Source organism: Paraburkholderia sp. XV (assembly GCF_020177535.1).
GTDB classification, from domain to species: Bacteria; Pseudomonadota; Gammaproteobacteria; order Burkholderiales; family Burkholderiaceae; genus Paraburkholderia; species Paraburkholderia caribensis.
The window spans coordinates 1-84,351 of sequence record NZ_JAGUUD010000024.1 but is presented as its reverse complement, the minus strand read 5'-3'; the positions used below and the strand labels follow the sequence as shown (position 1 = coordinate 84,351).

Annotated in this window: 84 protein-coding genes; 51 read left to right on the top strand and 33 right to left on the bottom strand. The window is 63.2% G+C overall.

Annotation, left to right across the window (positions count from 1 at the left end):
• Positions 1-162 precede the first annotated feature (162 nt).
• Positions 163-1,365 (bottom strand): 3-oxoadipyl-CoA thiolase, encoded by a 1,203-nt coding sequence (pcaF, locus tag KFO72_RS15030; RefSeq protein WP_054933726.1) that lies wholly within the window; start codon positions 1,363-1,365, stop codon positions 163-165.
• A 400-nt stretch (positions 1,366-1,765) separates the two neighbouring features.
• Between pcaF and KFO72_RS15025 the strand changes: the two genes are divergently transcribed.
• Positions 1,766-2,590: an IclR family transcriptional regulator gene (locus tag KFO72_RS15025; RefSeq protein WP_060605474.1), complete on the top strand. Its 825-nt coding sequence runs from the start codon at positions 1,766-1,768 to the stop codon at positions 2,588-2,590.
• A gap of 49 nt (positions 2,591-2,639) precedes the next feature.
• Here KFO72_RS15025 and KFO72_RS15020 read toward each other — a convergent pair whose 3' ends face one another.
• The 4 genes from KFO72_RS15020 to phnF form a co-directional block, all read right to left on the bottom strand.
• Positions 2,640-3,830 carry a M20 aminoacylase family protein gene (locus KFO72_RS15020; protein WP_225032464.1) on the bottom strand — a complete coding sequence of 397 codons (1,191 nt, stop codon included), beginning with the start codon at positions 3,828-3,830 and terminating at the stop codon, positions 2,640-2,642.
• A 102-nt stretch (positions 3,831-3,932) separates the two neighbouring features.
• Complete coding sequence (phnN, locus tag KFO72_RS15015) at positions 3,933-4,532, bottom strand: phosphonate metabolism protein/1,5-bisphosphokinase (PRPP-forming) PhnN (protein WP_060605471.1); 600 nt, start codon at positions 4,530-4,532, stop codon at positions 3,933-3,935.
• Entirely contained in the window at positions 4,529-5,269 is a 741-nt protein-coding gene (locus KFO72_RS15010; protein ID WP_225032463.1) for a DUF1045 domain-containing protein, read from the bottom strand. Before KFO72_RS15010 ends, phnN begins: the two co-directional genes overlap by 4 nt.
• Positions 5,266-6,024: a phosphonate metabolism transcriptional regulator PhnF gene (gene phnF, locus KFO72_RS15005; RefSeq protein ID WP_225032462.1), complete on the bottom strand. Its 759-nt coding sequence runs from the start codon at positions 6,022-6,024 to the stop codon at positions 5,266-5,268. Before phnF ends, KFO72_RS15010 begins: the two co-directional genes overlap by 4 nt.
• 200 nt (positions 6,025-6,224) lie before the next feature.
• On the opposite strand from phnF, the gene phnG reads away from it, so the two are divergent.
• From phnG to KFO72_RS14955, 10 genes are all read left to right on the top strand, one after another.
• Entirely contained in the window at positions 6,225-6,731 is a 507-nt protein-coding gene (gene phnG / locus KFO72_RS15000; protein WP_225032461.1) for a phosphonate C-P lyase system protein PhnG, read from the top strand.
• The gene (gene phnH / locus KFO72_RS14995; protein ID WP_054933719.1) at positions 6,731-7,378 is read left to right on the top strand and encodes a phosphonate C-P lyase system protein PhnH; all 648 of its coding nucleotides are present in this window, start codon (positions 6,731-6,733) and stop codon (positions 7,376-7,378) included. Before phnG ends, phnH begins: the two co-directional genes overlap by 1 nt.
• Positions 7,378-8,484: a carbon-phosphorus lyase complex subunit PhnI gene (locus KFO72_RS14990; RefSeq protein WP_225032460.1), complete on the top strand. Its 1,107-nt coding sequence runs from the start codon at positions 7,378-7,380 to the stop codon at positions 8,482-8,484. Before phnH ends, KFO72_RS14990 begins: the two co-directional genes overlap by 1 nt.
• On the top strand, positions 8,481-9,389 hold the full coding sequence (locus KFO72_RS14985; protein WP_060605454.1) for an alpha-D-ribose 1-methylphosphonate 5-phosphate C-P-lyase PhnJ: 909 nt from the start codon (positions 8,481-8,483) through the stop codon (positions 9,387-9,389). Before KFO72_RS14990 ends, KFO72_RS14985 begins: the two co-directional genes overlap by 4 nt.
• Positions 9,386-10,156: a phosphonate C-P lyase system protein PhnK gene (gene phnK / locus KFO72_RS14980; RefSeq protein ID WP_225032459.1), complete on the top strand. Its 771-nt coding sequence runs from the start codon at positions 9,386-9,388 to the stop codon at positions 10,154-10,156. Before KFO72_RS14985 ends, phnK begins: the two co-directional genes overlap by 4 nt.
• 11 nt (positions 10,157-10,167) lie before the next feature.
• Positions 10,168-10,923 carry a phosphonate C-P lyase system protein PhnL gene (gene phnL, locus KFO72_RS14975; RefSeq protein WP_054933715.1) on the top strand — a complete coding sequence of 252 codons (756 nt, stop codon included), beginning with the start codon at positions 10,168-10,170 and terminating at the stop codon, positions 10,921-10,923.
• A 25-nt stretch (positions 10,924-10,948) separates the two neighbouring features.
• Positions 10,949-12,082, top strand: coding sequence for an alpha-D-ribose 1-methylphosphonate 5-triphosphate diphosphatase (locus KFO72_RS14970; protein ID WP_225032458.1), 1,134 nt, complete (start codon positions 10,949-10,951; stop codon positions 12,080-12,082).
• A 342-nt stretch (positions 12,083-12,424) separates the two neighbouring features.
• Positions 12,425-13,207 (top strand): ABC transporter substrate-binding protein, encoded by a 783-nt coding sequence (locus tag KFO72_RS14965; protein ID WP_054933713.1) that lies wholly within the window; start codon positions 12,425-12,427, stop codon positions 13,205-13,207.
• Between the two features lie 270 nt (positions 13,208-13,477).
• Complete coding sequence (locus tag KFO72_RS14960; RefSeq protein WP_060607145.1) at positions 13,478-14,593, top strand: succinylglutamate desuccinylase/aspartoacylase family protein; 1,116 nt, start codon at positions 13,478-13,480, stop codon at positions 14,591-14,593.
• Positions 14,594-14,937: 344 nt separating this feature from the next.
• Entirely contained in the window at positions 14,938-16,110 is a 1,173-nt protein-coding gene (locus tag KFO72_RS14955; protein ID WP_054933712.1) for a porin, read from the top strand.
• A gap of 124 nt (positions 16,111-16,234) precedes the next feature.
• Here KFO72_RS14955 and KFO72_RS14950 read toward each other — a convergent pair whose 3' ends face one another.
• A complete protein-coding gene (locus tag KFO72_RS14950; RefSeq protein ID WP_054933711.1) occupies positions 16,235-16,459 on the bottom strand; it encodes a hypothetical protein in 225 nt (74 codons plus the stop codon).
• Between the two features lie 313 nt (positions 16,460-16,772).
• On the opposite strand from KFO72_RS14950, the gene KFO72_RS14945 reads away from it, so the two are divergent.
• On the top strand, positions 16,773-17,024 hold the full coding sequence (locus tag KFO72_RS14945; RefSeq protein WP_224100883.1) for a hypothetical protein: 252 nt from the start codon (positions 16,773-16,775) through the stop codon (positions 17,022-17,024).
• 26 nt (positions 17,025-17,050) lie between these two features.
• Here KFO72_RS14945 and KFO72_RS14940 read toward each other — a convergent pair whose 3' ends face one another.
• A complete protein-coding gene (locus KFO72_RS14940) occupies positions 17,051-18,022 on the bottom strand; it encodes a threo-3-hydroxy-L-aspartate ammonia-lyase (protein WP_225032457.1) in 972 nt (323 codons plus the stop codon).
• Positions 18,023-18,171: 149 nt separating this feature from the next.
• The gene (locus KFO72_RS14935; protein WP_225032456.1) at positions 18,172-19,092 is read right to left on the bottom strand and encodes a LysR family transcriptional regulator; all 921 of its coding nucleotides are present in this window, start codon (positions 19,090-19,092) and stop codon (positions 18,172-18,174) included.
• Positions 19,093-19,188: 96 nt separating this feature from the next.
• On the opposite strand from KFO72_RS14935, the gene KFO72_RS14930 reads away from it, so the two are divergent.
• Positions 19,189-20,319 (top strand): DSD1 family PLP-dependent enzyme, encoded by a 1,131-nt coding sequence (locus KFO72_RS14930; protein WP_225032455.1) that lies wholly within the window; start codon positions 19,189-19,191, stop codon positions 20,317-20,319.
• A 10-nt stretch (positions 20,320-20,329) separates the two neighbouring features.
• Here KFO72_RS14930 and KFO72_RS14925 read toward each other — a convergent pair whose 3' ends face one another.
• Complete coding sequence (locus tag KFO72_RS14925) at positions 20,330-20,962, bottom strand: transcriptional regulator (protein WP_054933708.1); 633 nt, start codon at positions 20,960-20,962, stop codon at positions 20,330-20,332.
• 190 nt (positions 20,963-21,152) lie between these two features.
• Here KFO72_RS14925 and KFO72_RS14920 point away from each other — a divergent pair, with 190 nt between their 5' ends.
• The 4 genes from KFO72_RS14920 (at position 21,153) to KFO72_RS14905 (ending at position 24,117) form a co-directional block, all read left to right on the top strand.
• Entirely contained in the window at positions 21,153-21,899 is a 747-nt protein-coding gene (locus KFO72_RS14920; protein ID WP_224100879.1) for a carbonic anhydrase family protein, read from the top strand.
• Between the two features lie 81 nt (positions 21,900-21,980).
• Positions 21,981-22,379, top strand: coding sequence for a DUF6232 family protein (locus KFO72_RS14915; RefSeq protein WP_054933706.1), 399 nt, complete (start codon positions 21,981-21,983; stop codon positions 22,377-22,379).
• 138 nt (positions 22,380-22,517) lie between these two features.
• Positions 22,518-22,856: a hypothetical protein gene (locus tag KFO72_RS14910; protein WP_225032454.1), complete on the top strand. Its 339-nt coding sequence runs from the start codon at positions 22,518-22,520 to the stop codon at positions 22,854-22,856.
• A 193-nt stretch (positions 22,857-23,049) separates the two neighbouring features.
• Positions 23,050-24,117, top strand: coding sequence for a hypothetical protein (locus tag KFO72_RS14905; RefSeq protein WP_225032453.1), 1,068 nt, complete (start codon positions 23,050-23,052; stop codon positions 24,115-24,117).
• A 101-nt stretch (positions 24,118-24,218) separates the two neighbouring features.
• Here the strand turns inward: KFO72_RS14905 and KFO72_RS14900 are convergent, their stop codons facing one another.
• The gene (locus tag KFO72_RS14900) at positions 24,219-26,672 is read right to left on the bottom strand and encodes a glycogen/starch/alpha-glucan phosphorylase (protein ID WP_225032452.1); all 2,454 of its coding nucleotides are present in this window, start codon (positions 26,670-26,672) and stop codon (positions 24,219-24,221) included.
• A 381-nt stretch (positions 26,673-27,053) separates the two neighbouring features.
• Here KFO72_RS14900 and KFO72_RS14895 point away from each other — a divergent pair, with 381 nt between their 5' ends.
• Both KFO72_RS14895 and KFO72_RS14890 read left to right on the top strand, forming a co-directional pair.
• Positions 27,054-27,281: a hypothetical protein gene (locus KFO72_RS14895; RefSeq protein WP_035997216.1), complete on the top strand. Its 228-nt coding sequence runs from the start codon at positions 27,054-27,056 to the stop codon at positions 27,279-27,281.
• Positions 27,282-27,569: 288 nt separating this feature from the next.
• The gene (locus KFO72_RS14890; RefSeq protein ID WP_054933729.1) at positions 27,570-28,952 is read left to right on the top strand and encodes an MFS transporter; all 1,383 of its coding nucleotides are present in this window, start codon (positions 27,570-27,572) and stop codon (positions 28,950-28,952) included.
• A 71-nt stretch (positions 28,953-29,023) separates the two neighbouring features.
• Here the strand turns inward: KFO72_RS14890 and ltaE are convergent, their stop codons facing one another.
• The gene (gene ltaE / locus KFO72_RS14885) at positions 29,024-30,028 is read right to left on the bottom strand and encodes a low-specificity L-threonine aldolase (protein WP_054933728.1); all 1,005 of its coding nucleotides are present in this window, start codon (positions 30,026-30,028) and stop codon (positions 29,024-29,026) included.
• Positions 30,029-30,330: 302 nt separating this feature from the next.
• Between ltaE and KFO72_RS14880 the strand changes: the two genes are divergently transcribed.
• Both KFO72_RS14880 and KFO72_RS14875 read left to right on the top strand, forming a co-directional pair.
• Positions 30,331-30,723 (top strand): hypothetical protein, encoded by a 393-nt coding sequence (locus tag KFO72_RS14880; RefSeq protein ID WP_224100876.1) that lies wholly within the window; start codon positions 30,331-30,333, stop codon positions 30,721-30,723.
• Positions 30,716-31,174, top strand: a complete 459-nt coding sequence (locus tag KFO72_RS14875) for a DUF2846 domain-containing protein (RefSeq protein ID WP_054933701.1) — start codon at positions 30,716-30,718, stop codon at positions 31,172-31,174. The genes KFO72_RS14880 and KFO72_RS14875 overlap by 8 nt, the downstream gene beginning before the upstream one ends.
• Before the next feature lie 94 nt (positions 31,175-31,268).
• Here the strand turns inward: KFO72_RS14875 and KFO72_RS14870 are convergent, their stop codons facing one another.
• The 3 genes from KFO72_RS14870 to KFO72_RS14860 all read right to left on the bottom strand — a co-directional run bounded on the left by KFO72_RS14870 (position 31,269) and on the right by KFO72_RS14860 (position 36,888).
• Positions 31,269-34,016 (bottom strand): EAL domain-containing protein, encoded by a 2,748-nt coding sequence (locus KFO72_RS14870; protein ID WP_225032451.1) that lies wholly within the window; start codon positions 34,014-34,016, stop codon positions 31,269-31,271.
• Complete coding sequence (locus KFO72_RS14865; protein ID WP_060605427.1) at positions 34,013-34,819, bottom strand: substrate-binding periplasmic protein; 807 nt, start codon at positions 34,817-34,819, stop codon at positions 34,013-34,015. The genes KFO72_RS14870 and KFO72_RS14865 overlap by 4 nt, the downstream gene beginning before the upstream one ends.
• A 710-nt stretch (positions 34,820-35,529) precedes the next feature.
• The gene (locus KFO72_RS14860) at positions 35,530-36,888 is read right to left on the bottom strand and encodes an MFS transporter (RefSeq protein ID WP_225032450.1); all 1,359 of its coding nucleotides are present in this window, start codon (positions 36,886-36,888) and stop codon (positions 35,530-35,532) included.
• A 904-nt stretch (positions 36,889-37,792) separates the two neighbouring features.
• Here KFO72_RS14860 and oxlT point away from each other — a divergent pair.
• From oxlT to KFO72_RS14820, 8 genes are all read left to right on the top strand, one after another.
• Positions 37,793-39,142 (top strand): oxalate/formate MFS antiporter, encoded by a 1,350-nt coding sequence (gene oxlT / locus KFO72_RS14855; RefSeq protein WP_062917064.1) that lies wholly within the window; start codon positions 37,793-37,795, stop codon positions 39,140-39,142.
• 327 nt (positions 39,143-39,469) lie between these two features.
• A complete protein-coding gene (locus tag KFO72_RS14850) occupies positions 39,470-40,489 on the top strand; it encodes an AAA family ATPase (RefSeq protein ID WP_062917065.1) in 1,020 nt (339 codons plus the stop codon).
• Positions 40,486-41,352: a DUF58 domain-containing protein gene (locus KFO72_RS14845; RefSeq protein ID WP_225032449.1), complete on the top strand. Its 867-nt coding sequence runs from the start codon at positions 40,486-40,488 to the stop codon at positions 41,350-41,352. The genes KFO72_RS14850 and KFO72_RS14845 overlap by 4 nt, the downstream gene beginning before the upstream one ends.
• Positions 41,349-42,227 (top strand): hypothetical protein, encoded by an 879-nt coding sequence (locus tag KFO72_RS14840; RefSeq protein WP_225032448.1) that lies wholly within the window; start codon positions 41,349-41,351, stop codon positions 42,225-42,227. The genes KFO72_RS14845 and KFO72_RS14840 overlap by 4 nt, the downstream gene beginning before the upstream one ends.
• Entirely contained in the window at positions 42,224-43,222 is a 999-nt protein-coding gene (locus KFO72_RS14835; RefSeq protein ID WP_054933692.1) for a vWA domain-containing protein, read from the top strand. Before KFO72_RS14840 ends, KFO72_RS14835 begins: the two co-directional genes overlap by 4 nt.
• Positions 43,219-43,779 (top strand): MxaK protein, encoded by a 561-nt coding sequence (locus tag KFO72_RS14830; protein WP_224100874.1) that lies wholly within the window; start codon positions 43,219-43,221, stop codon positions 43,777-43,779. The genes KFO72_RS14835 and KFO72_RS14830 overlap by 4 nt, the downstream gene beginning before the upstream one ends.
• Positions 43,776-44,774 (top strand): MxaL protein, encoded by a 999-nt coding sequence (locus tag KFO72_RS14825; RefSeq protein WP_225032447.1) that lies wholly within the window; start codon positions 43,776-43,778, stop codon positions 44,772-44,774. The genes KFO72_RS14830 and KFO72_RS14825 overlap by 4 nt, the downstream gene beginning before the upstream one ends.
• Positions 44,775-44,873: 99 nt before the next feature.
• A complete protein-coding gene (locus KFO72_RS14820) occupies positions 44,874-45,197 on the top strand; it encodes a hypothetical protein (RefSeq protein ID WP_054933689.1) in 324 nt (107 codons plus the stop codon).
• A 14-nt stretch (positions 45,198-45,211) separates the two neighbouring features.
• Here KFO72_RS14820 and KFO72_RS14815 read toward each other — a convergent pair whose 3' ends face one another.
• The gene (locus KFO72_RS14815) at positions 45,212-45,586 is read right to left on the bottom strand and encodes a winged helix-turn-helix transcriptional regulator (RefSeq protein ID WP_054933688.1); all 375 of its coding nucleotides are present in this window, start codon (positions 45,584-45,586) and stop codon (positions 45,212-45,214) included.
• A 91-nt stretch (positions 45,587-45,677) separates the two neighbouring features.
• Here KFO72_RS14815 and KFO72_RS14810 point away from each other — a divergent pair, with 91 nt between their 5' ends.
• Complete coding sequence (locus tag KFO72_RS14810; protein ID WP_225032446.1) at positions 45,678-46,460, top strand: SDR family oxidoreductase; 783 nt, start codon at positions 45,678-45,680, stop codon at positions 46,458-46,460.
• Between the two features lie 52 nt (positions 46,461-46,512).
• On the opposite strand, the gene KFO72_RS14805 is transcribed toward KFO72_RS14810, so the two are convergent.
• The 13 genes from KFO72_RS14805 to KFO72_RS14745 form a co-directional block, all read right to left on the bottom strand.
• The gene (locus KFO72_RS14805; protein WP_054933686.1) at positions 46,513-47,442 is read right to left on the bottom strand and encodes a LysR family transcriptional regulator; all 930 of its coding nucleotides are present in this window, start codon (positions 47,440-47,442) and stop codon (positions 46,513-46,515) included.
• Positions 47,443-47,560: 118 nt separating this feature from the next.
• Positions 47,561-48,841 (bottom strand): MFS transporter, encoded by a 1,281-nt coding sequence (locus KFO72_RS14800; protein WP_225032445.1) that lies wholly within the window; start codon positions 48,839-48,841, stop codon positions 47,561-47,563.
• Between the two features lie 398 nt (positions 48,842-49,239).
• Complete coding sequence (locus tag KFO72_RS14795; RefSeq protein ID WP_225032444.1) at positions 49,240-49,863, bottom strand: DAK2 domain-containing protein; 624 nt, start codon at positions 49,861-49,863, stop codon at positions 49,240-49,242.
• Positions 49,864-49,876: 13 nt separating this feature from the next.
• On the bottom strand, positions 49,877-50,887 hold the full coding sequence (locus KFO72_RS14790) for a dihydroxyacetone kinase subunit DhaK (RefSeq protein WP_082670471.1): 1,011 nt from the start codon (positions 50,885-50,887) through the stop codon (positions 49,877-49,879).
• A gap of 19 nt (positions 50,888-50,906) precedes the next feature.
• On the bottom strand, positions 50,907-51,908 hold the full coding sequence (locus KFO72_RS14785) for an ABC transporter permease (protein ID WP_035997269.1): 1,002 nt from the start codon (positions 51,906-51,908) through the stop codon (positions 50,907-50,909).
• Positions 51,905-53,467 (bottom strand): sugar ABC transporter ATP-binding protein, encoded by a 1,563-nt coding sequence (locus KFO72_RS14780; RefSeq protein WP_225032443.1) that lies wholly within the window; start codon positions 53,465-53,467, stop codon positions 51,905-51,907. Before KFO72_RS14780 ends, KFO72_RS14785 begins: the two co-directional genes overlap by 4 nt.
• A gap of 69 nt (positions 53,468-53,536) precedes the next feature.
• Complete coding sequence (locus KFO72_RS14775; RefSeq protein ID WP_054933681.1) at positions 53,537-54,643, bottom strand: sugar ABC transporter substrate-binding protein; 1,107 nt, start codon at positions 54,641-54,643, stop codon at positions 53,537-53,539.
• A 93-nt stretch (positions 54,644-54,736) separates the two neighbouring features.
• Positions 54,737-55,417: a class II aldolase/adducin family protein gene (locus tag KFO72_RS14770; protein ID WP_318248452.1), complete on the bottom strand. Its 681-nt coding sequence runs from the start codon at positions 55,415-55,417 to the stop codon at positions 54,737-54,739.
• A complete protein-coding gene (mtnA, locus tag KFO72_RS14765; protein ID WP_225032442.1) occupies positions 55,414-56,502 on the bottom strand; it encodes an S-methyl-5-thioribose-1-phosphate isomerase in 1,089 nt (362 codons plus the stop codon). Before mtnA ends, KFO72_RS14770 begins: the two co-directional genes overlap by 4 nt.
• A 43-nt stretch (positions 56,503-56,545) precedes the next feature.
• Positions 56,546-57,814 carry an S-methyl-5-thioribose kinase gene (gene mtnK, locus KFO72_RS14760; RefSeq protein ID WP_060605392.1) on the bottom strand — a complete coding sequence of 423 codons (1,269 nt, stop codon included), beginning with the start codon at positions 57,812-57,814 and terminating at the stop codon, positions 56,546-56,548.
• A gap of 28 nt (positions 57,815-57,842) precedes the next feature.
• The gene (locus tag KFO72_RS14755; protein ID WP_224100870.1) at positions 57,843-58,538 is read right to left on the bottom strand and encodes a GntR family transcriptional regulator; all 696 of its coding nucleotides are present in this window, start codon (positions 58,536-58,538) and stop codon (positions 57,843-57,845) included.
• Positions 58,539-58,671: 133 nt separating this feature from the next.
• Positions 58,672-59,547: a sugar phosphate isomerase/epimerase family protein gene (locus KFO72_RS14750; protein WP_225032441.1), complete on the bottom strand. Its 876-nt coding sequence runs from the start codon at positions 59,545-59,547 to the stop codon at positions 58,672-58,674.
• 54 nt (positions 59,548-59,601) lie between these two features.
• Entirely contained in the window at positions 59,602-60,726 is a 1,125-nt protein-coding gene (locus tag KFO72_RS14745) for an ABC transporter ATP-binding protein (RefSeq protein WP_054933675.1), read from the bottom strand.
• 303 nt (positions 60,727-61,029) lie between these two features.
• On the opposite strand from KFO72_RS14745, the gene KFO72_RS14740 reads away from it, so the two are divergent.
• The 7 genes from KFO72_RS14740 (at position 61,030) to KFO72_RS14710 (ending at position 68,287) form a co-directional block, all read left to right on the top strand.
• Entirely contained in the window at positions 61,030-62,382 is a 1,353-nt protein-coding gene (locus KFO72_RS14740) for an ABC transporter substrate-binding protein (RefSeq protein WP_054933674.1), read from the top strand.
• Between the two features lie 25 nt (positions 62,383-62,407).
• Positions 62,408-63,343 carry a carbohydrate ABC transporter permease gene (locus tag KFO72_RS14735; RefSeq protein WP_224100868.1) on the top strand — a complete coding sequence of 312 codons (936 nt, stop codon included), beginning with the start codon at positions 62,408-62,410 and terminating at the stop codon, positions 63,341-63,343.
• A complete protein-coding gene (locus tag KFO72_RS14730) occupies positions 63,340-64,245 on the top strand; it encodes a carbohydrate ABC transporter permease (RefSeq protein WP_035997298.1) in 906 nt (301 codons plus the stop codon). The genes KFO72_RS14735 and KFO72_RS14730 overlap by 4 nt, the downstream gene beginning before the upstream one ends.
• 49 nt (positions 64,246-64,294) lie before the next feature.
• Positions 64,295-65,275, top strand: a complete 981-nt coding sequence (locus KFO72_RS14725) for a sugar-binding transcriptional regulator (protein WP_225032440.1) — start codon at positions 64,295-64,297, stop codon at positions 65,273-65,275.
• 17 nt (positions 65,276-65,292) lie between these two features.
• Positions 65,293-66,039, top strand: coding sequence for an SDR family oxidoreductase (locus tag KFO72_RS14720; protein WP_054933671.1), 747 nt, complete (start codon positions 65,293-65,295; stop codon positions 66,037-66,039).
• Positions 66,040-66,105: 66 nt separating this feature from the next.
• The gene (locus tag KFO72_RS14715; RefSeq protein ID WP_225032439.1) at positions 66,106-67,140 is read left to right on the top strand and encodes an NAD(P)-dependent alcohol dehydrogenase; all 1,035 of its coding nucleotides are present in this window, start codon (positions 66,106-66,108) and stop codon (positions 67,138-67,140) included.
• Between the two features lie 55 nt (positions 67,141-67,195).
• The gene (locus KFO72_RS14710; protein WP_054933669.1) at positions 67,196-68,287 is read left to right on the top strand and encodes an alcohol dehydrogenase catalytic domain-containing protein; all 1,092 of its coding nucleotides are present in this window, start codon (positions 67,196-67,198) and stop codon (positions 68,285-68,287) included.
• An 80-nt stretch (positions 68,288-68,367) separates the two neighbouring features.
• Here KFO72_RS14710 and KFO72_RS14705 read toward each other — a convergent pair whose 3' ends face one another.
• Entirely contained in the window at positions 68,368-68,808 is a 441-nt protein-coding gene (locus KFO72_RS14705) for a hypothetical protein (protein WP_225032438.1), read from the bottom strand.
• A gap of 126 nt (positions 68,809-68,934) precedes the next feature.
• On the opposite strand from KFO72_RS14705, the gene KFO72_RS14700 reads away from it, so the two are divergent.
• A complete protein-coding gene (locus tag KFO72_RS14700; protein ID WP_060605373.1) occupies positions 68,935-69,240 on the top strand; it encodes a DUF4148 domain-containing protein in 306 nt (101 codons plus the stop codon).
• A 189-nt stretch (positions 69,241-69,429) separates the two neighbouring features.
• Here KFO72_RS14700 and KFO72_RS14695 read toward each other — a convergent pair whose 3' ends face one another.
• Positions 69,430-70,935 carry a PLP-dependent aminotransferase family protein gene (locus KFO72_RS14695; RefSeq protein WP_225032437.1) on the bottom strand — a complete coding sequence of 502 codons (1,506 nt, stop codon included), beginning with the start codon at positions 70,933-70,935 and terminating at the stop codon, positions 69,430-69,432.
• A 116-nt stretch (positions 70,936-71,051) separates the two neighbouring features.
• Between KFO72_RS14695 and KFO72_RS14690 the strand changes: the two genes are divergently transcribed.
• Together KFO72_RS14690 and KFO72_RS14685 are read left to right on the top strand one after the other, a co-directional pair.
• The gene (locus tag KFO72_RS14690; protein ID WP_225032436.1) at positions 71,052-71,690 is read left to right on the top strand and encodes an FMN-binding negative transcriptional regulator; all 639 of its coding nucleotides are present in this window, start codon (positions 71,052-71,054) and stop codon (positions 71,688-71,690) included.
• A 39-nt stretch (positions 71,691-71,729) separates the two neighbouring features.
• Complete coding sequence (locus tag KFO72_RS14685) at positions 71,730-72,053, top strand: antibiotic biosynthesis monooxygenase family protein (protein ID WP_225032435.1); 324 nt, start codon at positions 71,730-71,732, stop codon at positions 72,051-72,053.
• Positions 72,054-72,273: 220 nt separating this feature from the next.
• Here KFO72_RS14685 and KFO72_RS14680 read toward each other — a convergent pair whose 3' ends face one another.
• On the bottom strand, positions 72,274-73,881 hold the full coding sequence (locus KFO72_RS14680; protein WP_225032465.1) for an alkaline phosphatase family protein: 1,608 nt from the start codon (positions 73,879-73,881) through the stop codon (positions 72,274-72,276).
• Between the two features lie 364 nt (positions 73,882-74,245).
• Between KFO72_RS14680 and KFO72_RS14675 the strand changes: the two genes are divergently transcribed.
• A complete protein-coding gene (locus KFO72_RS14675) occupies positions 74,246-74,545 on the top strand; it encodes a hypothetical protein (protein WP_318248451.1) in 300 nt (99 codons plus the stop codon).
• Positions 74,546-74,591: 46 nt separating this feature from the next.
• Here the strand turns inward: KFO72_RS14675 and KFO72_RS14670 are convergent, their stop codons facing one another.
• Both KFO72_RS14670 and KFO72_RS14665 read right to left on the bottom strand, forming a co-directional pair.
• The gene (locus tag KFO72_RS14670) at positions 74,592-74,939 is read right to left on the bottom strand and encodes a cupredoxin domain-containing protein (protein ID WP_225032434.1); all 348 of its coding nucleotides are present in this window, start codon (positions 74,937-74,939) and stop codon (positions 74,592-74,594) included.
• 55 nt (positions 74,940-74,994) lie between these two features.
• Entirely contained in the window at positions 74,995-75,939 is a 945-nt protein-coding gene (locus KFO72_RS14665) for a metallophosphoesterase family protein (protein WP_062917084.1), read from the bottom strand.
• 218 nt (positions 75,940-76,157) lie between these two features.
• Between KFO72_RS14665 and KFO72_RS14660 the strand changes: the two genes are divergently transcribed.
• From KFO72_RS14660 to KFO72_RS14615, 10 genes are all read left to right on the top strand, one after another.
• A complete protein-coding gene (locus KFO72_RS14660) occupies positions 76,158-76,346 on the top strand; it encodes a hypothetical protein (RefSeq protein ID WP_054933660.1) in 189 nt (62 codons plus the stop codon).
• 8 nt (positions 76,347-76,354) lie between these two features.
• Positions 76,355-77,095, top strand: a complete 741-nt coding sequence (locus KFO72_RS14655) for a hypothetical protein (RefSeq protein WP_225032433.1) — start codon at positions 76,355-76,357, stop codon at positions 77,093-77,095.
• Positions 77,096-77,331: 236 nt separating this feature from the next.
• A complete protein-coding gene (locus KFO72_RS14650) occupies positions 77,332-78,489 on the top strand; it encodes an amine dehydrogenase large subunit (protein WP_225032432.1) in 1,158 nt (385 codons plus the stop codon).
• Between the two features lie 7 nt (positions 78,490-78,496).
• Entirely contained in the window at positions 78,497-79,063 is a 567-nt protein-coding gene (locus tag KFO72_RS14645; protein WP_060605343.1) for a MauE/DoxX family redox-associated membrane protein, read from the top strand.
• Complete coding sequence (gene mauD / locus KFO72_RS14640; protein ID WP_007581305.1) at positions 79,060-79,677, top strand: methylamine dehydrogenase accessory protein MauD; 618 nt, start codon at positions 79,060-79,062, stop codon at positions 79,675-79,677. The genes KFO72_RS14645 and mauD overlap by 4 nt, the downstream gene beginning before the upstream one ends.
• Positions 79,678-79,717: 40 nt before the next feature.
• Entirely contained in the window at positions 79,718-80,257 is a 540-nt protein-coding gene (locus tag KFO72_RS14635; RefSeq protein ID WP_062917086.1) for a methylamine dehydrogenase light chain, read from the top strand.
• Positions 80,254-80,763 carry a c-type cytochrome gene (locus KFO72_RS14630; protein ID WP_060605336.1) on the top strand — a complete coding sequence of 170 codons (510 nt, stop codon included), beginning with the start codon at positions 80,254-80,256 and terminating at the stop codon, positions 80,761-80,763. The genes KFO72_RS14635 and KFO72_RS14630 overlap by 4 nt, the downstream gene beginning before the upstream one ends.
• A complete protein-coding gene (locus KFO72_RS14625) occupies positions 80,760-81,323 on the top strand; it encodes a c-type cytochrome (RefSeq protein ID WP_060605333.1) in 564 nt (187 codons plus the stop codon). The genes KFO72_RS14630 and KFO72_RS14625 overlap by 4 nt, the downstream gene beginning before the upstream one ends.
• Positions 81,324-81,348: 25 nt before the next feature.
• The gene (locus KFO72_RS14620; RefSeq protein WP_225032431.1) at positions 81,349-82,854 is read left to right on the top strand and encodes an aldehyde dehydrogenase family protein; all 1,506 of its coding nucleotides are present in this window, start codon (positions 81,349-81,351) and stop codon (positions 82,852-82,854) included.
• A gap of 116 nt (positions 82,855-82,970) precedes the next feature.
• A complete protein-coding gene (locus KFO72_RS14615) occupies positions 82,971-84,209 on the top strand; it encodes a porin (RefSeq protein WP_176053860.1) in 1,239 nt (412 codons plus the stop codon).
• The last annotated feature ends 142 nt before the right edge of the window (positions 84,210-84,351 follow it).

Below are 84,351 nucleotides of genomic sequence, written 5' to 3'. Positions count from 1 at the left end.
CCGCCCCGCACAGGGGCGACGCATGAAGCACGCTAACAATTCGCGGATGCCAGCGCCAAGCCATAACGCGGATACCAGCAAAAGCAAAATCAAAAGCAAAACGCGGATGCCAGCGCAAAGGCTAGAACACCAAACCAAACCAGACCAACCCCATCCCCTCACTCAAACCCGCTCAATCGCAATCGCAATACCCTGCCCCACCCCAATGCACATCGTGCACAGCGCAAAACGGCCCTGCGTGCGCTGCAACTGATACATCGCCGTCGTCACAAGCCGCGCGCCGCTCATCCCGAGCGGATGCCCAAGCGCAATTGCACCACCGTTCGGATTAACGCGAGCATCATCATCAGCAACACCCAGCGCGCGCAGCACAGCAAGACCTTGCGACGCGAACGCCTCGTTCAACTCGATCACGTCGAACTGTCCAATGTTCATGTTCAGCCGCGCAAGCAACTTCTGCGTCGCCGGCGCAGGACCGATGCCCATCACGCGCGGATCGACACCCGCCGTGGCAATCCCGAGCACGCGCGCACGCGGCGTCAGGCCAAAGCGCTTCGCGGTCTCCGCGTTGGCGAGCAGCAACGCCGCGGCGCCATCGTTGACGCCCGACGCGTTGCCCGCCGTCACCGTCCCGTCCGGACGCACGACGCCCTTCAGCTTCGCAAGCGCTTCAAGACTCGTCTCGCGCGGATGCTCGTCCTTCGACACAACAATTGCATCACCCTTCTTCTGCGGGATCGTCACGGAGACGATTTCCTGCGCGAGCGTGCCGTCCTGCTGCGCGCGCGCCGCCTTCTGCTGGCTGCGCATCGCGAACGCATCCTGGTCGGCGCGGCTGACGTTGTAGTCCGTTGCGACGTTTTCGCCCGTTTCCGGCATCGAATCGACACCGTACAGCTGCTTCATCAGCGGATTGACGAAGCGCCAGCCGATCGTCGTGTCGTAGATGTCGGCCTGACGCGAAAATGCGCTCGTCGCCTTGCCCATCACGAACGGCGCGCGGCTCATGCTTTCGACGCCGCCCGCGATCATCAACCCGGCCTCGCCCGATTTGATCGCGCGCGCCGCGATGCCGACGGCATCCATGCCCGAGCCGCACAACCGGTTCACCGTCGAGCCCGGCACGTCTTTCGGCAGGCCCGCCAGCAACAGCGACATGCGCGCGACGTTACGGTTGTCTTCACCGGCCTGGTTCGCACAGCCGTAAATCACGTCGGCGACGGCGCTCCAGTCGACGTCCTTGTTGCGCTCCATCAGCGCCTTGAGCGGCACAGCGCCCAGATCGTCGGCGCGCACCGACGACAGCGAACCCGCGTAGCGGCCAATCGGCGTGCGAATCGCGTCGCACAGGAAAGCTTCCGTCATGAGATGTCTCCAGTAATGGCGGGGCCGGCGTATCGTTGAAGGCGCCAGCATCGGCGCATTGGGTAGCGCCCGAAAAAACGTGCCGATAAAGCCAAATTTGTTCTATACTCGAACAAACGATCATCTATCGAACATTTCAGGTTCGATAATAGGCGGGGCGTGGAAAGACTGTCAAGCGCGCCGGAGGGTGAGTGGGTCGTCGAAAACGGCAATAAGGTACGGCGAAAACGGCAGGAATGCGCGCTTCGCCGGGTTTTCCTGAGGCCGGTTCGCGCGCGCCACACGCCCCCGTCCACGAAGTTGGCGAATCCTGGCGCTTGCGCTATCGTCACGCCTTTCCGTAGCGTAACGACCGCTTGTCCCGACGTCCGCACGTTTCGCACCGATTTCACATAGTCCCATGAGCAAACTACCCGCCGCGTCACAAGCCGTTCCCGTCAACGAGACGGACGCCCCGGACAAACCGGGCGACTCGTACGTGCAGTCGTTCGCGCGCGGCCTCGCGGTGATTCGCGCGTTCAACGCCGAGCGGCCGGAGCAGACGCTGACGGACGTCGCGTCCGCGACGGGTCTCACGCGCGCGGGCGCGCGCCGCATTCTGCTGACGCTGCAGACGCTCGGCTATGTCGAAGCGGAAGGCCGCCTGTTTCGCCTGACGCCGAAGATTCTCGACCTCGGTTTCGCCTATCTGACGTCGATGCCGTTCTGGAATCTCGCCGAGCCATTCATGGAAGAACTGTCGGCGGAAGTTCACGAAAGCTGTTCGGCGGCCGTGCTGGACCGTACGGAAATCGTCTACGTGCTGCGCGTGCCGACCCACAAGATCATGACGATCAATCTGTCGATCGGCAGCCGCTTGCCGGCGTATTGCACATCGATGGGCCGGGTGCTGCTGTCGGCGCTCGACCCGGCGGCGCTCGACGCGATCCTCGACGCGTCACCCATCGTCGCGCACACGCCGCGCACGATCACCGACAAGGACGAGTTGAAGAAGGTGATCGCGCAGGTGCGCAGCCAGGGCTGGTCCATCGTCGATCAGGAACTGGAGGGCGGGCTGATCTCGCTGTCCGCGCCGATCCGCAACCGGCGCGGGCAGATCATCGCCGCGATGAACATCAGCGGCAACGCGCAGCGCAATTCCGCCAAACAGATGGTGAAAGCGTTTCTCGAGCCGTTGCAGAAAGCCGCGCAGTCGGTGTCGAACATGGTCGCGTTGCGCGGCTGAGGCCGCTCGATGCCTGTGGGCGCACCGCGCCTGCGCTCAACGCACCCGATCAACGGCCCAGATAGCGCTCCACGAGACGCGCCCAATACGCCGCTCCGACGGGCAGATTGCGGTCGTTGAAATCGTAGTGCGGGTTGTGCACCATGCAGCCGTCTTCGCCGACGCCATTGCCCAAGCGCAGGAACGAACCCGGCCGCTGTTCGAGCATGAACGCGAAATCCTCGCTGCCCATCAGGATATCCGCGTTCGGCTCGACGTTCTCCGCGCCGACCAGTTCGCGCGCCACCTCGATCGCGAACTCCGTTTCCGCGTCCGTGTTCACGACGACGGGATAGCCCTCGACATACTCGACGTGCGCCTTGCCGCCATAACTCGCGGCCTGGCTCTCCGCCAGCTCCGTAATGCGCTGTTTCAATAGCGCGCGGACTTCCGGGCTGAACGAGCGCACGCTCAATTCGAGCTTCGCGCTCGACGGAATCACGTTGTTCGCCACGCCCGAGTGCATCGTGCCGACCGTCACCACGGCGGGCTGCGAAGGGTTCACGTTGCGCGCGACGATGGTCTGCAGCGCCATCACGATGCTCGACGCGATCACGATGGGATCGACGGTGAGATGCGGGCGCGCCGCGTGGCCGCCGACGCCTTCGATCGTGATCGTCGCCTTGTCGCCCGCCGCCATGAACGCGCCCTTGCGGAACAGAAACTTGCCCGGCTCCGCGCCCGGATGGTTATGCACGCCGAACACGGCATCGCACGGAAAGCGCTCGAACAGGCCGTCTTCGATCATCTTCTTCGCGCCGCTGTCGATGCCGCTTTCCTCAGCCGGCTGAAAATACAGATGCACGGTGCCGGAAAAACGGCGGGTGCTCGCGAGATGCTGCGCGGCGCCGAGCAGCATCGTCGTGTGGCCGTCGTGACCGCAAGCGTGCATCTTGCCGTGCGTGCCGCTCGCGTACGGCAGCCCCGTCTGCTCGGTGATGGGCAGCGCGTCCATATCCGCGCGCAGGCCGATGCTGCGCGTCCCGTCGCCCGCCTTCAAGGTGCCGACCACGCCCGTCTCGCCGACCCCGCGCGTCACCTGCCAGCCCCACGCTTCCAGCTTTTCCGCGACGAGCGCCGCCGTCGCGACCTCTTCGTACGCGAGTTCCGGATGGTGGTGAATGTGATGGCGAATCTCGCGCAGCGCGGCGGCGGCGGGTTCGAGGTCGGTGATTTCGGTGAGACGGGTGGCGTCGGTCATCAGGTGAACTCCGGGGTTTGCCCACTGCGTCTTGCGCGCAGCGTTAAAACCGCAAACTATAGCAACGCGCGGCTGTGCCCGTAAGACGACCACATCTTGAGCTTACTTGACGCTTTCACTCGAAGCGGGCTCGGCGGCATGCTTCCCGTCATGCGTGTGCGCGAAGCCCTTCAGCACGTTGACGAACGCGAGGCCTGCTTCTTCCAGCGAGCCGGAGTTGTCGATATGCGTCAGATGCGCGCCGTCGGGCAGCGCGAACGGCGCCTGACGCGCGAGGCGTGCCGAAACCTGCTCTTGCGTTTCGCGCCCGCGCGCCGACAGACGTGCCGCAAGAATATGCGGCGCCGCGTGGATATGCACGACTTCGAGATACCGATAGCGCTTCAAGGCGCGCGACAGATACGCGCGCGAGCCATTGACGACGACCGTGCAACCGCGCGCGAGCCAGGCATCGATCTCGATGCCGATGCCATAGTGCAATTCGTGACTCGACCATTCGAGCGCAAAGAGCCCCTGCGCCGAGCGTGCCTCGAACTCTGCGCGGGTCAGCGCGATGTGATTTTCGTTATGCCCTGTCTCGCGCGTGATGTAGCGATGCGCGAACACGACGGACGTGCCCGCGACATGCTCGCGCGCGAAATGCAGCAACGAGTCCTTGCCCGCGCCCGATGGGCCGACCACATAGATCAAGCGGCCTTTCATGCGTTCCCCCGTCCTCCGTTCGCCGTGAACGCGAGCCGTTGCCACAACATAAACGGCTCGCCCGGCGCAGGCTCGACGAAGATCGATGCGCCGTCGATCGTCAACGGTCCGAGACGCTGCGCCTCACGATGCCACCATTCGACGATCGTGGCGCGATCAGCGGCGTTGTCGAGCGAATTGGACACCGTCATGTGAAAGCGAAACTCGTCGAGCACATACGGATATCCCCATTCGACGAGCAATTCGCGTTGACGTTCCGTGAGCGGCGCTGCCATGCGTTTTGCAATATCCGCTCTGGATGGCGCGACGCGCAGTGGCGTGAAGGTGCGCAAGGCATCGGCGGCGAGCGCGCGCATCTGTTGGTCGCCGGATGGCGTGGCAGGACGCAAGGCCACGAAGTCGCCCAGCGTCGCCGCTTCGACGGCCAATGCAAACGGCACCTGCGTTTGCGCCCAGTTTTCCGATACTTCGAGCAGATCGGCGACGCTCACATGCTCGGCGAGATGAAACGGCGCGACCAGTGTGCCGTGCCAGCCGTAGCGGCGCGGCGAGGCCGTCAGTTGCGCGAGCGGTTGCGACAGCGCGGGCGCGTCATGCGGAACGAGTGATGTACCGCTTTCGGCATCGCGTGCGAGCCATGTCGAGCCGGCGTCCCACCAGCCCGACGCACGCGCCGGCGCGTAATAGATTGCGAAGCGCGCCTGTGCGCTCCACGCATGCTGGATGGCCGCACTCATACGTCGTGCTCCACCATCAGTTGCACGCGGTCGGCGGCGAAGTGCGTGAAGCCGTATTTGATCGGCGTGCCTTCCGTATCGACATCGACGTTCTCGACCCACAACACCGGCTGCTGCCGGTTGATGCCCAGACGCCGTGCAACTTCCGGCTCGGGCAGCACGCTGCCGATACGGCTCCACTTGCGCAGATAGTCGGTCACGCCGTACTCGGCCATCGCCTTCGTCATGCCGCCCACGCGTTCGAGCACATCGGGCAGATCGGCGAAGCGCGCGGCCGGATAGAAGTTGCGCGCATACGTGAGCGGCACGCTGTCCGCTTCATGCAGCGACTCGATGCGATAGACGAATGCGCCCGCGCGAAGTCCCAGCGCCTTTGCGACAGTCGGATCGGCCTTCACGCGCGCCGCCGACAGCATCGTGCCCGCCGCCGAATGATGTTGCTGACGCAGGTTTTCGGTGAAGCGCGTGCGACGGCCGATCGTGTAATCGATCGCGCCCGGCTGCACGAACGTGCCGCGCCCCTGCTCGACGCTGACGAGTCCTTGAGCCGCAAGACCCAGCATCGCGCGGCGGATCGTATGGCGGTTCACGTCGAAGCGTTTCGCCAGCTCGCCCTCGCTCGGCAAACGTCCATTTTCGCCGAAGCCGCTTGCGGCGATCTCCTTCGCGAGTATCTGCTCGATCTGCCGCCACACGGCGACGCCCGCTCCCCGCTCTAGCATCGTGCCCGGCGCTGCGCCGTCGTTCGATGTCATGGTGCTGTCATTCCCTTCGGTTCAAATAAGCGTTCTGTGCATTGTAGTCCGCAAGCCGTGGCGGAAATATGAAACCGCGCCCTTCTGTCACGAGCCAGCGACAGTTTAACTCTAAACGTCTAGACGTTTAGATGAATAGATGCTCAAATGTCTGGACTCGCCGTAGACCATTCCTCTCCAGGACACCGCCAGGAAACCCGATGAGCGCCGCCGCCTCCCCTCCTTCAGCCGACTCCCCCGCTTCCACCAATCCTGCCCGCCGCGCGTGGATGGCCGTCATGGCCCGCTCCGCGCGCGCCGATCTCGAAGCCGCGCTGACCCGCGCGATGGAAGGCCTGCCGCTACCCGCATTCGACTGGCTGCGTCCGCCCGAGATCGGGCTGGCGATGGTGCGCGGGCGCATCGGCGGCACGGGCGACGCGTTCAACCTCGGCGAAGCGACCGTGACGCGCGCGACGCTGCGTTTGCGCGACGGACGGGATGAAGGCACCACCGTCGGCGTCGCATGTCATTTGGGCCGCGACCGCCGCCGCGCCGAACTCGCTGCTATCGCAGACGCACTGCTGCAAACGCCGCAGCACCACGCACGCTTGCAAGCGCAACTGATTGCGCCGCTCGCCTCGCAACTCGCCGCGCAACACGCGCAACGCCAACAGGACGCTGCATCGACGCGCGTCGAATTCTTTACGATGGTCCGAGGCGACTAATGAACACTTCCGCTCAATCCCCGCAGATCGCGCTGTCGACGCTGACGCCGGGCTTCGCCGATCCCGTGCACGACACGCAATCCGTGTTCCGCGCGCTGCTCGACGCGCTGTCGCGTCCGGGCAAGCCCGGCACGATCGACAATGTACTGCCGGCATCGCGCAGCGACGCGCGCAACACGCTGCCGCACGCGCGCGCCGATCTCGCCGCCTTCGCCGCGCTGCTCGCGCTATGCGACTACTCGACGCCCGTGTGGCTCGCGCAACCCGACGCCGTGCTCGGTTCAGCCTTGCGCTTTCACACGGGCGCGCCGCTCGTCGACGAACCGCAAGATGCCGCGTTCGCGTATGTGCACGACGCGAGCACGCTGCCGCCGCTGTCGTGCTTCGCGCTCGGCGAACCCGAGACACCGGAGCAATCGGTGACGCTGATCGTGCGCGTCGATTCATTGACGCAAGGCTCGCCCGTCGTCTTGCGCGGCCCCGGCATCGAACACACGCATACCATCTCACCCGCCGGCCTGCCCGAGCGCTTCTGGCGCGAGCGTGCGGAACTCGCGCCGCTCTTTCCGTGTGGCATCGACTGTTATCTCGTCTGCGGCGACACGCTGATCGGCCTGCCGCGCACGACTCACGTGGAGCTGAACTAATGTACGTTGCCGTCAAAGGTGGAGAGCGCGCGATCGAAGCATCGTGGCGCCTGCTCGACAAGGCGCGCCGTGGCGACACGCAGTTCGCCGAATTGAGCGTCACGCAGATTCGCACGCAGTTGCGGCTGGCCGTCGCGCGCGTGATGACGGAAGGTTCCGTCTACGACGAAGAGCTTGCGGCGCTGGCAATCAAGCAGGCTGCGGGTGATCTCGTCGAAGCGATCTTCCTGCTGCGCGCGTATCGCACGACGCTGCCGCGTTTCGGCTATACGCAGCCCGTCGATACGGAAGACATGCGGGTCGAGCGGCGCATCTCCGCGACCTTCAAGGACGTGCCCGGCGGCCAGATGCTCGGCGCGACGTACGACTACACGCAACGCCTGCTCGATTTCACATTGCTGGCCGAAGGCAATGACGACAGCGCACTATCGGCGAAACGCACGGAATCCGCCGCGCAGGAAGCCATGCCGCGCGTCGTGTCGCTGCTCGACAAGGAAGGCTTGATCGAACAGGAACGCGTCACGCAAGACGCGCCGGAACCCCGCGACTTGACGCGCGAGCCGATAGCGTTCCCCGCGAATCGCGCCACGCGTTTGCAAAACCTCGCGCGCGGCGACGAAGGCTTTTTGCTCGCGATGGGCTATGCAACACAACGCGGTTACGCGCACTCGCATCCGTTCGCAGGCGAAATCCGCTTCGGCACGGTCGCAGTCGAAATGGAACTCGATGAACTCGGCGAAGCCGTCGTGATCGGCGAGATCGACGTGACGGAATGCCAGATGATCAACCAGTTCGCGGGCAGCACCGAAGTGCCGCCGACCTTCACGCAGGGCTACGGTCTGGCATTCGGTCATTCGGAACGCAAGGCGATGGCGATGGCGCTGGTCGATCGCGCGCTGCGTGCCGAAGAACTCGGTGAAACGATCGGCTCGCCGACGCAGGACGTCGAATTCATGCTGTCCCATAGCGATAACGTCGAAGCGTCGGGCTTCGTGCAGCATCTCAAGCTGCCGCATTACGTCGACTTTCAGTCCGAACTCGAACTCGTGCGGCGGTTGCGCGCAAAGCACGCGTCACGCGAAGACAACGAGGAGCAAGCCGCATGAACGCGCCCGACACGACGATGCAAACGGCCGCGCACGACAGCGCCGCCGAAGGCTACAACTTCGCGTATCTCGACGAACAGACCAAGCGCATGATCCGCCGCGCGCTGTTGAAGGCCGTGGCCGTGCCGGGCTATCAGGTGCCGTTCGCGTCGCGCGAAATGCCGTTGCCGTATGGCTGGGGCACGGGCGGCATTCAGGTGACGGCGTCGATCATCGGGCGTGACGACACGCTGAAGGTGATCGACCAGGGCTCCGACGAAACCACCAACGCCGTGAACATTCGCCGTTTCTTCGCGCGCACCGCGGGTGTGAACACCACTCGCAAGACCAGCGAAGCGACCATCGTGCAGACGCGTCACCGCATTCCCGAAACGCCGCTCACGGACAAGCAGATTCTCGTCTATCAGGTGCCGATGCCCGAGCCGCTCTATCGGCTGGAGCCGCGCGCGGCGGAATGCAAGAAGCTGCATGCGCTTGCGGATTACGGGCTCATCAGCGTGAAGCTGTACGAAGACATCGTGCATCACGGCAGCATCGCGACCACGTACGACTACCCGGTAATCGTCAATGGACGCTACCTTGCGTCGCCGTCGCCGATCCCGAAGTACGACAACCCGAAGATGCACATGAACGCCGCGCTGCAACTGTTCGGCGCGGGACGCGAACAGCGCATCCACGCAATTCCGCCGTACACGCCCGTCAAAAGCCTCGATTTCGACGACCATCCATTCGAAGTGCAGCGCTGGGAGCATGCATGCGCGCTGTGTGGATCGAAGGAAAGCTTTCTCGACGAAATGATCGTCGACGATGCGGGCAAGCGCATGTTCGTCTGCTCGGACAGCGATTACTGCCACGACCGGCGCGAACAGCAAGGCACTGAAAGCAACACAGGAGAAAGCGCATGACGCCGCTTCTGAGCGCCCGCGCGCTCACCAAACAGTACGGCGGCCGCAACGGTTGCCGCAACGTCAGCTTCGATCTGTATCCGGGCGAAGTGCTGTGCATCGTCGGCGAATCGGGTTCGGGTAAAACGACGCTGCTGAACACGCTCGCGCTGCGCAGTGCCGCCGATTCCGGCACCCTGCACTATGCAAGCGCGCACGGCGAAACGCTCGATCTGCTCGCGCTGTCCGAGCCGCGCAAGCGTCTTTTGATGCGCACCGAGTGGGGCTTCGTGCAGCAGAATCCGCGCGACGGATTGCGCAACGCCGTGTCGGCGGGGGCGAATATCGGCGAGCCGTTGATGGCCGTCGGCGTGCGCCACTACGGCAAGATCCGCGACACGGCCACGCAATGGATGGCGCGTGTCGAACTCGATACCGCGCGTATCGACGAACTGCCTTCGGCGTTTTCGGGTGGCATGCAGCAGCGTCTGCAGATCGCGCGCAATCTCGTCACCGGGCCGCGCCTCGTGTTCATGGACGAGCCCACGGCGGGTCTCGACGTATCCGTCCAGGCGCGTCTGCTCGATCTGCTGCGCACGCTGACGTCGACGCTGCATCTGTCCGTGCTGATCGTCACGCACGATATCGGCGTGGCGCGTCTGCTCGCGCATCGGCTGATGGTGATGCAAGGCGGCGAAGTGGTCGAAGCGGGTCTCACGGATCAGGTGCTCGACGATCCGCAGCATCCGTACACGCAGACGCTGGTTTCCTCCGTTCTTCCCGTTTGAGGTCTCACGCGATGCCAACCTCCATCGAAACATCGTTCATCGACAACGACGCGCTGATGCTGCGCGCCGTCGGTATCGGCAAGACCTTCACGCTGCACGGTCAGGGCGGCGTGCAGATCGACGCGCTCGCGGGCGTGTCGCTCGACGTCCAACGCGGCGAGTGCGTCGTGCTGGTCGGGCCGTCGGGCGCGGGCAAGAGCACGTTCTTGCGCTGCCTGTACGGCAACTATCTGGCGAGCACGGGCACGATCGCGATTCGCGACGACGCACAGCAAGCCCGACATCTGTCGATCACGGGCGCGGAACCGCGCGACGTACTGCATTTGCGGCGCGGCGTAGTCGGCTACGTGAGCCAGTTTCTGCGCGTGATTCCGCGCGTGAGCACACTCGATCTCGTCGCCGAGCCTTTGCTGTCGCGCGGCGTCGATGCAGATGAAGCCCATGCACGCGCCGCCGCGCTGCTCGCACGGCTCAACGTGCCCGAGCGTTTGTGGCCGCTCGCGCCCGCCACCTTTTCGGGCGGCGAGCAGCAGCGCGTGAACATCGCACGCGGTTTGATCGCGGGGCATCCCGTGTTGCTGCTGGACGAGCCGACCGCGTCGCTCGATGCCGAGAACCGCGACATCGTCGCTGATCTGATCGTCGAGGCGCGCGAGCGCGGCGCGGCGATCGTCGGCATCTTTCACGACGAAGATACGCGCGCGAAAGTCGCCACACGCAGGCTGGAATTGACGCCACCGCTGCGTCGCACAACGGCATTACACTGATATCGATCCGATACGGAGCATCGACATGCTGATCAAGAACGCCCGCGTCGTCACGCGGGACGAAGTTTTCACTGGCGTCGTGCGCGTCGAGGACGGCGTGATTCGCGACGTCGCGCGCGGCACGACGTCGGCGGCCGGCGCGCAGGACTGGGAAGGCGACTATCTGCTGCCGGGCCTCATCGAGTTGCACACGGACAATCTGGAAAAACATCTGTTGCCGCGGCCGGGTGTCGAATGGAATACGGACGCCGCGTTCGTGATCCATGACGCACAGGTCGCCGCCGCGGGCATCACGACCGTGTTCGACGCGCTCGCGATCGGCTCGCGCTCGAACGTCGGCTTGCGCCGCGCCGACACGCAAACGCGCTGCGCCGAAGCGCTGCAGCGCTTCTCCGAGCGCAAGCTGCTGCGCGCCGAGCACTTCCTGCATCTGCGCTGCGAAATCGCGACGGCCGATGTGGTCGAACTGTTCGATACATTGAAAGACCATCCGCTGCTGCGTCTCGCGTCGGTGATGGATCACACGCCGGGCCAGCGCCAGTGGCACGACCGCGAGCAATGGCGCCGCTTCCAGGAGCGCCACGGCAAGATGACGGACGAACACATGGCTGCGACGCTCGTCGAACTGGAGGACGAGCAGCAGCGTTTCGCGGATGCGCACCGCCGCGAGATCGTCGAACGCTGCAAGGCGCTGGGCGTGCCCGTCGCGAGCCACGACGACACGCTGGTCGAACACGTGCAGCAAGCCGCTGACGAGGGCATCGTGCTCGCCGAATTTCCGACCACGCGCGTCGCCGCCGAAGCCGCGCACCGCCACGGCATCGCGACCATCATGGGCGCGCCGAACATCGTGCGGGGCGGCTCGCATTCGGGCAACGTGTCGGCGCTGGAACTGGCCAGGGCGGATCTGCTCGATATTCTGTCGTCCGATTACGTGCCGTCCAGCCTGCTGACGGCTGCGTTCGAACTCGTCGAGAAAGCCGGCTGGAGCTTGCCTCGCGCGATGGCGACCGTGTCGGCGGAACCGGCCCGCACGGCGGGCCTGCATGATCGCGGCGCAATCGAAACAGGACTGCGCGCGGACTTCGTGCGCGTCACGATGCTCGACGCATTGCCGGTACCGCGCGCGACCTATCGGGGCGGCGAGCGTATCGTTTGATCGCGAACCGTGTCCGCCGCCCGGCCAGGCGCTTGAAAGAAAGGCGTTTGCCGCACTGCCGCATTCATGCCGAACGCCTGTATCGCGGCGCTTTTGCCTTCGTTTTGCTTTCAGTGCGCTCTTCCTGCCCCATATCACAAAAGCGTCCGTTAGAGGCAATACTCCTGTGCCATCCGGTGTTTCACTAGCACCGCAAATATTTTGATTTGTTAAGCTTGGCGCGCGTTGCTGGCTGGGCCAGCCAGCAACCGATATAGACAAGCCCGGCACAACGGCCGGGCAACGTCGCGCAGCGGCACAACCGCATGCGGGACACTTTGAACCACTCCCGGGAGTACATCAGTGAAGAAACTGCTTGCGGCTTTGACGGTTGCCCTGCTCGCCACCGTATCGATCGGCGCACACGCCAAAGACTGGACCACCATCCGCTTCGGCGTCGACGCCAGCTATCCGCCGTTCGAATCGAAGGGTTCCGACGGCAAGCTGGTCGGTTTCGATATCGACCTCGGCAACGAAATCTGCGCGCGCCTGAAGGCGAAGTGCGTGTGGGTCGAAAACGACTTCGACGGCATGATCCCGGCACTGAAGGCGAAGAAGTTCGACGGCGTGCTGTCGTCGATGTCGATGACGCCGCAACGCGCCGAACAGATCGCTTTCTCGTCGAAGCTGTTCAATACGCCGACGCGCCTCGTCGCCAAGAAGGGCTCGAACATCCTGCCGACGGCGGAATCGCTGTCGGGCAAGACGGTCGGCGTCGAACAGGGCACGATCCAGGAAACGTACGCGAAGACCTACTGGGAGCCGAAGGGCGCGAAGGTCGTGCCGTACCAGAACCAGGACCAGGTCTATGCCGACCTGATCTCGGGCCGTCTGGACGCCGCGCTGCAAGACGCTGTGCAGGCTGAAATCGGCTTCCTGAAGACGCCGCGTGGCGCTGGCTTCCAGTTCGTCGGCAAGGACCTCGAAGACAAGAAGATCCTCGGCGAAGGCGCTGGCATCGGCATGCGCAAGGAAGACACCGATCTGAAGGCGAAGGTCGACAAGGCGATCGCCGACATCATCAAGGACGGCACCTACAAGAAGATCGAGAAGAAGTACTTCGACTTCGACGTGTACGGCGGCTGATCCTCACTGCCACGCGTTCGCGCGGTTCGCCCGCGCGGCGCGCCGGCATGCAGACGGGCTCCACTCGGAGCCCGTTTTGCTTTTGACGCCGATGCAGGGTGGTCCTTGCGCATGCGCGGCGGCGCAACGTCGCCCGCGCTGCGCAAATGGGCTAAGATCGAACGATTCACGGCGCAGCCGTTGTGCGCGCCACCGTTTTCAGCAGTCAACCGAAGTCTCATCTCTGCAACTATAGGGCGCCCGCGCGTTGCAGGCGGCGCCACACCAATCATGCAAACCCTCAATCATCCGCTGATTTCCCCGACCCTCGGCACCGCTCGCAGCCTGACGAGCTTCCACTACGGTCCGAGCGGTGGACAGAAGGTCTATATCCAGTCATCTCTGCACGCTGACGAACTGCCCGGCATGCTGGTGTCGTGGGCGCTGCGCCGCAAGCTCGAAGCGCTCGAAGCGGCAGGCAAGCTGCGCGGCGAAGTCGTGATCGTGCCCGTCGCGAACCCTATTGGCCTGAACCAGCATGTGCTCGGCCTGCTCGCCGGCCGCTTCGAAACGAACACGGCGCAGAACTTCAACCGCAATTTCTATAACCTGTTCGACCTGATCGAACCGGTGATCGAAGCGCGTCTGACGACGGACGCCGACCAGAACCGGACAATCGTCCGTCAGGCTATGGGCGAAGCGCTCGACGCGCAAAAGCCGCGTACCGAAGTCGAATCGCAGCGCCTCGCGCTGCAACGGCTCTCGTACGACGCGGACGTCGTGCTCGATCTGCACTGCGACTGGGAAGCGGCGCTGCATCTGTACACGAACCCGGACCTGTGGCCCGACGTCGAGCCGCTTGCGCGCTATCTGGATTCGAAGGCTTCGCTGCTCGCGGTGGATTCCGTCGGCAATCCGTTCGACGAGATTCACAGCTTCTGCTGGTCGGAACTGCGCACGCGCGTCGGCGACCGCTTCCCGATTCCGAATGGCTCGATCTCGGTGACGGTCGAACTGCGCAGTCAGCGCGACGTGTCGTATGAGTTCGCCGAGCACGATGCGCAAGGGATCATCGAATATCTGACGCATCGCGGCGTGATTGCAGGCGAAGCCGCGCCGATGCCGCCGCTCGAATTCGCCGCGACGCCGCTCGCCGGCACTGAGCCGATCGTGACGCCCGTGAGCGGTGTCGTCGTGTATCGCCAGGAAGTGGGCAAGTGGATCGACGCGGGCGAGCCCATCGCCGACATCGTCGATCCGCTGACCGATCAGGTCATTACGTTGAAGTCGACGGTGGCAGGCGTGATGTATGCGCGCCATCTGTCGCGCTTCGCGCAGGCGGGGATGGAGATCGTGCGGATTGCGGGCGCGAAGGCATTCCGCACCGGGCAGTTGCTGTCGGCCTGACGACCATGGCGGCGCGCACGCCGCCTCACGATTGAATGAGAACGCCCGCTTCATGCGGGCGTTCTTTTTGGCTCCATCCAAATGCATATCGGCGCTTGTTTCGTGGCGACACTAAACAAACCGGCTTGTCACCCGTCTGACGGCGTCGCCGTTATCAGGCATATGCACAGATTTGCGCACGACCCTTTCGTACGCAAAGCAAATCTTGTCGCATTTGTACTACATATTTAGCAAAAACATTTGCTGTCATATTCCTTTCCCTTCTCCTCGTTACATTTGCGCCCGTCGCGCGACCTCCCGCAGAGTCTGGCTCGCGATCGCCATTTTTCAATCTGGAGAAAGTTTTGAACAAGAAAGTACTGACCACCGCTCTACTCGCCTCGGCATTCGCAGGTACCGCACACGCACAAAGCAGCGTCACACTGTACGGCATCATCGATGCAGGTATCAGCTACGCAAACCACTCGAAGACCGCATCCGGCGGCAGCGGCAAGCTGTTCAAGTATGACGACGGCGTGGCGCAAGGCAGCCGTTGGGGCCTGCGCGGCACGGAAGACCTGGGCGGCGGCCTGAAGGCACTGTTCGTGCTCGAAAGCGGCTTCAACAGCGGCAACGGCACGTCGGGCCAGGGTGGCGCGCTGTTCGGCCGTCAGGCATTCGTGGGTCTGTCGAAGGACGGCATCGGCTCGCTGACGTTCGGCCGTCAATACGCGTTCACCACCGATTATCTGGGCAGCAACTATTCGACGGGTGGCCTGACGGTTGCGGGCAACTACGCTTACCACATCAACGACGTGGACCAGCTCACGTCGAGCCGTATCAACAACGCGGTCAAGTTCAGCAGCGCGAACTACGCGGGCCTGACGTTCGGTGCGATGTACGGCTTCTCGAACCAGGCGGGCGCCTTCGGCGGCGCACCGGCCACGGGCACGGCAGCGGCTCCCGTCGCAGGCTCGTCGCGCGCTTACAGCTTTGGCGTGAACTACGCGAATGGCCCGATCGGGTTGGGTGCAGCCTACACGGATATCCGCTTCCCGGGCCAGGCATCGCCGGCATTCTCGACGTCGATTGCCAACGTCACGACGGGCACCGTGCGCGACCTGCGCACGTTCGGCCTTGGCGGCCGCTACATCATCGGACCGGCGACGCTCTACGCGCTGTGGACGAACACGCACTTCGAGCCGATCACGGGCGCGTCGACCACGTACAACAACTTCGAAGGCGGCGCGAAGTACGCATTCACGCCGGCGCTGACGACTGGCCTCGGCTACACGTACTCGCGCCTGACGGGCGCGACGACGGGCCACTTCAACCAGGTGGACGCAAGCGTCGACTACGCGCTGTCGAAGCGCACCGATGTCTACGGCCTGGTGATTTACCAGGACGCGTCGGGCAAGACGGCTTCGGGTGCGCCGATCCAGGCTCAGATCGGTTCGTCGACGTCGTACTTCAACACGTCGGGTTCGGGCTCGCAAAACCAGCTGGCGTTCCGCGTCGGCATGCGTCACAAGTTCTAAGCGGTCTTGTAGGGCGCGGCGCTTTCGCGCGCTTCGCCTGCATGCTTGCAGATGGACTGGAAACGCCCCGCTTTTTGCGGGGCGTTTTTGTTGGTGCGGATGGGGGAGCGTGAAACTCAGGCCATCAATCGGGCGACACGAATACCCGCACGTCCCCGTTCGCCGTTGGCATCGTGAAGTCGTTCGTGCGGCCGGCACGCACGTCGAAGAGCAGGCGTTCCAGCCGCTCCAGTCGTGCCGCCTTTTCGTCGCCGCTCACGAGGGCATTGTCAGAATCCTTCAGCAGTGCAGCGCGCGCGCTGATGATGCGCGCGACTGCGCTCGATTTCGATGTGAAAACCTCTTCCATGTCGGGTACTTCCTTCCCGCTGCGGCCACATGGAAAGCTTCATTTCGCATGCCGCTCCAGCAAAGTTCATCAAAGGCGTCGCCCGCATTGCCGGACGCGCGATGATTCTATGAGCTGGCGCAAATTCTTGCCGTGACGTTGACATATCTGCGCGACGCCCACGCCCCCGCAAAAATCATCCATTAAAAATTATGATAAACATAAAAAACATTAACTATCATAAATGCACCGGCGATCCTACTCTTCAGTTCACCCCACGGCATCGCGCGAAAGCAGCGATGCGAAACATCGGGACGAGTCACAGGAGTCGATCATGAACACCGCCGCCCAATCGCTGCACTCTCAGGTCGAAAAGTGGCTCGCCCCCGGACCACAGGGGCAGATTCGCGTCGTGCGGTTCGGGCATCGCCGCAGGGACGGAACGAGATACGCGCACGTCGAGGCGTCAACGACGTGCGGTGCGCGGGCAATCTTCTTCTTTCGTCATCACGACGGCGGCTGGTGCGTCTTTCCGCCTCACGCCGGCGGCCCGTCGATGGCGGCGCATCCCGGCGTGTACTGTTAGTCCCGTCGCAGCAGAGGCGGCTTTTTTCAGTTCGCCGAAACGAACTCCGCGAACTTTTGCACGTCGACATTGCCGCCGCTGATCAACACGCCGATCCGCTTGCCCTTGAGCTTGTCCTTCATCTGGCGCGCGGCGGCGAAGCCCAGACAACCCGTCGGTTCCACGACGATCTTCATGCGGGCCGCAAAGAAACGCATGCAATCGACGAGTTCCGCGTCGCTCGCCGTGAGCACATCGGTGACGTCGCGCTGGATGATCGGGAACGTGTAGTCGCCGAGATGCTGGGTTTGGGCACCGTCGGCGATCGTCTTAGGCGTGTCGATGTGAACAATCTTTCCTGAGCGGAACGACTGCTGCCCGTCGTTGCCCGCTTCCGGCTCGACCGCGTAAAGCGCGCAATCGGGCGACAGCGCGCGCGTCGACAACGCCGAGCCCGACAGCAACCCGCCGCCGCCGAGCGGCACGAAGAACGCATCGAGCGGGCCGACTTCGTCGAACAGTTCTTTCGCCGCCGTGCCCTGCCCCGCCATCACATCCGGATGATCGTAGGGCGGAATCAGCGTCAGGCCATGTTTCTGCGCGAGTTCGCGGCCAATCTGCTCGCGGTCCTCCTTGTAGCGGTCGTAAATGACGACGTTGCCGCCGTAGCCTTTGGTCGCCTCGACCTTCATCTGCGGTGCGTCGTGCGGCATCACGATCGTCGCGGGCATGCCGAGCAGGCGCGCGGACAGCGCGACCGCCTGCGCATGATTGCCCGACGAAAACGCAACCACGCCCCGACGGCGCTGCTGCTCATCGAACTTCGACAGCGCGTTGAACGCACCGCGAAACTTGAACGCGCCCATGCGCTGGAGGTTTTCGCATTTGAAGAATACTTCGGCGCCGAACGCTTCATTGACGGTTCGCGAAGTCAGGACGGGCGTGCGGTGCGCAACGCCTTCGAGCCGCTTCGAGGCGGCGACGACGTCGTCATAAGTGGGCAGAGTGAGCATGGTCATCCGGGATATCGAGTGGTGAGCGACGCGGGCGTGGAACGCGAGCTGCCGCGACGCGCAATTATCCCGCTGGATTGATCGAATTGTGATTAGACATATTGTCTATGTCAATACATTTTGTAAATTCGTGACATCGAGACGGCCATGCAGCGCTATTTGCGCCAGGGCGGCGGATCCATCGCGGCGCGCGCAGCGTCGAGAAAAAGCCGCACCCGTGCAGGCACGCCCTTTCGCATCGGCACGAGTGCGACGATCGGCGCGGGTGCCAACCGCCACTGCGGCAACAGGCGCTTGAGTTTTCCGCTTGCGATCAGCGCGCCCGCGTCCCATTCGGATCGCACCATGATGCCCAGTCCGCGCATCGCCCAATCGCCGATCGCGCCGCCATCGTTCGACGAGAGTGCGCCTGTCACGCGCACCGTTACCGTCTTGCCCTGTTTCGCATGTCTGCCCGACGCTCTTTCGAAACGCCAGCGCGATACATCCTCGTCGTTCTCGCGCAGGCACAAACAGGGCAGATGCGCGAGTTCTTGAGGATGCGCCAGCGCGTCGAGACTGGCTGCAAGCCGCGGGCTTGCGCACAGATAGCGCTCGTTCGGCGCGAGCACATGCGCGACCCACGACGAATCTTTCATTTCGCCGATATGGATCACGATATCCGCGCCCGCGCTGTCGGCGAGCGGGTTATCGGAGAGATTCAGGCTGGCCTTCACGTTCGGATACATCAGGTGAAAGTCCCGGAGAACGGGCGCCACGTGAATGCGCCCGAAACCCAGCGGCGCGACGATGCGCAAGCTCCCCGATACCGACCGATGTTCCGCGGCGATCCGCTCGGGCAGCGTTTCGAGACGTTCGAGCAGATCGATTGCTTCGAGCATCAGCCGCGTGCCTTCGTCCGTGAGAGAAATACCGCGCGCCTCGCGCACCGCGAGATGCACGCCAAGACGCTCTTCGAGCTTTTGCAGCCGCACGGTGAGCGCGGGTGGCGTGACGTCGAGCAGCCGCGCAGCGCCCGCAAGCGAATGCGTCGTGCCGAGCGCCCTGAACATACGCATGTCTTCGAGATCGACCATTAAACTGGATTAAACGACATGTTGATGGATCATTAACCACACTGTAGCCCAAAGGCCCTACAGTGACTGCGCACACTTCGCAACAAGGAAAGCACTGTGACTCTCGCCTCGCTCAACACGCCCGCCGCCATCGTCGATGTCGATGTCATGACGCGCAACATCCAGCGCATGCAAACGCGGATGAACGCACACGGCGTGACGTTCCGGCCGCATGTGAAAACGACCAAATGCGAGCATGTCGTGCGCGCGCAGCTTGCCGCCGGCGCGCAAGGCATCACCGTTTCGACGCTGAAGGAGGCGGAGCAGTTCTTCGCCGCAGGCATCGGCGATATCGTCTATGCAGTGGCCATGGCGCCCAGCAAACTCGAACAGGCGCTGCAACTGCTGCGATGTGGCTGCCGCCTGAAGATCATCACGGACAGCCTCCATTCGGCGCAGGCCATCGTGGCGTTCGGTAACGCTCATGCAGCGACGTTCGAGGTGTGGATCGAAGTCGACGTCGACGGACATCGTTCGGGCATCGCGCCGGATGACGATCTGTTGCTCGAGGTCGGGCGCATTCTGCACGAAGGAAAGATGAAGCTGGGCGGCGTGCTCGCGCATGCCGGATCGAGCTACGACTACAGCACGTCGGCAGAGCTTGAGCGAATCGCTGAGCAGGAGCGCGCCGGCTGCGTGCAGGCAGCCCAACGGCTGCGCGCAGCCGGCCTGCCTTGCGACACGGTCAGCATCGGCTCGACACCGACCGCGCTCGCCGCGCGGCATCTGGAAGGCGTCACGGAGGTTCGCGCGGGCGTCTATGTGTTCTTCGATCTCGTGATGCACAACGTGGGCGTGTGCGGCAGCGACGAGATCGCGCTCAGCGTGCTGACCACGGTGATCGGTCATCAGCAAAGCAAGGGTTGGGCAATCGTCGACGCGGGCTGGATGGCGATGAGCCGCGACCGCGGCACGCAGCGCCAGAAGCAGGACTTCGGCTACGGGCTCGTATGTACCGAGGACGGCGTGCCTGTCGAAGGTTTTGTGATGAGCGCCGCGAATCAGGAGCACGGCATCGTCTCGCAAGCCGGAGCGCCGGACACGGCGATCGCGCAGCGTTTCCCGGTCGGCACGCGGTTGCGCATTCTGCCCAACCACGCATGTGCGACGGGCGCTCAACACCCGGCGTATCACGCGCTGTCACGCGACGGCAGTGTGTGCGCGTGGCCTAGATTCTATGGTTGGTAAGCACACGCGGTCACTTCGTATCGTTGTACACCGTCGCACGCGATACGCCCAGGTGCGCAGCAATGATTTCCATCGACTTGCGCACCTCCAGAAAACCCGCCTGCTTCAACTCCTGCATCAGCGCGCGCCGGTGCTCGGTCTTCAGCGCCTGCGGCGTGGTGGACAGCGACATCGCATATTGGTCGATGCGCTCCCGGATCGCTTCGGCATTGGCTGGATCGAGCGATTCCTTCGCACCGACGCCAGAAGCCCTGCAGAACTGCTCCAGCACGTTCTGAATGCCGCGAAACAGATTCAGATCGACGTTCAGACACAACGCGGCGATATAGCGTCCCGACGAATCCTTGATCCCGACCGACGTGCTCTTCGCCCGGCGGCCGTCGCCGAACTGGTTCGGATAGTTGGCCAGCAACTGCGGATAGTCTTCGTCCGCGATCCGCGCGAGTCCGAGTTCCGTCGCCGGGTCGCCGACAGCGCGCCCGGACAGGTTGTTGTGAATGGCGAGAATCGCATGTCCCGGGTCGCGCAGATCGTGGACGACGACCTCGCAAAATGGCGCGAACGTCTGCCCCAGACCGTCGGCGATCTGCATCACCTGAGCAAGAAGCGATTCGTGCTCGCGTTCCCACGTGCTTTTTCTCATGGTAGACGTTTAATCTAAAGTTACCCATATTGTACAGTCAATCGCAGTCGCAGCCTTAGCGAACCAAAGCGCGGCGCGGTTTCATTGTTCTTGAACGCCATCCGGCATCGCCTATATTCGACTCATGCGTGACGCATCGAACGCAGCGCCTTTGAGTCGTAACGACGTTGCAAAACGAGTGAGGCCGTTCATGTGCAATACGTATGAATATCCGCGCCAGTACAAAGGCCCGGGCCGCCGGCGATTTCTCCGGTTGACTGGCACCGCAGCCGTTGCAGGCCTGGCCCAGATCACGCTTCCGTCCGGCGAGGCACATGCCGACGCATTGACCCGCGCACAGCGCGACCGGATGTCGCCGCAGGAAATCATCGACGATATGAAACAGGGCAACGCGCGCTTCCAGAAAGGCGAGCGAAAGCCGCGCAATTATCTGCGCGAGCAGCGCGCCAGCGCAGCCGGGCAATATCCCGCGGCCGTGCTGTTGAGTTGCATCGATTCGCGCGCACCCGCCGAAGTCATCATGGACCTCGGTATCGGCGATATCTTCAACTGCCGCGTCGCGGGCAATGTCGAGAACCCCGATATCCTCGGCAGCATCGAGTTCGCGTGCAAGCTGTCGGGCGCGAAGGTCGTCGTCGTGATGGGTCACACGGCCTGCGGCGCGATCAAGGGCGCCATTGCGAATGCGGAGCTGGGCAATCTCACCGGGTTGCTCGACAAGATCAAACCCGCCGTTCAGGCCACCGGATACGACGGCGAACGCTCCGCAACGAACTACGCGTTCGTGAATGCCGTGGCGCGCAAGAATGTCGAACTGACGATCGGCAACATACGTCGCGATAGTCCCGTGCTGGCCGAAATGGAGCAGCAAGGCACGATCAAGATCGTCGGCGCGATGTACAACCTGAGCACGGGCGCGGTGGAGTTTCTCGCTTGATGGGTAGCCTGATGGGCAATTGGCAAGGCGATTGAATTTTCTGTTACCCTGCGCCCTTTCTCCCAGCTTGAACCCGTAAAGATGGATACCCCTTTCAACGAACGCGGCGTGTCGGTCACGCGCAATGCGCTGTCGGCGGCCGGCCAGGTCTTTCCGTTGCGCGAAATCAAGGACGTGCGCGTCGTCACCGTGCAGAAGAACAAGCTCGTGCCCTGGGCAATTTCGCTGATCGGCGCGGTGGGCGCAGTGGTTGGCGGCATGTTCGCGTCGCCCGTGGGTGTCGTGGCGGGCGTGATGCTGATCGTCGTCGGCTGGCTCACGTGGATCACGCAGGACGTCACGCATCGCCTGATGGTCGAGACCGCGGGCAGCGAACGCGAAGCCCTGTCGAGCATCGATCTGTCGTTCGTCGAACGCGTCGCGCAAACGGTCCGCGACGCGCTCGCCTCCGTCGCCGCCAGCGCGTCGAAGACCCAATAACACGCACATACTGCCTCGCCGTCTTTACACAAAATTGACGGCCCGCGTAGTCCCTTTTTGCATCGGCTTGAGACGCCGCCCGCTACAGTGAACGCGTCTCCACAGCCGCGCCGCCCGCTTCGCGGCGGCGCATCGACGATGCATACCGCTTTCGCTTCATCGCGCACGCTGCCGCGCCGCACGCCCGCCATCGAACGCTCCACACCAGCCGCCCTGTCGCTCGTGACGATCGACGTGACGGTGCCCGGCACCTCATCGGCAGCGGGCCGCCGGGCGCTGCTCGCGGCGCTCGGCGAAGGCTCGCGCCTGGTCGTGATGACAGTCGATAAGCGCAACGAATCCATCACCTTTCGCGTCGACGTCATGGCGCGCAGCGTCGGCGATGTAGTCGGCGCACTCGCGGGCGCGCTGCGCCGCGCGACCATCGGCCGCGTGCGCTCGATCGCTCTTACGCAACGCGCCGCGCGGCAGCACTAACACAACGCCAGTCACCTTCACACATTTTTGCAGGTCGTGGTGAGCGCGCGCGTAGAGTCGGCGCTCCCGTCATCACGCGTGTCCTCGCGCCAGGCCCGCGCACACCGCCGAGCCGGATCGGCTGCACCCGCCGAAGCCTGAACGGCCGGTATCGCTGTCATCGCAGGTCACGCATTTCTGCAAGGTGTGTGCGATGTCTGTCCATTTCTTCCGGCGTCTGGCCGGCTTTGCGGGCGCGTTGATCGTGCTCGCGTTCGCGGCCTCGCTGTCGGCCTGTTCAACGCCGATTTCCACGCCCGTCCCGCCCGAGATGAAGGCGAGCCTCATCAACGAAGGACGCGACGGCCTACTGGTGATGCTGTCCGCGGAACGCAGCGACAAGCGCGGCCGCGCGTCGATCGGGCTGCCTGTGCAGATGGACGGCAAGGCTGTCTATCTGATGCTCGATACGGGCACGAACGGCGTGCGCGTGCTGTCGAAGGTCTTGCCGCGATCGAGCTATCCCGCTGCGGGCACGCGGACCTCGTACGCGTTCGCGACCGACGCGCAGGTCTCCGGCGCAACCGTCACGGTGCCCTTCAGCATCGCCGGCACGAGGCCTGTCGATCTCGCCGTACAAGCTGTCGACGAAGTCAGCTGTCTGAAGATCAACAAGCGCTGCGTTGCGCAGGACGGCTACACGGGCGAATTCGGCTGGGCGTTCTCGGGCATTCTCGGCATCGGCGCCGACGACCCGCGCGCCGCCTGCTGCACGCAGCCGCTGCGTGCGCTGCCCGGGCATATCGGCCAGCGCTATCTGGTGCGCGCCAAGCTCGATCGTCCGCTGCTCGTGTTGAGCCCGTCGAACGCGCTGACGAAAGACTTCACACTCGTCCCGTTCACGATGGGCAAGGACGGCTCCGCGCAATGGCCCGTCGGCTGCGTGCAGGTCGGCAACAAGATGCGCTTCTGCGCGCCCGTCGTGTTTTCGACGGGCGGCACCGACATGATCCGCGTCGAAACCGACAAGGCGCCCGACTGGGCCGACGACGTCGACGAGCACAAGCCGATCGCGCAAGGCAACTACGACGTGGTGCTAGGCGTGGGCGACTGGGCGCACCGCTTCAACGACGCGCAAACGACCATCGCGAAAGCCGCACCCGGCGCAAACCGCATCGTGATCGGGCTGATGGCGCTGCAGAACATCGACTTGCTGTTCGACTTCGCGCATGGGCAGCTCGGGCTGCGCGCGCTGCGCAACAACGAGCGCATGGGTAGCTGACGCAACGTCCCGCACACAACCGGCACGAAACAGAAAAAGCCGCCGCGCGATGTTCAATCGCGTGGCGGCTTTTTATCGTGCGTGCGTCACGTCATATCGCGTCATTCGAGTTCGAGCGGCTTCACCTTCCAGATATCCCGTGCGTACTCGGCGATCGTACGGTCCGACGAGAACTGCCCCATGCCCGCGACATTCTCGATCGCGCTCATGGTCCAGCCGCGCCGGTCGAGATAGCGCTTGTCGACTTCATCCTGCGCCTTCGCGAACGCGGCGAAATCGGCGAGCACCATGTAGTGATCGCCCCAATCGACCAGCGTGTGGAAGATGTCCGAGAAGCGCAGCGGATCGTCGGGTGAGAAGAAGCCCGTGCGAATCTGGTCGAGCGCCATCTTCAGTTCGGGATCGTGCTCGTAGATTTCGCGTGGACGATATCCCGTCGCGCGCAAATCGTCGACCTGATCCGCGGTGAGTCCGAAGATGAAAATGTTCTCGCGCCCCACGGCATCGCAAATCTCGATGTTCGCGCCGTCCATCGTGCCGATTGTCAGCGCGCCGTTCAGCGCGAGCTTCATGTTGCCCGTGCCCGACGCTTCCGTGCCTGCCATCGAAATCTGCTCGGACAGATCGGCGGCGGGAATGATCAGCTCGGCCACGCTCACGCCGTAGTTCGGCACGAACACGACCTTCAACTTGTCGCCGATGATGGGATCTTCATTCACCGCCTTGCTGACGTCGCCGATCAGCTTGATGATGGTCTTCGCCATCCGGTACGCGGATGCCGCCTTGCCCGCGAACATCACGACGCGCGGCACCCAGTCGCGCTCGGGATGCGCGCGAATGCGGTTGTAGCGCACGATCACATGCAGCACGTTCAGCAATTGCCGCTTGTATTCGTGGATGCGCTTGACCTGCAGATCGAACAGCGCATCGGGGTCGAACGTCATCTTCGTGTGATGCTGCAGGCGCTGGATCAGACGCAGCTTGTTCTGCCGCTTGGCTTCGTGAAAGGCGTGGATGAACGACGGGTCGTCGCGCAGATCGCGCAGCTTGCCGAGCTCGAACAGATCGCGCCGCCAGTGCGTGCCGATCTGCTGGTCGATGAGGTGCGACATCGAAGGACTCGACTGCGCGAGCCAGCGACGCGGCGTCACGCCGTTCGTGACGTTCGTGAAGCGCTCGGGCCAGATTTTCGCGAAGTCGGAGAAGATGTCGCGTGTCATCAGTTGCGAGTGCAGCTTCGACACGCCGTTGACCTTCTGGCTCGCGACGATGGCCAGATGCGCCATCCGCACGCGCCGCTGCCCGTATTCGTCGACCAGCGAGATGCGCCGGATCATGTCGACGTCATGGCCCGAATGCTCGCTGACGTGCTTCAGAAACTCCGCGTTGATCTCGAAGATGATTTCGAGGTGGCGCGGCAACAGGCGCGCGAGCGTTTCGACGTCCCACGTTTCGAGCGCTTCGGGCATGAGCGTGTGGTTCGTGTACGAGAACATCTGCTGGATGTCTTTCCACGCTTTCGCCCACGGCACATGGTGCACGTCGACGAGCAGACGCATCAGTTCGGGAATCGCGAGCACCGGGTGCGTGTCGTTCAGATGCACCGCGACCTTCTCGGCGAAGCGGCCGAAGGTGCTGTGCGTGCGCTGATAGCGGCGAATCAGGTCCTGCATCGTCGCCGACACGAAGAAGTACTCCTGGCGCAGACGCAGCTCGCGGCCGGCGGGCGTCGAATCGTCGGGATACAGCAGGCGCGAGACGTTCTCCGACATGTTTTTCGCATCGACGGCGCGGCGATAGTCGCCCTGATTGAACGCGGACAGATCGAGTTCTTCCGTGGCGCGCGCGGACCACAGTCGCAGCGTGTTCGTCGCACTCGTGGCGAAACCGGGGATCACGGTGTCGTACGCCATCGCGTTTACGTGCTGCGTTTCGATCCATTCGACATGACCGTCGCGCTGCACCGTGCGTCCGCCAAAATGCACGATGTATTGCACTTCGGGGCGCGGAAATTCCCACGGGTTGCCCGCCCGCAACCAGTAATCGGGCGTTTCGAGCTGCTCGCCGTCGACGATCTGCTGCTTGAACATCCCGTATTCATAGCGGATGCCATAGCCGAAGCCCGGAATGCCGAGTGTCGCCATCGAATCCAGAAAGCATGCGGCGAGGCGCCCGAGGCCGCCGTTGCCGAGCGCGGCATCGGGCTCGAGATCGACGAGTGCGTCCATATCGACACCGAGGCCCGAGAGGGCTTCCTTCATCTGATCATAGATGCCGAGCGCGAGCAGCGCGTTGGTGAACGTGCGCCCGATCAGGAATTCCATCGACAGGTAATACACGCGCTTCACATCCTGCTCGTACTGCAGGCGCGTGGTCTTCATCCAGCGCGCGACCAGCCGGTCGCGCACGGCGAGCGCCGCGGCGTGCAGCCAGTCCTGCGGGCGCGCTGTCACGGCGTCCTTGCCGACGCCGTACATCATGCGGTTGGAAATCGAGCGCCGCAGCGCATCGACAGTACTGTTGAGCTGGTCGAATTCCAGATCCACCGCTGTCATCGAAGCCTCCGGTAAAACGACGCGGCACGCGCTGAACGGCTTGCGTATTGGGTGCGGGCGGCGCGAGCCGGTCTGGTGGACAAATAAGCAGAGTAGGACATTTTGGGTAATCCCGTGTCTGCGGCGATTGCGTCATCAAGAGCTCGCTAATCCAAGCAGACAACGCCTACCGGTGCGCAGTTCCATGACTGCCGGGTTGGATTTTGCCTGGCTTAACGCTGAAGTCCTTGTATCTGGCACGATGCCGGTGCAGACGGCTCTGTTCCTTGCACTAGTATGGATGAGTAACAAGGCGGATCGGAGACAGTATCGTCATACCGCGTCCCGCCGGGTCCCTGCTGTACAAGCCGCTAGCGTCGTCGCGCTGCTGTGGAGGTCGAAATGAACGCACAATCCGTGCTCGGTATCATCCATGCGCAGGAACTGCTCATTGTGTCGCTGATCCGCGCGCTTCCGCCCGGCGAGCGGCGCAAAGTGTCAGACGAGTTCCAGGATCAGGTCGAACTGGCCGAAGCACCTCATCTGAGCGCCGGTCACGATCGCGAGATGACCGAGGCATTCAAGGCGCACATCCGCAAGCTGTCGATTCTGCTGGCTTCGTGTAACTGACGTTGTGTCGCGCCGCCGGCGCATTTCGTCCCGTTGGCGCGCACGGGCATTGACAGTTAGTTGCGACGCGTAGGCGCGGGGCAGAGCTTCCAGATAGCTTTCAGAAGAGCTGTTTTTGGGCGGCTCCGAGCACGATCCGCGCCGCTCTGTAACAATCGCTTCATTCGCTGCGAGCACGCCCGTCGCCCCATGATGCGGCCGATGCCGATATGCGCCACGCTCAGTCCTCTGCAGAGCCAGTCCTTGTCCGAGAACACACCCAATCCGGCCCGCGTCGCCGACGCGCCGATGTCCGCCGGTCACCGTTTCGCGATGGCGGCGATCATGCTGTCGGTCGCCCTCGCCTCGCTCGATACCGCCATCGCCAATACTGCGCTACCCGCCATGGCTGCGGATCTGCACGCGAGACCGGCGGCGTCGGTATGGATCATCAACGCCTATCAGCTGGCGATGGTCGCGACGCTGTTGCCGCTCGCCGCACTCGGCGACATCGTTGGGCACCGGCGCATTTACATCAGCGGGATCATCGTGTTCACGGCGGCCTCGCTGGCCTGCGCGCTATCGCCGACCTTGCCCTGGCTGGCGGGCGCGCGCGTCGTGCAGGGTCTCGGCGCGGCGGCGATCATGAGCGTGAACACCGCGCTGATCAAGCATCTGTATCCGCCGCATCGGCTGGGCGCGGGCGTCGGGCTGAATGCGCTGGTGGTGGGCGTGTCGTTTGCCGTGGGGCCGACGGTTGCGTCGCTGATTCTGTCGGTGGCCAGCTGGCCCTGGCTGTTCGCCGTCAACGTGCCGCTCGGCGTGCTGGCGTTGTCGTTCGCGTTGCCGGGACTGCCGCACACGCCGCGCGGCACGCATCACTTCGACCGGGTTGCGGCGTTGCTCAACGTGATCACGTTCGCCGCGCTGGTGTTCGCGCTCGGCGAAGCGGCGCAGCGCGCCTCGACGCCTGTCGTGCTCGGCGCGGCGGCTGTCGCGATCGTGTTCGGCGCGCTGCTGATGCGCCGCGAGACCGGCCACCCCGCGCCGATGCTGCCCGTCGATCTGTTCAAGCTGCCCGTGTTCGCGTTGTCGGCGGTCACGGCCGTGTGCTCGTTCGCCGCGCAAGGGCTCGCGTTCGTTTCGTTGCCGTTCTATTTCGAGGATGTCCTGCATCGCAGCCAGGTCGAAACCGGCTTTCTGATGACGCCCTGGCCGGTGATCGTCGCGCTGGCGGCGCCGTTCGCGGGACGGTTGTCGGATCGCTATCCGCCGGGACTGCTCGGCGCAATCGGCCTTGCGATTCTATGCGCGGGTATGGCGGCGCTCGCGATGTTGCCGCCGCATCCCAGTGTGATCGACATCTCGATCCGCATGGCGATCTGCGGCGCGGGCTTCGGATTTTTCCAGTCGCCGAATCTGAAGGCGCTGATGGCGAGCGCGCCGCCCAATCGCAGTGGCGGCGCAAGCGGGATCATCGCGACCTCGAGGCTGATCGGGCAGACGACGGGCGCGGCGCTGGTTGCGTTGAGCTTCAGCATCGCCGGACGTCACGGCCCGACGCTTTCGCTGGCGACGGGCGCCGTGTTCGCGGGGGCTGCGAGTATTGCGAGCGGGTTGAGGTTATTTGCGCCGTCGCATCGGGGGCAGGCGAGTGTCACGGTGACTACCGTGACGGCGAAAGAACAGTAGGTAGCGCGGGCGAGTATTGCACTCGCCGCCAGCACGCTTCACGCAAACCAGGCGTGAAGCGGCGCCCTCTCTCACCGCGCGAAGTATTCCTTCACAGCCGTCACGAACGTATCGATATCCGCGCGCGACACGTCCATATGGGTGACAAACCGCGACGCATACAACATCTGCGTAAGGATGCCGCGCTCCTTGAGCCACGCCTCCAGCGGCGCGCAATGCGCTTGCGGAAACTGCGCGAACACCATGTTGGTCGCCTGCGACTGCACCTTGACCTGCTCGATCTGTGCAAGTCCCGCCGCGAGATGCGCGGCGTTGTCGTGATCTTCGGCAAGCCGTTCGACGTTGTGATCCAGCGCATAGAGACATGCGGCCGCCAGCACGCCCGCCTGCCGCATGCCGCCGCCCAGCACCTTGCGCCAGCGGTGCGCAACGTCGACCAGCGCCTTGCTACCCACCAGCACCGAACCCACAGGCGCCCCGAGCCCTTTCGAGAAGCAGATCGAAACCGTATCGAAAGGTGCGCATAGCGCTTCGACGGGCTGCTTCGACGCAACCGCCGCATTGCAGACGCGCGCGCCGTCGAGGTGAGTCGACAGCCCGCGATCGCGCGCGAGCTGCGTGGCCTCGGCGACGTAACCCGCCAGCAGCACCTTGCCGCCGATCGTATTTTCCAGCGCCAGCAGACGCGTGCGCGCGAAGTGATTGTCGATGGGCTTGATTGCGGCAGCGATCTTGTCGAGGGGAAGCGAGCCGTCGAGCGCGTTTTCGATTGGCTGCGGCTGGATGCTGCCCAGCACGGCTGCACCGCCGCCTTCGTACTTGTAAGTGTGCGCCGCCTGGCCGACGATGTATTCGTCGCCGCGCGCGCAATGCGCCATCAGCGCGGCGAGATTGCTCTGCGTGCCGCTCGGGAAGAACAGCCCCGCCTCCTTGCCCGCGCGCTCGGCGACGGTGGCTTGCAGCCGCAGGACCGTCGGATCGTCGCCCCAGACGTCGTCGCCGACTTCGGCGGCTGTCATCGCCGCAAGCATGTTCTTGGTCGGACGGGTCACGGTGTCGCTGCGCAAATCGATCATGTGCTTTTCCTCGAGGATGACGGGTCGCCCCACGTGCAACGGCACGACGCGTGAAGCGTGCGATTGAGTCCGCAAGTTTATCAACTCCGCGGGGACGAAGCAGCCAGGTGCCGTGTGTTGAACGGTATTCGTAAAACTTCGTCGCGTAAGCCTTTCGAAGGCCATCGCGGTCAGATATCGTTGCGGCTTCGCCATTTCGGATACCTCACATTCTGCCCGATCGACGAAATCGGCCGTTCGTTCAAGTTTTCCCGTCCGAAAACCGATATATGCAGTTGCCGAACAGACTGAGAGACCTCGCTTTGAAGACGAAGACATTGTTGGCGTCGCTTGCCTCCTGCTTTGCGTTGTGCGCGTGCGCGCCGTCACTTCCCGTTCAAGGCGCACACCTGACGCCGGTGGCGGCCACTCAGCAGCAACGCATCCGGGTGGTCGACACAGTGCACGTCCAACTCTCGACGGGGTATTCACGGCGTATATCGAGCGGCTCGCTCTGGCGTCTCGCGGGCGAGCTTCCCCAAGGCTTCGCGTACAAGCCAGTCAACGACGTTTTCACCGTTGAAGGCCGGCAGATGCATGAAGCCTGGCTCGTGGTAAAGGGCGACCGTCTGGTGGGCTTCTATCTACCCGGCGAGTCACACTTCTCGCCGCTCGATCCCACAACATCGATAAACACCGAGGCCATACATGATTAAGCTTTCCCGCGTTCTGATCGCCGCATCCGCGGCCGCACTGCTGGCAACGGGCTGCGCCAGCGGCCCGGAATTCAAGGACGTCGCATCGTCGATTCCGACCATCAAGGAATCGCAGGGCCGGATTTACTTCTACCGCTCGAACTCGATGTTCGGCGCGGCTGTGCAGCCGGACATCAGTCTGAACAGCCAGGTGGTCGGCAAGTCGAAGCCGGGCGGCTTCTTCTACGTCGATGAGCCGGCGGGAGACTATGTCGTCTCGACCACCACAGAAACCGAGAAGACCCTGACGTTTCATCTGGACGCCGGCGAGACCAAGTACGTGAAGACGAGCATCGGTCTGGGCCTGCTGGTTGGCCGCATCATTCCGTCGCTCGAATCGACGGAAGAAGCCAATGAGCATCTGCAAGGGCTGCATTACATCGGCACGCCAACCACGGCGGCCGCAAAGTAAGCCTGCATGATTCAACCAGCCGGCGGCGTGCGCCGCACCCGCCGGCCGGCGCGACTTCACCGCACGAAAGAGGCTGAGGCGCAACCGTGCAAACTCAAGGCGTCTCCAGCGCCCACTCCTTCGAATCGAACGTATCCGCGAACACCTCGAAGTCTTCGATCGGCAGCGGCCGGCAGAACAGATAGCCCTGGTACGCCTGACACCCCGCATCGGCCAGGAACTGCCGCTGCGCTTCCGTCTCCACGCCTTCCGCAATCACGCCCAGGCCAAGACTCTGCGCGAGCGTGACGATCGCGCGCGCGATCACGGCATCGTTCGGATCGTCGAGCACGTCGCGCACGAACGACCTGTCGATCTTCAATTGTCCCAGCGGCAAGCGCTTCAGATACGACAACGACGAATACCCGACGCCGAAATCGTCGAGTGAGAACACCACGCCTTTCGTGCGCAGCAGCATCATCTTGCCGATGATGTCCTCGACGTTGTCCACCAGCACGCTCTCCGTCAGTTCGAGCTTCAGACGGCTCGGTTCCGCGCCCGTGCGCGCGAGCGCATCGAGCACGCTGGCGACAAAGTTTTCCTCGCGCAGCTGCTGCGCGCTCACGTTGACGGCAATCGACAGATGCGCCCGGTCGGCGCGCGTCGCCCACTGCGCGAGTTGCCGGCACGCCGTATCGAGCACCTTGTCGCCGACCGGGAGAATCAGCCCCGTCTCTTCGGCGAGTGGAATGAATTCGGCAGGCGGCACGAGGCCATGCTCGGGATGCTGCCAGCGCACCAGCGCCTCGGCGCCCGTCACGCGGTCGCCGTTGAACACCTGCGCCTGGTAGTGCACGAGCAACTGGTCTTCGTCGATCGCGCGGCGCAGCGCCGCCTCCAGCGCCGCGCGCTCCATTACCACCGTCTGCATGGCCGGATCGAAAAAGCAGATCGCGTTGCGCCCGCTTTCCTTCGACTTGTACATCGCCAGATCCGACTGTTTCAGCAACTCGTCGATCGACGTTTCGTGGCCCGTGAACAGCGTCGCGCCGATGCTCGCGGTCGTGCGGAAGTCCGTGCCGTCGAGGTAGTAAGGGCTCGACAGCGCAGCCAGCACCTTTTCGGCGGCGCTCTCGGTCTCGCTCGCCGCTTCTTCGCGGATACGGCTGAGGTCGCCCAGCACGATCACGAACTCGTCGCCGCCCATGCGCGCGACCGTGTCGCCCTCGCGCACGCTCGCCAGCAGGCGTTGCGCGACCTGGCTCAGCAGCAGATCGCCCTTGTCGTGGCCGAGCGTGTCGTTGAGCGTCTTGAAGTTGTCGAGATCGACGAACAGCAGCGCGCCGTGCGTATGGTTCTGCGCGCTCAGCGCGATCACCTGCCTGAGCCGGTCGCGCAGCAGCGTGCGGTTCGGCAGATGCGTGAGCGCGTCGAAAAACGCCAGTTCCTTGATCTGCTCTTCGGCGAGCTTGCGCTCGGTGATGTCGTAGTGCGTGCCGACATAGTGCGTGACGCGGCCGTCGTCCGCCTTGACGGCCGTGATGGTTAGCCACTTCGGATAGATCTCGCCGTTCTTGCGGCGGTCCCAGATTTCGCCCTGCCATCCGCCCACGCGCCGGATCGTGTCCCACATGTCGCGAAAGAACGCGGCATCGTGACGGCCCGAACTGAGGATGCGCGGGTTCCTGCCGATCACGTCTTCGGCCGTATAGCCGGTGCACTCGGTGAACGCCGAATTGACGCGCAGGATGGTGCCGTCGGCGTCCGTGACCATCATGCCTTCGAGCGAATCGAACGCGACGGCGGCAATGCGCAATTCGGCCTCGCTCTCCCGCACTTCCGCCGTCATCTTCGACGCGAGCCGCATCGCGCGGCTGCGGCCGCTCGCGAGGCTCCATGCAAGCAACGCGAGCAGCAAGCTCAAGCCCGCGCCCGTGCACGCGATCAACAGCTTCGCGTTGCGGCCGAAGCGCGCCTTGAAGTCGGGCTGCGCGGTCATCGACAGCGTCCAGTCGTGGCCGCCCACCACGAGGTATTCGTTGGCGGAGATCACCTCGACGTTCTTCGGCTCCGACGAACGGTACAGCAGCGATTCGGACGACGGGTGCGTGCCGTCGTAGATCGACAGATAGAGACCGGGCGGCTGCTCGCCGTAGAGGCTCGCCAGCACGTCGCGCATGCGGAACGCCGCGTACACCCAGCCCAGCAGATGCGCGCGGCGGTCGGCGACGTTCTCCTGCGGCTCGCCGCGCGAGTAGATGGGCAGATACATCACGAAGCCGGCAACGGGCGGCGCGCCCGCGTCCGATGCCAGTTGCACCTTGCCCGACACGACGGCAAGGCCGGAATCGCGCGACTTTTCCATCGCCAGCCGCCGCGCGGCATGGACCCACGAGTCGAAGCCAAGCAGCCCATTACCCGCGCCGGAGATCGGCTCGCGTGCGATCAAGGGCGCGTAGCCGTTGCGCTCGCCGGGCGGATCGATCGCGTAGCGGCGGCCCGCGCGGGTACGCATGTCGGCCATGTGCGCGTCCCGCCGCTGCGCAGGCACCCATTGCACGACGCCGATCGCCTGCACGCCCGCGAAGTTCGCGTCCGCGTTGATCGCGCCCAGGTAGCCGTGAAACGCGTCGAGATCGAGCGCGCCGCGCGCCGCGAACATGCCCTGCACGCCGCGCAGCATCTGCTCGTAGGTCGCCATGCGCTGCTCGATGCGGCTGACGGCATCGCCGAGTGCGAAATTGAACTCGGAAAGCAGTTCGCGCCGCGCGGCCTGGCGCTCGTGATCCCACACTGACCAGGTGATGCTCAACCCGGTCAGGAGGATCAGCAGCGGCAACAGGACGAGGCGCGCGCGGTTCATCTGGGTAGCGTGAAGTCGACCATCGAGTCCGCGAGTTCAGGTTTGAAGTACTTCCTGAAGATGCGGCGCACCGTGCCGTCCGTGCGCATCTCCTCGACAAGGCCGCGCCATTTCTCCCGCTCCTGCGGCGACAGCGCCCTCTTCGACATGATGAGGCCGTGCGGCACGGCGGCGTCGTTGAATTCGATGATGGTGGTGATGTCGCGGATGCGCTTCTCATCCAGCGCCGGATAGTCGAACGGCTCGATGATCATCCCCTGAATGGTGCCGCGCATCAGCGCCTGGTAGAGCGGCTCCAGCCCGCCCGCCTGACTGACGCGATTGGCTGCGGCGAGCGTATCGACCAGTTCGTTGGCGGACTGACTATACCGGAAGCTTCTTATGACGCCGAGTTGAAACTGGTCGTTGTGTTCGAAATCGGACAACTGCCGGATGCCGGCGTCCTTGCGCACGAGCAGATAGAACTTGTCGCTGAAGTACCACGCGAACTGCGCGTAGCCGTCGCGCTCGTCGTTGGTGATGCCGGACAGGCTGAAATCGAGCGCACCGGACTCGATCAGCTTCCAGATGCGCGCCCGCGACATCAGGCTCACGCGGATATCGCAGCCGCTGCGGCGGCTCAGTTCGTCGGCGAAATCCTTGTCGATGCCCGCGTTGGTGTCCTGCGAATACAGCAGGCCGTGGTCGTGCAGCGCGAGGGTGAATGGACGCGTGCAATCGGGGCCGCCCGCCAATGCGCGCGTGCTGGTGGCACCCAGTGCCGCGAGCACGACCAGCAAGCCTATGAATCCGCGGTGAATCACGCTGATGCTCCCCGTTGTTCTTTGGTGAGTGGTGCCTGCGCCGCGCTGCGCGCGGAGGACTCGCTCGCGAGACGATGGCGAGCCTACGCGAAAACGGACCATTCGGGTTAACGGCAAAAAAGACAGCTGACTTGACCTGGGTTTTGCCTGGTGTCTTGCGAAGATGATCGAACCGCTCGACAGCGCAGGCTCACCTGCCTGCAAATTTCAGTTCGCCAACGAATGACGCGACCTGCCGGTGGACGCGCCTCGTAGCTGGAACCGCACGTCGACTGCGAACAGCTCCGCTACGTTGCCGTTGATCGCGCAATGACAGCCTGTCCCGACGTTATGGAGCGTGACAGACGAACGTTTCAGTTCTTCGCGCGTGCGTTTCGGGTTCGCGATCGACGTCAGGTTCCGGTGATGCGGCGAATGTGGCCACCAGGCCGGCGCAGGCCTGAATGTGAGTGTGCGGGGCGAGCTGCGAGTTTCACTGGCCCGCTCGCGCGAAGCGTGGCGCTCGCCACCACGCGCAAAAATGGCATGTCGCTCGAACATGGTTACGGCAACGCGTCACGGAAACTTTAGAAGCGGGAACAGAGTGTTGTCGCTTGTCGAGCCATTTAACAATTCGAATCCGAAGGCTCGAAAGCAACGCGCCCACGATCTCGACGATCGTGGGCGCGAACGAAGTCCCAACCCGCTTTGAACGAAGAAAAACCGCGTGCTCAGTGGCCCAGCGATTCCAGCTTCGCTCCCGCCACCTGGCTAACCTGCGGCCTCGCCATCTGCTTGATCAGCAGCGCGGCGCACGCAACCAGACCGGCAATCGCGATGGTGGCGAACACGCCGGAAAACGTGAAGTGACGGCGCGTCAGTTCAGCGACGAGGAACGAGCCCGCAATGCCGCCGAAACGCCCCACGCCGAGCATCCACGCGACCCCCGTGCCGCGCCCTTCCGTCGGATAAAACGCAGCCGCGAGCGCGGGCATCGACGATTGCGCGGTGTTCATCAATACACCTGCAATGAACACGATCGCCACGAGTGCGCCGACATTGCCCGCCGCCTGCCCGATGCAGTACACGCTGACGGCCGTCAGCGCATAGCACACGGCAATCACGCGGTTCGCATTGAAGCGATCCATCAGCACGCCCGCCAGCACCGCGCCGACGCCGCCGAGCGGGAACAGCGCCGAGATCAGCGTCGCGCTCTTCGGCGTGAGGCCTGCGTCCTTCAAGAGAATCGGCATCCAGTTGATCGACGCATAGAAGATCACGAGGCCCATGAAATACGTGAGCCACAGCATCACCGAGCCGACAATGTAAGAGCGCGACAGCACCACGCCGAGTCCTTTGCTGCCCGTTTGCGGGGCCGTCTCCGTCATCACGAACGAGCCTGCGTTCAGCGCCTCTGACGAGATGCGCGCGAGCGTCGCGCGAATCCGTTCGACGGGCTGACTGCTCGCCACCATGAAGCGCACCGACTCGGGCATCTTGAGCAGCAGCACCACGCCGAGCAACAACGGCGTCACGCCGCCGAGCATCAGCACGCTGCGCCAGCCGAAATGCGGGATCATCCACGCCGCGAGAAAGCCCCCGAACGCCGCGCCCAGCGGAAAGCCGCAGAACATCAGGTTGATCACCGTCGCGCGCCGGCGGTCCGGGCAGAACTCGCCCATCATGGTCACGGCATTCGGCATCGCGGCGCCGAGGCCGACGCCCGTGATGAAGCGCAGCACGGTCAATTGCCCGATGCTCGACGAGAACGCCGACGCAAGACACGCAACGCCGAACAGGAAGACGGACGTGAGCAGCAGCGAGCGGCGTCCGAGCCGGTCGGACAGCGGACCCGAGCCGAGCGCGCCGCATGCGAGGCCGAACAGCGCGGCGCTCAGCACGGGCGCGAGATCGGGCCGCGACAGGCCCCACTCGGTCAGCAGCGACGGCGCGATAAAGCCGATCGCCGCCGTATCGAAACCGTCCAGCAGGACGATCACGAAGCACATGAAAAACACGAGCCATTGAAAGCCACCGAATGGCTGCTCGTTGATGAACGTCTGGACGTTCACGACGGAAGGGCGGTTCATCGACTGTCTCCTGCTACGCGCGGCGCAATGCTGCGCCTGTGATCCTATATTGCCTCAGAAGCGAGGCGCGATACCCATGCTCATTACGAACACGCTGCGCGGCGTGACGCGATGGCGTCAGGCAACGTTGTTCGTATATCGCACAATCTTTCAGATTGCGAACACTTTAGCGTTTTGCATCGGCGAGCGTCAATGAAGGGTTATCACTGATGGATGGGTGTCGGGACCGCGGAAGCAGCACGCCGGGCGTCTCGCGACAGCGAACGTGATTCGCGCGACATCGACTTGGCATCGAGCATGTCTGTGACGTTTTAGCCTGAAAAACGAGGCAAAAAATGAAACATCAATAGTTTTGGATGCCTTATCAAATGCGTTTTAGCGCTACGAAAACGGACAGCACCCACACCGGCGAACACTTCACAAACGTGGCGGCGAAGAACGCACCGCCAGCCAGACCGTCGAGGTGAAAGGCGGTAGCCGCCTCATTTCGACCTCGATCGACACGTTTTCACCACGCCCACTTACTTACAAACAAAAAACTGTCCTTACTTTTTACTTTCATATATAACGGCAGGGCATGTCGCGAACACGCCTGTCTCGCACATGTCCTCAGCCCACCCGTGCTAGCCGGTGGGCTTTTTTTTGGTGTATCCGCTTAATCGCAGGCTACATACAAATTCCTTTCATCAGTCCATACGCCTCGGTGAAAACCCCCTCACGCTTTCACTTGACTTACTTGATATATCACATATCGTATGGAATCTATCAGCGTCGCATTTTTAGCGCCGATGATCGGAAGAGCCGCTCAGGCCCCCGCAAAACTCAACAGGCAAGTTTCGCAACTATCGTGCACGCGACGTGAGGGGCGCCCAGGCGCTCACTCCCGTCGTCAAAGGAGACAGCGATGAAGACAGAGCATCAGGATGGGCCGTCGTCGTGGTATGCATCCCCATGGGTACAACTCGTATTCGGCGTCATCTGCATGGCGATGATCGCCAACATGCAGTACGGCTGGACACTGTTCGTCAACCCGATCGACGAGAAGTATCACTGGGGCCGCGCGGCCATTCAGGTTGCGTTCACAATCTTCGTCGTGACGGAAACGTGGCTCGTGCCGATTGAAGGCTATCTCGTCGACAAGTACGGTCCAAAGCCTGTCGTAGTTGGCGGCGGGCTGCTGTGCGCCGTCGCCTGGGTGATCAACTCGATGGCGTCGTCGCTGCCGCTGCTGTACCTCGCGGCCGCCATCGGCGGGATCGGCGCGGGCGCGGTCTACGGCACGTGCGTCGGCAATGCACTGAAGTGGTTTCCGACCCGCCGCGGGCTCGCCGCCGGGATCACGGCAGCCGGCTTCGGCGCGGGTTCGGCGGCCACCGTCGTACCGATCGCCAACATGATCAAGAGCAGCGGTTACGAGGCGACCTTCCTGTGGTTCGGCCTCGGCCAGGGCATCGTCGTGTTCCTGCTCGGCATGTTCCTGCTCGCGCCGTCCGCCAGCGTGCTGGCGACTGCGAAGAGCGCGCTGTCCAGTGCCAGGCGCCTCGTGCACAACGCGACGCCGCGCGAGGTGGTGTCCGCGCCCGTGTTCTGGGTGATGTACCTGATGTTCGTGATGATGGCGGCAGGCGGCCTGATGGCGACGGCGCAGCTCGGGCCGATCGCGAAGGACTTCGGCCTGCACGACTCGCCCGTTTCGCTGCTCGGCCTGACGCTGCCCGCGCTGACCTTTGCACTGACGATCGACCGTGTGCTCAACGGCCTGACGCGTCCGTTCTTCGGCTGGATCTCGGATCGCATCGGCCGCGAAAACACGATGTTCATCGCGTTCGCCATCGAGGCTGTCGGCATTCTCGCGCTGTCGAAGTTCGGCCAGAGTCCGGTGGCGTTCGTCGTGCTGACGGGCATCGTGTTCTTCGCGTGGGGCGAAATCTACAGCCTGTTCCCCGCCACTTGCGGCGACACGTTCGGCCCGAAATTCGCGGCCACCAACGCCGGCCTGCTGTACACGGCGAAGGGCACGGCAGCGCTGCTGGTGCCGTTCACGAGCATCGTCACGGCCGCAACGGGCAGCTGGCACGCCGTGTTCATGCTCGCGTCGGGCATGGCCGCCGTCGCCGCATTCCTGGCGCTCTTCGTGCTCAAGCCAATGCGCCGGGCTTATGCGCTCCGGCATTCGGAGGCATCACTGGACACGCCGTACGGTGGGTCGACGCGCATCAGCGACTCGGCGCGTATTTCGGCTGAAGGAGGCTGATCGGCAGCACGTGTTTTGAGGTTGTCAGGATGCCCGTCTGCCAGCGCGCGACGGGCATCCGTCATTCCGCAAGCTCCCGCATGACCGCTCTCGCACGCCATTCCTGGCGCACTCTGTAGCAGCGGGCGTGACAGACTGCGCTCATCGCGCTGCCGCCCGTCCGATTCCGCGCCGCACGTCGCCGCTGCACCAGACTGGCACGAACCGTGCGCGCCAAGCTCTCGCCGATACGCACGCCGCCCAGCAACGCTTCGCCGCCGCAATCCGTCGACTCCGCGGGCGTACGTGTCGCCCTTCCGACACTGGCCGACTGCAGAGGCGAATCCGATGGACCGCGAAGAGCTACTCGAAGACTGGCGCACGCTCGCGCTCGATATCGAGCATCAGGTGGAAAACGCAGTCATCGGGCAGCCCGAGACCATCCGGCTGATCAACGTCGCGCTGTTCGCGCGCGGCCACGTGCTGCTCGAAGGCGGCGTCGGCGTCGGCAAGACGACGATCCTGCGCGCGTTCGCACGGGCGATCGGCGGCGATTTCGAGCGAGTCGAAGGCACGATCGACCTGATGCCGGGCGATCTCGTCTATCACACGTACGTCGATGCCGAGGGCAAGCCGCGCATCGAGCCCGGCCCGCTCATCAAGCACGGCGAACGTCTCGCCACCTTCTTCTTCAACGAGATCAACCGTGCGCGCCCGCAGGTGCAATCGCTGTTGCTGCGCGCAATGGCCGAGCGCTCGGTGTTCGCATTCGATCGCGAATACCGCTTTCCTTATATGACCGTGTTCGCCGACCGCAACAAGGTCGAGAAGGAAGAAACGTTCGAACTCGCGGCGGCGGCGCGCGACCGATTCATGTTCGAACTGAATATGTCGACGCCCGACGACGCAACCGCCCGTCGCGCGCTCGTCTTCGATCCCGACTTCCACGACACGGAAGCGCTGCTCGCGCGCGTCACGACCGACGTGCTGCCGTGGCAACGACTGAATGCGATCGGCGCGAGCATTCAACGGACCATCCACGCGAGCGAAGCCATCGAACGCTACGCGCTCGACATCTGGCGCGCGACCGAAGACCCGTTGCAGTTCGATATCACGCTCGACGACGTGGACATGCAGCGCCTGATTCTCGCCGGCGCGAGCCCGCGCGGCATGAGCGCGCTGCTGCGCGCGGCGCGCGTGGTCGCGTGGCTCGACGGGCGCACCTATCTGATGCCCGAGGACATCCACCGCGTGCTGCTGCCGACGCTCGGGCATCGCGTGTACTTCACCCCCATCTACGAGTTGCGCCGCCAGGAACTCTCCGATGCGCTGATGACGCAGATCGTTTCGAGGATCGCCGCGCCGTGAACACGTTGGCGGAGTTCCAGTACCGGCTCCCCGTGCGGGTGTCGGGCGCGCGTCCCGGCGGGCATCGCGGGTCGAGCGTCGGCATCGGCCAGGAGTTCGCGGCGCACACGCGGCTGTTCGATCATCCCGATCCGCGCCGGATCGATGTGCGCGCAAGCATTCGCAGCATGCAGCGCGAATGGCTCGTGCGCGTGCACCGGCAACGCGTGGCCGTGCCCGTGCACGCCGTCGTCGATGTGTCCGCGTCGATGCGCTTCGGCGCCGCGAGCACGAAGCTGGACGTGGCGGCGGCGTTCGTCGAAGCGCTCGGACATAGCGCGTTTCGCATCGGCGACCCGGTCGGCATGCTGGCATTCGACGACGCAGCGCGCGAGGATCTTTTCGTGCCGCCGCGGCACGCGCGCGGCATGGGTCCGTTGATGGCGGAGTTGCTGCGCGATTGCGCGCCGCGGCAAACGCGCGCGCAGTCGCGCGAGCGCGGCTTGCGCGAAATCGCGACGCGGCTCGCCGGCCGCGCGTGTCTGGTCTTTCTCGTGTCGGATTTTCATTGGCCGCTCGCCGCGCTGCCGGGACTGCTCGATACGCTGACTCACGCGTGGATCGTGCCCGTCGTGCTGTGGGATCGCGCGGAAGTCGAGCCGCCGTCGCACAACGGCTGGATGTCGCTCGTCGATATCGAATCGGGCGAAATGCGCTCGATGTGGATGCGCGATTCCGTCCGCGAGCGCTGGCGCAGCGCGGTCGCGGGACGCCGCGCGCAGATCAACGCGCTGTTCGCGCGACACGGCATCCGCCCATTCTTCAATCAAGGCGCGTTCGAGCCCGAAGCGCTCAGCCGCTACTTTCTCGAGATGACGGCATGACGCGCATCGGCACCTGTGCGACCGCGCTCGCATGCGCGTTGACGACCGCGAGCGCAGGCGTGCATGCGGAACCCGCGACCGTGCAGCAGCCGCGCGCCTTCGGCCACGTGCTCGGCGATATCGTCACGCAACAGGTGCTGCTCGGCCCGGACGATCGCGCCGCCGAATTGCCGGCGCTGCCGTCGACGGGCCGCGTCAACGCGTGGCTCGAACGCCGGCCGCCGTCGATCAGCACGGATGCCGACGGCCGCCGCTGGCTCGTGCTCGACTATCAGGTGATGAACTCGCCGCGCGCGCCCGCCGTGACGTCGACGCCGCCGCTGCAATTGCGGCTCGCGTCGGGCAAGACGCTCGATGTCGCGGCAAGCCCGCTGTCGATCGGTCCGCTTGCGCCGCTGGGTCTCGCCGACGCCGGACGCCTCGCGGGACTTCAGCCCGACCGGCTGGTCGCGCCAGAATCGACGGCGCCGTTGCGGCGCGCGTCGACCGTGTGGATCGCGCTCGCCGTCGCGGTGATGATCGCGTGGCTCGGCTGGTGGCTATGGCGCAATCAGCGCGACGCGCGGCAGCTGCCGTTCGCGAAGGCATGGTCGCGCTTCGGCCGGCAGGACGACGCCGCACTCGACGCGAATCCCGCTGCGTGGCGCGGCCTGCATCGCGCGCTCGACGAAGCGGCGGGACGTGTCGTGCTGGCGGGTTCGGTGCCGGAGCTGACGGCGAAAGCGCCCCATCTGCGTGAGCTTCAGCCGCAACTCGAACAGTTTTTCCAGCGGTCGTCAGACCGGTTCTTCAGCCAGTTGCCGGCAGCGACGCCGTTTTCATTGCGCGAGTTATATCGCGCGCTGTATCGCGCGGAAAAGCGCCATCACCGATGAGCACGCCGCCTGATTTTCTCTATCCCTGGGCGCTCGTTTTGCTGCCGCTCGCCGCTTTGCCGTTGCTGCGCCGAAGCATCGATACGCTGCCGTATTCATGGGTCGCATGGCTGCCGCGGGATCGCGCGGGCCGCGTGATCGCGTTCATCTGGCGCGCCGCCGCGATGGTCGCGCTGGCGGCCGTGATCGTCGGGCTTGCGGGGCCGGGCTGGTCCGGCGAGCAGACGCGCATCACGGGAACGGGCGCGGAGATCCTGATCCTGATGGACGGCAGCGGCAGCATGAACCAGCCGATCAGCAGCGGATCGATGAATGTCGCCGACGCGCCCACAGCAGGCGAAACCAAAAACCAGATGGCGCGCGATGCGATCACCGCGTTCGTCGCGCAACGCGTGAACGACCGCTTCGCGTTCATGCTGTTCGGCACGCATCCGATGCTCGCCGTCCCCTTCACCCGCGACCGCACGGTGATCGACGCCGCGATTGCTGCAACGGGCGTCGGGCGCGGCACGCCCGATACCTTGCTCGACCGCGGCATCCAGTATGCCGTCGAACTGTTCGACGGCCGCGCGCGCACCAGCAGCCGCGCGATCGTGCTGGTCTCGGACGGCGGCGCGCGGCTCGACGACGTGGCGCGCGAGCATATCCGCGCCGGGCTGTCGCGCAACGGCGTGGCGTTTTACTTCGTCTATCTGCGCAGCGGCATCTACAGTCCCGACCTGCACATTCGTCCCGCCGATACCGACCATTCGCCGGAAGCCGAACTGCACCGCTTCTTCCTGTCGCTGCCGACGCCCTATCGTCTCTATCAGGCCGACAGCCCGCAACAGGTTGCGCGCGCGATGAGCGATATCGCGCGCAACGAAAACGCGCCGGTGTCGTTCGTCGAACGGCTGCCGAGGCAGGATCGCAGCACCTGGTGTTACGCAACGGCGCTCGTCTGCTGCGCGCTGCTGACAGGCGTGTGGTTCATGCAAAAGCGGAGCCTGCGATGAAACGGCTGCCTATCCATCTGATGTTCGGTGTGGCGACGCTGTGCTGCGTCGGCGTCGCGGGTTACTACGCGGTGCGTCTTCAGCACGTCGCGCAGGCGAACGCCGCGATCGCCGCGATCGGGACGCAACCGCGCGAGCAATGGAGCAAGTCCGCGGCCGACAGCAACGCGCCCGCCGTGCGGCTCGCGCAAGCCGTCGCGCTCGCGCGCGCCGGGCAGCATGCCGAGGCGGGCAAGCTCTACTACGACCTCGCGCGGCTCGCGCCTTCGAGTGAAACGGGTCGGCTCGCGCTCTACGATCTCGCCAACATGTATCTGCGCGAAGCTGCCGGCGACAACGCGCAAGGCCCCGTCCGCTCACCGCCGATGCTCGAAACCGCGAAGGCGCGCTATCGGGAACTGTTGCGGCTCGAGCCCGGCAACTGGGATGCGCGCTACAACCTCGAGCGCGCGCTGCGCCTCGCGCCCGAAGCGCAGGACACCGCCGAGGACGTCAACGACGTCAAGGAACAGCACAACATCAACGTGCGCGGCGCGGCGCCGGAGGAACTGCCGTGAAGCGCGGCGCGCGGCCCTGGATGCGCTATCTGCGCGGACGCTGGTGGCAGCTGCCGCTGGCGTCGCTGCTGCTGGCGGCAGCCGTGCTGATGCCGCCCTTCGAATTCAGGCGCCCCGTGTTCCGGTATGTCGTCACCTTCGATATCACGCAGAGCATGGACGTCGAGGACGTTGCAATTGGCGGCAAGCCCGTGAGCCGGATCGACTTCGCGAAGGCGGCGATGAGCGACGTGCTGCAGCATCTGCCGTGCGGGTCGGAGATCGGCTGGAGCGTGTTCACGAATCAGCGCTCGCTGCTGCTGGTCGCACCCGTCGAAGTCTGCAGCAGCTACGATGCGCTGCTCTCGTCGCTCGATCAGATCAGCGGAAAGATGCGCTGGGTCAACAGCAGTGTGATCGCGCAAGGCGGCATCTATTCGGCCGTCCGCGCCGCCACCGATCTGGGCCACAACACGGACGTCGTGTTCATCACCGACGGCCAGGAAGCGCCGCCCGTCGCGCCGAACGAAACGACGGTGCGCGACATTCCGCAAGGACTCGTGCATGGCTGGCTGATCGGCGTCGGCGGCGACCAGCCCGCGCCGATTCCGAAGACCAGTGCCGACGGCGTACGCACTGGCTTCTGGCAAGCCGATGAAGTGCGGCAGGTGCGGCCCGAGCCCGGCGCGCCCACCGTTGCGGAGAGCCACGAAGAACTGTCGCAACTGAGAGAAACGTATCTGGAAGCCCTGGCCGGACATCTCGGCTTCGGTTACAGACGGCTCATCGGCCCGACCACGCTGCGCGCGCCGCTGATGGACGCGCGTTACGCGCACCCGGTCCCCGTTGCCACCGATATCCGCTGGGCGCCCGCGCTGCTCGCGCTGGTGTTGCTGGTGTGGCGCTTTCTTCCGGCGCGGCGGATGGTGCGCGCGGAAAGACCCGCAAGCGCGTCAACCGTCACGGCGCGCACGCGCACGCACAGCGCGCCTGTCACTGCAGGCTCTTCGCGGTAAGTGCATCGCGCCGCGCGTCGAATTATTTGGCACGCGCTTAAAGAAACTGCCGGGCACGCAGAGTGCTCCTACGTCATCATTTCGTAAGGACACCCGGCCATGCACTCGACACTTATTTCATCCGTCTCCCGCCGCCTGCTTGCATCGACGGGCGTATTCTGCGCCGCGATGTCGCTGGCCGCAGTCGCCGACGCACAGATCACGGCGCCCGCCGGCTCGGGCTCGCAGGACAACCGCACCGCGCCGATGGGGACGAAGTCCGATCCGCCGCCCGCGCACACGCTCGAATCGAACACGCCGCAAGCCGCCGAAGCGAAGCCTGAGCAACGCAGCAACGCAAAAAACAAGTCGGGACACAAGCCGGAAGGCGCGGGCGGTTTCGACAACGGTCTGTATGGCACAGGCGCGGGCAGCAACAAATAACATGCAAGCCGCGGTCACGATTCTCCGACGCGATCGATGTTCTTTCGAGTCACGTCCTCTTCACTCCCCTGCTTTTCTTCGGACCATTTGAGCAACGAATCGAGCGCGGGACACAATGCCTGTCCCCACTCGGTCATCCGGTACTCGACCTTGGGCGGCACCTGCGGATATTGCCTTCGCTCGACAATGCCGTCCGCCTCCAGTTGTCGCAACTGTTGAGCGAGCATCTTTTGCGAAATGCCGGGAATCAGCTTTTCGAGGTCCGAGAAGCGCTGCACCTGGCCGCCAAACAGATGAAAAAGAATCACGAGTTTCCAGCGTCCTTCGAGCAAACGAAAAACGGCTTCGACGTCGGCGGCGGCCGTTGCGGCCGTATAAACCTTCCTCATAGGTAAGTCACTTACTTTTCCGTGCGTTCTTGTGGAACAGGTTGGGGATAGCGAGAATGAATGTATCGCAATTCACGACTTCATATCGGATATGGCATTGAACGCATTGAACCTCGCAGGCATGCGAACGCTCGTCACGGCAGGCACGAAAGGGATCGGCAAAGCGGTTGTCGAGCGCTTCGTCGAACTGGGCGCAACGGTGTTGACGACTGCGCGCACGCACACGCCGGATCTCGACGCACAACACTTCGTGACCGCGGATCTGAGCACCGCAGAGGGTTGCGCAAGCGTCGCGCGGGCGGTTCAGGAAAGGCTTGGCGGGCTCGACGCGATCGTGCACGTGCTCGGCGGTTCATCCGCGCCCGCCGGGGGCTTTGCCGCGCTCGGCGACGACGAATGGCAACGGGAACTCGACCTTAATCTCTTTCCCGCCGTGCGGCTCGATCGCGCGCTGCTGCCGTCCATGATTGCGCAGGGAAAAGGCGTCGTCATTCATGTGACGTCGATACAGAACCGTCTGCCATTGCCCGAATCGACGACAGCCTATGCGGCCGCGAAGGCTGCGTTATCGGCGTATAGCAAAGCGCTGTCGAAGGAAGTGACGCCCAGGGGTATCCGCGTCGTACGTGTGTCGCCTGGCTGGGTCGAAACGGAAGCCGCCGTCGCATTGGCGGAACGTCTCGCCGCGCAAGCGGGCACCGACTACGAAGGCGGCAAGTCGATCATCATGAAGTCGCTGGGCGGCATTCCGCTCGGTCGTCCGGCAAAGCCCGCCGAAGTCGCGAATCTGATCGCGTTCCTGGCTTCGCCGCTCGCATCGGCGATCAGTGGAACGGAGTATGTGATCGATGGGGGAACGGTGCCGACGGTGTAGGCGCGGCTCTTGTTCCCGCAGCCGGGGCGAGCCGTCTTGAGACACCGTGCCGCTAGCGTACCCAACCACGTTCGATCAACGGCACGTCCCATCCTGGCTCGGAGCCAAGCCAATCCGCCAGAAATTCGACGAGCGCCTTCACCTTGAGCGCCTGGCGTTGCGTGGCTGGGTACACGGCCGCGAAGTTCAAAGGCGACAGCGCATAGTCGGCCAGAACGGGCACCAGCGAGCCGTCGAGTAGCGGCGCGCTCGCCACCAGCGTAGGCAAACACACGACACCGCCGCCCGTCAGCGCATAGTCGCGCAGCAGATGCACGGAGTTCGAGCGGATCATGCCGGGCAGTTCCATTTCGAAGACCTCGTCGCCGCGCGTCATCGTCCAGTGGTTGCGCGATGGATAGCCTGAATAGAGCGCCGTCGTGTGCTCGAGCAACTCGCGAGGGTGCTGCGGCGCGCCATGCGCTTCGACGTACGACGGCGCCGCGCAAAAGAGCCGCCTCACGGTAAAGAGCCGCCGCTCGATCAACGACTCCGAGATAGCGGGGAAGACCTGAAACGCGACATCGAAGCCTTCTTCGATGGGATCGACTACCCGGTCGTTCACGATGATGTCGAGCTGGATGGCGGGATAGCGCCGGTTGAATTCCCCTAACACTGCGCCGAAATGACCCAACGCGAAACCAGGCAGCATCTGGATCCGCAGCCGCCCGGTAGGCGTGGCGCGCAATTCGCGCATCTGGTCGGTCAGGTCGTTGACGCGTCCCACCACCTCCGCGCATTCACGGTAGAAGGCCTCGCCGACTTCGGACAGGCGCACGTGCCGCGTGCTGCGGTGGAACAACGGGGCGTTGACGAAGCGCTCCAGTTGCTGGATGCGGTTCGTCACGACCGAACTGGTCACGCCGAGTTGTCGGGATGCCTCCGCGAAGCTGCTCGTTTCCGCAACCCGCACGAAAGCCTCGATACTCAGAAAACGATCCATGCCGCTTCCCTGTCATCGTGTACAGCACGTCAGTTTATACGCGCTGACGCCGGTGACAGTGGCATGCAAGAACGTTGGCCCGGGCACGCCGTGCGCACGGACCTCGGTATCGGCGGCTTTATTCGAATTGCTCAGCCGCAGGAAACTCCGCCGTCGATGCATTGCTGCGGCGCACTTTGGCAGGCGCCGTCTCCTTGAGCAGCAAGCTCACGCCGATGCCAAGCAGCACTGCGCAGATCGGCAGCCAGAGGATATTCTGAATGCCAAAGCGATTCGCAACGAAGCCAGCAAGCGCAGGCGCGACGCCGCCGCCGAAGATCTCGCCCGCGCCAACCACGATCCCGATTGCCGTCGAGACCATGCCGACGGGCGCCGCCTCCGTCGCGACCGGGCCGGAGAGCAGCGAAACGAGACCAAGCGTGAAAAACGCCGCCACGAACAGCACCGCGAACAGGGCGACGGGCTGCGCGCCGAGCCCGCGAAACACGTACAGCATCACGGCCGTCCCCGCGAAACCGACGACGCTCGCAAAGCGCCGCCCCGTCAGATCAGAAAGCCCCGGCAAGCCGAATTGGCCGACGAATCCACCGAAGCCGATCGCCGAGACCACGATGCCCATGCGCTGCGTGTCGAGCCCCAGGTATTCGGTGAGATAGAGAGGCAGCATCGCCCCCAGCACGAATACACCCGTCATCGCACAGAACAGCGCGACCATGGCGACGCGGATGTTCCCGCTTTTCAGCACGTCGCGCCAGTTGCCGCGCCTCGCTTGCGCCACGGCCGGCGCGGACGGATCGGACAGCGTCGATACACGCGTGGTCCTGGGCTCGCGAATCACGCGGAACATCAGCAAGCCGAGGATCAGCCCGGGAATGGAGACCAACGCGAACACCCAGCGCCACGACATCACGTTCAGTAATTGCGTGGCAATGATCGGCGAAAGCGCCAGTCCGAACAGCGCGAATCCGCTTTGCTGGAGCCCGAGATTGAAGCCACGGCGTTTAGGATGCGAGGCGTCGGCGGTCGCGGCGAAACTGGTCGGGCAGAACGAACCCTCGGCGACACCCATCAGGGCCCGCACGGCCATCAGACTCGCGAGTCCGCCCGCAACTCCCGACAATCCCGACAATAACGAGAACGCGATGATCGCGGGAATCAGGACCTTGCGGCGTCCGAACCTGTCGGAAATGCCGCCCATCAACGCCGCGAAGATACCCCATGAAAGACCGAGGATGCCGATACAGTTGCCGACGTCCTGGGCCGTCAGATGCAGGTCCTTCATGATGGACGGAAAGAGCGGCGCGATCAGCCACCGGTCGAGGCCCACCAGCCCGAAGCCGAGCGCGAGCAGCGTCACTGCTTTCCATTCGTAGGACACGTCCCACTGGTTCGATCTCATCCTTGTCTCCTGTATCAGATTCGACGGCGACCGCACGCAGTGCAAGCAGCCCGCGGCGTACACAGCGCCGACGTGGGAAGAATGATCCAGGTGCCACGGGGAAAGAATGCGACGACGACCGAATACGTCATTCGCGAATTGCAAACAATGTCCGCGACACGCCCCGCGAGGCGCGCCTGACAAGGATTTGGGCTGAAAGCGAAGGTGCCGGCACCGGGTGTTTGGCACGCCCCAGGGCTACTCCCGGTAGACGCGCGCGATCTGGCGGCGGCCCGATGTCAGTGAGAGAACCGGCTGCGTAGCGACGCGCGGCGGACGACTTCCCCGGGGCTGCGCCGGTGAGTCGGTGACCCCGGGTCAGACGCTCGCCGCCTGCCCGATCCTGTGATTCGTGTCTTTCAACCTAGCGCTGCCAAGAGCGCCTCCAGAAACCTCAAATACGCGGTTGCCCCCGGATCGGCGTGACCGATGCTGCGCTCCTGCACCCACGCCGCACGCCCCTTCTGCGACTGCAGCGCGGCCGTCGTTTCTACCTGCCGCCGCGCGGTCGCAATCATCTCCGCCAGAATCTCACGCGCGCTCCCGCTCGACGCCTCGAGCACATCGAGGCTCGGCACCAGCGCATCGAGCACGGTCTTGTCGCCGACCTTGCTCTTGCCGCGTTCGACGATGCGCGCCGCTATCGCGCGCCCGATCGTGAGCATGTCGTCCTTGCCGACCTCATGCTTATCCACCATCGTCTTTGCCGCCGCCAACAGGCCGCCGCCCGTCAACGCCGCGAACGTCGACGGATTAGCCGTCGAAAAGGCCTGGCCGGCGGCCCGCAACATGTCGCTCATCGCTGGGTCATCGGGTAAAGCGGCGAGCGCTTTCACGACGGCGGCCGATCCCGCCTTCACCGTGATGCCGAGATCGCCGTCGCCAAGCGCCGCATCGAGGTTGCGCAATTCGTCGGTGTGCGCCGGCAGCGCATCCAGCGCACGCATCAACAGCGCACGGACTTCATTGGAGGACAGGCTCATGATGTGCGCTCCATCAAACCAGCAGCCAGTCGCGATAGAGCGGCGAACGCGCGGGCGCAGCGAGCAGCGTTTCGAGTTCGTCGTCGAGCAGCATCACGGTGATCGACGCCCCCGCCATTTCGAGGCTCGTCACATATTCGCCGACATACGAGCGTGCAATCGATAACCCGTGATCCCCAATCACTTTCGCCGCACGCCTGAACAGCAGATACAGTTCTTCGAGCGGCGTCGCGCCGAGCCCGTTGATCAGCACGGCCAGCCGCGATCCCTTCGGCGCCTGCAGATCGCCAAGAATCTGACCCATCAGACGATCCGCAATGGCATCGGCGGATTCCAGCTTGCCGCGATGCGTGCCGGGTTCCCCATGAATCCCGATGCCGATCTCCATCTCGCCATCGGGCAGCGTGAAGGTGGGTTTGCCCGCAGCGGGCAGAATGGTCGGCGACAGGCCGACGCCCATCGTGCGGCACTGAGCGTTCGCCTTCGCGCAAATGCGCGCGACTTCGTCGAGCGAATCGCCGCGTTCCGCCGCAGCGCCCGTGCACTTGAAAACGAACGCCATGCCGGCCACACCGCGCCGCTCGCTCGCGCGCTCCGCTGGCGCCGACGCGACATCGTCGGTAAGCAACACAGTTTTGATGTCGATGCCTTCGGGTTCCGCGAGATCGGCGGCGAGATCGAAGTTGAAGACGTCGCCGCCGTAGTTGCCATACACGTACAGCACGCCCGCTCCGCCGTTCACGGCTTTCGTGGCTTCGAAAATCTGCTCTGCCGACGGCGACGAGAACACATTGCCTACCGCGACGCCGCTGCACAGCCCTTCGCCGACATAGCCAAGAAATCCCGGCATATGCCCCGAGCCGCCGCCCGTGACGATGCCGACATGCCCTGCTTTCGGCGCATCGGCACGCACGAGCGCGCGACGGTCGGCTGTCGCGGCCTTGATCCAGCCTGGGTGCGCGATCAACAGCGCATCAATCACTTCGTCGACGAAATCATCTGGCTGGTTGATGATCTTTTTCACGCGGTTCTCCTTGTGATGATCAGTTCTTGCGCCGTTGGCTGAGCGCATCGAGCATGACGGCGGCGAAGATGACGCCGCCCTGAATGAACTGGGTCCAGAATGGATTGACGCCGAGCAGCGACAGACCGACGTTGATGACGCCGATCAGCACCACGCCGATAAACGTGCCGACGATCGAACCGCGCCCGCCCGCCAGCGATGTCCCGCCGATCACGACGCCCGCGATCACCTGCAATTCGAGCCCGTTGGCGGCCGAAGGCAACGCGGAATTGAGGCGTCCCGCGAGCACGATCCCGGCAATCGCCGCTGTCACGCCGGCGAGCGTATAGGTCAGAAAGATCACCCGACGCACGGGAATGCCCGCCAGCCGCGCGGCTTCCTGATTGCCGCCGACCGCGAACACCTGATGTCCGAACGTCGTCTTGCGCAGCAACACGTGGCCGATGACGAACACGATCAGCATCACGATCATCGGTGCGGGCAATCCGGCGAACGTCTTCGCGCCGAACAGCGTGAAGGCGTTCGGAAAATCGAACTTGGTGCGGCCATCTGAAATGGCGAGCGTGAGGCCACGGCCCATCGCCATCATCGCGAGTGTCACGATGAACGGCACGAGTCGCAGCCATGTCACCGACAAGCCGTTGAGCGCACCGACGAGCGCGCCGACCGCGAGCGCTATCGCGAGACCGGCAATGCCGACTCCGACGGCGTCGGGTGTCGAGCCCGCCATGAAGGTCGCGGCGACCATCCCGCTCAACGCGACCAGCGAGCCGACCGACAGATCGATGCCCGACGTGATGATCACAAACGTGCCGCCCACCGCCGCGATGCCGACCACCGAGGTCTGCACGAGGATGTTGGTCAGCGTGCTGGTGGTCAGAAACTCGGGCGATGCGATCGACAGCACGACGCAGATGACGATCAACGCGGCCAGCAACGGACCGACACCGCTGCGCAATTGCCGGATCACGCGACTCGAAAGCGCTTCCGGGTCAGTCTGTTTCGCGGCCGTCGAAGTCATGCTCGTGCTCCTGTTGTCGCCCATTGAATCACCGTCTCCGAATCGGCTTCGTCGCGGGGCAGTTCCGCAACGATCCTGCCGCGATACATCACCAGCACACGGTCGGACATGCCGAGCAGTTCCGGCAGTTCCGAACTGACCATCACCACGGCCGCACCCGCGCGCGCCATCGCCACCATATGCGCGTAGATTTCCGTCTTCGCGCCGACATCGATGCCGCGTGTCGGTTCATCGAGCATGATCACGACCGGCTGCGTGGCCGTCGCGCGCCCGAGAATCACCTTCTGCTGATTGCCGCCCGACAGATTGCCCGTAATCTGCACGACGCTCGACGCCCGCACGCCGAAGCGCGCGCTCGCCTTCTGCGCGAGCGCCCGCTTTCGCGCGTTGCGCACGAAGCCGCCCGTCGCGATTGCCTTGAGACTCGACAGCACGATGTTTTCTTCGATACTCGCTTCGAGCACGAGTCCTTCCAGCTTGCGATCTTCTGCGGTGTACACGAGACCCTGGCGCACGCCATCGGCGGGCGAGCGGACCACCGTCCTGTTGCCGCGAATGAAAATGTCGCCTTCGGTCACCTTCTGCGCACCGAAAATCGCCTTCAACAACTCCGTGCGGCCCGCGCCCGCAATACCCGCAATCCCGACGATCTCGCCCGCGCGCACCTTGAAACTCGCGTGCCGCACGATAGGCGGACTCGCGAGATCGCGCACTTCGAGCACGACCGGGCCGTAATCGCGCGGTTCCCACGGGTAGAAGGAATCGAGATTGCGCGCGACCATCGCCTGCACCAGGTCCTGTTCGGTCCACGCCGACATCGGGCGCTCGCTGACCGTCGCGCCGTCGCGCATCACGACGGCCGAATCGGCCAGCTCGAACACTTCTTCCAGATGGTGCGATATGAAAATGATGCCCATGCCCGTTGCGCGCAAACGCCTCACCACGGCATACAGATGCGAGATGTCGTCGCGCTGCAAAGCGGCCGTCGGTTCGTCCATCACCAGAATGCGCGCGTCGCGTGCAACGGCTTTCGCGACCTCGATCAGCTGACGCTTGTTGAGCGGCAGATCGCCGAGCCGCATGGAAGGCGACACGCCGTCGAGGCCCACTTGCGCAAGCGCCTGTCGCGCATTCTGATCGGCCTCGCGCCGCTGGACGAAGCCGTTGCGTGCCGGCATGCGGCCAAGAAACAGGTTTTCCGCCACCGTCATGTCGTTGACGAGCGACAGTTCCTGATAGATCACCGCGACGCCCGCATCGATGGCCGCGTGCGTACCGCGTGCGAGCGGCACGCCGTTGATCTTGATCGTGCCTTCGTCCGGTTCGTAAGCGCCCGATAGCGTCTTGATCAGCGACGACTTGCCCGCGCCGTTTTCGCCGACGATGGCCAGCACCCGGCCCGCCTCGAGCGTCAAACTGACGCCGCGCAACGCTTTCACACCCGGAAAGCTCTTGACGATGCCCGCCATGCGCAGCAACGGCGGCACATGGCTGTCGGCACCCGCTTGCGGGTGTGACTGCACGTTGTCTTGTGGCTGCGAACTCGTCCCGGCATTCATGTGCTGATTCCGCATTCGATGACGGGCCCGCGCCTGGCACACGGTGCCCGTCGAAGTGACATGGCTACGTTACTGGCTCACCTGCAGCGACCACAGACCGTATTTCTTCGTTTCGTCCGAATCGATATTCGACTTGTCGATCAGGAACGTCGGCCATGCATAGGTGGCGGGCACGGCCTTGCCCGCCGCGTTGTCGGCGATGAAATTGAGCGACTTCGCCGCCATTTCGATCGGGTTCTGCGAGATCGTCGCGTCCTGCTTGCCTGCGCGGATCGCCGACAAGGCCTGCGCCGTGCCATCCGCGCCGATCACGAGGATGTGCGCCTTGTCATCGAGCGGCTTGTAGCGGCCCGCGTTGTCGATCGCTTTTTCCGCGCCCACGGTGTTGTCGTCGTTGGCCCCGAACACCGCGTCGATCTGCGGGAATTTTTGCAAGATGTTGGTCATCGCGTTTAGCGACTTCTCCTGATCGAAAGCGCCTTCCTGACGCGCGACGACCTTGATGTCCGGGTACTTGGCGATCTCGTCGCTGAAGCCTTTTTCACGATCGGTGGCGGCCGTCGTGCCGACCAGGCCGATCAGGTCGACGACATTGCCTTTCGCCGAGCCATAGCGTTTGGTCAATTGATCGGCAATCCATTTCGCGCCTGTTGCGCCGAGCGCGACGTTATCCGACGCGACGAACGACGTGACCTTGCCGCCGTCCGATCCGCGATCGAGCGTGAAGACCGGGATGTTCATCTGATTCGCTTTCTGCACCACGGGGATGATCGCCTTCGAATCAATCGGATTCAGAACGAGTGCGGTGATGCCTTGACTCAGCAGATTGTTGGCGTCGTTGACCTGTTGCTGCGCATCGCCGTTCGCATTGGTCTGTACCAGTTCGAACGACTCGGCTTTCGAGCCCTTTTCGACACCGAGTTTCAAGCCAACGAAGAACGCGTTGTTCAGCGTCGCAATGGAGAAGCCGATCTTGGTCTTGCCTGCCGGGGCCGACGCCGGCGCAGCGCTCGCGACTGCGGCGCCGCTCGCGCTGGCATCGCTGGCCGCGGTTCCCGTCGACGGCGACTCGCTCTTCGAGCAACCGCTCAATGCAGCCGCGACGCACAACAGTCCAGCACCCGCCGGCGCGGCGAGTGAACTCCATCCGTTAAACCGTGCTGAATTCCAGGCCATGAGCGTCTCCGTTATTCAAATAGTCAGTTATCAGATACCGGGAGTCGATGTACGCGGATGCGCACCGACGGGTCAGACTCGACACACTGCACACTACGGGCGTTTGCGTCGCACGCCATATTGACTAAACCTGTCCACCACCTCGGCCATCTGCTCGTCCGACAGCACAGGCGGCACGCCGAGCGTCGCAGCGAGCAGATACTGCTGTGCCAGTACTTCGACTTCATTCGCGAGCCACAAGGCCCGCGCGAGATCGGGTCCAAGCGCAATCACGCCATGATGCGCAAGCAGACATGCCGAGCGGTCTCGCAGCGCGGCCACCGCGTGATCCGATAGCGCCTGGCTGCCGAAGGTCGCATAAGGCGCACAACGAATCGAATTGCCGCCCGCAGCGGCGACCATGTAGTGATGCGCGGGAATATCGCGGCCGTGAATCGACATCGCCGTGGCCGCGTTCGAATGGGTGTGGACGACTGCGCCGATTTCGGGCCGTGCGTGGAGAATGTCTCGATGAAAGCGCCATTCCGTCGACGGCCGTTTTTCGTCGAACACGGGCGCAGTCGCTTCGATATCGAGCGGCAACCAGACGATCGTGTCCGTATCCAGTTGCGCCGCCGGCACGCCGCTCGGCGTAATCAGAAAGCCGTCGCGCCAGCGCGTGCTCACGTTGCCCGACGTGCCCTGATTGATGCCCAACCGCACCATCTCCTGCATCGTGTTCACGATGTCGGCACGCAGTGCGTCTTCCGTCGCTGACGGGTCGTTCACGCTCACGATGCCGTACTCGCAGCAGGCGCCTCGGCCTGAAACAACGCGGCAAGGTTCGCTTCGAACGGTTTGGCGACGATGCCTCGTTCCGTGATGTAACCCGTCACGAGATCGTGCGGTGTGACGTCGAATGCGGGATTCAACACCTTGATGCCAGCAGGCGCGATCTGCTGACCTCCGAGGTGCGTCACCTCGTCGCCGTGCCGCTCTTCGATGACGATCGTGCTGCCATCAGGTGTCTGCAGATCGAGCGTGGACGACGGGCACGCAACATAAAACGGCACGCCGAAGTGACGCGCAGCAATGGCAAGACTCAACGTGCCGATCTTGTTCGCAAAGTCGCCATTCGCTGCCACCCGGTCCGCGCCGACGATCACAACGTCCACCTTGCGCCGCGCCATCAGCGACGCCGCTGTGCCGTCGGTGATCAACGTGACGTCGACATTGGCCTGACGCAGTTCATACGCCGTCAAGCGCGCGCCTTGCAGCAGCGGCCGCGTTTCATCCGCGTACACGCGAAACGCGAGGCCTTCCCGATGCGCCAGATAGATCGGCGCGGTCGCGGTGCCAACTCCCGTCGTCGCCAACGCGCCGGCGTTGCAATGCGTCAGGACACCGCAGCCCGCCGTGATGAGCGGCATGCCGTGCAAGCCGATTTGTTCGCACAACAACTGGTCTTCGCGATGAATCTGCATCGCCTCCTCAACCAGCGCGCGATACAGCGATACGGAATCGCTTGCGCCCGAACGGTCGGCGGCGCGCAACATGCGCTTGAGGCTCCAGTTGAGATTCACCGCCGTTGGCCGCGCGCTGTCGAGATACGCCGCCTGCTCGATCAATGCGGCACGAAACCCATCCAGCGGAAGCTCACGCGAGACCTGCATCGACACACACAGACCATAGGCCGCCGCGACCCCGATCGCCGGTGCGCCGCGTACCCGAAGTTCGTGAATGGCCCTCCACACTTCGAAAGATGTCGTTAGCGCTTCGATCACGGTTTCGCGCGGCAAGCGTGTCTGATCGATGATTCGCAGACTGTCGTCTTCCCACGTGAGCGTAGCCGGCAGACTTTCGAAAATTGGCAAAACCATAGTCACTCCACGGCAATTTGATGTGTGCCCGACTGCGTCCCGTTCATTGCAACCGATGCTCACGGTCCTGCACATCGCGCGCCAATTCCACGACCTCCCCGATCGACCCAAACGCATGACGCTCGATCAGCAGACGCTCGGCAAACTGCACGCATTTCACTTCGACGGCCGCACGAATCGCATCGTCTGAAATGCTGGTGATATCGGCAACCTTGGCCATGCCGACAATCCGGCGAATCATCTTGCATCCCGCAAAGCCCAGCGAGTTCGCCAGCAGGCGCTGCATGAAGCGCGCGCGGTAGGCTTCCGCGCAGTGTCCGCCCGGATCGTCTCCGATGAAGTGACTTTTCCGACGCCTCTCATGCTCGCGCCACAACAGCGTGAATTTATTCGCGAACTCCGTCCAGATGCCCGTGATCTGACCGAGCAGCCACTCGCGATAGTCGTCGGATCGCTGCGCTGTGCGACGGTCATGCCAGTCGCGCGAGAAATAGGCGAGCAACAGATTCGCCAGCACTGCGCCGACGTCGAATCCCATGGGTCCGTAGAACGCGAACTCGGGATCGATAACGTAGGTTTCGTCCTCGTTCACCATGATCGAGCCCGTATGCAGGTCGCCATGCACCAGGGTCTCCGTATCGTTCATGAACGACCATTTCATCTCGGCCACGGCCACGCGCAGCGCGGGCGTCCTCCAGGTGCGCTCGATCATCTGTTTCGGGAACGCGTTGCTGTAGACGTTGGATGGATGATCTTCGAACGGGAAGGTGAACACGAGGTCTTCGGTAATCTTGCAAAGCTCGGTGTTGATCGCCGCGCCCACCGCCTGCTTTTTGACTTCGGGTGCAAGAAAGAGGTCAGAGCCGTAGAACAGCGTATGCGCAAGATAGGTCGACAGATGGTCGGTGAGCTTCGGATAAACATGGCCCTCCATCAGCTTCTGCCGCAGGATCGCGTGCGACGACAGCCGCTGCATCACCATCAGATACAACTCGGTATCGGCGTGATACACGCGTGGTACGTGTTGCGGACACAGTTCGCCAAAGCGGCGCAGTGCCGCCACTTCGCGGATCATCCGGTGCCGCGTCAACGGCCATGTCTTGCCCACGAGCCGCAGAAACGGCGGGGCCTGTTTGACGACGACACTTTTTTCCGGTGTCCGCGCGTTGCTGACGAAGTAGACGTAGTTGAGATTACCGTCACCCACTTCCGCGATGTCGAGTTCGCCCGGTTGATTGAGCAACGCATACACGGATGGCACGCCTCGCAGATAAGCGGCCAGTTCCGAAGAACTCAGTGCTTCGAATTCCATCAACGTCTCCTCCGCGATCGATCCGGTTTCAGCGCTTCTTGCGAACCAGATCGAACTTGAAGATGCTCGTGTTGTAGTAGTCGTTGCTGTAACAGATCGGCTCGCCGCTTTGATCGAAATCGACTTCATCGAGCAACAGAAACAGACCGAATCCGTCGCCGAGTTCCGGCAGATCGCGCGGCGTCAGGATGGTCGGCTGGATCGATGTGTGTGTATGCGACAGCCGGCGACCCGTGCGCGCGAACATCGCGAACAGCGACTCGCCAAGTTCGCCATTTGCCGCATCGAATACATGCTTCGGCACCGTGTCGATGCAGTACGCGGCGATTGCATCGTCGGCGCATCGCACCCGTTCGATGCGTACACAATCGGCGCCGACGCCTAACCGCAGTTTCGCGGCGAGGTTCTCCGACGCCTTGATCTGATCGATCCGCAACCGGCACGTGGTTGGAACCGCACCGACACTCCGGATCATGTCCGTCACGGACATCAGATCATCGAGCCCGCCTTCGAGCTTCAACGAAATTTGTCTGATGAAGGTGCCGCGCCCCTGCACGCGAGACAGCAAACCGTGCGAAATCATTTGCGCGACCGCCTCGCGCAGACTGGAACGTCCTACGCCCAGCAGCTCGCATAGCTCTGTTTCCGTGGGGATCTGATCACCTGGCTTGAGCGCGCGATCCCGGATCATCGACGTCAACGACTCCTGGATCTTGTCGCTCATCGAACGTTCGACACTCAGGCGCATGCGCGTACCCAGTATTGAAAGTAGATGAAATATAGATCAGACGTCTGATGTTTTTATCGGTGTTTACCCGCGCGTAGAGGGTGGCCCTTGATGGGACCGATAGAACCCGTTACCTGTGTTGCTTCGCTTTTGCAGCAGCATTGAGTCCGCCAGCGATGAACCGGCGAGCGTGTGTCGCAAGGTCCATGCTGTCGTCCCACAGATTTCGCCAGATGGCCAGCGCATTGGACAACTGCTCATTGACGACGGCGGATGAAAAACTCTCGAAGGTGACCACGCCTTGATAGTCGATCATCGCCAGTGCATGGAAGAACTGTGCAAAATCGATCGTGCCGGAGCCAAGGTATCCACGATTGCTCTCGCCAATATGAACGTAGCCGAGACGCGCTCCGCATTGAAGCACCGGCTGCATGAAGTCGCATTCTTCGATGTTCATGTGGTAGGTGTCCAGATGCACCACCACGTTCGGCGCGCCGATCTCGTCCAGCATGCCAAGCGCTTGCGACGCCGTGTTGAGCAGGTTGCTCTCGTAGCGATTGACCACTTCCAGTCCGAGCGTCACATTCTTTTTCAACGCAAGCTCTGCAATCCGCTTGAGCGATTCGACTGCATTTCCGCGCCCTTTTGCGGTAATGGGCGCCTGGTACTTGCCCATCGCACTGTACAAAATACCGCCGAAGTAAGCGCCGCCGAGTTCCGCGGTAATCCTGACACCCTCTTCCAGCAGCGCCATGCCTCGCGATACCACCGAGGGGTCTTCGCTGGATATGTCCGCATCGAACGTCAGCCCACGCGAGCAGCCAATCTCGAGGTTGTGCTCCTGCAGCAAGTCTCGGGTCAGCGAGAGGTCCATGACCTTCGGACCATGCAAGGAGAGTTCGATCAGGTCGAAGCCTGCCGCTTTCGTCTGGGTAATGACCTTGCGCGTCGACTCCGGCGACAGGTCGCCAGCCCATACCAACGCATGGACGCCTAGTTTATTCATCGCGCTGTGCCTCCCATTGCGACGGCTAGCCTCGTCAACGACCCGTGTCCGCTTTCAGCTCACGCGCATCGCATCGGTAACGGGCTGCTTGCGTTCGAGCGCCATGCCGTCCTGACGGAAGAGATGCACGTGACGCTTCGAAAAGCCTGGCTTGATGGGCTGCCCTTCCAGTGCGGCGGATTCCCCCGAGCCCTTCACCTGGATCACCCGTTCGTCGGCAAGACGCACATGCAGAAGCGTCTCGCTGCCCAGATGTTCGATGACCATCACCTCGCCTGCCAACGTGCTGTCGGTATCGCTATTTGCCGACTCGCTCAGATGCTCGGGCCGAACCCCGAGCACCAGCTTCTGATCCGGCTCGACAGCGTCACCGTTGCACGGCACAACGAGCGGCGCGCCGCCGGGCAGTTCGATCGTGACGCCCGCCTCGTCGCTCTTCTGCACGCGGACCTCGAGGAAATTCATCTTCGGAGAACCGATGAAGCCCGCCACGAAACGGTTGCGCGGCGTACGGTACAACTCGAGCGGCGAGCCGATCTGCTCGACTTCGCCGTGATTGAGCACGACGATCCGGTCGGCCATCGTCATCGCTTCCGTCTGGTCGTGCGTGACGTAGATCATCGTGGCGTTGAGCTGCTTGTGCAATTTGATCAGTTCGAGGCGCATCTGCACGCGCAACGCGGCGTCGAGGTTCGACAGCGGTTCGTCGAAGAGAAACACCTTGGGCTCGCGCACGATCGAGCGTCCGATCGCGACCCGTTGACGTTGCCCGCCCGACAGCGCGCGTGGGCGGCGCTCGAGCAATTGCCCGATCTGCAGGATATCCGCCGCCCGATGCACGCGCTCCTTGATCTGCGCTTCGGGCAACTTGATCATGCGAAGCCCGAACGCGATGTTCTCGTACACGGACATATGCGGATACAGAGCGTAGGACTGGAACACCATCGCCACGCCGCGCTCCGACGGTTCGAGCTCCGTCACGTCTTCACCTTCGATCACGACCCGGCCCGAATCGATCCGCTCCAGCCCGGCGATACTGCGCAACAAGGTCGACTTGCCACATCCCGACGGACCGACGAACACCAGAAATTCGTGCTCCTTGACATCGATGTCGACGCCCTTCAGCACGTCGGTGCCTGCAAACGCTTTGCGGATCTTCTGCAAATGTACGGCGCTCATGCGTGTCTCCTGTCCCATGCAAGGCCGTACGGCGCCATGCGCTGGTCTCATGCAAAGCACTGGCGGCGTCATGACGGATGCGCAGCGAACCCGAACCGCGCATGCCGCGACGCACCATCCAGCACTTGACGATTTTCTTCTTGACAACCGGTGCGCGTCAAAATATACATTTGTAAAACGCAAATTACAAGTGAAACGACGAGGGCACGCCGTACGTTTTGCACGCGTCGATGCACGTCGCCGCAATGACCCTGACCGCCGCGGCATTTGCCGATGGTTCAAGAACAATCAAGGAGACGAACGATGAAAAAGCGCTTTCTGCGGCCTGCTGCCATAGCGTTGTCGCTTGCCACGGCGTCGCTGCTCTGCGCTGCCAACGCGGATGCATGGACATTGAAGGAGGCCGCGCAGCCGTACTCGGGCACCACCATCAAGGCGATCTTTCTCGATCGCCCCGGCTACAAGGCAGCGCAGAAACTCATTCCGCAGTTCGAAAAGGAAACGGGCATCAACGTGAAGTGGGAAGTGATCCCGTACGAGAACACGCGCGAGAAGGAAGTGCTCAATTTCGTCGGCGGCGGCGATCAGGACGTGGTGCTCGTCGACGTCGTGTGGATTGGCGAATTCGCCAGCAACAAGTGGCTCGTTCCCATCAAGACCTTCACCGACAACCCGAAGCTCGCCGATCCGAAGCTGAACCTGCCCGGCTTCTTCCCGATTCTGCTCGACTCGTTCGGCTCGTGGGACAAGGTCACCTACGGCCTGCCGTTCGATAACTACTCGGGCCTGATGTTCTACAACAAGTGCATGCTGAAGGACGCGGGCTTCAACGAGCCGCCGAAGACCTGGGACGAACTGCTCAACGTCTACGCGCCCAAGCTGACGCAGGCCAGCAAGAATCAGTTCGCGTTCGCGCTGCAATCGCGGCGCGGCGAAACGCAGTCCGCCGACAGTTTCATGCGCGTGCTGTGGCCGAACGGCGGCTCGCTGCTCGACGCCAAATTCAAGTCGAACCTGATGTCGGCGCAATCGCAGGCGGGCCTCGAATACCGTCAGAAGCTGATGAAGTACATGCCGCCCGGCATCGTCGATTTCGATCACGCCGAAGCCGTCAACGCGCTCGCGCAAGGCCAGGTCGCGATGATCACCGAGTGGTCGGCGTTCTATCCGACGCTCACCGATCCCGCCAAATCGAAGATCGGCAACTGCCTGGCGATCACCACGGAACCGAAGGGTCCCGCCGGGCTGAAGCCCGCGCTCGGCGGCTTCTCGCTGGCCGTCAACGCGAAGTCGAATGCGAAGAAGCAGGCGGCTGCGTGGCTGTTCATCCAGTGGATCACGTCCGAAGAAATGGCCAAGCCGTATCTGGAAGCGGGCGGCGTGCCCGCGCGCACGGCCGTGTACCAGGACAAGGCCGTGCAGGACAAGTATCCGTTCGTGAAGCCGATGGTCGAATCATGGCAAGGCGGCGTGCCCGACTATCGTCCGCGCTTCCCGGAATGGCCCGCTGTGTCGGAAGTGATCGGCGAATGGGGCACGAAGATCATGCTGGGCCAGGTGTCGGTGAAGGACGGCGCGCAGACCATCGGCTCGAAGACGGAAGAGATACTGAACAAGGCGGGCTACTACAGCGGCAAGAAGCCTTTGCTGAAGTAACGGCAACGCACCGAAGGGAGCATCGATGTTGAACGGCACTGCTCGGCCCGGCAACGGCATGACACCGGCAAGGCCCCGCTCGCGGGTGCGCTTGCCGGGTTCGGCTGCGTTCTGGTTTCTGATCCCGGCGATCTTCACGCTTGCCGCAATCGGTATCTATCCGCTGCTGCTGGCGTTGTACAACTCGTTTCATCAGTACAAGCTCGCGGATCTGGCCTCGGGCACGCCGTTCATCTGGTTCGACAACTACAGCGCGACGCTGAGCGACCCGTCGTTCTGGGGCGCGCTGGGACGTACGGCGCTGTTCCTGTGCGTGACCTTGCCGATCGAAGTCGCGCTCGGACTGTTCGCCGCGCTGATGCTCCATCGCACGACACTGCCGTGGATGCGCGCTGTCGCGCGTGTCAGCCTGGTGATTCCGATGGCGACGACATATGCCGTAGTGGGCCTGATCGGGCGGCTCATCTTCAACCGGCAGTTCGGCGTGGCGAACTACCTCGGCGGTCTGGTCGGCATGCCGCCGCAGGACTGGCTCGCCGATCCGACGCTCGCGTTCGTCTCGGTAATGATCATGGACATCTGGCAATGGACGCCGTTCTGCGCGCTGATCCTGCTGGCCGGCCTGACGATGGTGCCGAAAGAAGCCGAAGAAGCCGCGCGCCTCGAAACGCCCAGGTGGAGCAAGATTCTGTGGCATCTGCAACGGCCCTATCTGCTGCCCGGCCTCACGGCAATCCTGATCCTGCGTTCCGCCGACATGCTGAAGATGTTCGACGCCGTCTTCACCATGACGCGCGGCGGGCCCGGCACCGCGACGGAGTTCATCAGCGTGTATATCCAGCGCGTCGGTTTCCGCCTGTTCGATCAGGGCATGGCGTCCGCGCAGGCGATCCTGCTGCTGATCCTGACCATCGTGCTGTCGCGGCTCTATATCCGCTTCGTCTACCGGGAGGCCGCGTGAACGCACCTTCGACACAACGCGCGAGCGGCGACGCCGCGCTGCCCGGCAACCCTCGTCTGACGGCACGCGCACGCCGTGCACGCGCGGCGCGGCGCAATGCCACCGGGTGGCATTTTCTGGGGCTGCTGGTCGTGTTCCTGTCGTCCGTGTTTCCGTTCTACTGGATGGTGACGACGAGCCTGAAGAGCCAGGCGGAGGCGCTCGCCTATCCGCCCGTGTGGCTCTTCAAGCCGACCTTCGTGCATTACGTGGAAGCACTGTTTACGCACGAAGTGGGCGGCAGTCTGATCAACTCGCTGATCATCGCCAGCAGCACGACGGTGCTGTCGATCCTGCTCGGCACCCCCGCTGCGTATGCGCTCGCGCGCTATGAATTCCGCGGCAAGGAAGACCTGTGGTTCTGGTTCATCTCGAACCGCATGGTCAGTCCCGTCGTGCTCGCCGTGCCGTTCTTCCTGATCGCGACGAAGCTCGATATCGTCGATACGCACATCGTGCTGATCCTGCTGTACATCACGTTCTCGCTGCCCATCGTGATCTGGATCTGCACCGACCAGTTCCGCAACATCCCCGTCGAGCTCGACGAAGCCGCGCGGCTCGACGGCGCTTCGCCGTGGCGGATCTTCTGGCGCATCAATCTGCCGCTGGCGATGCCGGGCATCGTCGTATCGGCGATCTTCGCTTTCATCTTCTCCTGGAACGACCTGCTCTACGCGCTCGTGCTGACGCGCACCGACGCGATCACGTCGCCCGTCGCGGCCACCAGCTACATGAGCGGCTATGAGCTGCCGTGGGGCGAAATCATGGCGACGGGCACGTTGATCGTGCTGCCCATGGTCGTGTTCGCGCTGCTGGTGTCGGGCCGGCTCGTGCAAGGGCTGACGATGGGCGCAGTGAAGTGACGCTCTGGTATAACCGCGTGTTGCTTTCCACCCGGACACAAAACGATACATGACCAAGACCGCCCCACTCGTCACGATGCCGGAAGCCGACGTTACCGTCGACGCCGAAGAGGAATTGCAGGCGCGCGTCGCGTGGCATTACTACATCGGCAACATGACGCAACAGGAAATCGCGCATCGCATCGGCAGCAACCGCGTGCGCGTGAACCGGCTGCTCGCGGCGGGCCGCGAATCGGGCCTCGTGCAGATCACGATCAATAGCCGGATCGCGCCGTGCATCGCGCTGGAGCAACAGCTCGTCGAACGCTTCGAACTCGACGACGCTGTGGTCGTGCCGACGGGCATCAGCCCCGAGGCGAACATGGCCGCGCTCGGCATCGGCGCGGCGGGTTGCCTCGTCAAGCGCATCACGGAAGGCGCGACGGTCGGCGTCGGCTGGGGCCGCACGATACGCGCGGTGCTGCGCGCGATGCCCCAGCGCGCGTACGGCGCCGTCAACGCCGTATCGCTGCAAGGCGGCCTGTCGCATTGCCCGAGCATCAACACGTTCGACATCGTCTCGGACTTCGCGAATCTCTGCCAGGCCGACGCCTATCTGTTCGCTGCGCCCATTTATGTCGGCAGCCAGAAGGCGCGCGATCTGATCCTTCAGGAAGAAACCGTGCGCGGCACGTATGAACTCGCGCGCAATGCCAATCTCGCGCTGCTGACCTGCGGCGACCTGACGGAATCGCTCGTGGTCACGTATGGCATCTCGAAGCCCGACGATCTGCGGACCTTGCGCAAGGCGGGTGCGATCGGCGACATGCTCGGCCATTTCATGGATGCGAACGGCGACCCCATCGATCATCCGCTGAACCGCCGCACGGTCGCGATCTCGCTCGACGACCTCCGCAAGATCGACGACGTGGTGCTGGTGTCGGGCGGCACGAAGAAGTTTCATGTGACGCGCGCCGCGTTGCGAGGCCGCTATGCGTCGGTGCTCGTGACGGACGAAGACACGGCGCGCCGACTATGCGACGAACCTTGAATACTTAGGGAGCCGCGATGTCCACGCACGACGACCCTCGGCAGTTCGACGGCAAGACCGTGCTCGTCACGGGCGCGGGCAAAGGCATCGGCCGCGCGACGGTGCAACTGCTGGCGCGGCGGGGCGCGCGCGTGATTGCGCTGAGCCGCTCGGCCGCCGATCTGCGCACGCTCGAAGACGAGACCGGCTGCACGACGCTATGCGCCGATCTCGGCGATGCAGGCGCGGCACGCGGCGCAGCGGAAGCGGCGCAGCCCGTCGATCTGCTCGTCAACTGCGCAGGCATCGTCGAACTGCAACCGTTTCTCGACACGAGCGTCGAGGCCTTCGACACCATCATGGCCGTCAACGTGCGCGCCGCCATGATCGTCGCGCAGCAATGCGCACGCAGCATGATCGGGCGCGGCGTGAGCGGCTCGATCGTGAATGTGTCGAGCCTGTCGGCCACCGTCGGCTTGCCGCTGCACGCGGCCTATTGCGCATCGAAAGCCGCGCTCGACGGCCTGACGCGCGTGATGGCCGTCGAACTGGGTCCGCACGGCATCCGCGTGAACACGGTGAACCCGGTCGTCACGCTGACGCCGATGGCCGAGAAGGCATGGAGCGACCCGGCAAAGTCCGCGCCGATGCTCGCCCGCATTCCGCTGAAGCGCTTCGTGCAGCCGCTCGAAGTCGCGCGCACGATCGCTTATCTGCTCAGCGACGAGTCGGCCATGGTGAGCGGCGTGAGCCTCGCCGTGGACGGCGGCTTCCAGGCCGGCTGAACACGCGCGGCGCGCGCCCAATGCTGGGCTCCGCCAATCAATCTCTCTCTTGCGAAAGGAACGACGATGGAAGCATTGGTACTCGAAGGCGCACAACGCATCAGCCTGCGTCCGTTCAGCCTGCCGCAGACAGTCGGACCGCGCGACGTGCGCATCCGCGTCCATACGGTCGGCATCTGCGGCAGCGACATCCACTACTATCAGCACGGACGCATCGGTCCCTTCGTCGTCAACGAGCCGATGGTGCTCGGGCACGAGGCGGCAGGCACCATCGTGCAGGTCGGCGACGACGTGCAGCATCTGAAACCCGGCGACCGCGTCTGCATGGAACCCGGCGTGCCCGACATGGATTCGCGCGCATCGCGCGAGGGCCTCTACAACCTCGACCCGAAGGTGCGCTTCTGGGCGACGCCGCCCGTGCACGGCTGCCTCGCGCCGTTCGTCGTCCATCCTGCCGCGTTCACGTACAAGCTGCCCGACAACGTGAGCTTTGCCGAAGGAGCCATCGTCGAGCCGCTGTCGATCGGACTTCAGGCCGCGAAGAAAGCGGCCATCAAGCCGGGCGACGTCGCCGTCGTGCTGGGCGCCGGCACGATCGGCATGATGTGCGTGCTCGCGGCGCTGGCGGGCGGATGCAGCCGCGTGATCGTCTGCGATATGGTGCCGGAGAAGCTCGCGTTGATCGGCAGCACGCCGGGTGTGACGGCCGTCAACATCCGCGAAGCATCCGTCAAGGAAGTGGTGCGGCGCGCGACGGACGACTGGGGCGCGAATATCGTGTTCGAAGCGAGCGGCAGCGAGAAAGCATTCGACGGCATCGTCGATCTGCTGTGCCCCGGCGGCTGCCTCGTGCTGGTCGGCATGCCGCAGCATCCCGTCCCGCTCGATATCGTCGCGTTGCAGATCAAGGAAGCGCGCGTCGAGTCCGTGTTCCGATACGCGAACATCTTTCCGCGCGCGATTCAACTGATCGCGTCGGGACGCATCGACGTCAAGCCGTTCATTTCGCGCTCGTTCGCTTTCGCAGACGGCATCAAGGCCTTCGAAGAAGCGGCGAGCGGCAATCCGACCGACGTGAAGGTGCAGATCGTGATGGAGTGACCGCGCAAGCGGTGCGGGTTGCCCGTTTGCCAAACAAACCAGCGTGAGGTGCAGCATGAACGCGACCCAGGATGCAGCGTCAGCCATGACGGCGATCGTTTGCCGCGCGCCGAAGGACTATCGCGTCGAGCAGGTGGCGCGCCCGCGCGCCGGGCGCAACGAACTGGTGATACGCATTGCCGCGTGCGGCATCTGCGCGAGCGACTGCAAATGCTGGTCGGGCGCAAAGATGTTCTGGGGCGGCCCGAACCCGTGGGTCAAGGCGCCTGTCATTCCGGGCCACGAGTTCTTCGGCTATGTCGAGGAACTCGGCGAGGGCGCGGCAGAGCATTTCAATGTGCAGCTGGGCGAGCGCGTGATTGCCGAACAGATCGTGCCGTGCGACAAGTGCCGCTATTGCCGATCGGGCCAGTACTGGATGTGCGAGGTGCACAACATCTTCGGCTTCCAGCGGGAAGTCGCCGACGGCGGCATGGCCCAGTACATGCGCTTTCCGCCCACGGCCATCGTCCACAAGATTCCCCTTGGCGTATCGCTGGAAGATGCGGCGATCATCGAGCCGCTCGCCTGCGCGATTCACACCGTCAATCGCGGCGACATCCAGCTCGACGACGTGGTCGTGATCGCGGGCGCGGGACCGCTGGGCCTGATGATGGTGCAGGTCGCGCATCTGAAAACGCCGAAAAAGCTGGTGGTGATCGATCTGGTCGACGAGCGTCTCGCGCTCGCGCGCGAATACGGCGCAGACGTGACGATCAATCCGGCATCCGACGATGCACTCGGTGTCGTCCGGTCATTGACTGATCAGTATGGTTGCGATGTGTATATCGAAACGACAGGCTCGCCGTCGGGTGTCACGCAGGGATTGGATCTGATCCGCAAGCTCGGGCGCTTCGTCGAATTCTCCGTGTTCGGCAGCGACACGACGACAGACTGGTCGATCATCGGCGACCGTAAGGAACTCGACGTGCGCGGCGCGCATCTCGGCCCGTATTGCTATCCGATCGCCATCGATCTGCTGGCGCGCGGGCTCGTCACGTCGAAAGGGATCGTCACGCACGGGTTTTCGCTGGAGCAATGGGACGAGGCGATCAAAGTCGCGAATTCGCTCGATTCGATCAAGGTGCTGCTCAAGCCGAAAACGTGACATGCGAGGTGAGCGCAAGGTGCCGGGCCATTGCCGGAACTCGCGCCCACCATAGAGCACGCGTGCGCGGATAACGCAGGCTACGTCGACGCGGCCGCGAAGTCGGGATCGTCGAACAGCTTGCGCAGCAGTGCCTGAAAAATCGCCGTGGACTGGTTCAGACCGTTCGACGCGGCGATCGCCCCGAGAAATGCCGAGTCCCAGTGCGCGTCGGCGTGCAGCACCTTGTCGTAACGTACCGACGGCCCCTGCCGGACCACGAAGTGGCCGGTGACCTGCGCCTGGCCGTCGGCAATACGGACTTCGGAGAGTGTCGCCTCGATGCGCGCCGCCGCGTTCGCGTCATAGTTGCCTGACGTAGCGAGTTCCGTGCGAAGCGCCTGCCCCAAATAGGACGTCCACGAACCATCGCCCGGTGCGGAGATACGCATCGAGCGGATCGTCGTCTGCACACCCGCTGGATCGCTACCCGCCGCCGCTACCTGGAAACGGGCGCCGCGCGGCAGGCTGCCCAGCTTCATCTGTTGCTTCGCGGGCTTTTTCGGGGACAATCAACCATCGCAATACAGTAGCGTGCGGCTCGCGTGGCATGCCCCTGCAGGCCCGTCTATCTGCTTACACGTTCGATTCGTCCAAGGGGAAAGCACATGAGGAGTTCAGAGATCCGCGCGTCGCTGGCGGCGTTGACGCTCTTGCTCGCTGGCTGTGCCGCAGGCGGCATGCCGGGAGGCGCAACGCATCTGAGCGCCGCCCAGTGCCGCGACCTGACCGAGCTTCGGAACCATGCGCCCCTCACCCGCCAGCGCAACCTCAGCGAACTGGCAGCGCTCAGGCAAGCGGGTTACGACCCGTCCCGGTGGTTCGATCCGTACTACCCGGAAGATCTGCAGGCTGCGCAAAGCCAGGTCGATCGCTGGTATCACGATGAATGCCAACAGGCCCAGGTGAAATGAACCGCACAAGGCCGCTTCGGTTTCATGCCTCGCCGGGATTGGCGGCGAAGCAGGTCCTGGCCATCGCCCGGTCAGGGCGAGTGCGCAATTGATCCGTGGCGACAAGGGACGTGCGAGACACTCGCCTGAAGTCTGTGAGCGTCTCTGGCCGCCCCCGAGCCGGACCTTCGATGTGCTGGTATGCCCAGGCTATCTGCGCCGAGGCTTTCCCTCTCGTGAACCCGCGATGACCGCCGCCAGGCGCTCAGCAGCGGCCCTCATCTGCTCGCTGCTGAACCCTCCGAAGCCAAGAACAAGGCCCGGCCGTCCCGTCTGCGGCGCGAACATGGGCGACACGGCACGTACCGCGACGCCCTCTCCGGCGGCGCGCCCGACAAGCTCCCGGTCGTCCAGCCCGTCTGCGAGCCAGAGCACGAGGTGCATCCCCTGATCGCCGGGCTCGATCCACGCGAGATCAGCGGGGAGCAAAGCTTCGAGGGTATCGATGAGTTGACGCCGATGTTCGGCGTAGACATTGCGAACCTTGCGTATGTGCCGTTCCAGATGTCCTTCCGCCATGAAAGCGGCGAGCACGTGCTGATCGGCAGTCGGAGGGTGGCGGTCCATGAGCACGCGGGCACCGCAGAACGCATCGACGAGATTGCGCGGGACGATCAGATAGCCCAACCGCAGGGACGGAAACAGAATCTTGCTGAACGTACCGAGATAGATCACGCGGTCCGGCGCCAAGCCCTGCAGGGCCGGAAACGGATAGCCCTCGTAACGGAGCTCGCTGTCATAGTCATCCTCGACTACCCACGCATCGCTGCCGCGTGCCCACGCGAGCAAGGCCGTGCGCCGGGCCATGCTCAAAGGCATTCCCAAAGGGTACTGATGGGACGGCGTGACGAATGCCGCGCGTGCATGCGGGGCCATGTTGATGCCAGCCTCGACATCGAGACCCTCGGCGTCAACGGGCACACGGATCACGCCCTCGCGATAGCCGATGTTTTCCAGTATGGCGGTGACGCCACGGTAAGCGGGATTCTCGACCCACGCCTGATCGCCCGGACCAAGCAGGACCTGACTCGCGAGAAACAGTCCTTGCTGGGTACCGCTGGTCACGATGACCTGGTCCGGCTCGCACCGCACGGAGCGGGACCTTCGCACATAGGCTGCGATCGCTTCTCGAAGGGGCAACGCGCCCAAAGGATCGGCGTATCCCGTGGGCGCACCCGGGCCCCTTGCGCGTACCCGGTTACCCAGGCGGCGCCAGATATTGCCGGGCGCGGTCAACCCGACTGGGACAGATATCGCGAAGGGGATCGGCTCGAGCGGACGAAACTCTCGTGCGATCTGGGCGAACGCCAGGGCGCGCGCGGGTAGCCCGGACTTCGTTGGCGGCTCCTGGATCGCCTCGGGTGCGCTGACCGACTGCGACTCCGCCAGGGCTTGGGCGACATGCGTTCCCGCTCCCGCTTTCGATTCCAGAAACCCTTCGGCAAGCAATTGCTCGTAGGCCTCGATCACTGTCCCTCTCGCCACGCGAAGTGAGGCAGCGAGCGAACGCGATGACGGCAGTCCGTCTCCGGCTCCGATGTCGCCCTTGCGCACGGCCTCCCGCAGCGCCTCCGCAATTTGACGGCTCAGATTGCCAGCCGTGCGATCGAGCGCGCCAAGCGACGGCATGTCCGCGTCACGCGCAGTTCTCGCCATAATTCTGGTTCACTGGAAATTTAATAAACTGGTCCTTCAGAATAAACCACTTTTACCGCAAACTGGAAGGACCGCTGTGATACCAACCCATCGTCCTTAGCAGCCAGAGACCGCGTATGTACGTACCTGCCCACTTTGCCGAAACCCGGAAGGAAGTTTTGCACTCCCGCATCGTTCAACATCCGTTTGGCACGTTGATCACGCACGGTAGCAGCGGACTCGACGCCAATCACATTCCGTTCGAACTTGCAGCAGAGGACGGCGAACTCGGCGTGCTGCGTGCGCATGTGGCGCGGGCCAACCCGGTATGGCAGGAGGTCGCGAACGGCGACGAGGTCCTCGTCGTGTTCCATGCGGGCGACGCCTATATTTCTCCGAACTGGTATCCGAGCAAGCACGAACTGCACAAACAGGTGCCGACCTGGAACTACATGGTTGTGCATGCGCACGGCCGCATGACGATTCTCGATGATGAGCGCTACGTGCGAGGCTTAGTGGGCCGCCTCACTCGCACACATGAGGCATCGGAACCGAAACCCTGGAAGATGGGCGACGCACCGAAGGACTACGTGGATGCGATGGTAAAGGCGATCGTCGGTATTCAGGTTGAGATCACGCGTCTTGTCGGTAAGAGCAAGCTCAGTCAGAACAAGGAAGCGCGAGATATCCACGGTGCTGCCGAAGCACTCAAGTCGAATGGCGAATCCCAGCTTGCCGATGCCATGCTCGCCGGGGTCCCGACGAAGCAACCATAAAGAGCGGTCGGCATCGCTCAACGTTCTTCAGATAATGCAATGTACTCTTCCACCTTCATTTTTCGGGCCGGTCAATACGACGAGGCATTTCATGAACTCGATCAGCGGATTACCGCAGTGGCTCGGTCCATTCCGGGATATGTGAGTGAGGAGACGTGGGAAAACGCCAGTGAAGGATTGACCCAGAACGTCTATTACTGGGAATCGGAAGAGGCATTGCTACAACTGATCCGGCATCCCGTGCACGTCGAGGCGAAAGCGAAGCAAAGCCGCTGGCTGGATGGCTATCGGGTCATCATCGCGCGTGTGATTCGGGAATATGGTGATGGCCGGCTCGTGAAGCAGGTCCACCGCCGTCAGTAAGTGACGAGGCTGAAAATAAAACCGTCTTCGACAACGCAAAGAACGTACGAGCACCCTGAATCAGTGCAATGCCACTGGCCCACTGGACCAGTGGCATTTAAACCTGCCTGACAGTATCGGCACGAAGCGCCATGCGACCAAGCCGAAGCAAACCGCACATTTGAGGTACGCAATCTTCAAATGCTCGCAAGCAGCAGTCGAGCCGCATCAGGCATCCCGGTCAATCGTCATCCTTTCCCAACCCCGGTAGCGGCCGGGTGCCCTCCATACGAACGGACTGCAACGATTTCGGGTCCAGCCCGAGTGCGCGCAAGATCGTAGGTGCAACCTGTGTGGTGCTGACGCGGCGATCGACATGCCTTTCATGATGATGTCCATCGGGATACGCGACGATCAGGCCCAGATGGCTGTCGTCCGGCGCGTTCCCGCCATGCTCCTCGTCTTTCGCTTTGCTCGATGTGTAAATAACACCGGGGTTGGGCTGCACGATGATATCGGGCGTGCGTCCATATGCCGGGTCGCCAAATAGCGCCGCGAGCCGCGGTCCCGAAAGGATGTAAGCCTGCGGCCCGTCAGCGCAGATTCCTGGCGCGTTGCAACCCAGGTTGGCCTTCAGCGTCGACACGACATCCTGAACCTGGCTCTGGTCCCGCAGCCAGATGAGACCGACATCGTCGGTTTGCGCGAAGCCCGTGCCGACGAGACCCGTCCCGTCATTCAGGTTGCCCGTCGTCGTGCTGTTTTGCCCAAAGCGGCCGTTCGGATCGAGATAGTTATGCGCTTCGAGCAGGCCCACCAGCGTGTCGCCGTTCTTGACCAGCCTGGTGTGGTCGCTGGGCGACTGGCCGTGTTTGGCCGTTACGATCACCATCGTCGACTTCGCGAGATCTCTCGACTTCAGTGCATCGACCATCTTTCCAAGCGCATTGTCGACATAGGCAATCGCGTCCGTCACCTGCTTGCCCGGAGTAAAGCTCGCATCGAGATAGCCGCCGCCGGACGCGACGGGCGCCTTCTGCGCAACGCTCAATGTCTGAAAGTTCGTACCGAACAAGGTCGGCACAACGGTGTTTTGCTTGCCCGTTGAGTCCTTTCCGTCGATCTCATTGATGATGGACTGAACATGCAGGTTATCGAACTGTTCGGTATGCGCGTATGCGTCGGTGTAGTTCGTGCCCGTCGCCGGATCGATCGAGTTGATCTCGGTACGTGACAGATCGTCGACGCCCTTGCCTGACGGACCATTTAACCAGTCATAGCCCCACGCATGCTTGTCGGCCCAAGCCGTGCGTGCACCGTCGACGTGCTGCTTGACGGCCTCGAAGATCGTGTTCGTCTTCAGATAGTTATGTGGATAAACGGGCACGCACACGCCATTTGTCTTTGCGTGTGGAATCGCTTGCGGATTGAAGGCGCCTCCTCCGTCGAGATGCGTAAGCGCCCCGCCGTTCTCTGCGTCTATGCCCGTGGTTTCGTCGAATACGACATTCCAACCTTGCTTGCCCTTGCAAGTCGGGTCTGACGGCGCGTAAAGCGTGCGATCGTACGAAACGTCATAGAACAGTCCCGCCGATTTCGGCGAGCCGCCCGTCACGAGCGCCGCCAGGCCAGGAAACGAGTCGGAGAGTCCAGGCGTATAAGCATTGGAGTACGTTACGCCGGACTTCGCCAGCAAAGCCAGATTCGGACACGTATTAGCGGCAATGCAACGCGCCACATCCTGCTCGTGGAGACCATCCACACTGATCAGCAAAACCCGTCGCACGTCGGCGTCGCGCCGGTCGTGATCGTGACCATGTTCCTTGTCATCGCCAGCATGAACGATCATCGGAAGCGCAATCGTTGCCGCCAGGATGCCTGCTCCCATTTGCCTGATAAGACGACTCATTTCCACCTCACTGAATGTTTGAATTCGAAGTGACTGCAGCGAGGTAATGTGCCCGTTTAATACGTCATCGGAATGACTTTTCCCTTTCGTTTAACCGAATTCATGAGAATGAAAATCACGACCCACAAATAGAGCCCTGGCGCCGAATGGCGTCGCATCCTCTCTCGATTTCTTAAGAATTGCATAAGGAAAGGATTGATTTATTCAAAACGTTTCTTGACAGGCAATTCGCTCTTTTTAAAGAGGAACGAACGCATACCGTCATCACCTAAGCGTGCCGATGTGCCATGACTTATCCTCATTCATGATGTCCGGCTCGTTGATCGAGGTACAGAAGTTCCGCGTGATCGTTGTCGACACCTCGAAGCTGGTCGACGCCAACGACCTCGCGGGCGCGAAAAAGCGGATCAAGGATCTGGAAACGTCGTGGGACGAGGCCGAAGCGGGACTGAAGCCACGCGCCGCCGCCGACTGGCACAAACTCGACAAGTCGATCGACGACGCGCTCACGGCCCTTCGCGAAAGTTCACCCAGCCAGGCCAGGTGCAAAAAGACCCTGACGGATTTGCTCGCGATGATGGACCGGATGAGCGGCAAGGTTTAAAAGGTCAACGTCGGGGTTCCGCCTCTTAAGCTCGATCCGATCTGCTCTACTGCACGGTAATGACTTCCTTCATGTTCGGATGTATGCCGCAAAACACGTTGTAGACACCAGGCTTGTCGAACCTGAACTGATAAGTCTCGTTCTGATCCAGCGCGGCGGAGCGAAACAGGCCGGAGTCGCTAACCACGGTATGCGGTTCGCCGTCCAGATTTTTCCAGGTCACCGTCGAACCCGCTTTAATCGTGGTGGACATCGGTGAAAACATGAAATTCTTGATAACGACAGCATTGGCCTCCTGCGCCTGCGCGACAGTCGTCCCTGAAGTGAATGCCGCCGCGATCATCCCGACTCCAACAGAGACAACCAGCGTACGACGAAAGATGGCAGATAGCATGATCCCGTTCCTTGCTTGATAAGTAGATAAGTAGATAAGTAGAGGGTGATTGCAATCAGACGAGCGTCGCGTCGGACAGCGTCGCCTTGAGCGGATGACGCGAGATCTTGATGCTGGTCACGCCAAGCATGCTGGCAAGCTGATCGCTCGCCACCTTGAGCGGCATGGGCCCAGGCCCGTTTCCGGCCGTCGGTTGCGGATACGCGGTCGAGCGCGCGGTATGGAAAGTAATATTCCCCTCTACCTTGGACACGATCTGATGGATATGTCCATTCAGCACGGTGACCGAGCCGAACCGCTTCAGGTAGTCCATCGCGCGGCCAGCGTCGCCCGTGCCCCATCCCCATGGTTCGTAAATTGTCCACATCGGCATGTGTGCAAACACAACGATCGGTGTACTCGACGAGCGCCCTTTCAGATCGCTTTCCAACCATTCAAGCTGGTCGTCGCCAAGGCTCCCTAAACCATTCGGTTTGAAGTGCATCACATTGACGAGCCCGATGAAATGCACGCCGTTGTGATCGAAGCTGTAGTACCCCTTGTTGTCCGAGGCTTTGCCGAAGCGCTGGAAGTACTCGGTTCCCGGTCCGTCTGTCACATCGTGCTCACCAGGCACGGTGTGCAGTTCAGTGATATTCAGCCCCGACAGCAATTGGGCCGCGAGATCGAATTCCGCGGCCTTCGAGAGGTGCGTGATATCGCCCGTGTGTATCGTCAGTGCTGGCTTGACGGGCATCGCGTTGACGAAGTCGATCGTCTCCTTGAGCGTACCGGCGACATCCGGATTGGCTTCCTTGTTGAAGCCGATATGTGTGTCGCTGATCTGAAGGAACAAGGGCACGCCTGAAGATGCCGGCTTGTCGGCCGTACCGGCGGCGAGCGCTAACTCGACAGGGGTGAGAATGCCGCCTGCAAGGACGAACAGGGTGCCGGCGCCGCCATAGGCGAGGCATTTCAACGCGCTGCGGCGCGACGGATTGGAAGGCGTATCGGATGACATGATGTGCTCTCGATTGGGGGTTCAGAAGGTATAGACCGCCGAATCACCCAGTGGACCTCCGCCGGCTGGGTTCAAGCACTAGACTGAGATGACGTCCGTTCTATTCCCGAAACATGAACTGCTGTTGCTGCGTCGACTCATGCGCTGACCTTTTAGTGCGGAATATCCAGCGCATGTGGACGGTCTGGCAGGCAGGACACACGAATTGGGGAATCGAAATGGACATCATCGACCTGGCCCGTGAATCGGGACTGACAGTCATCCTCGATGGCAGAATCGGCCGCGAGGAATACCACAGCGTATGCGGCTCGATTTCGGCGTTATCGCGATTCGCCGAATCGGTATGTCAACGCACGGCGACCCCGGATGACTGCGCGTCGGGCCAGGCCCGCACATCCGTGAATTGAGGCTTCGAGTGCAATCCGTTCTGCGCCGTCTTCAGCTCGGGTCGGGCATCGTGTTGCTGACCTATCTCTTCCTCCATCTGATCAATCACGCGCTCGCCGTCTGGTCACTGGAGCTTGCCGGGCGCGCGCTGCAGTTGGCGTTGTGGCTCTGGCGTAGCGTCCCGGGCACATTCGCGCTGTACGGTGCGGCAGCGCTGCACTTTTGGCTCGCGCTGCATACGATCTACACGCGCCGCCAATGGACGCTACCCGGGGCCGACTGGGTCCGCCTCTGGGCGGGCCTCAGCCTGCCGCTGCTGCTGATCCGCCACGCGGTGACGACCCGGCTGGCCTCCACGCTCTATGGCTTCGAGCCGAACTACGAGCGTGTCGTCATCACGCTGCTCACGAGCGGCACGCAGGGACTGCAGCTTGCGCTGCTCGCGCCCGGCTGGGTACATGGATGCCTCGGATTGTGGTTCCGCTTGCGCCATCATCCGTTGGCGCAACGCATGAAGCCCGCATTGCTTACGTTCGCCATCCTCTTGCCGCTGCTGTCCGCGGCGGGTTTTATCCAGATGATGCGAACCGTCGAGACAAAGCGCTTCACATTGCCCGCACCCGATCCGAAGCTGGTTGCTCATCAACTCGCCCTGGATGCGTGGCGCCACGATCTCGTCGCCGTCTATCTCCTGATGACGATCAGCGCATTCGTTGCCGGCCAGATGCGTAACAGGCTCGAACGGCGAAGCCAGCAAAACAACGGCTGAATACGTCGCCGCAACCCACGATGTCTGACAACTCGTGCACGGTTAGAAAATGCCTAGAAACAAACCCTAACCCGCAACAGCAGCACCGCGCCTAACCCAACACCCGCCCTACATCCCTTTCAGCAAGGCTACCAATATCCCAAATCGGCACGCACGCCTTGCCGGTTTCGGCGTTGGCCCGATTTTTCGTCGATCTACAGTCGCCTCACACAACGTGAATCTCTAACGGAGGCGACATGAGAATAAGGCGACGAACCGCGTCCATCGCGGCGACGCTGTCATTTGCTGCGGCATGCATCGGCAGTGCGCACGCAATCGAAAAGCCCGAAGAACTGACCGTGCAGAAGCTGCCGCCCTGGCATCCGCATGAGGTATTCGTCGTCGATATTTCGATGCCGTCGATGACGGACGCACGCATCTATCTGTACGACGCCGATGCGAAGAAGCTGCTCGGCCAGATCGACGCAGGCTTCGCGCCGGGCTTCGCGATCTCGCCGGACCACAAGACGAGCTTCGTCGCGACCACGTATTTCGCGCGCGGCTCGCACGGCGAGCGCACCGACGTCGTCGAGATGACCGACAACGCGACGCTCGATCACACAGGCGAAATCGTGATTCCGCCCAAGCACGGCCAGCACGTGCCGTCGCCGTACAACACGACGTTCAGCGCGGACGGCAAGCGTCTTTACGTGACGAACATCACGCCCGCCGCATCGGTGACGGTGATCGACGTCGCGTCGAAGAAGGTGCTGTCGGAAGTCGATATGGCGGCCTGCGTGCTCGCGTTTCCGTCGGGCAACGACCGCTTCACGGGCCTGTGCGAAAGCGGCAAGGCGCTCACCATCACGCTCGACGCGAACGGCAAGGAAGCGAAGCGCACGATGTCAGACGCGTTCATCGACGTCGACAAGGACCCCGCCTACATCAACGCATCGCCGTACCAGGGCGGCTATCTGTTCACGACTTTCCACGGCATGGTGCGCACCGCCGACTTCCGCGGCGACAAGCCCGTGTTCGGCAAACCGTGGTCGCTGCTGACGGATGCCGAGCGCGCCGAAGGCTGGCGTCCGGGCGGCATGCAGCAGACGGCCGTGCAGACGAAGCTGCATCGCTATTACGTCGCGATGCACAAGGGCGGCGAAGGCACGCACAAGGACCCCGGCTCGGAAGTCTGGGTGTACGACCTGCAAACGAAAAAGCGCATCGCGCGCTGGGACCTGTCGCAGCAGAAGATCGACCCGATCGCCTCGATCCAGGTCAGCGACGACGACAAGCCGCTGTTCTACGGCATTACGGGCACGTCGGATCTCGTCGTGATGGATGCGCGCACGGGCAAGCTGCAGCACGTCGAAAAGCAGGTCGGCAATACGTCGTCGCTGCTCGTCAATCCGTGAGGCCGACATGATGCTCGATCCTGTACTCGCAACGGGCGCGCAGGCCAGCACGGCGATTGTCGTGCTGCTGGGCGCCGTCGCCAAATGGCGGCGTCCTGCCGCGTTCCGTCAGGCGCTCGGCGACTACCGCCTGTTGCCCGACGCGTTGACGGCACCCGCCGCCATCGCGATCGCGGCAGCGGAAACGGTGGGCGCCGCCGCGCTGCTGTTCCCCGATACGCGCGTCATCGGCGCGATCGTGCTGGTCGCGCTGCTGCTCGCCTTCGCGGCGGGGCTCGCGTTCAACATCCTGCGCGGCCACACCGATATCGACTGCGGCTGCTCGGGCTTTGCCGCGACGCAATCGGCAACGCAAGCGAATGCGCCGCGCGGCATCGGCTGGTTTCATGTCGCGCGCGCGGTGCTGCTCGCCGCGCTCGCCGCGACCGCGTTCATCGAACCCGCGACGCGTTCGATCGTGTGGTTCGACTACCTGACGCTGTTCTTCGCCGTGCTGCTGATCGTCTGCGCACTGCTCATTTTCGACGTGCTGCTGGCCAACGTGCCGCGCCTTTCTCACTTGAGGAATTCATGATGCAAACCGCTCTCACTGTTTCCACCGCGCTCCTGTGGATCGCCGTTCTCGCGCTCGGCGCGATCTGTCTCGCGCTGGTTCGCCAGGTCGGCATCCTGTACGAACGCATCATGCCCGCAGGCGCATTGATGATCGACAAGGGCCCCGCTGTCGGCGCGATTGCACCGACCTTCGAACTGTCCGATATTCGCGGCCAGCAAGTGAAGGTAGGCGGCATCGACGCGCAAGGCAAGGCCACGCTGCTGTTCTTCCTGTCGCCGACGTGCCCCGTCTGCAAGAAGCTGTTGCCGCTGCTGCCTTCGCTGCAATCGAGCGAAACCACGCCCGTCAACATCGTGCTCGCCAGCGACGGCGACCTCGCCGAGCATCAGCGCTTCGCACAGAAGCAGAACCTCGACCGCTTCCCGTATGTGCTGTCGCAGGAACTGGGCATGGCGTATCAGATCGGCAAGCTGCCGTATGCCGTGTTGCTCGACGACAGCGGCAAGGTGCGCGCCAAGGGTCTCGTCAATACGCGCGAGCATCTGGAAAGCCTGTTCGAAGCGAAGGAACGCGGCGTCGCGTCGCTGCAGGAGTTCGTGCACGGCGATCATCGCCACGAACAGCACGCTTGACGCATCGAACCCACTGACAACCTGAGCGGAGAACAATCACATGGGCGTTTTTGATTCATGGTTCGAGAAGTCGGCGCGCGGCGTCGCGCAGCGCAGTTCGCGGCGCAGCGCGATGGCGAAGCTAGGCCGCGTGCTGGTCGGCTCGGCGATGCTGCCGCTGCTGCCCGTCGATCGCACGGCCTATGCAGCCGATGCTGCGTCGGCTGCATCGGGCGCATCGGGCGCGTCGGGCGCCAGCGACGATCCGATGAGCTGCGATTACTGGAAGTACTGCGCCATCGACGGCTGGCTCTGCAGCTGCTGCGGCGGCACGTCGAGCAGCTGCCCGCCGGGCACGACGCCTTCGCCGATCACGTGGATCGGCACTTGCCGCAATCCGCACGACGGCACCGACTACATCGTCTCGTACAACGACTGCTGCGGCAAAACCTCGTGCGGCAAGTGCTTCTGCAACCGCAACGAACGCGAGAAGCCGCTTTACAAGCTGTCGCTCGACAACGACATCAACTGGTGCATGGCGAACGGCAATTCGAACTATCACTGTTCGGTTTCGGTCCTGCTTGGAGCAGCAAAGCAATGAAAGTGACGCATTTTTCAAGGCCCGCTGGGAAAATCGCGGCCGCCTGTGTTGCGGCGGCTGCGTCGTTGACGATGCCGGGTATCGCGTTCGCGCAGACCGTGCACTACCCCGCCGGCAAGAGCATGTTCGACGCGCAGTGCGCGGTGTGCCACCAGGCTGGCGGCAAAGGCCAGGACGGACTCGCGCCGCCGCTCACCGAGTACCCGGGCAAGTATTCGACAACGGCGCCGGGCCGCGCGCAACTGACGTCGACACTCGTGCACGGCATGTTCGGCGAGATCAAGGTTCACGACAAGAGCTACAACTTCAAGATGCCGAGCTTCGCGAGCGCAAGCGACGAAGACCTGGCGCAGGTGTTGAACTATGTCGTGTTCGATCTGAACGCGCAGCACGGCGACGCGAAGCCGTTCACGGCCGCCGACATCAAGGCGGCACGCGCCCAGACGATGGACAGCGCCGCCGTCCATACGCAGCGCGCCGTCGTCACGAAGGGACTCGGCCTATGAACGCCGCTCGCGTGTCTCGTGCCGGCGACCGCGTGCCCACGCAGCAGCCCGTGCGCGGCGCGCGCGCGGTTTCATCGGCGGCGTTGTGGGTCGGCGCAGCGCGGCGCATGTCGATGCTGCTCATCGCGTGCGCCGCGACGCTCGCGCCGCCCTCGCCCGCCAATGCGCAAGGCAGCGCCGACGCATCGCTCGCGCAGCAGCACTGGGTGCTCAATTGCATGGGCTGTCACACGGCGACGGGCGGCGGGATTCCCGGCAAGGTGCCGCCGCTCGCGCACTCGCTTGGCTATTTCGAGCATCTGCCCGCCGGGCGCGAGTATGTGATGCGCGTGCCGGGCGCATCGAACTCGGCGCTCTCCGATCAGGAACTCGCCGACGTGCTGAACTGGTTGCTCACGACGATGAACCACGAAGCGCTGCCGAAAGACTTCAAGCCCTACACGGCTGCCGAAGTCTCCGCACGCCGCCGCCCCGCTCTCTCCGATGTCGCGACCGTGCGCGCCGGACTGATTCGCGATCTGCACGAGCGCGGCATCAAGGGCGTCGCGGACCGCTACTGAACATCCCCTATCAAAGGAATCGAACATGGAGACGACTCACACCTTCCCGCTGCTCGCCGCAACGCAGGCGTTCATCGCGAAGCCGAAGAAGATGCTGATCGGCGCGGAGTGGACGGATGCATCGTCGGGCCGCACGCTCGACGTCGTGAATCCCGCCGACGGCGCCGTCCTCACGCGCGTGCCTGAAGCGAACGAGCACGACGTCCAGCAAGCCGTCGCCGCCGCACGCCGCGCGTTCGACGCCGGCCCGTGGCGCACGATGAAAACCACCGACCGCGAACGTCTGCTGCTGAAGCTCGCCGATCTCGTCGAAGCGAATGCGCGCGAGCTCGCGGAAATCGAATCGCTCGACAACGGCAAACCGGTGATGGTCGCACAAGGTCTCGACGTGTCGATGGCGGCGCAGTGCTTCCGCTATATGGCCGGCTGGGCGACGAAGATCGAAGGCAGCGTGATCGATGCGGGCATGCCGTACATGCCGGACAGCGAAGTGTTTGCCTACACACGCAAGGAACCGGTCGGCGTGGTCGGCGCGATCATCCCGTGGAATTTCCCGCTGCTGATGGCCGCGTGGAAGCTCGCACCCGCGCTCGCGACGGGCTGCACCGTCGTGCTGAAGCCCGCCGAAGATACGCCCCTCACCGCCTTGCGGCTTGGCGAACTGATCCGCGAAGCGGGCTTTCCGGACGGCGTCGTCAACATCGTCACGGGTTATGGGCATACGGCGGGCGCGGCGCTGTCGCGCGATCCGCGCATCGACAAGATTGCCTTCACAGGCTCGACGCAGACGGGCAAGCTGATTGGCCACGCGGCGCTCGACAACATGACGCGCATGTCGCTCGAACTGGGTGGCAAGTCGCCTGTGATCGTGCTGCCCGATGTCGATATCGACAAGGCTGCGCAAGGCGTCGCGAACGCGATCTTCTTCAACTCGGGCCAGGTGTGCACGGCTGGCTCGCGCGTCTATATCCACAGCAAGGTGTTCGACAAGGTGATCGACGGCGTCGCGCAGATCGCGAAGAGCCTGAAGGTCGGCGCGGGCATGGACCCGTCGACGCTGATCGGCCCGCTGGTGTCCGCGAAGCAGCGCGAGCGCGTGTGCGGCTATATCGACTCGGGCTTCGCGGAAGGCGCGCGCGCCGCTGCGGGCGGCAAGATCATCGACAAGCCGGGCTTCTTCGTCGAGCCGACCGTGATGGTCGACACGAACCAGACGATGCGCGTGGTGCGCGAAGAGATCTTCGGGCCGGTGCTGGTTGCGATGCCGTTCGACGAGATCGACAGCGCCGTGCAACTCGCCAACGACACGCCGTATGGTCTTGGCGCGAGTATCTGGTCGAACGACATGTCGGCCGTTCATAAGCTGATTCCGCGCATCGCGGCGGGCACGGTGTGGGTCAATTGCCACTCGCTGCTCGACAACGCGCTGCCGTTCGGCGGCGTGAAGCAATCGGGCTTTGGCCGTGAGCTGGGACGCGCTGTCATCGAGCAGTACACGGAAAGCAAGTCCGTGATGATCAATTACGCGTGAGGGTTCGGGCGCTGCCTTGCCGAAGCGCTTTTAGCATTGCGCTTTGAGGTTTAGACGGGCAAGGCAGCCGGATCGCACGCTCACGAAGCAGACGGATAAGACAAAGGGGAAGAGACATGAAATACAGGACGACGCCGCGCACCATCGCGGCGGCGGTGGCCGCGCTCGCGGGCGCCATGGCTGCGATGACTGCGCCCGGCATGGCGCATGCGGAGAGCAGCGTCACGTTGTATGGCGATGTCGACGCGGGCATCACGTACACGAATAACCAGCAGGTCACGCATGCGGATGGCAGCGTCGGCGGCGGACACAATTTTCAGTTCACGGGCGGGAATTCTGCGCCTTCGCGATTTGGGTTGACCGGGAGTGAAGATATTGGCGGCGGCACGTCGGTGACCTTCAAGCTCGAGAACAGCTTCTACACGGGAAGCGGTAGTTTCGTTCAGGGCGGCACGCTCTTCAATCAGAATGCGTGGGTCGGGTTGACCAACGAGCAGTACGGCACGCTGACGTTCGGCCGTCAGTTCGATTCGTACACGAATGCACTGGCGCCATATGCTTCGAGTATTACGTGGGCCACGTTGTATGGGTCGCATATCGGCGACGTCGATAATCTGAATGCCGCGCTAAATCTGAACAATGCGGTGCAGTATGTCAGTCCTACGATTGCGGGTTTTTCTGTGAGCGGCACGTATTCGCTGGGCGGCGTGGCGGGTGATTTTTCGCAGAAGCGTGGCTGGGCTGTTTCTGCCAGTTACAACAATGCGCCCTTCTCGTTCGGGGTCGGCTATCTCGATCTGAATAATCCGCTCGATGCTGCGCTAGGCGGCGAGCAGGGTTATATCGGGGATTTTGCGTGCTCGAATCCGACTGCAATGTACTGTGAGTTGCAGAATGCGCATTCGTTGAAAGCGTTTGGTGTGGGTGGGTCTTATACCTTCGGGCCAGCGACTTTTGGACTGGTTTATACGCATACGCGGCTGGATGATAGCCAGTACTTTGCGAGCGCCACACTGCCGCAAGGCGCGGATGTGCGGTTCGATATCGTCGAGGTGAATGCGACGTATGCGTTGTCGCCCGCTTTTACGCTCGGGGCTGCGTATATCTATAACTCGATGAAAACCGATGTCAGCGGGTCGCCGAAATTTCATCAGGTCAATCTTGGGGCGACGTATAGTTTGTCCAAGCGGACGACGTTGTATGCGGTTGGGATTTTTCAGAAAGCCGCTGGCAGTGGGATTGGGACGGATCCTGTCACCGGACAGAGCGTGAATTATGCGCAGATTCCTAATCTGCCGAATTCCACGACGGATAAGCAGGTGTCTGTGACTCTCGGGCTGAAGCATAACTTCTGAGTTTTTTTTGTCTGCGACGCTGGGTTGGGGTTTGCGCTGGCAGATGCGGTTTGCTCTGCGCTGGCGTTCGCGGTTTGCCTTTGCTCTCGCTGGCATCCGCGTTACGTTAGCGTGCTTCACGCGTCGCCCCTGTGCGGGGCGG

Coding starts and splice junctions, on each gene's coding strand:
- phnH (WP_054933719.1), top strand. CDS start 6,731: ATGAACACTTCCGCTCAATCCCCGCAGATCGCGCTGTCGACGCTGACG.
- KFO72_RS14835 (WP_054933692.1), top strand. CDS start 42,224: ATGAGCACGCCGCCTGATTTTCTCTATCCCTGGGCGCTCGTTTTGCTG.
- KFO72_RS14895 (WP_035997216.1), top strand. CDS start 27,054: ATGAACGCACAATCCGTGCTCGGTATCATCCATGCGCAGGAACTGCTC.
- mauD (WP_007581305.1), top strand. CDS start 79,060: ATGATGCAAACCGCTCTCACTGTTTCCACCGCGCTCCTGTGGATCGCC.
- KFO72_RS14675 (WP_318248451.1), top strand. CDS start 74,246: ATGATGTCCGGCTCGTTGATCGAGGTACAGAAGTTCCGCGTGATCGTT.
- KFO72_RS14700 (WP_060605373.1), top strand. CDS start 68,935: ATGAGGAGTTCAGAGATCCGCGCGTCGCTGGCGGCGTTGACGCTCTTG.
- KFO72_RS14625 (WP_060605333.1), top strand. CDS start 80,760: ATGAACGCCGCTCGCGTGTCTCGTGCCGGCGACCGCGTGCCCACGCAG.
- KFO72_RS14680 (WP_225032465.1), bottom strand. CDS start 73,881: ATGATCGTTCATGCTGGCGATGACAAGGAACATGGTCACGATCACGAC.
- KFO72_RS14740 (WP_054933674.1), top strand. CDS start 61,030: ATGAAAAAGCGCTTTCTGCGGCCTGCTGCCATAGCGTTGTCGCTTGCC.
- KFO72_RS14860 (WP_225032450.1), bottom strand. CDS start 36,888: ATGAACCGCCCTTCCGTCGTGAACGTCCAGACGTTCATCAACGAGCAG.
- phnG (WP_225032461.1), top strand. CDS start 6,225: ATGAGCGCCGCCGCCTCCCCTCCTTCAGCCGACTCCCCCGCTTCCACC.
- phnL (WP_054933715.1), top strand. CDS start 10,168: ATGCCAACCTCCATCGAAACATCGTTCATCGACAACGACGCGCTGATG.
- KFO72_RS15010 (WP_225032463.1), bottom strand. CDS start 5,269: ATGAGTGCGGCCATCCAGCATGCGTGGAGCGCACAGGCGCGCTTCGCA.
- KFO72_RS14905 (WP_225032453.1), top strand. CDS start 23,050: ATGTCTGTCCATTTCTTCCGGCGTCTGGCCGGCTTTGCGGGCGCGTTG.
- KFO72_RS15020 (WP_225032464.1), bottom strand. CDS start 3,830: ATGACCGACGCCACCCGTCTCACCGAAATCACCGACCTCGAACCCGCC.
- KFO72_RS14830 (WP_224100874.1), top strand. CDS start 43,219: ATGAAACGGCTGCCTATCCATCTGATGTTCGGTGTGGCGACGCTGTGC.
- phnF (WP_225032462.1), bottom strand. CDS start 6,024: ATGACATCGAACGACGGCGCAGCGCCGGGCACGATGCTAGAGCGGGGA.
- mtnA (WP_225032442.1), bottom strand. CDS start 56,502: ATGGTTTTGCCAATTTTCGAAAGTCTGCCGGCTACGCTCACGTGGGAA.
- phnK (WP_225032459.1), top strand. CDS start 9,386: ATGACGCCGCTTCTGAGCGCCCGCGCGCTCACCAAACAGTACGGCGGC.
- KFO72_RS14635 (WP_062917086.1), top strand. CDS start 79,718: ATGGGCGTTTTTGATTCATGGTTCGAGAAGTCGGCGCGCGGCGTCGCG.
- KFO72_RS14725 (WP_225032440.1), top strand. CDS start 64,295: ATGACCAAGACCGCCCCACTCGTCACGATGCCGGAAGCCGACGTTACC.
- KFO72_RS14950 (WP_054933711.1), bottom strand. CDS start 16,459: ATGGAAGAGGTTTTCACATCGAAATCGAGCGCAGTCGCGCGCATCATC.
- KFO72_RS14920 (WP_224100879.1), top strand. CDS start 21,153: ATGTGCAATACGTATGAATATCCGCGCCAGTACAAAGGCCCGGGCCGC.
- oxlT (WP_062917064.1), top strand. CDS start 37,793: ATGAAGACAGAGCATCAGGATGGGCCGTCGTCGTGGTATGCATCCCCA.
- KFO72_RS14850 (WP_062917065.1), top strand. CDS start 39,470: ATGGACCGCGAAGAGCTACTCGAAGACTGGCGCACGCTCGCGCTCGAT.
- KFO72_RS14785 (WP_035997269.1), bottom strand. CDS start 51,908: ATGACTTCGACGGCCGCGAAACAGACTGACCCGGAAGCGCTTTCGAGT.
- KFO72_RS15025 (WP_060605474.1), top strand. CDS start 1,766: ATGAGCAAACTACCCGCCGCGTCACAAGCCGTTCCCGTCAACGAGACG.
- KFO72_RS14970 (WP_225032458.1), top strand. CDS start 10,949: ATGCTGATCAAGAACGCCCGCGTCGTCACGCGGGACGAAGTTTTCACT.
- KFO72_RS14910 (WP_225032454.1), top strand. CDS start 22,518: ATGCATACCGCTTTCGCTTCATCGCGCACGCTGCCGCGCCGCACGCCC.
- KFO72_RS14800 (WP_225032445.1), bottom strand. CDS start 48,841: ATGAGATCGAACCAGTGGGACGTGTCCTACGAATGGAAAGCAGTGACG.
- KFO72_RS14665 (WP_062917084.1), bottom strand. CDS start 75,939: ATGTCATCCGATACGCCTTCCAATCCGTCGCGCCGCAGCGCGTTGAAA.
- KFO72_RS14960 (WP_060607145.1), top strand. CDS start 13,478: ATGCAAACCCTCAATCATCCGCTGATTTCCCCGACCCTCGGCACCGCT.
- KFO72_RS14745 (WP_054933675.1), bottom strand. CDS start 60,726: ATGAGCGCCGTACATTTGCAGAAGATCCGCAAAGCGTTTGCAGGCACC.
- KFO72_RS14810 (WP_225032446.1), top strand. CDS start 45,678: ATGGCATTGAACGCATTGAACCTCGCAGGCATGCGAACGCTCGTCACG.
- ltaE (WP_054933728.1), bottom strand. CDS start 30,028: ATGATCGATTTGCGCAGCGACACCGTGACCCGTCCGACCAAGAACATG.
- KFO72_RS14815 (WP_054933688.1), bottom strand. CDS start 45,586: ATGAGGAAGGTTTATACGGCCGCAACGGCCGCCGCCGACGTCGAAGCC.
- KFO72_RS14630 (WP_060605336.1), top strand. CDS start 80,254: ATGAAAGTGACGCATTTTTCAAGGCCCGCTGGGAAAATCGCGGCCGCC.
- KFO72_RS14805 (WP_054933686.1), bottom strand. CDS start 47,442: ATGGATCGTTTTCTGAGTATCGAGGCTTTCGTGCGGGTTGCGGAAACG.
- KFO72_RS14690 (WP_225032436.1), top strand. CDS start 71,052: ATGTACGTACCTGCCCACTTTGCCGAAACCCGGAAGGAAGTTTTGCAC.
- KFO72_RS14670 (WP_225032434.1), bottom strand. CDS start 74,939: ATGCTATCTGCCATCTTTCGTCGTACGCTGGTTGTCTCTGTTGGAGTC.
- KFO72_RS14990 (WP_225032460.1), top strand. CDS start 7,378: ATGTACGTTGCCGTCAAAGGTGGAGAGCGCGCGATCGAAGCATCGTGG.
- KFO72_RS14940 (WP_225032457.1), bottom strand. CDS start 18,022: ATGACCATGCTCACTCTGCCCACTTATGACGACGTCGTCGCCGCCTCG.
- KFO72_RS14710 (WP_054933669.1), top strand. CDS start 67,196: ATGAACGCGACCCAGGATGCAGCGTCAGCCATGACGGCGATCGTTTGC.
- KFO72_RS14820 (WP_054933689.1), top strand. CDS start 44,874: ATGCACTCGACACTTATTTCATCCGTCTCCCGCCGCCTGCTTGCATCG.
- KFO72_RS14935 (WP_225032456.1), bottom strand. CDS start 19,092: ATGGTCGATCTCGAAGACATGCGTATGTTCAGGGCGCTCGGCACGACG.
- mtnK (WP_060605392.1), bottom strand. CDS start 57,814: ATGGAATTCGAAGCACTGAGTTCTTCGGAACTGGCCGCTTATCTGCGA.
- KFO72_RS14650 (WP_225032432.1), top strand. CDS start 77,332: ATGAGAATAAGGCGACGAACCGCGTCCATCGCGGCGACGCTGTCATTT.
- KFO72_RS14870 (WP_225032451.1), bottom strand. CDS start 34,016: ATGAACCGCGCGCGCCTCGTCCTGTTGCCGCTGCTGATCCTCCTGACC.
- KFO72_RS14840 (WP_225032448.1), top strand. CDS start 41,349: ATGACGCGCATCGGCACCTGTGCGACCGCGCTCGCATGCGCGTTGACG.
- KFO72_RS14685 (WP_225032435.1), top strand. CDS start 71,730: ATGTACTCTTCCACCTTCATTTTTCGGGCCGGTCAATACGACGAGGCA.
- KFO72_RS14615 (WP_176053860.1), top strand. CDS start 82,971: ATGAAATACAGGACGACGCCGCGCACCATCGCGGCGGCGGTGGCCGCG.
- KFO72_RS14985 (WP_060605454.1), top strand. CDS start 8,481: ATGAACGCGCCCGACACGACGATGCAAACGGCCGCGCACGACAGCGCC.
- KFO72_RS14620 (WP_225032431.1), top strand. CDS start 81,349: ATGGAGACGACTCACACCTTCCCGCTGCTCGCCGCAACGCAGGCGTTC.
- pcaF (WP_054933726.1), bottom strand. CDS start 1,365: ATGACGGAAGCTTTCCTGTGCGACGCGATTCGCACGCCGATTGGCCGC.
- KFO72_RS14795 (WP_225032444.1), bottom strand. CDS start 49,863: ATGAGCCTGTCCTCCAATGAAGTCCGTGCGCTGTTGATGCGTGCGCTG.
- KFO72_RS14890 (WP_054933729.1), top strand. CDS start 27,570: ATGTCCGCCGGTCACCGTTTCGCGATGGCGGCGATCATGCTGTCGGTC.
- KFO72_RS14735 (WP_224100868.1), top strand. CDS start 62,408: ATGTTGAACGGCACTGCTCGGCCCGGCAACGGCATGACACCGGCAAGG.
- KFO72_RS14755 (WP_224100870.1), bottom strand. CDS start 58,538: ATGAGCGACAAGATCCAGGAGTCGTTGACGTCGATGATCCGGGATCGC.
- KFO72_RS14780 (WP_225032443.1), bottom strand. CDS start 53,467: ATGAATGCCGGGACGAGTTCGCAGCCACAAGACAACGTGCAGTCACAC.
- KFO72_RS14720 (WP_054933671.1), top strand. CDS start 65,293: ATGTCCACGCACGACGACCCTCGGCAGTTCGACGGCAAGACCGTGCTC.
- KFO72_RS14775 (WP_054933681.1), bottom strand. CDS start 54,643: ATGGCCTGGAATTCAGCACGGTTTAACGGATGGAGTTCACTCGCCGCG.
- KFO72_RS14875 (WP_054933701.1), top strand. CDS start 30,716: ATGATTAAGCTTTCCCGCGTTCTGATCGCCGCATCCGCGGCCGCACTG.
- KFO72_RS14660 (WP_054933660.1), top strand. CDS start 76,158: ATGGACATCATCGACCTGGCCCGTGAATCGGGACTGACAGTCATCCTC.
- KFO72_RS14645 (WP_060605343.1), top strand. CDS start 78,497: ATGATGCTCGATCCTGTACTCGCAACGGGCGCGCAGGCCAGCACGGCG.
- phnN (WP_060605471.1), bottom strand. CDS start 4,532: ATGAAAGGCCGCTTGATCTATGTGGTCGGCCCATCGGGCGCGGGCAAG.
- KFO72_RS14705 (WP_225032438.1), bottom strand. CDS start 68,808: ATGAAGCTGGGCAGCCTGCCGCGCGGCGCCCGTTTCCAGGTAGCGGCG.
- KFO72_RS14695 (WP_225032437.1), bottom strand. CDS start 70,935: ATGGCGAGAACTGCGCGTGACGCGGACATGCCGTCGCTTGGCGCGCTC.
- KFO72_RS14915 (WP_054933706.1), top strand. CDS start 21,981: ATGGATACCCCTTTCAACGAACGCGGCGTGTCGGTCACGCGCAATGCG.
- KFO72_RS14715 (WP_225032439.1), top strand. CDS start 66,106: ATGGAAGCATTGGTACTCGAAGGCGCACAACGCATCAGCCTGCGTCCG.
- KFO72_RS14925 (WP_054933708.1), bottom strand. CDS start 20,962: ATGAGAAAAAGCACGTGGGAACGCGAGCACGAATCGCTTCTTGCTCAG.
- KFO72_RS14945 (WP_224100883.1), top strand. CDS start 16,773: ATGAACACCGCCGCCCAATCGCTGCACTCTCAGGTCGAAAAGTGGCTC.
- KFO72_RS14750 (WP_225032441.1), bottom strand. CDS start 59,547: ATGAATAAACTAGGCGTCCATGCGTTGGTATGGGCTGGCGACCTGTCG.
- KFO72_RS14900 (WP_225032452.1), bottom strand. CDS start 26,672: ATGACAGCGGTGGATCTGGAATTCGACCAGCTCAACAGTACTGTCGAT.